Here is a 115343-nt window from a genome sequence, read left to right as displayed (position 1 = left end):
ATAGATACTGGTCTGCTTCCAATCCAGCGGAAGTAAAAATACACCATCACTCATACCTCCACGTTGTAAGCTAAACATAGATCTCACAATATTACCCTGTTGATCCGCAAGATTTAGATGGAGATTGATGGCAGAAGAATCAAGATAGCCATGCTGCACAACATAGCTTTTAAACCACACAGAATCGCCAGGGAAGTAAGCCTCCCGATCAGTATGAATGTATATTTTTCGTACTTCCTGTTGTCCATAAACCAGGCCCGAAAAGAAGCCTAAAATCAAAATTATTTTAATCCAGACAGCAACGGTTGAGAAAATACGGTCCAAAATCATTATGCATAAATTTCTAGTTGGTAAAAAAATAAAAAAAATCAGACACTCTAAATTAAGCCATGGCCATAATTTGCACTAGGACAGATAAGGATGTTGCCAGGGCATTCGATAAGGTCTTTTCAATAATTTGGTTGCTTCGGGATCATCGGTACATATTTTTTTCATTGGATCATATCTCAATGGTCTATTTAATTGCATAGAAATATTGGCAAGTATACAACAGGCTGTTGATATATAGCCCTCCTCGATGTCAGCCACAGGCAATCGATCCTGTTCTATTGCGGACAATAGATCCAATAGATGTTGCCGTGTGGCAGGAGCGGTGTGCAGTTCAATTCTAGGCTCCTCCAGATCAGCCGGAAATTTCTCCTTTTCATAAACCACGTCTTTTTTTATGGGAGTGCCTTTACCAACTGGGGTAAACTCATATTTCATCACACTTCCTTTTAGCGTTCCTTTATCCCCATAGATAATAAACGCCCAAGGATATTCGGGATCCACAGGATTGCCCCAGGTACGATGTTGCCATATACAATTAAGCTCATCATATTCAAAAACTGCCGTCTGTGTATCCGCAATGGTCGACTTTCCATCCTTTTGCACATAGATTCCCCCTGTTGCACTAATTTTCTTTGGCCATTTAAGCTCTAATAGCCAACGAACAGTATCAAACATATGCATACCCATATCACCTGTGATACCATTCCCATATTCCATAAAAGTTCGCCACCAACCGCCATGAGGTAAACCGTCGTAAGGACGTAAAGGAGCCGGTCCAGTCCATAGTTCATAATCAAGAAAGTCAGGAACAGGCTCCAGTGCCGGATTACCGTTCTTCCTCATATGATAGTAACAGCACATTTCCACATGCGATATCTTACCGAGTAAACCTTGGTCTATAATCTGCTTTTTTGCATCAATCAGATGTGCCGTACTCCGCCGTTGCGTTCCTACCTGTACTTTTTTATTATATTTTCGTGCATATCGAAGTATTGCTTCTCCCTCTAGCACATCAACACTTACGGGTTTTTGCAAATAGACATGCGCTCCCGAACGTATTGCATCTATGGCCTGCCGCGCATGCCAATGATCAGGTGTACCGATCAGAATGAGATCGAATTGATGATCGGCAAGCATTTTCCGGTAATCTTTGTAGAGCTTTGGAATCTTCCCCGAGCGTTGTCGTTCTCCGACCAATCGCCCCGCCTCCTGCAAATGACGGCTATCAACATCGCAAATCGCAACCACATTGACATCACAAACCTGCATCAGCCTAAATAGATCACTTTTTCCATACCAACCAGCCCCGATCAGTCCGACCTTGATATTTTTAGGAAATCTCTTAAAGGATAATCCTTTAGCTTCTAAAGCGGATAAAGTAACAAAAGCACTTGCACCCAAAAGGAAGTTTCTTCGGTTTAGCGTATAATCAACCATAATTTACTGGCTTATTGTTTAGTTTGTTATTAAATTAAACAATAAACTGAAGATAATGTTTATTGAGCCATCATTTTCAATTGTATCCGTTATCACCATGACACTTTATAAGCTATTCGTATTTCCATTTTTTTATTCTGTATGCAAAGCATTATGAAGAAAAACAGAACATCAATATACTTATTTCGTCTTCTCAGATAAAAATACAATGTGATCAACGACATGGATGACACCGTTATCCGGAACTAAATTAGATGTGCGGATTTGCCATTGGTTATTGGTCCCTTCATTGATCAGCCCCACATAGGTACTCGTATGGGACAAGTACATGATTTGACCTTTTTCAGTCGTATAGGCAATTGGCTTGTTACTCGGAGCCAAGGCAGGATCGCTAAAATTCACTACTGCCTTTACAATATGATAACGCAAAATATCCTTTAGTATTGGTACCGGAATAGCTGTAATATTGTCGTATTTATTTTCTTTTAGATATGCTGTAAAAGCTTGATTGGTGGGCAGAATAAAGGTCGCTTTTTCCTTACGTTCATACAATGCTTCATCCTTACATTGCAAAATGGTTTGTTTCAGTAAGGATAATGAATCCTTCCCCTGAATATATGTCCATGCCGACATATTCAGTTTACTGTTGTCTTCCGCGTAGTCATATTCAAAGCTTTCCTGTATTTCGCAACTAGAAAACAATGACAGCGTACCAAAACCACATAGAAAAAAAATAACGATATATTTTATCTTCTTCATAAGATTATCTATAAAATTCATTTTGTTGCAAATTTGGATTTTTAAGAAGTTCCCCTTCATGTATTGGCCACAGCAAATTTCGTTTATCGGAGAGACCATTGATCGGTTTCATTGTCGAAATAGCCGTTTCATTTCGCAGGAGATCAAACCATCGGTGTCCCTCAAAACAAAGTTCCACAGATCGTTCATGTAAAATACTGCCAACTAAGCTTCCGAATTCGCTTTGCGCCTTATCTTGATCCAAAACTGGCAGTCCCGCACGAATACGGATACGGTTCAGTAGGTCCAATGCTTCAACAGGCTGATTTAAATTGGCATGCGCTTCAGCCTTTAGTAGGAGGATATCGGCCAATCGCGTTAATACAATATTGCCTGCGGAAGGTTCTGGACTTTCGTCATTAAATCCTTGCCCAAAAAACTTCCATATTTTACGGGGCTGAACTTGGGACACATCGTAAATACGAGGTTTGCGAAGATCGTCAGGTTCGATTGATGCGATAAAACCCGCACTGGGCACATAATCACTATCCGATCCATTGGCATACCACACACGGAGGTTATTGGGTTGTACTTCACTATATCCGACTTCAAAAATACTTTCGGTACTGCTTCCTTTTACAAAAATGTTATTCCAATCCTCAATTGGTACCAAGGCATATTGCGGGTCCGCGATTACTTTTTCAGCCATTTCTATCGCCTGTTCATACTTTTTTTGCCACATATAGAGCTGCATCAGAAAAGCATAAGCCGCCCCTTTGGTAATCATCACACGGTTTCTGGCACCTGAATAATTTGAAGCGCAATTCTCTGTTGCTAAGATTAAATCTGCTTCCACCTTAGCCAATACCTCCGCCTCAGTGTTCTTCTTGACAAACAGATCCTGATCCAATCCCTCATAGGGTTCCGTAACCAAGGGCACCTGCCCCCATATCCGAACCAAGTAAAAATAAGCGAGTGCCCTTAAAGCATGGGCTTGCCCAAGTAACTGCCTTTTTAATTCACTATCTTCGGCTCCAAATGCCTGTGGAATATATTTGATCGAATAGTTCGCTCGGGATATAACCGTATAAAAATTATCCCAACGTGCCGAATTGATAACGGGAGTCAGCGTGTTCTGTTGTAGCGCAGCAGGATCACCGGCATGGCGGGTCACAATATTATCAGCCCGCCCCTCTCCCCAGTAAGCAAAATTCTGACGAAAAAGAGATTGCAAACCATTATAGATACCATTGACACCAGCTTGCGCATCACTGGGCTTTTTATAGTACCCCTCTCCGGAGACATTGCTAATAGGCTCCTTATCCAACAACGAATTCGAACAACTGCTAACGGATAAAAATAGAAGAGAACAACATGTATATTTTAACAATTTTCTCATCACGATTTATTAAAGACCAAGGATTAAACCAAACATAAATGTGCGGCTCTGTGGATAAGAGCCCTCATCCAATCCTACACGAAGACCAGAATAGGAATTAACATCGGGATCGAAACCTGTATACTTTGTCCAGGTAATCAGATTTGTAGCCGTAACAAAAGCATCGAGCTTACGCAAACCGATGCGTTTGCTCCAAGCGGAGTCAAAAGAATACCTCAAATTGACATTTTTTAATTTCAGATAAGAACCATCTTCGACCCACCTGCTTTGCACCCGACTATCAGACTGTTTTGGATCATCCCGAATCAATCGGGGAAAATCTGTTTGGTCTCCCTGTTCCCGCCACCGGTTAAGAGCGTCAGTAGATAGATTATTATAACGAACAATTGAATTGCGCTGATGATTCAACTCGCTATAAATCTGATTACCGACAGAATATTGGAAAAACACATTCAAATGGAAGTTCTTATAGCTAAAATCATTGGAAATCCCGCCAAAATACTTAGGTTCAGCAGAACCAATAATCTCGCGGTCATTTTGATCGATCATATTATCATTGTTCACATCCTTCCAAATGGGATCTCCACCTACAAATACAGCTCCGTTGGCACCATTTGTTAACCCGCTTGTATTGTCTTCATCTCGCGCATACACACCAAGAAAACGCCAACCATAAAATACACCGATAGGCAGGCCTTCCCGTAGAATATGGAAAGTACCGTTTTGAATATGACCGCCAGTCAGAAGATTCTTAGGTAACGACGTAACTTTATTTCTATTCAAACTGATGTTTATATTCGTATTCCAGCTAAAATCCCCTTCCAGATTACGTGTCTGTAGGCTAAATTCCAATCCTCGATTCTCAATTGACCCTATATTTTGTGTAATAAATTCAAATCCCGTGGTTCCGGGAATAGGCACGTTATAAAGAAGATCTTTCGTTTTCTTCAAGTAAGCATCCGTAGAAAACAGGATTCTGTTTTTTAAGAAGCCAAGCTCTAAACCAAGGTTATATTGACGCGTTGTTTCCCAAGTGAGGCTCGGGTTGGGCATCACTGTGGGCGCCGCTCCCGAAAAATCCAGATAATTCGTTCCCAAAGTAAACTCTCCTCTCGCTGCATAATCACCTATAGCCTCGTTTCCGGTACTTCCGAGGCTAAAACGAAGCTTACCATCGCTAAGCCAGCCCAAATTCTTGATTCCTTTTTCTTCGACAAAACGCCAGCCTGCTGATGCAGAGGGAAAGAATCCAAATCGTCGGTTACGACCAAAACGGGAAGAACCGTCCGTACGAAGATTGAATTCCAGCAAATATTTCCCGAGATAGTCATAGGTTACCCGACCGAAATAAGAAAGCATGGCATGTTCGGAAGCGATATTTACACCTTGGTTTGAAATGACTGATGCACCATTCAATGTACGGATATCATCACTTGGAAAATATTCTCCATCGAGACCTGTCCGGTCATAACGCCATTTCTGAAAACTTATTCCCAGTACCGCTCCAATATTATGTGCATTAGCTACACTTTTTGCATAGGTAAAATAACTTTCATTACCCCAGGTAAGATTTCCAGAAGATCGTACAGCACCATTATTATATCCCTCGCGGTAATCCAATATGGATGGCATAAATTCATCTTCTTTCATTGAAATATAATCCAGGTTTACATTGCTTCGGAATTTAAGATCTTTATAAAGATCAATTTCTAGGTATTGGCTTCCAACGATGCGATTACTCTTGTTCAGATTGGTTGCAAACAAAGCCATCCCAACGGGATTCCGCTGTCCGATCATATAACCATTCAATGTCCCATTAGGTAGATACATCGACATAATAGGTGGCCGTATCAATAAACTCCGGATGATACTCAGATTCCCTGAGCCCGCCGCATTTGTCCGATTGTTCACGGCATTTGTATAGGAAATACTCTGGCCTATCCTGATCCGGTCCGAAATCGTAAAGTCGACGTTCAAGCGTGAAGTAAATCGCTTGTAATTGGAATTTAATATCACACCATCCTGATCCAAATAAGATGAACTCCATGCATATTTTGTTCCTTGGTTCCCGCCTCGAACAGAGAGATCCAACTTATATTGCTTTGCTGAACGCATCAACTCATCCTGCCAGTCCACATCACCACTGTTCATGGGGTTCAGTGAATCTATAATTGTATAAAATGGTTCCTCGGGTTTGGCCATTCCCCTATAGGAATCCAAAACTGCTTCTCGATATTGTCTTGCGTTCAAAACACTTAGTTTGCGGGTCAGGGCGCTCACTCCCGCGGTTGTATTTAATATCACCTCGGGTCTACCTTCAGCACCTCGTTTCGTCGTTATCATTACGACTCCATTGGCGGCTCTAGAACCATAAATCGCGGTAGACGCAGCATCTTTCAGAATCTCAATCGAAGCGATATCGTTCGGATTGATATCCGTCATCGGATTCAGCCCAGAGTTTTCAGTACCATTTAGAGAAGAAATGGAATTGGATTCCAGTGGAATACCGTCTACAACAAAAAGGGGATTGTTACCTGAGTTCAATGAGGAGCTTCCCCGGACACGTATGCTCATCTCTCCCCCGGGCGCTCCAGAATTGGACGAAACCTGCACCCCGGCTGCCCGCCCCTGTAGAATGGAAATGGGATCCTGCAATGTTGTCTTGGCAATTTCTGAAGCACCTACGGAAACAATAGATCCTGTAAGGTTTCGTTTTTTCTGACGCCCATATCCTACCACAACAGTCTCTTCCATCAGATTGGAAACAGCAACGAGTGCGATCGTATAGCTTGCCCGCGAATCTATTTTTATCGTCTGACTCGAATAGCCCACAAATGAAAAAGTAATGGATTGTCCTATTGCTACATCGTCCAATACAAAGCCCCCCCTTTTATCTGTGCTCACTGTCACATCTTTTGTGTCGCTGAGCTTTACGGTGACTCCAAATAAAGGCGACTTTGTGGTTGCGTCAATCACGTTACCAGTGACCGTCTTCTGCTGAGCGACTACAATACCAGGAAAAATTAAAATGCTGCACAAAAAAAATAAGGATAAAACATAATACGGTCCGTTAAAGTTACACTGGTTAGCACTAAATTTCATATCAAGACTTTAAGTTTATATCACCTATAACTATCGACAACGATTAATAAATAATATTTTAATGAAAACATTTACATTAAAACGTCAAGCATTATCAAATAATTAACGTTTGAAAAAAAACAATAGTATACGTAGCACTAAATTTAGTAACATTTATGTGACAATATCACATCCAACAAACATGATATCGTCCTACTATCTATTTCATAAATACTGTTTTCTTTCCCAACCAAGTCAATAAAAATTCCAAATGGGATCTTCGGAAATTGGATGAAATCCAAGCCGCAGACTGCCGTGCTTGTGGAAATTTCATATCCCGAATAGATGACATAAAGCAGGTCATAAAAAAGCCCTAGAGCGGGGAACTCTAGGGTCTTAGCCATATATTAACCTATTTTATGAAAAGTATTTGCATTATTAACGCATTATTGTGGCAACTTATTTTGTGCTATATTGAAAAAAATTAATAATTATAAAAAAATCCCATTTATAGCGCTATAAATGGGATTTTTCATACGATCCAAAATAAGATTTTGTTATTTGATCGTTACTGCAAAAGCATATTCATCTGGAGGAAGACATTGTGATGCATCACATGCTTGCCATTCCACACTACCTTTCACAGTTGCTGTTCCTTTTTTCAAAGTCACCTTTTGTTGGAAGATCACCTCATTTGTAAAATATCCTACATCCATTTTAAAAACCTCCTCGTGTTTTACTTTCGGTTTTGGCTCAGCAGTTTTTCCTGCCAATACATAATCAGTCGCATTAGCAAATGTGAAAGAAGTCGGAATAGGTCCGCCATCTTTTACATTTTGCGAATAAATATGCCAGCCATTTTGAATGGTCGCTTTTACATAGACGACTGCCTCTTTGCTGTTCAGCTTTTTGCTAGCTACAGTCCATTTTACCGGTTTGTGAATCTGAGCAAAAGCGCCAGTTATCATAAAAATAACTGCAGTCACTAACAATACTAATTTTTTCATTTTTTTATATTTATTTTGGTTTATTACACGATGTCCATTCTCCTCTACCTTCATATCCATTTTCTTCTCTATGACAATATGATGAAATAGAAAGACAAAAACCGCTACAACAATATTCGCTATAAACAATATAAAACACAACAACGGGCCAATAAAACAATAAATTTTATCGAAAACAACATAAAAAACAGATTAATTCACATTTAAACAGCTCCTTTTCCATTATTCTCGTCTTATTTTTTTGTATCTGAAAAAATGAAAAGAAACCGCTATGTCACTAACAATGCCAGCCAAAGTCTACTATTATCCACTTAAAATCAGAGACAACAGATTTGTTACGTTGCAATACCTGTCAAAAATCATCTTTGGCACAGAAATCGCATATTATAAAATTCATAATTTAGGTTAATAATTGGTTAGGTTAGACCGCTTGAAGTTCCCCGCTTCAAGCGGTTTTTTTTATTATAAATCTTCATATTTAAATCCATACTGACACATAGCTGTCAATATCCAAACCTATCTTTGAACCTAGCAAAAAAAACAGAATGAACGATCCTTTGTTTAAAAGGATGGAAAAAAATAAGATGAATACATCAAAATATTAAACTAATATATTCCAAAACAAGATGAACACACTCCAACAACTAACATCTGAACTTGAAAATGAGTACCAGATCACCAAAAATTTTATTAAACTTTTTCCAGAAGGCAAAAATGACTATGCCCCACATGAAAAAAGCATGAAAATCATGCCCCTTGCGACCCATCTGGTGGAGGTATTTGAATGGCCAAGTACAATTTTGAAAACGTCCGAACTGGACTTTGCAGATGGGGGGTACACGCCTACTATTTTATCAACGCGTGAAGACTTACTCAAGAAACTAGACCAAGACTATGAAGCAGGCAAAAAAGCTTTAGAAAATGCAACTGAAGAGGATTTAATTCCGACTTGGACGATCAAGAATGCAGGGCATCAACTGGCGAGTTGGACAAAATATGAGGCAATTCGTCATTCTTTAAATCAGATTACACACCACAGGGCGCAATTGGGTGTTTACTATAGACTGAACAATATTCCCTTACCGTCGAGCTACGGTCCTTCTGCAGATTCACAGAACTTTTAGAATAAAGCAGTTCTTCTTTCTATCTACGGGCTCCGTCCCAGTCTGCTTCGTACCTCAGTCGGGACAGCGTAGGGATGAGTCCATGGTGTCTCCGTGGTGAGTCCGTGGTGAGTCCGTGTCACACTCGCTAAAACCACGTTCGCAAAATGGTCAGACCATGCTAAGATCTGCTCTCAGGTACGATTAACGCCCGAATTAGATACGAATAGTTACCGAAGATATCCCAAATACTCGGACTCGCTTACTGGAAACACGGTCTTTTGAAGTGACGGCGCTAATATTTTAAAAGAAACGTGAACTTAAAATCCATAAAAACTCCGGACTATTGTTGTCCGGAGTTTTTCACGGATTATTTATTAGCTATTAAATAGCTCTCAGTCTTTGAAAATATACTTTATGTTGGGACGAGTCCATATGCCGAATAGCATTCTTGTATTCATCAACCATAATGGCATAATTTTTGAAAAAATATTATCGACAAACCAATTAAATAGTACACAAAACGGGCGAAAAACCCATAAGCCAAAAATATAGAAACAGTATATCTAAACCTTGAATATGATTATTTTCGGAACAAGAACAAAACTACTACAAAACAGCTCCAATGCAACTGTGGGAACTTGCAATTATTGCAACTCAGTCGGATCCTTATATGCCTACAAACAGGTAAAATACTTTCATATCTTCTGGATCCCCATTTTTCCATACAGTACAGAAATTATTAGCGTATGTAATCATTGTAAAAAAGTAAATTACCAACGTGAGATTGATCCCCAAACCCTCGCAACAATCCGTTCAAGCGGTATGCCGAAGACACCCGTTGGATATTTTTCTGGATTAATACTCATCGGTCTTTTCTTCGGATCTGCGGCCGCAGCGGGAATATCCGGATCCATTAAAACAAAAAAATACCTGGAAAGTCCGGTTGCTGGTGATGTATATGAAATCAAACGGAAAGAAAATGGGAAGTCCATGTACACCTTATACCGTGTTGCCAATGTCACAACGGATTCCATTACTTTCGACGTCAACGACTACGAAGCAGAGGGAACGAAAGGTCTTCGGAAATTGAGGGAACAACGCAGCGATAATTACTCAGAAAAAGTCACTTTAGCCCGCGCAGAAGTTGTCAAAATGAAAGATGATAATCAGATATCGTCAATAGAAAGAAAATAGAACTGGAGCTTATGGACAAATCTGTTCTTAAATGAAACACATTATTCTAGCAAGCCTTATCTATTCTACTGAAATTTATCATCCAGTAGCAATTGATAAGTTCAATATATGACTTACATCAGGATAAGTTTCTATATTAATTCCATTACAAACTGCTATGCAAGAGAATATGGAGCTGTGATTTTCACTTTCATCAATGCAAAAATCAATATCAACCAACGAGTCAAAAACGAAGTCGAACAAGAACAACGACAACATAGGTTGCCCGTTAAATAATTACTTAATATAGCGAGATGAAAACAGTATTATGGCAGGGAATCGCTTTCCCCTCTCTAGAGTATTTCAGTTTACAGGAAAAGGAAGATTATTATATTGTGGCATCAAAAATAATAGGTTCCTATCAGCAAAAAATTTATTCGGCCTCCTATCGACTGATTATAAACAAACAATGGAAGATCGAAGAATTTCTTATTGATTCTGAAGTCAATATGACCAAAAACATCCTAACTGGGAAAAAAACGGGTATCAATTGGGAAATCAATCATTTCGACAATCCAAGCTTCAAGGGTTTTCATTATATAGATATCTCTTTAACTCCTTTTACAAACACGCTACCGATAAACAATCTACAGCTTAAAATTGGTGATTCAAAAGAAATAGATATCATCTATATCGACCTAATCAACAGCGACATTACTCCAGTTCGGCAACGTTATACAAGGACAGATTTACACGAATATCTGTACGAAAATATAGTCAGTGATTTCACCGCTTATATTCAGGTGGACGAGAACGGACTGATCCTAAACTATCCAGGTTTATTTGAAAAGATAGCCGGAAACTAGTTTCGGTTATCCCAAAATAAAATCAACGCAAAGCCATCCCTCAACCTTATCCTACCAATACCTGGTCAAAAAAAACAAATCGGCATCTATATAGGTGTAATAACTGTGCTACTAGATAACAGTGCTATTAGGATACGTTTTTATTACCTTCGTTTACATAAAATATTTCTATATTGGTTGCGAGTTTTTCATGCTAAACCGACAAATTCTATTTGGCAAGCTCTTAAACACATAATTATTAAAAAATCACAAAAAAACTTTATGCATAAAGCTATTTCACTGATCCTGCTATTGTTTGCTTTCTATTGTCCTCGTACAAGTTATGCGCAAGAAAAAAATCATATCCCCCAGCTGATACCTTTTCCCGAACAACTGGAATCATCTACGGGTTTCTTTCAACTAGCCAAGGGAGAACTCTCTTATACAATTGATTCCGACATCTCCTCAAACGCTCTAGACCAATGGGTACGTCAATCGTTATTCGGGGACATCACTAAAAAGAAGGTGACACATGCCAATGCAACACTACGATTGATAAAAAAAAGTAGTCTTTCCAAAGAAGGTTATGAATTAACGATTGATAAAAAAGGAATACAGGTTTCCGCTTCTTCGGATCAGGGGCTATTTTACGGACTACAGACAATACAACAACTGTATCTTCTTGCTAAACCTAATGGCGATATTCGTTTGCCTTATCTGTCGATTAAAGATCAACCGGCATTTCAGTGGCGCGGTGTAGAACTTGATGTAGCGCGACATTTTTTCTCAAAAGATTATTTATACAAGTTTATAGATCTCTTGTCTTCCTATAAATTCAATAAGCTTCACTTGCATCTCACAGATGATCAAGGTTGGCGTATCGAAATAAAAAAATACCCAAAACTTACTTCACAAGGTGCGTGGAGAACTTATAATAACCAAGATTCGGCCTGTCTTGCCAAAGCGAAAGAGAATCCGGATTTCAATTTACCCAGTGAACACAAACGTATCCATAACGGGCGAGAAGAGTATGGCGGATTTTACACCCAACAGGATATCAGGGATATCGTGGCCTATGCGTCGAGCAGGCATATGGAGATTATACCGGAGATAGATATGCCCGGGCACATGATGATCGCGACGAAAGCCTATCCCGAGCTACTCCTAGACAGTGCCACTGCAGGTTGGGGAAAACAGTTCTCGGTACCAATCAGTCCATGGAAAGAAAGTACTTATACATTCATAGAAAACGTACTTAGCGAGGTTATCGAGCTTTTCCCTTCCGCTTATATTCATATTGGTGCCGACGAAGTGGAAAAAGACTCCTGGTCAAATTCAGCCACAGCTAAAGCATTTATGAAAGAGAAAGGCATAGCAAATTTACATGACTTACAAAGCTATTTTGTAAAACGTGTAAATAACTTCATACGTTCGAAAAACAAACGCAGCATTGGCTGGGATGAAATCCTTGATGGCGATTCGGATACTTCGATGACAGTTATGTATTGGCGGGGATGGGTGAAAAACGCACCTCGGGAGGCGGTCAATCGTGGCCATCGTCTCATCATGACACCTACCAATCCGTTGTATTTTGACTACCTTCCTAATAGTAGTAGTCTGGATGCGGTGTATAACATGTCTGTCATACCATCCGATATTCCCAGTAACAGATCAAATTTAGTCCAGGGCGCGCAGGCAAACATCTGGACAGAAATGATTCCGTCGACAGCCCGATTAGAATTTATGATTCTGCCAAGGCTGAGCGCATTGGCAGAGCGGGTCTGGACCAACAAATCACTATATGAGAGCTATAGAAATAGATTAATCGCTCACTTTGGGCTTTGGAACAAGATGGGCCTACGTTACCGTATGCCAGATTTAAAAGGCTTTGCCGATACTCAGGTGATTGTTGACGGACAATCCATCTTGAAAATTGAAAATGAACTTCCGGAAAACGCTATCCATTATACGACTGATGGCAGTTTACCGACTCAGAAAAGCCCAGTACTAAGCGATTCGCTTATTGTCAAAAACGAAGGAGCCATACGTTTCGCAACGATATCTTCTTCAGGAGCAAAGAGCGAATTGTACCAGGTGAATTTCAAGAAAGACGGCTGGAAAAAAGGTGTTACCGAAAATGTAAAGAATATGCGTACGGGATTGACCGCAACGCTATTTAGTGGAACATTTGCAAACACAGCTGCAATAACAGGCAAGGCGGTACACCAAGAGATTATTAAGAATATCCATTTGAGTGATACCATCAAAATGCCTGCCTTTGGCGCAAAAATTAAGGGTTATCTATATGTGAAAGAAAAGGGGATCTATAATTTCTATTTCACTTGTGACGACGGTGGCGTCTTACGCATTCATAATCAGGTGGTGGTAGACAATGACGGGCAACATGCACCAATCATGAAGAGTGGACAGATGGCCCTCGAATCCGGATATCATCCGATAACCGTTGACTTTTTAGAAGCCGGCGGAGGTTTTACACTAAAACTTCAATATAGTGTTAACGGTTCTAAAGTCACTGACATACCCAATGATTGCTTCTTCCATAAAAACTAGATAAGGCCGCCCGCAATAGGAGAGCATTGGAAAATTATCCATTAATAAGGGCTTTTTCAGTGCCCTCCCGAAATAGGGCGTTTTTTTGTCACATCTTTTGAAACTATTTTTTCCTTGTCATCCAGCCCATATAAATAGCTGATTGAAAAAAACGCACCGGAGCCTCAAAGCCTGCTTCAACACATAAGGCCGCAAGCCGGTCCTCAGGTACATGAAAAAGTTCCTTCTCTATCCTATTCAGTCGATGATTGATCTGTTCTTCTGTAATATCATCAGGCAATAGGAGTCTTAGAATTTTCAGATTTTCCCTGATCATCCGTTCATCCCCGGTAATATCCAGCATCACAAACAATGCCCCTGAGACTAGCCTATCTCCGATTTGCTTCAGCAATTCTAATTTGCTCCCATTATCTTCAAGAAAATGAAGAACCAACAATAGGGTGGCCGCATCGTATTTTCTGTCAACCTCCAAATCACCGATTAACGCTTCAATAAGCCTAACGTTCGTATATCCCTCAAGTTTCTGTCTGGCTTGCTGAATCATTTCCGGCGAGGGGTCTATACCTGTTACATTCCATTTCTTTTGCTTAGCTACAAGTTTTTGGATCTCGTTACCGGTTCCACAGCCAACAACCAATATTTCGGTCCGGGCCGAATCCCAAAACAACTTAGGTAAAAAATCCAAAAAATACCGATAATTTGGTATCCAAGCTTCTACAAACTGATCGTAGCCACTTGCTCTTTCATTTTCAAATAATTCTACTTTGCTCACACTTCAAAATATTTAGCTTACCACAAACTAATTAAACACTAAATTTATTGCTAGACTATAAAGATAGCTGAATTGAACCAAAGTCTATTTCGATTAAAAAAAAGTATATTCAAAAGACAATTCGACCAATGTGCTCTGGCTGTATTCATCGGGAATAGATTGTCCGACAAGAATCATTATAATTGAAAAACACATCGCCTTTCATTGAGCACTGTATAGAATCAAAACTTTTACTATCTTTATTATACTTAGCCAGAGTTATGATAACGACAAATATAGAGCGACCTGTTTAATCGGATGCAATTCAGACAATTTTGTTAAAGTCATACTCGAATACATATTAACAATACCATATGAGCTTTTTAAATTTCTTGAAAGGACAGCGTAGATTAAGTCAGATTGACGTCAGTGAAGACCAAGATTTTGTTGATCTACAATTAACCATAACAAAGAGCTGGAATGATGAAAATTTAAATTACATTATTCAGGCAAAGGGTCTTTGGGAAAAAGAAACCGTTGGTATCGAAGTCTCATTTCGACGTGATATGAAACTAGGAATTGTAAATACAGAAGTTGACAAAAAAAGATTTTATCAAGAAGGAATTAGCTTTCATTCTATGGGGGAATTAAGTGATAATTTTACGAAGGCTTTAAGTGCATTGTTTAAAACTGAAGGCAGCTCTTTCAAGATGAATGAGACCGTTGGCTCTACGGCATTTGTACTCAGTGGCCAACCTGAATATTTTGACGAAGAGTATATAAAGACCAAAATTTTCTTCGTCGACACGAACAAAAAAGAGAATTATGCGGAATGGTATGTGAATATTGACCTAAAAAATAGAATTCTTGAATTAAGAGAAAAAAATCCGGAATACCGAAAAAATATCTTAAATATGCTGACTATTATTTAGTTTTTAACACCTGTACATCGTAAGACAACTAATTTTCATCGAATAAGCTCCGATATCGGTACCACGTCTTTGACTCCTTTTAATACACCAAATACTATTTATCCGTTAAAAAATGGTAAAACAGTAGTTTAAATACCCGAATAACATTCGATATACTATGTCGATTTAACCTTTTGAAATATTACCCATATTAACAAAAAGGGTATTTTTTACTCTAAAAAAAACAAGTATTTACCCTCTACCTTGCGTATTTGTTTTTATCTATTTTAGCCCTACCTTTTAAAAAGCTACCATATGTCCAATAAAACAATACTCATGCTCGACGATGACAAGCATGTTCTTGAAGTATGTACGATTATTCTCGAAACCATCGGTTATCGTATCGAAGTATCTGAGACTTCCCATGATATCATTGAAAAAGTTGAAGAAGTACAACCAGATTTAATTCTAATGGATAATTGGATTCCTAAAATTGGCGGTGTTGCAGCAACGCGTCTACTTAAATCTCACCCCTCCTTCCGGGATATTCCAGTAATATATCTCTCTGCAAATACTGATATACAACAGTTAGCCAAACAAGCAGGAGCAGACAGTTATTTAGCAAAGCCATTTGACCTTGAAGATTTAGAAAATATGGTGGCAGATTTATTATGTTGTTCTTAAGAATCAAGCAATTCATACTGCTCTTCTTTTAGTAGATTAGATCATAAATTCTTTAACAAACATACGATTAATATATTTCTCCAAAATATCAACAGTCAAAAATCAGATCAGACGTATCAGGTTCTTTTACAGACAAAAATTCCTACATCTATATTCCAAAACAAGACTTAGGAACCCAGAAACCAATTTTTCTTTGGTTCAAATGTACTTATCATCTAGCCAAATTACTGCGCTATAATAAACTACTGGAATCAACGGGCTACACAACCGATTCGCTGATCTCAGTTCTATGATAAAGTGTATTTCTATAGGTGATCCCCCATTTTGCGATTTCGTCGATAATAGGTCCAAGTGTTCGCCCACAATCAGTCAGTTCATATTCCACCGTCAGTGGCTTGGTATTCAATACGGTTCTTCTAATAAGTTGATTCATTTCCAAATCTTGTAGCTCTTTGGACAACATTTTTGCGCCAATGCCATCAACCTCGCGCAATAATTCCATAAAACGCAGCTTCTCAAATAACATTAACGAACCTATTATGTGAAATTTCCATTTACCAGTCAAAATCTCCATGGTATCCTTTATGGCTAGTATCCTTGTTTTGCAACCGCTGGACGAACTTGATAACGCTTCTTTTTTCATTGATCCGATCTCCTTATATAGTACAAAAATACGGAATTACGGGATGACAGCATACTATCTTTTTGGAAAGTAGTTTCTTTAAGGAAACTAATACCAAAAATAAACTATCTATGCTATACCTTTGTGTTGATAATTGAAATGGCATGGTTGATGCCGATAAGATATAATAGTGCAAACATCATATTAAAAAATAAAACGATTAAAACATGAAAAAACAACTAATCTCGGGTTTAGCCCTTATTTTATTATTCGCATCTTGTCAGAATACAGGTGGCGACAAAGCTAAGACAACATCAGCACAAGAAGTGACTGAGCAAAAAGGCCAGACTTATACTGTAGACGCAGACAAAAGCACATTAAAATGGACAGGTTACCACAAAGGTGGCTTGAATCCTAGATATGGTGTTTTAAAAAGCGAGGGTACTCTTTCCGCTGAAAACAATGCGATAACCGGTGGTACTTTTACGATTGACGTCAATTCCATTGTAACAGATAGCGCTTCGGTGGATCCAACAACTGCCGGTGGTAAAAAATCAACAGATTTAGATGCACACTTGAAAAGTGCTGACTTCTTTGATACAGCTAAATACCCAACAGCTAAATTTGAAATCACGAAAGTTGCCCCATTTGACGCTTCTCAAGGAAAAAGTGTCGTTGCTGATGCGACAAATACTGTCAGCGGTAACTTGACAATCAAAGACAAAACAGTAAACGTAACATTTCCTGCAAAAATCACGTTCAACGGAAATGAAGTTACTTTCTATTCTAAATTTACGATTCAAAGACAAGATTGGGGACTTTCCTATGGTACCGAAGGTAATCCACAAGATTGGATGATCGCACAAAATGTTGACATTGAACTTAATGTTTTAGCAAATAATACAAAATAGCAGGTTTCTAATAGCTACTACAGCTTCCTAAGATTCCAAATATAAACAAGCAAGCTTTTCTCTGAGCTTGCTTGTTTATGCTATAGTTATTTTTATCCCTTTTATTTATGGTAATCAGCGTGAAATAGTTCGGTCAACAGAGATTGCCCCTTGATCTTGCGCCTCCATTTTTTTCTTTAGACGTTGTTTGGCCTTTTTGATGGCTTCCGTTGAAACACAAAGGAGTTCACTCATGCTACTGTTGTTTAGATCTAATTTTTGAAGGGCAAGTATACGCAAATCATTATCTGTTATTTTTGTATAGTTTTTCTTCATTTGTGACAGGTACCCCGGATAGACCTTATCAAAAACATGTTTAAATTTAAGCCATCTTTCATCTGTCATAATATGTGTTTGCAACATGGCATTTAAGTTATCGGTGACCTGAGCCATATAGGCAGGGTTTTGCTCCGAAACTTTAACAATTTCTTGCCTTAGCTGTTGAATCGTTGTATCATTTTGCTTAATCGTATCGGTAAATTCGCTGAGAGAATCCTTTAAAATCACAAGTTCTTGATCAAGTAATTGCTTTTCATAAGCGAGAGTGAGCCGGTCCTTCTCCAGAAGGGCATTGCTCATTTTTATCTTTGTTTTTGATCTATTTATTAACAGCAATATGATTGTAAAGACCAGAATCAAGAAAATTCCAATAAATTGGTATATCCGCTTGCTGTGAAGTCTTTTTTCTTCCGTAGATTGAATAGTTCGATTATATCTTTCTGTCTCCCGCTGCCACATAATCTTTTGTATCTCCTTATCATTTATTCTTTTTTCCAATGAGTCTTTCAAAGCAAGATAGATATGCAATTGCTTAAGTTCATCTTCTTTTTGATTCAACCCATGGGCGATGTCGGATAGCAATTTTGATGCATCCATCTTGTATTTCAAAAAATAAGGCTTTTCTTCCATCAAATTGATGCCAGATACAACGTGTTGCTTGGCCAATTTCCATTCTTTAAGGGCAAGATACCAGCTTGCTAAATTCAGATTTGCCCGCATGGCATCCTTCCGCTCATCATATCGCATGGAAAGATCTATATTTTTCCGAATCAAAGCAATTGCTTTTTGCCTGTCTCCCGATTTCCATGCCTGATCAGCAAGATTCCCAGAAATAATACCGATCCAAACAGAATCTTTCGCCAGTTTTGCTTCTTCCATCGCACGATTTAGATAAATTAGCGCCTCACGATTGAGCGAATCCTTGGAGAGGTAAACGGCTATCGCATTAGTTAGGTCAACACGTTCCCTGGAAGCGCGTTTCGAAAAAGGCAATGCTTCCTGTAAGTAAGTAACCGCACTCGCCTGATCTCCAATGTAGCTATAAAAATTAGCGATGAACTGGTAGTGTTTAACGAGCAATGGAATTTTTCGGATATCAATTTTTGACTTTAAATCGTTTGCCCGCAAAAAGAATGGAAATGCGTCCTTTACTTTTCTATAAACATAGTTATAGTATCCCTGCCGTGCATAGCCTGTCATTTCCAGTTCAATATTATTATACTTTTGAAGCAATTGTTGCGCAAGGAGGTAATATTGATCGGAAATACCATTCGTTCGATCAAATGCAATGGAATACCCGTCGGCCATACGCATATAATATCCCCATTTCAATATAAAGTTATTTTTCTCATTGGCGATTTCTAATACAGGTTGTAGTGATTTTTTTAATGCCAAGGTATCCTTCCCAAAATTGACAGGAAGCTGCAAAACAGCTTCAAGCTGACGAAGGGGATCTTCCATAGGCAGTATTTTTTCTATAGATTGTCCGAAAGCTATATGCGTATTTGTAATTGTCAGGATAGTTAGAAAAAACAGTGAAAGCAAATAAATTTTCATTCTCAAAAGGTCAATTTTTTGTATAAATGGCTAACTGATAATGAGTCAACTCCCAATAGATCGCAATAACAAATACAGCACAATCAAAATTTGACAAGCTCATTTTACCGGTAGGATTCTCCAGCCGCTATCAGAATAACTTTTTAAATGATTTGGCAAAATGGCTAATATTGATTTACAAAACGAGGTTATTGTTTCTCGATCCATTGTTGTAAATATACAATTTATCTGTGGAAGAGATCGGTCTGTATATTAAAAAATTGTACGCGCTGACTATCTAAAAAATATAGATCTATTTACTTTTTATATCTTTATTTAAATGAGGATATGCTATAATTACAAGATGCAAAAGATCTTTCAAAATCATAAGGGTTTATATCAATAAAATCAGAACTTCTTACCATATTCAATGATTTTGGTTTCCATAAGTAAAAGCTGCTGGTCTCCATTTTTTAATTGTACGGTTCCCTTGCCATTTTGGGTATCTACGGTAATTTCCATTTCAGCCGCTATATTTTTAGCGCGATCAAAAAAAGCAATGAATTTTTTAAAAATATCCGCTTCATCAAATTCAAAATTTACAGCACAACGGTTTTGATTATGATCAGACCATGTGATATATATCTGTCGTGGAATTCCCCTTTTTTCAAAGGCTATATTTTGTGCTCTTTCATCAAAAGCAAAACGTTCAGCATTAAAATAAAGGAAACTAGCATCGAATTTTTTGATTTCTGGAGCGATCACAAACTTTGGACACCATGTATAAGCCGTCCCTATTTTGTCCCAGTAATCATCAGAAACAGGTTGGTCTTTTTTTGCTAGCTGTATAGCCAAAGGAACGATCATGGTATCTGTCAGTACCTTATTGCGCCACTCCTGATTGAATAAATCACCATGCACCATTTCCTTACTGTCAGAAACCTTCTGATCAATACTAATTTTTTTCGCCTGATACTGACCGATCCCGGTCTGACGATAACCAGTTCCAGCAGCCCATATCACCAACCTCCCCCCCGGAGCAAACCCAAAAATAATCTTATCATAATGTTCTTCAACGTCGCTAGTTGCTCTTCGCTCTACATAAGATTGTTTAAAAAGTGTGAGCAATTTATTGTAGTCTATTGTGTCCTGGAATTGGTAAAAAGCATTTTCCGAGAACGAGTACCAAGTAACGTCAATTGCTTTGGGCAATGACATCATCCTTTTATAGGTCTCGGCTCCTGCCTCGCCCCATTTCGCATGATAATTCACGGTATTTCCCTCACTAAACGTGAATTCATAATTTTTATCTTTTGGGAAGATGAACCTCCCCTTATAAAGTTGTACTGGATAGCCTGCAGGATTACTCATTGCTCCGGCCCATTCAAATCTTCCCTCTTTTAAATTATCTGCCTGATCTCTCCGCTCCTGTTCAGCTTCCTTAATCTCTCGACCAACAGTTGAAAAAATAGATACGATCACACTAAAAAAAATACAGGCCAAAAATGTTAGTGTCAAAGCTTTCCACGATCGCAAACCCCAAATGAATGTGACGCTACTGAATAAGCTCAAAAAAACACTCAGAATTAAAATCAAAGGGAACATTTCTGAAATTACCCCGCCTAGATCAGCGTATATCTCATGTTCATGTTTGTCGCCCAGCGTACCAAAAAATAGCAGTACAGGTAACAATGTGGAAAATATAAAGTAAAGCAAAAAACTGTAAATACCTTCAAAGACAATACTAGGCTTGTCAAATACATTGAATTTTTTCCGAAGCTTATTGAAAAGGAAATAAATAAGGGTAATTAAAAGAAAATAGGGTGAAATACAAAATGCTGCATAAACCAAATTCATATCGGCATCTTGTGTTAACAACATGGCCAATAATCCCAAAAGAGTAATCACAAAGGCTGAAATTATAGCTTTAAGAACCATATATGGATTTTATTATTTATAGAACAACTTTACCCAAAAGTAATAAGAAATGGAATTATATATACAAAACAATTCATATTCAAGGGAATTCAATGCATATTCGTTCTTTTTCCGCAAATCAGTTAAAAGACCGAGGATCACAACAGTATCCTCCTTATGTCAGATCGGAATGGATAAGTCATAAACCCGATGCAGTTTACCACAAACGGCGTGACATTACTGGTCGCACTTTTGTAGAACAGGACTTTGTTAAGAGGTCACGTTTACGCCGTTCACGACGACAACGTTTAAATTAACGATTTGAACGAGCTAAAGGGCTTCAGCCAAATTATTGTTGGATTTCCTAATTCTGAATGAAGACGCTACCGCTATATTCCTTGCGGCGGAGTCCTTTAAAATGGGGTGTTATGGTCAATACAACATTGGCCTTCTCATTCAAAAAAATCCTTTTAAGCAGAAAATTGAAAAGAGATTTAACAATTTCCATCGCCCACCAAACATTCAATGAGATCGAAAGTTATCAGGCAGGCGATGGTTACCTGAAAAAATTTACTGTCAGGATATGCGGTATTAAGCCCCCGGAAATTTACTCATATCCATATAAAATATCTCCCAAGTGTGGCCATCATAATCTTCCACCTTTCTTAATTGCATAAAACCATGATCCATCATTGGCATAGGCTCTGTTCCTCCTGCTGCTAGCCCTTTTTCAACAATTTCATTTACCCGCTCCACGCTTTCCACAGAGAGAGCAAATAGTCCGGCTATATGACTTTTTGTATCCGCTATCGGTTTATTCGTAAAGGATTTAAATTTATCATGGGTCATGATCATTACAAAAATGTGCTCACTCCATACCATACATTTAGAGTCATCATCGCAAAATTGTAGATTTACCTCAAAACCTAATTGAGTATAAAAAGTCATTGATTTGTTTACATCCGCCACAGCGAGATTAATAAATACCTGTTTCATTTTTTAAATTTTAATTGCTATTGATAACACAAAATTGCGCATTACGCTTTACAAAAATCTTGGCCTATGCCAAGATTTAAAAATGCTATGAACATGTTCCACATTAAAATCCTTGCTTTTGATACTTTTCTAATTTAAGTGCAATAAACTGTTTCCTATCACCATTTGTTGCTCGCATACACCAATTCCCAACAAGCATCGAGTATAAATTCCGGTGATCATCCCAATTGTTTCACTATGTTCGCCACCTATGTTGACATTCGCTTTATGTAAAATACAGTTGTTGTCGAGTATAAATTCATAAGACTCAACGCTGACTAAAGATAGTTTTTTGCACCAACCCGAACTTCTTCGGATGTTTTCCAGGTACCGATAAATTACAACAATCGCTATCTCCAATTTTGTTCATTGTCATAATTATTTGCCAAAGATACCTGTATCAACTTATTTGGAAAGCTCGGCAAGCTCTGTTTGAGAGAATATATGCTCCCCCTTGAGATAACTATTCGCATCCTTCAGGTAAATATAAATTATTTTTCTTGCTTCTGGATTAGGCAGCTTATATAGGTTATGTACCAAAAACTGCTTATCCCGCAACCGGTCCCTACTGTAGTTCAAAAAAGATGGCGCATGTGTCTGTACACTCCAACGAATAAAACGCAAATCAATATTATCAGGATATTTGATGATAACCGATTCCAATAATTTCTTACCTTTTTTAAACTGCCCCAATTTTGAAAAAGGATTTCCCATATGCTTTGCCCAAAGAATCTGATAAGCGGCAAGATACCCTTTTTCTGTTGCGGTATTTGCCGTAGCTTCCAATGTTTTCAAATTGGTCTCACAGAGTTTTTTATCTTTAACTGCTGCGGCATAATCAGCCCGCATTTTGTCTACATTTATCTGACCAAAACAATAGATTGTGCTTAAAATAAAAGAAAAACAAATAAAAAATCGTACTACCATTCCAAATTCAATTAAATAAAATCATACATTATTGATACTGAATTTAAACATAAAATGTATCTTCTTATCAGCCAAACAAATCGTTGTGTTAACTTCAAATTCATCCTCAGACTATACTCAGTCTTATTCTAGTTCATATAACAATGGATTAAGTGCAAGAGTTTTCTTATTTTTTTCCTTTCATCAGAAACCGCTTGCTCATTTACCTATCAAAGGCTCCACGACAACCGACTGCCCCCTTTAAGCTTCAACGTGCACCTATTCATCAAACATTCTCGCATCATAACTTTTGATCACAAAGCCACCATGCAAGTATCTCGCTTTTCTTGTTGTTTTCTTCCCATCTGATTGGCGATAAAAAGTATAAGAAATTACCTTATTTTTCACGTCAAATTTTATGGGTATTGGCGGATAAGACTTTAAATGATCCTTACTCGATTGATCACTTTCTGGAGAAGATCTGTTCTGCAACAGGCTTTCATCAACATTTGTCCAGCTACACACCGATAAAAAATGATTATTAGAATCAATCGAGCTCGAATTATCTTGATACAAGTAAGCCTTATAACAGGAAAAAGATAGCTCATCCATTCTTTTGATTAGTAAATACCTATGCTGATCAAGCGAATAGACCGCATGGAAGTAATCAAAGGTTCTTTCTTGCTTATGGATCACATATTTGTTTTTCAACACATAATTCCAATGTTCAAAATTATTTCTGAGGGTGAACAGCTCATACTCCCCAGATTTTTTGAAACTAAAAGCTGAATTTAAACTATCCAATACCTTATCAAAGGTTTTAAAACTTACTATATCCTCTTGCTCAAGTACTTGAATTAATCGTCCCTCAAATTCTTTGGAAAGTGTAGCTTTGGTGTCCGAGTCTTGATTGGCAATCGCTGTGTTGAGATCAAGCAATGCCTGTACAAGTTTTAACTCTTGGTCGTTTTGTCCATAGGACACATGTATAGCTTGAAGCAATAAAACCAACAGCGCTAATTTAAGCAGGCTCATCTGTCCGATTTTCTATCCCTTAAGATTAGAAAGACGCGAAAACTCATCAAAATCTGCGGTGATCGTGTCTCCTCTTTTTGTTGCTGTAAGCCGTGCTCCCTGTTCCGATATTTTATACCCTTTTTCCTCCAGATACCGCTGCAAAGCTATCCTATGATCCATTTCAAATTGGGAAATTAACTGCGGAAAGACAGAAAGTATTCGCAGATGATCATCTTGACGCTGACGGTCAATAAGATCGCTTTTGATTGTCACCAGCATTGCCCCCTGTCCATAATCAGCAATATAATAAGCACTTGCGTTAAACATTCCCGAAGCGATCAAACCAATGCGATGCAACTCGTCTTTGGAAAAATCAAAGCTACTACTACTGAGCAGATCAATCCCTTGATCTTCACCATATTTTTTCAGTTGAAGAGCCTGCTGCATAATATGTTCAGACAGACCAGATTTCTTATTTGCCCATGCCCAAAGCCAAGTTTCGGACGAATGTGAAAAAGTCCCTAAGACCTGAATCGGAAAATCAAGGTTTGGGCCAAAACTGATCTCCTCTTTGCTCATATCAATATTCCAATTATTATTACCGATGACCGTTGCAAAATCATATTGCTTATCAAAGGCAATTCCACCAAATCTTTCAATCAGTTCCTGTTCCGTGCGATAGATCAAGTTATCTTCCGGCTCCTTTATAGACGTGACCTGCCCCACTTTAGCTCCATGTTCCGCTCCTGTAATACCTTCCTCTACTTTAGAACCTTGCTCTACCTTAGCTTCTACTTCGGTACCCTGTCCTGTTTTGGTACCCTTTCCAAAAAGTTTGTTTAAAAATCCCATAATTGTTTCTCTATTTTTTCAATTCAGCCAGTAATTCAGTCCTTATATAGCTCTCCCCGTTAATTGTCAGTATGATTTCATCGATCTGTTTTAAATCAGCTATTATTTTAAGCAATTCATTTTTTCTATCTATTTTGATTTTCTTATTGATAAAAAATTCATGAATATAAAGCGTATTCAATTTCGGAATTGTCTTTAGCTCAGCCAGATCCTTCGCGCTATTGATCTCAATCGCTAATTCCATAGTACTTCATTTTTATGCTTAACTCAAATATACTGAATGCAATAACCAACCTATTTATTACATTTACAATCCGTCAACATCGTTTATGATTCGTGAAATTACTGAATATATCGACTGACGATCTCTATCATATATTGAAAAAAACAGCACGAATATTAAATGAATAAGTTTTTTTTACTCACAATTATTATTTTTACCGAACAGAAAAGTTTGAAAAATGATAACAGTAGCGATAATAGAAGATGAACCCGCTGTCCGTAAGGAAATCAGTTACCTTATACAAGAGGAAACCGACACAGAACTAATTGGTTGGAGCGATAGTGTCAGAACTGCTGTAAAACTAATTGAAGAAAAGAAACCGGATGTGATCCTAATGGATATTCAACTAAAGGATGGTACAGCTTTTGATCTTCTAAAAAAACTCCATGTTATCCCACAAAACGTCATATTCATCACCGCATATAATCATTTTGCCATCAAAGCAATCAAGTATGGTGCCCTAGACTACCTGTTAAAACCAGTTGACCAAACTGAATTAAGAGAAGCTTTAGAACGCTACCGTCGTCGCAGCGACAATAATCCGCAATGGATGCAACAACTAAATATGGCACAAAGTGCAATGCACCATGGCGATTTACCTGAAAGTATAGCTTTGACATCCATTCATAATGTGCGTATTGTTGCTGTTCATGACATCGTCTACTGTAAAGGTGATGGCCCATATACTTTTTTCTTTCTGAGTGACGGTTCCAAAGAACTTATATCCAAACCGCTGAAATATTATGAGGAATTGTTACCCGCCCCATATTTCCTACGTACCCATCAATCCTATCTGGTAAACCGCAAGTATATAACTGGCGTTAACCGCTCCGAGTATATCGTATTAAAAAACAAAGAAGAAATACCTATTTCATCACGACGGAGAAATATAATTTTAACCCAGCTTTTCCCAGACAAATGAAATATCTGCTACGAAGTATTTTCTTTTTGCTGCTTATTTTACATATTGTAGCTTGTGACAAAAGACCGCCTTTTTCTTCCCAAGATCATGATACTGTTTTAGCACAGATAAAGGAGCTCGAAGACATAAGGTTGACGCGTACAAACGGCGACTCGCTCAAGAAAGCTTGGCGGCAACTTAGCGAAAATCCTGATGTAAGAAAAGATACTGTATTCTTTGCAAAAGTTAAATACAATACCGCCCGCTTATATGCCATGCTTCAGCAGGATTCCGCTGGTTTTTTTGTAGAGCAGGCACTCGAATTGATCGAACCCACAAGTGGTAATCTAAAATACAAAGCACTTATCTACAATGGCATTGGCAATATCCGCAGTGCCGAAGCAAAAGAACGAGAAGCGGGCTATTACTACAACAAAGCAGCTGCAATCGTCCTCTCGGACAGCACCGCAGGACTTTCTGCCGAAGCGAAATCAGCCATATTGCTCTCTGCGGCACAAAATAATCTGAGTTCATTTCAGTACAATCTTGCTGAAAAAATGAATCGGGCAGCACTTCCGCTTTCAGATTCACTCCCAGAGGGACACATCAATCGCCAGCGGGTATTCGTACAGATGATTCAAGTATTAAATGCATTGCAGAAACCTGCAAAAGAAATTCTTCCCTATCTCCAGAAACTAGAAGATCTACACCGTACATTTCCAGATAAATATAATATCAGTTTTTTATACGATTCGAAAATACAGTACTTTGAAACAACAAAACAGCAAGATTCTTTATTACATTATCAGTTGCTTAAAATAGAAATTGATGAAAGCTCAGGCGATATAAAGGAGTCTACGGTATTAATGAATAACCTATTCGTAAACTACTGTAATGTCGCAGCAATTTATGTGCTATTCAAGAAGCCTGTGCAAGCAGCACAATATATAGTGAAGGCCAAACAGCTTAGAACACAGTTCCCTAAATTGATCTTTCCGCATAATGAAATACTCTTTCAAAAAAGCTTGGCCGCGCTTTACCGTTTACAGGGCAAAAAGGAAGAGGCAATAACCGTCTTAAATAATATTGTTCAATTACAGAAAAATGTCTATCATTCGGAAAACACGCAAGCTATTGCCGAAATGAATGCATTGTATCAACTACAGGCCAAAGATCAGTCCATTCGCACATTGAATGAAAGCATTAAGATCAATAAACTACAGTTGCAGCAAAACCGCCTATGGCTGGCCATATCCTCTTTGGGTCTTATCTTATTGATTATTATATTATTCTTTCTATACTATAGTTTCCGTCAAAGACGCCTAAGCCAGGAGAAAGAAAAAGTGCTGCTGCAACAGCAATTACTGCGCACACAGATGGAACCACATTTTATTTTCAACACCTTAGCAGCGGTACAGAGTTTTGTGCGATTAGATAAGAAAGAAAGTGCCATCAAGTATCTCAATCGTTTTAGTCGTTTGTTGCGGAGCAATCTGGAGTTAAGTCGAGAAAATCTGGTGCCTTTAAATGAGGAGATCGAAACACTGGAAAATTATCTGACCTTACAGCAAATGCGCTTTGAAGATGCTTTTACCTATCGTATTATACAGCCAGACGAACAAGATCTGAGTGCCATCATGTTACCGCCAATGTTGATACAGCCTTATGTCGAGAATGCCCTATTACATGGTATCGACCTCGAAACCTGTAAAGGCAATATCGACATTCATTTCCAATTGGATGGAGATATTTTATTGGTAGACATCCTTGATAGCGGGAAGTCTGAACCAAATATCCAAGAAACTCCACATCGCTCACTCTCTGGAACAATCAGTCACGAACGCATGCAGCTCCTGGGCAGGAAAGCAAGCATAAAAATCACGAAAAATCCTGAAGGTGGGACATTGGTCAAATTGCAGATACCTGTTACATCCTGAATTTTTTAAGACAATGATTTGGTTATTCTTTATATTTCAATTCGGACTTTATACTTGCCACAATTATTGCATTGGATTTGGCCCGCATTGCAATTTTCCTGTTTTACCAAAAAGATAAAACTCGCTTACTTAGGAATACCATCGTAAAGTCTCCTTTAGGAGGAGGTCTATTATCATTAAAAACGATTGCCTTTGCTTGTCTTATGATTCCAACGCTATGTCTTCTCTATTTTAGTTTATTAGGCAAGTTTGCCAATATTAACCTGAGTTTTATTCTAGCCTATTACAGCACAGCAATTATTAGTTTTCTACTGCTTATCCTTTCTTCCAAAATTCATCAAAAGCTACAAGTAAGCTATTCTTCTGTAGGTAAAATCAGGCTACTATTTGTTATTGAAATATGCCTGCTCATGGCCTTGCTCTTTTTTGCAACGAAAGTTGATACAATGAGTTTTATTTCGACAAACGAGCGTATAGACCACATATCAAATCCGTAAGATTGATATTTTGCGAATCGTAAAAACTATTTACGATTTGTAAATATCACTGCTGTGGCCAGCATTCCTTTCTTAGCTTTGATAAATCAGTAATGGTAGGTACATGAAAAATACGTTCTTTAATATCGCATGCATTAGACGAATCATAAGTTTCGCTATCCTTATTGTTATAACCAGAAATATTATGGCACAAGAAGTCAATCATTATATCGCGACCGGTAAAGACAGATCCAAAACGATCAGTGGACAGTACGGTGACCTCAGTGGCATCTGTCTCTTTGAAGACGGCAAATTCATGTTATATGGTTATGCTACCATGGTCTTTGGCTCTTATGTCTTTGAAAAAGATTATCTTCTTTTCTATCCAGACCAGTTACCGCAATTTCAGTTATATGCATGCCATAACCCCACTTTAGGAGATGACGTATCTGTCAATTTTAGAGGCTTCGAAGAGGGAAAGACTTCTGTACAGTTTGGAGACGACAGCATACAACCAGTTTTCAACGATGGGGCCAATTGTTTCGATTTCCCCTATATCTATGAGCAATCGCACCCGATGCCACAGTTGAAATTCACTGTACAATATGAAGGTTTTGATGCTGGCCCGGTATACCAAACATTCCACTATCAAAATGACCAACGCTTCAATGACTTCATCGCAATCTATAATAAACCACAGCGAGCACGGGCGAATTTCGGTGCCTACCTGTATTTAACTGAAGATAAAAAGCTCGCCATTAGTCTTTCTAATTATGGCGGCAGAAAGGGCTTTTTAAGAGAAAACCAAGCAGACCCTACTCAAAAGCGCTGGCTTGAAATACTAGCAATGAAAAATGAATATGATCGTGCTGGAAGCATTATGCCGACTGCAATATTTTCTAATGCGGCCTATAACATTTCTTATCCCGAGCTAGAAGAATATAATTTTGACAAAGCGACAAATCAATACATCAGCAAGTCCGCGGAGGATAATGACCAAGAGCGCGATCAGGGTGATCGCTATCTGCGTCAATATACCAAAGAGCCATTAGTACCCAAACAAGATAAGTTTGACACCAAAGCTACCGCTGCCGCAAGTCTATTTTTTGCCAGCTGTGACAAACCTGACGAATCGTACAATCACATTAAAAGAAGAAAAGAAAAAACTAAATGATCAAACAAAGTTTATACCTCATCCTATTGCTATTACTCGCTACAAGTAGTTATGCACAATTGAATTTGCGAAAAACGATTTTGCAAAGTGATTTGATTATTTCGATCAATAACCATCGTCAGGACACTATTTGGGACAATGACCATACTTTGCAGTCATACACGCAAATGGATAAAATAGATTCAGGCAATGCGTTTATCCTACGCAATAAACTCAAATCTACACCACAGACACTACGAATCAAGAATTATCTGGGGCAGGAAGGCTTCTTCTCCAATGATATTAATCAGCCTTTCTCTTGTCTCGTACCAATGGTTATCGATATAAGCAAACACTATCAAGATATATTTTTCATAAAAAAGGAAAAAGGGCAGTATAAACAAGTATTGACGTTATCAAATGTAGAGGATGCACTCTTTCAAGCTTATAAAAAGCAGATAACAAGTAGCAGCAATTTTGAAAACATCAAAAATGAAAACGAACGGTTTTCCAAAACCCTGGACTGGTTTATCGAGAATGGTCTACTACCCGATGGCGAATTTATAGCCTATTATAAACAAAAAGGTATCACCACAGATTCTATATTATACACCGAAAAACAATATCAGACGGCCCTACAACAATTTCAACTGGGGCATGAAGATCTGTTATCCCTAATCAAAAAGAAATACCCTGAAGAGGTAAAACAATATTACACTCAAAAAATGAAGGACATTCTACTTATCGAAGAACCTGATTATAATAATTATTATGAATTCGACAAAGCTATTTCTGCTCTTACCGATAGCTTTAACAGCGACACCAGTTCCGCGGATTATATCTTGTGCAATGCACTAACATCCGAAAAGTTTGAAAAATATGAAAAGAGAGATATTATGGTACATTTACTAAAAGTCGCAAGTGAGTGGAAATAAGTAATGGTATCAAGTTTGCTTAGCGTAACGAATAGAAAACAGTGATCGACCATGCGTACTATTATATTAGTTATATCATGTATCATCCATATCGTTGCCTATGGACAGCACCGTACGGTTCGCCAGATCGTAGATCACGTGATTCATTCCTATAACAATAAAGACAGCATCGCTTTTAATGCACTTCTTAACAAAGACGTTGGTCTCTATTTCATCACCACTTTGGGAGTCAATAATCGTTGGACATATAGTCCAAAAATCTCCTTTAATCACCATACAGATTGCTCGATCAACAACCCTTACCAAGATTTTCTGGCGCAGGATCAGATTTCAAACACAACCAAAAAAAATATAACCTATAGCAATCAACCTTTTTTCGAGTGTGAAACAATCTATAAAAAAGGGATATTTGTCGCCAATAAAGGTAAATACCACACCTTATCCGAATCTATTAATTTTTATAAAACACACTATTCAGACATTATCGGCGAAGAAATTACATCGAATAAAAGGCAGGAACTAGACTATCTCTATAGCAGGGTAAAGCGTATCGAAACCCGGAGTCGACGGATTATTGTCAACAGCGACACGGGTACTTTTATTTTTTATATCACCAAAATTGACGGACAATGGTGGTTAACGATTATAGATTTTGCCAGCGCTGACTGCAGCGTATAATTGTCCGCATCTGAACAAAAACATGTTCGAATATGAACAGTCTCCCTCTCTAACAACAAAACATAAACAACTAAAAACCAACACACTAAAACAATGGCAAATCAATTGCAATTCTATTTTCACATGAAATAGTCATCTATTTATAATTGATATCGCTATGTTAAAAAACTATATAAAAACTGCTTGGAGAAGCTTAAAAAATCAACGCTTCTTCTCATTAATAAAAATAGGCGGTTTTGCCTTTAGCATAGCGATCTGTATGCTCATTGTTTTGTATGTAAAGCATGAGCTGAGCTATGATAAATTCTACAAAGATGCTAACCTGCTTTTCAGGGTCGTAGGCGTGGTCAATAAAGACAATACTGTTCTAAAAGGGTTATCGCTGCCTGCCCCAGCGGGCACTACTTTAAAAGAAGAATTTCCGGAAATTATTGCCTCCGGAAGACTACTAACAAACCCGCTGTTTGGTGCTGGAACCAATCAAGTCGCCACAACGGGCAATACTGAACTATTTTCTGAAGAAGGCTTTTGTTTTGCGGATCAAGCGATCATGGATTTCTTCCCTACCAAGACAATCTTCGGTTCATTAAGCCATGCGCTTGACAATCCCAAGACCATTGTAATCACCAAGCGAAAAGCAGCAAAACTGTTTAACGGAAATCCGATCGGAAAACGCATCTATCTAAATAATGATAAATCAAACGAGTATTCCATTACGGCAGTCATCGATGATATTCCCACAAATTCCAATCTATATGGATATGATTTCTTTATGACTTTAAGTGGTCATGAACCTTATGAAGGTGAAAAATTAAATTGGCTGGCCTCCAACTATACAACCTATTTTAAAGTCCGAGAAGGGACCGATATTCAACAATTAGAAAAGAAAATCACAAAATCTTACATCCAGGATCATTATAAACCCGCTATAATTAAAGCAGGGATGACGGTCAATGAAGAGGTTTGGAATACTGCAAGAATGACTTTACAGCCCTTGGAAAAGATTCATCTATATTCCAATGACGTGCAAACGCATAAGATTGAAAGTCAAAATCGTGGAGATATTCGATTGGTCTATATTTTTAGTGGAATAGCAACATTCATATTGATTATCGCAATGATCAACTTTATCAATCTGTCTACTGCCAATGCTGTTACACGTGCAAAAGAAGTTGGTGTCCGGAAGACAATCGGCTCCGGTCGAAAAGCCCTCATTATACAGTTTATGACGGAGTCCTTTTTATACAGTGGAATTTCGATCGCATTTGCCTTATTTTTTGCTGTACTTCTACTTCCCTTTTTTAATCAGATTGCCGGCAAATCCTTGGTTTTTCCTTGGACAACCTGGTACTTTATCCCTACCCTTGTCATCTTTGGTTTATCGATAGCTATTGTATCTGGAATTTATCCCGCAATGTATCTTTCTAAATTCAAGCCAATTGCCGTGTTAAAAGGAAACGTAAACCTAAAATCTAACCGCAACTGGTTTCGAAATGGACTTGTTATCTTCCAGTTCGCAACATCTATCATCCTGATTATCGGCACCCTGGTCATCAACCAGCAAATCAACTATATTTTAGATAGAGACCTAGGTTTCAATAAAGAGCAGGTGCTCATATTAAGAGGAACAGGCACTCTGGATGGAAAGCAAAGATTATTAAAAAACGAATTAAAGGAATTGTCCAGTGTGACTTCTGTCTCTATAGGTGATTATCTACCTGTTACCATGGACGGCGTAAAACGTAACGGAAATTCATTTTGGAACGATGGTAGACAAAATCAAGACGTGGGTGTAGCCGGTCAGAACTGGATTGTTGATGATGATTATATCGCCACCTTCGGGATCAAAATTCTCGAAGGCCGTAATTTCAACATGAACATGCCAACAGATTCTGCGGCGATAATAGTCAATCAAAAGATGGTAAAAGAGTTGAACATCAAAAATCCGATCGGTGCAAAAATTCGAAATTATGCAACTTATACAATCATTGCCGTGGTCGAAGATTTTATCTTTGGGAACATGCGTAATGAGGATGTTAAACCGCTGGCACTGGTTATCGGCGGTAGCCCGAATATGATGTCCGTCAAACTTAAATCAGACAAGTTGGAACAAAGTATTCAGGAAATTACGAATGTTTGGAACAAATTCTCTCCAAATCAAAAAATCCAATACACCTTCTTGGATGAAGGATTCGCCATGTTATATGCAGATGTACAACGGACTCAGGTTATTGTCTCAACCTTTGCCGGTTTAGCGATATTTATTGCCTGTTTGGGCTTATTTGGACTTGCCGCATTTGTGACCCAGCAGCGGACAAAAGAGATCGGCATCCGGAAGGTTCTTGGAGCCAGTTTGCTCGGAATTATAAAATTGCTATCCACCGATTTTATAAAACTTATTTTCATAGCCATTCTAATCGCCTGTCCTCTTGGCTGGTGGGCCATGAACACCTGGTTACAGGACTTCAATTACAGAATCAGTATTCAGGCTTGGATATTTATACTTGCAGGAATCGCCAGCATGTTGATTGCATTTGGAACTATCTTCTACCATGCGCTAAAAGTAGGACGTATAAATCCGGTCAATAGTTTAAAAGATGAATAATTTCAATTTAATTACCTAACTTAGCATATAGACCAAACGATTACGTTTTGAACACAATTCTTAAATTTATAGTTGCTTAGTTAGCCTCACAAACCACAGGCTAATCATTCTTTTATTTGGATAATCCTATCCAAACAGGTTTTCATTTGATTTTATTATTCACCCTACTGCTATAGCAAATATTTCTTTTTGCTATGCAGGCCATCCATAACCTCGTGTTTCGATAGCAGAAAAATCGTGAATAATATCAAAAAAATTGACAAAGAATATTAAGCACGACTATAAATAATGCAAAAGAAATATATATGGGCTGTCAGTCCCAACAATACACCATTACTAAAGAAATCATGTAGCCACTGCGATAGCAAACAATTTTATTGCAGTGAAAAATTCAGAATAAATGCACAGAAAAAAAACGTTGACGTATGGTTGATTTATCGATGTGTAAAATGCGACAGCACATACAATCTGACCATATTTTCACGTACCCGACCGACTGCAATAGACAGTATATTGTTCAACAAATTTCAAAATAACGATACAGAACAGGCTTGGAAATATGCGTTTTCCGAAGAAATGAGAAAAAAGAATAAGGTGGAAGCCGATTTAACCACAGTAAGCTATACTTTACAATATGACCAGATTTCAAGCGATGAATTGCTGTCTTTGAATGAAAGGATCTTAACATTTGAGGTGGACTATCCCTTTGACTTTCAACTTAGGCTATCATCCCTCATTCGTACCTGTCTCAACCTTTCCTCAAGACAACTCGATCAACTCATCACGCAAGAAGCAATTACGGTAGCGGGGAAAAAACTACAGAAAAAACATAAGCTAAAAGACAAAGATCGCATTGAAATTGATTTTAAAAAACTTAAAAGTGTGCTGTGTAAAGAGTACCAAAGTCTACTAACGGGTTGATCTGATCCTCGATTATCTGAAAACAGATAGTCTCAATTTCTGGAACTGTTTTAATAAAATTTATAGCTTATCACAAAAAAGGGAACCGTTGGTTCCCTTAATTTTTTGTATCAAAATGTATTACTTTTTATTGTAAGATATACATCTCCCTATTTTTGCTGAAGTTTATCCGACAGCATCTTCATGTAAAAACCGCCTACAACACTACGCGCCTTAAAATTCTCACGTATCCCCGTATTCGCATCGTAAAAATCATTTAATGGAACACGTGATTCTGTTTGGATCGCATGGTTGAACACCGGATGCACCAAAGCTTCAAATTCTTCTCTTGTCGGTGCGAAAGTTGCTGTCCACAAAATCCAGTCGTTTTTGGTATATGCTTTTCGGCTATCCAATGGAATGCCGAATCTACTTTGCTTAGTAAGGTAATACTTAATCTCCGTGTTGTAGACTTTCTGTGGAAACAGATTCAATCCCAGCACCTTGTCCCAGATCAGGTTATATTTTTGGCTCCAGGTATTTTTATCGTCAAATGTCAGCGCGTAATGGTCTCCGGCATCTGCCATTTCCATCCATTTTGGCACCATCTCCTCTGCGATGGCACGATATTTCTTCGCCGTCTCAGTTTCACCGATCGCCTCAGCCATTTGCGCATAACAGGCAATCCCCACAATAGCCTTTACCGATAAGTTTACGTTACGGGCAAGATGGCCCGCAAAATCATCTGTACATAATTGTGTTTTCGGATCAAAACCATCCTTTACAAGGTAGTCTACCCAAGTGGTGAGCGTCTTCCAGTGCTTACGTGCATAGCTCACATCCCCCTGTACTTTTGAAATCGCGGCTGTCAAAATAATCATATTTCCGGACTCTTCGACAGGCATTGGCTCGCCATAAGTCTGTCCATTGGCCAATGGATATGTACCCAGATCATGTGCCGCCCAAGGGTGAGGATATTTGCCACTTTCACTAAAGTAAAAGATACCCGTCAACATGCCCTTCAACAATTCAGGATTATAAATCAGGTATAAAGGTGCAGAGGGGTAAGTGACATCGACCGTATTGATAAAACCACCACTGTTGTTCTCTTTGGACAACCAGAGCAATTCATCCTGTGGACTTTTCACCAAGGTGTGTGCAGCAATACTCTGACGATAGGCCAGTGTTGTTAAATGCGCATATTCCTTTCCCCCTGATTTCAAAGCATCAGCATAAACTTGTTTGTCGAAAGCAACACATCTGTTCATTACTGTGCGGTATTCATTGGCCGCTAATGTGAGTTGATTTTCGATGGTTTCCTTACCCGAATTATTCCACCAGGGCCGCAGATCTTTTTTGAAATATTGGATAGCATAAATTTCATCATAGCCAAGTTCAACAAAACGTTCGACTTCCGTGTTGCCCACCGTCCCAAAAGGAATAATTGTATTCAAGGATAATGCTGTTCCCTTTGTACTAGTTGATTTTGTATTCCCTTTTCTAAAATTATCCACAGCCGTTGCCATCGGACTTACAAACTGCCGTGCTTGATTCTCCTTTGGTGAGGCAACGTAGAAATAGCCCCAGTCGATACGCATATCATCAGCTCCTTTTTGTAAAATAGGTTGTTCGACTGTCCCTGTTTTCAAAATAGCTAATTTGTCAGTCTCATATTTTTCAGCAACGACCTCCTGTGATGGTTTATAAACCGCAATGTTGGATGCAGCACTTAAAAAGACTTTTACAGCATGTTGTTTTCCATCATTTGCTTTTACCTGATAGGTTATATAAGATACAGGCCTAGCCAATAGATTCAGATCATCCATCAACAGCGGCGACGTAAATGTAAGCTTCAGATCGACTTTACCTGCCTGGAAGTTATATACGGTACGTGTGGCTGTTATCTCCACATCTTTCTGTATGGCAGTTTGTATCTTTGCTCCCTCCTCTTTGAGCCTATCTACCAGGCCAAAGTCGAGAAAACGGCCTCCGGCAGTATTGCGAAGATGTATAGCAATCTGATTTTTGCCAGCCTTTAGGTCTGACTTATTTATCGGCAAGTACTGGAAGCTGTTTGTCCAACCCGCCTTTTCATAAACCTTTTTTCCATTTAAAAACACCATGACATTATCATCGTGGTTCAGTTTTAAGAAGAGTTCATTGATGCTTTTCGGGTCAGTCACATTAAAGGTACGACGTACCCAGATATCATCCGATTTCCACAAAGTCTTGACATGTCTTTGATCATCACCTATAGGGGCAGCACCTGATTTCCAGTCACTGGCCTGATAAGAAGAAGACTGCCAGTCCCCCGCAGGTTTGGACTCAGTATATTGTAGTGTAAAGGACTGATCCTCCGCCGTAGGAAGAATCGTTTTATAATTGGGTTCCTCTTTCCCAAGAAAACGATAAATATTGCCGTCGACATTGATCAGTCCCAAGAGCGAATGATCCGCTTCGGTCCAATGTTTGGTAGTCGATGCATTCAACTGATCCGTCATTGACCAGATACTAAAGTTTGGATTGTGGGTAATCAATGGGTAAGCTGGAGCTTTTCTTTGTTGCGCCTGTGCATCAAAAAAGCTCGATATACAAGCTAACAAGCAACAAATACTCACTTTTCCGAGTTTGTTCATTTTAAAAATAGGTTTTTTAAAGGGTTTAATCATATATTTTGATAAAATTAGCAGCCTAGCTGTTTTCAGGCATAAAAAAGAATCAATAAAAAATGCCTAAAGAAAAACATGAGCATCACAACAAATAACGTTGGAATAACTGACATTCAACAGCCTCTCCGTATCATTTTATATGCAATTTATATCATATTGCAGCAGGTCCCCAAATAGATTGGGCGATAAAAAATACAATCGGAAAAGATTAGAACATCCGATAACTGGGTGCAACAAAAAACATTATTATCTTTGGCTATCCGATCAGAACGAGTTTGGTCAGACTGATCGATTGGAATCAATTTTACCTTGGAGAATATGAGAAGATTTTACATTTTTTTCTTTACGATTATACTATGCTTTTGTTCAACAATCGTTGGGCTCTATGCACAGGAGAACGATTCAATCAATAAAAAAGAACTTGGTTTAAGTACCTTATTAAATGATATCCGACAGCAACAGATCAACGATTCACTCGAACGTCAGAAACTACAGCATGAAATCGCCAGTCTCAAGAGTCAGAATAGTGCCAAGAAAGAAAATCTAAAACAACAGCTCAACAACTTTGACGAAGAAAACAACCTGCGCAAGCAACAGTTAAAAATCAAAGTTGACTCGATCAAAAAAAACACCAAACGTTATGCCGTCGCACCATTTAATGACACCCTCTTTTATATCTATAACAAATTAGGGTCATCCCTGGCCAAGGATCGCGCTTACAATGTGGTCAACAGAATTGAGAATCTCTATGAAGATGATTTTGTAAAAGTAGATTCCTTTAAAATCGAAAACAACGAAATCAGCGCAGATATTGTTTACAAAGATCTGATCATTACTTCCATCACAGAACTTGACGCCCTATTGGAAGGGAAAAGCAAAGAAGAGATTGCCACACAATACCTCAAGCGTATCCAACAGGCCATCAGTCAGGAAAGAGCAGACAATAGCATTGCCAAAGTATTGATCCGTACAGGACTTGTCCTCCTTATCCTTGTGGTCTTTTCGATTTTGGTGTATTTTATCAATAGACTAAAAAGATATGGCACGAATCGCCTATTGAGCGAACGTACAGAGCGGATCAAGGATGTTAAGATCAAAAATTATGTATTTCTAACCTCGGTTCAGAAAACCCGCATTTTCATTAACATGATCAATATTGCGCGTTGGGGACTGATTGTGTTGATCGCTTTTATCATGCTTCCCATTGTTTTCAGTGTTTTTCCCTTTACGCAAAGCTGGGCATCCAATCTGATCGGACTTTTTACCAAACCCCTGAAGAAAGCGGTCTTCGCCATTTGGGATTATATTCCAAATCTGATCACCGTTTTTGTCATTCTCTTTGTCATGCGTTATGCTGTACGGTTTGTGAAATATATTTTCAACGAAATTGATAAAGGGAAATTGGAGATCAATGGCTTTCACCGGGAGTTTGCCATGCCTACCTTTACCATTGTCCGATTTCTGCTACAGGCCTTTACATTGGTACTTGTATTTCCCTATCTTCCGGGAGCAAACTCTGATATCTTCAAAGGAATCTCTGTTTTTATCGGAGTATTATTCTCTTTGGGATCATCCTCCGCTATTTCAAATATTATTGCAGGTCTCGTCATTACCTATATGCGCCCTTTCCGCATCGGTGACCGGATCACAATTGCGGATAAGACAGGTGTTGTCATCGAAAAATCGCCCTTGGTAACCCGGTTAAGGACAATTAAAAATGAAGAAATCACCATTCCAAATTCGTCCATCCTATCAGGCAATACGGTTAACTATTCGACCTTTTCAGAAGAAGGAATATGTTTTCAGGTTGAACTCACCGTCGGCTATGAAGAACCTTGGCAACGTATACACGAATTGCTCTTAAATATTCCCTCACGTATAGCACGTGTCAATCAACTTCCGGCACCATTTGTATTACAAAAAAAACTAGATGATTTTTATGTCCTCTACGAACTGAATGTCTATATTTCCAAATCTGCAGAAATTGAGTTGGCCAAATCCGAAATTTATCAACATATTCTAAATGACTTTCTGGCTGCAGGCATTGAAATGAATGGCCCGCACCTATTTGCAAAAGTGGATCATGTACCCCAATATCAACCTAAAAACACGGATAAATAGTATTAAAGTCTGAATTCTATTTTTGGATCAGTTTTATTGGCATGGAGCATCATTTTGGCTAGATTTCCCAACTGTGCCAACGCAAAACGGAGTTCATCCGTCCATGGTAGTCCCAGACAAAGGCGCATACAATTTTGAAATTGATTTTGCAGGGTGAACATTCTCCCCGGGGCAATACTTATTTTCTTTTTTAATGCGTAATTGTAAAGCTTTGTCGTATCTATACTTTTTGGCAGCTCGACCCAGAGTGCTAGCCCTCCTTGCGGTCTGCTGATCCGCGTTCCTTCCGGAAAAGATTCCGCGATCACATGGGCAAACCGTTGATAGTTTTCCAGCAATGTTTTCCGAAGTTGATAAAGATGATGATCATACCTCCCTGTTTTCAGAAAATTCCCTACCGCCTCGTGAATCAATGTTGTCGACGACAAGGCATGGATTAATTTCAGACGGAGAATCTGATCCTTGTATTTACCTGCTGCCACCCAGCCCACCCGGTAGCCAGGGGCCAATGTTTTTGAGACCGAGCCACACCATAACACGTTACCATCATCGTCAAATGTTTTGCAACATTTGGGTCGTTCGCGACCAAAATAGATATCGCCATAAGTATCATCTTCAATCAGCGGAATAGCATACTTAGCGAATAATCTGACCACTTCCTTTTTATTTTCATCAGGCATACAATAGCCCAATGGGGTATTGAAATTGGGCACCAGCAGACAAACATTGATTTCGGGCAATAGACGTTCAAGCGCATGGATATCAATTCCTGACATTGGATCGCAGGTCAATTCAATGACCTTCAAACCCAAACTCAGAACCAACTGCAAAATACCGGGATAACAGGGACTCTCCAGCGCAATCGTATCTCCAGGCTTGGTCAATGCCATCAAACAGAGCGATAAAGCATGCATACAACCATTCGTCGTAATGACATCATCCGCTGTCAATCGACCATCCCAGCTCAGGGAACGGGCCGCTACCATCCTCCGCAATTTTAAATTCCCCTGTAGAGGTTCATATTCAGCACCGCCCGCATCCAATTCCCGGGTTGCTAGTACGATTTCCTTTTTTAATTTAGCCAAAGGCAGTAAATCCCCTGAGGGAACACCGATGGAAAACAAGGTTAGGTCTTTACGGCCCATATTCGCGTAGACGCTACTGATCAGCTCATTGGGTTCAACACTATCCTCCACAAGGCGTATCTGGCCAGTTTCGGGCAGTTGTAATCTGAATTGGGGCAACGCGTTCACAAAATACCCTGACTGTGGTATCGCATAAATTAGTGATTGCGCCTCCAATGCCAGGAATACCCGCTTAGCTGTATTCATACTGATACCATGTTCTTTACTCAACACGCGCACCGATGGTAGCCGTTCATTGGGCCTGAGAACACCATTTTTTATTTTACTCGCTATATTTTGAGCCAAAACACTATATAGAAAGTCTTTTCCCATTTTGTAAATATAACTGTATCCATCAATTAAACAAAAACTGTAACTGTACTCAATATTAACTATTCGCGAGATTTGTATCAAAATGTAGATCATCTGACAATGAGCATCAATACAGAAGTAACGAAATCATCCAGCGGTTTGCTGAACGGTTTAATGGGTGTCATTATATTTAGTGGATCATTGCCCGCAACACGGATCGCAGTCTTAGATTTAGATCCATTCTTTGTGACCGTATCCCGTGCTACGATCGCAGGCATACTCGCCCTTATCGCATTATTGATCAACAAGGAAAAATTCCCTCAAAAAACACAGTTTTTATCCCTTGGTATTGTTGCGTTGGGCGTAGTCATTGGTTTTCCCTTATTGAGTGCCTTGGCTTTACGCTATGTAACCTCCGCGCATTCCATTGTCTTTGTAGGCATACTTCCCGTATCAACCGCAGTTTTTGGTATCATTCGTGGTGGCGAGCGCCCCCGTCCGGTATTCTGGATCTTTTCGATATTGGGCAGTCTTTTGGTTGTTGGATATGCCCTCAGGCAAGGTATATCTTCCTCTCCTGCTGGCGATATACTCATGCTATTGTCTGTTATTCTTTGTGGACTGGGTTATGCCGAAGGGGGCAAGCTTTCAAAGACATTGGGGGGCTGGCAGGTAATTTCCTGGGCATTGGTATTTTCATTACCAATAGCGCTGCCTTTGACTTATATTTTTGTTCCAACCACGGTAGCCCATGTAAGCATCGGAGCCTGGACAAGTCTTGCTTACGTTTCCCTCTTTAGCATGTTTATCGGTTTTATCTTTTGGTATAAAGGATTAGCTCAAGGCGGTATCGCCTCTATTGGACAGCTACAGCTCCTTCAACCCTTCTTTGGTCTAATCTTAGCCGCAAGCCTACTTCACGAAGAAGTGAATATCGGGATGTTATTCGTTACCATTGGTGTCATACTCTGCGTGGGTGGCGCTAAAAAATTTGCCAAATAACAAGACATGAAGCACAACAGGCCTTGTCCGCTAACAATTATAAAACCAACACATACATCAGTTCAGCTGCGACAGTGCCATCCGGCCATTCGACCTCACGGGAATGCGTATAGGTAAATTTAAAGGCTTGATTAGCTGCCTTCGACGATTCATTCCCCGCGCGATGCGATACGGTGATCTGAGCACATCCTTTTTCGCGGGCCCATGCAATACGTGCCTGATAAAATAATCTTGACAGCCCTTTTCCGCGATGGGGTTCACGAACAAAAGAAGCAATCAGAATAGCATTTGAGGCATCATCACGGTCCACCACCACACCTGTCAGTCCGACGATAGCCTCTTGATTGTATAGTCCAAACATCGCACAATTTTCATTCTCAAGTAATGCCACCCAATCCTGCTGGCTATAGGCCGCCTCCCGCTGATAATTACTACCAAATACCCCCGGATCGGTATGCAATGCTTCCAGCCTAATCTTCTTATAGTCTTCCCATTGTACTGGAGCTATGCGCCGCAACACGTAATTTTCTTTGCTTATTTCTTCTTTTATTATCATCAAAGTAAATATAACCAACAATCTCAATTATACCCGTTAAAATTTTCACTGGACTATCCACATTCTTGGATTTGGACCATTTACTCCGATCACTTTAGCCCTATTTTTGTTGTGATCACGAAAACACCCTTGTATGTACGTACCCAAACATTTTCAATTTGAAGACTATACGGAACAGGTCGAATTTATGAAAGAATATAGTTTTGCAACGATTGTATCCATTAAAAACAATATTCCGATAGCGACACAACTTCCTTTTCAGATCAACGAACATGCTGATAAGCTATTTTTAAGCTCACATTTTGCTGTTGCAAATGAGCAGGCCAGTGGTATCGCAGACAGCGCTTCCTTGGTTATTTTTTCGGAACCACATGCCTACATCTCCCCTATGCATTACGACAAGGAAGAAAGCGTACCAACATGGGACTATATCGCTGTACATGCCTACGGAACAGCACGGATTATAGACAATGAGGACGAAAAAAAAGTAATGCTTGAACAAATGATCAAGACCTACGACAGTGCTTATTTAAACCAATGGCAAGGACTGTCAGATCGTTTTAAAAAAGGCATGACGCGAGGTATTGTTGCCTTTGAGCTGGAGGTAACGGATCTACAGGGGCAAAAAAAGATTAGTCAGAACAAGGCGCCCGCTGAAAGGGAACGTATTGCTACACATTTAGAGAAAGGGGGCAATTCTGTCGAAAAAAGCATCGCTAAATCTATCAGAAACTTACAGTCTTAATTTATTATACACGGTCACATGGACAAAAATTCAACAAACATAAAAATCCTCAAAGTGAAAATGACTGATATTGATCTATTGCAAAGTATAAGTCAGCAGACCTTCATCGAGGCATTTTCCGAAGCCAATACAGCAGAAAATATGACGAAATACATGGCGGAAAAATTCTCGAATGAAACATTATTGGCTGAATTGAGCAATCGAGGGTCGGAGTTTTATTTTGCACAACTCGGTAATAGGATCATTGGCTACCTCAAAATAAACAGTGAACAGGCGCAAACAGAATTACAAGATGAGCATGCACTGGAAATAGAACGTATCTATATATTACAAGAATTTCATGGGAAAAAAGTCGGGCAGCTTCTTTATGAAAAAGCATTGGATATCGCTAGGTTAAAAAATGTTAGGTTTATCTGGCTGGGTGTATGGGAGGAAAATTATCGTGCAATCAGTTTTTATCAAAAAAATGGTTTTGTCGCCTTCGATAAACATATTTTCAGATTAGGTGATGATGAACAAACTGATATTTTGATGAAAAAAAGTGTCGTTAACAATTAATTTCAAACTATGAATGCGACTATCAGTGACAATATAAAAACGATACTCCAGCGTATCGAAAAGGCTTGCCAGAGTAGTGGTCGAGATCCAGAAGAAGTAAAATTATTGCTCGCAACAAAAACTGTAGCAGCAGAGCGCATAAAAATCGCTTTACAAACTGGACAGACCTTAATTGCCGAAAACAAGGTCCAGGAACTAAAGGAGAAATACGAAGATCTCAAAGAGATTCCACACATCAATCATTTTATTGGACATTTGCAGACCAATAAAATCAAAGAAATCCTTAAGTATAACGTTTCCTGCGTGCATTCTGTTGATCGCTTCGATTTAGCTCAAAAGCTCCATCAGCGGCTCACAGCCGAAAATAAAACAATAGATATACTCATTCAGGTAAACACATCTTACGAAGAGAGTAAATATGGTGCTGCTCCGGATCAGGTCATTGACCTTGTCAGACAGATTTCGGTTTTCAATACCTTACGTATAAAAGGCCTGATGACGATCGGTCTGCTGAGCGCCGAGGCTGAACGAGTGCGCAAGTGTTTCCAGTTGCTCAAACAGATTCAACAAGAAATTATCAGGCTCGACCTCCCCAACGTGACAATGCAAGAATTATCCATGGGAATGAGCGGGGATCTGGAAATAGCAATTGCCGAAGGCGCAACTATTGTTCGGGTGGGCACAGCAATATTCGGACAGCGAAATACACCCGATAATTACTATTGGAACGAGAATTTGATGTAATAGAAAATCTGATCTATAAATAGAGCTTATGCATGTGCATTTTATCCAGCATGAAAATTTTGAAACCCCGGGTGCGTATTTACAATGGGCGTTAACACGACACCATAAAACGAGTTTCTCTAGGGTATATCAAAATGAAACGCTACCGCAAGATAGCGTGATGATAGACCTATTGGTTATTATGGGTGGTCCCCAAAGTCCAGATTCGTCTCAACAAGAATATCCCTATTATGATGCTCCTGCTGAAATTGCATTGATTAAGAAATGTATCCATACCGGTAAAGCCGTCATTGGGGTTTGTCTGGGCGCACAATTGATCGGTGAGGCGCTAGGAGCAATATACGAACCGAGTCCGGAAAAAGAAATAGGCGTCTTTGCAATCCAACTTACTCAAGACGGTTTACAGGACGAGAAAATACAGCATTTTGGTAAATCCCTTCCTGTCGGTCATTGGCATAATGATATGCCGGGGCTCAGTCCGGACAGTCAGGTACTCGCGACCAGTGTTGGTTGTCCGCGACAGATTGTAAAATACAACGATTTGGTCTACGGTTTCCAATGCCATATGGAACTCAATTCAGAAGTTGTTGAACTGCTGATCAAAGCAGAAAAAGATCTTTTACACAAAAGCCAAGCGCACAGGTTTGTCCAGACCCCAGATCAAATCCGCGGTTACGACTTTACCGAAATGAACAATAAACTATTTCAATTTCTTGATCATCTGGAAGCTACCTATCGGTATAAGAAAAAATAGCTTTTAAAAGAGACCGTACTAGTAAGAAACTCAGACACACAATAGATCAACTGTTATCTGTATTAACCTCGTAGGACTTAATTGGCAAAAATAATGCATCAAACATCCGATTTATACTATATTTTAGCGCTGAGGTCAAGAAAAAAATGTAGATTTAGCTATCAAACAACATGCAGATGGATTTTAAACTTAGGTATCTTTTGAGCGGAAGCATCTTATTAATCGTAGGTCTTGTGCTATTTTCCTGTTCGGTTAAAAAGAATGACGAGAATTTGATTTGGTATGAAAATCAGGTTATTGAACAGGTCGTCCCTGATCAGGATTCAGTTTACAGGATACAGATCGGTATGATGGCAGCCTCTTTTTGGTTAGACACCAAAAATGGTGAACGAAAAGATGAGTTAAGCCTTTTACAAAAGAGTTTAAAGCAGCGGAATAAACTGACCATCGGCGTAGAACAGGGAACCAATAGAATCATTCGTGTTGATAAATAGCAGCCCATTTTTATCCCCCACCCAGTCTCCTGACTTTACCAAAATACTGTCAGGCTATCCTTTCCATGTGATAAATCTGCGGCGTCTCTTGCAACTTCTCCTCCGCCATTCGTGCGAAAGCCAGGATATAAGGCTGCTGATTATGGTTATCCAGTCCCGCACGGCTTTCCCAAATTTCATAAAAGATAAACTGATTCTCATCGTCTATCGTGTGATGTAGGTCATATTGAATACAAGCAGCTTCTTTGCGGCTTTCTTCGACCATATGTTGCAATGTAGCCAGGACTTCGTCTCGATACAACGCATTTGCTTTTAAAATAGCGGTTATATAAATCCTCATGATAATTGATTCTCAAAATAAAATACTTCTTCCAGATATTCTTTATACTCTTTTTCGTAATTGTCTACACGTTCCTGCGTTGCACCCTTCTCCATATCATGAAAATGGAAACTTCCGATACTTTCCAGTCCCGCAAATTGATTCATCTTATGGAAACCGAACAGAACGCCCTCGTCAACAGAATGTTGATCAAAAAATTCCCCCTCCATGGTGAATGCAGTATCTGGCGCATTCCAGCTTGTGGTCACAAAATACTTTTTCCCATGCATTAGACCACCGGTGCCATAATTGATTGCGGGATTCTTGCGTGAACGACCATCACTCCGATAGATTCCATTATTGTGCCCGGCTGTAAAAACTTCATCGATATAAAGCTTCAGACGATTGGGTACCTGAAACCACCATATAGGAAAATGATACACGATAATATCCGCCCATTTAAAATTTTCTGCTTCTACCATCGGATCAAATACATCGTTTACATTTGTCACACGCGTTTCAAATCCGTTTCTAACTAAAGTTTGTACCGTCCAATTCGTAATTGTAGTATTAAAAGAACCACCAGAGTGTGCGAATTCCTGCCCGCCATTGATAATAAATATATTCATCTCTATAATTTTTCTTATTGATAATACAAATTTCTATCATATTTTTAAATCACACAAATAATTTAAATTGTATATTTGTATCATTAAAATAATACATATGAAATGGAACTTAGAATGGCTTCGAACTTTTAAGGCGATTTATGAGACCGGCACACTGTCATCGGCTGCACAAGAATTATTTATTTCACAACCTGGTGTAAGTCTACATCTCAATTCTTTGGAGGCCTATACAGGGCACAAGCTTTTCGATCGGTCAGCACGCCGGATGGTGCCAACGGAGAAAGGAAAAATTTTATATAATTATATTGTTGATCCACTTAAAAAGCTGGAAACAGGCGAGCAACATTTTCACAAGCGAGCTTTGGATGAACGTATTACCATTAGTGTCGGTATGTGTTTTGAAACCTTTCAATATACCCTTGAGGAACATATTGCCCAACTTCCCTTTAACCTCATTATTAAATTCGGTGAATATCCACAGATGCAGCAGGATCTGGACAATGGATTACTCGACTTGATCATCACACCGCAAAAAGGCAATCAGCAGAATTTAGTCTATCAGCCCTTTTCAAAAGAGCGCATCGTGCTGATCGCAGGCTGCCAAACAGATACAGCAACGCTCGAAGCTTTATTGCACGACAATAAGATTAAGGAAGCTTCCGAGCTATTAAAAAAACAACTCTGGTACAGCACCGCAGCGGATATGGATCACCTCAGAAATTTCTGGTCAACACATTTTGGCGAACATCCGGATTTCAGTCCCAATTACATTGTGCCCAATATCAGTTCCATTATACGCTGTCTGAGCAATAACAAAGGCTTTTCTATTGTTCCTGACTTTTTATGTGCAGAAGCTATTGCCTCCGGCAAAATTAAGCTCGTTTGGGAAGGTCAATCTCCGGTTGAGAATACCCTTTATTTTGGCACACGCAAGAAAACAATGTATCAGGAGGAAATCAGTCAATTGGAGACATTATTACAGGAAAAGTGGTAGATACCTGAAATGTTCGCGCGGCCCCATCTTGTATAATGACCTTATTGTCTCGAATCAGCTCTTTATCATTGCTAAGATAGCAAAATTGGCTCGCACCAGCGCTGCTCGTTTGACAATGGTGTTTTAGTGCAAATTTCTTTTAGAAATTTTATAACTTCATTGCAAATTAGGCAATTTAGAATATTTCTCGATGAAAGAGCATCAATATAAAGCGACTGTCGAATGGACAGGCAATTTGGGCAGTGGTACAGATCATTACAACAGCTACGAAAGAAGCCACCTGATCAGTGTAAAAGATAAAGTTATTATCCAGGGGTCATCCGATCCGGCATTTCGCGGGAATCCCAGCAACCACAATCCCGAAGAACTGCTTCTAGCTTCATTATCCTCCTGTCACATGCTATGGTATCTCCATTTGTGTTCGGTCAATAATATTGTCGTTGAAGAGTATATCGACCATGCCACAGGAAAAATGATCGAGGAAGAGAGTGGCAAAGGCTTCTTTAAAGAGGTTACACTTAGCCCTGCTATTCGTGTTCAGCGACCGGAAATGATCGACAAGGCAATAGCGCTCCACAAAAAAGCCAATGAATATTGTTTTATTGCAAATTCAATGAATTTTCCGGTGCTCCATCAGCCCCATGTACGATCTGAAGTGTAATCTTATCTGTTGCTGAGACGTTCTTGTAATTCCCTTCTAAAAGTAATCCCAACGGGTAGGTTCATATCATTGATCTGCACCATACCGTGCTCGTACTTACTGACCTTATTGATAGAGGCGATATAGGATTTATGGATGCGGACAAATTTGGAAGCAGGTACCTGTTTTAAAATCTGCTGGGTAGTACTGGCCGTAAGATATGTCTGCGCGGGCGTCACGATTTTTACATAATTACCAAAACTTTGAATAAAATCGATCTGAGAAAGCTTCACCTCAATCAATCGTCCATCCATGCGGATACTTATTGTTTTTGGTTCCTCCTCTTGTTGGGTCAGGTTACTGGTGTAGGAAAGAAAACGTTGAACAGCTTTAAAAAAACGGGGAAAAGATATCGGCTTCAACAAATAATCAATAACGCCGTAGTCATAGCTTTCCAACGCATATTCCGAGTAAGCTGTTGTTAGTATCGTTTTAGGTGGATTGTCCAACATTTTCAAGAATTCCATTCCGGTAATTTCGGGCATGTCAATATCCAGAAAGATCAGATCAACCCGGTTATTGCGCAGATATTCCAGTGCTTCAAAAGCATTATAGCATTGAGCGACCAATTCCAGATCAGCGCTTCTTTCGATATAATTGACCAATACATAATGCGCAGCTGGTTCGTCGTCAACCACAATACAGCGATTTTTCTCCATAGCTAAAGATTTATGACTAAAGATACCTCAAACTCCTCTTTACTTGCGTTTGTGTTTAATTGATAGCGGTTGGGATATAACAATTTCAATCGTGCTACCGTATTTTCCAAACCTATTTTTGCCGAAAAGACATTCCGTTTTTTCACGGGAACTGAATTTCGTACATGCAAATATAAGTTCCCTTTTTCAATCCTGATCGAAATTGCTACGTAACAATCTTCTATACTACAGGTGCCATGCTTGAAAGCATTTTCAACAAATGTAATCAGTAGCATTGGCGCAATCTGGTAATTGACTCCCTCTTCCCGCTGATAATCAAAATCAATCTTGGTTCGATAACCGAGGCGTTCCCGTTCCAATTCAATATAGCTCGAAATAAAATCAATCTCATCATCCATAGACACAAATTCCTTATCACTACTTTCCATTTGATAACGCAGCAATTGCGATACCTTGATAATCAGTTCAGAAGTACGTTCCGGAAATTTGAGGCTGATACCATAGATGGTGTTTAATGTATTGAACAAAAAATGAGGGTTCAGCTGTTTTTTCAAATTAGATAATTGCGTTTGGTTAGAAAGCAGCTCCCGTCGTGTTTTCAATCGCTGAAAGCGATAAAACTCAATAAATTGAATACTGCCCAAAATACAGATTAACGAGCCCAATAATACGCCGACCTGATAATGGAATGTTTTCTGAGCAAGATTTTTGTATAGAAAACAATTTTTGTAGATTACATTTTCCGTTATTTCTTTTAGAATCAAGGCGAAAATCAGCAGTATCGCAATGGAGGACAGTGCATACAATATGGCTTTATTCTTTTTCAGCAGCAGCGGCAGCAGAAAAAAACGGTTCACCTGCGCATGAACATATAAGATCAGAAAATAGATCACCCCCATTAAAAAGCCTTTCCAGCTTAAAATCAGGATCCAGTCATTCAGCGTAAAGAGGATAAACGAAAAAACCAATAATGTGGTTTCCTGTATGATCTTATTTTCGAAAACCTTTCTCATACTCCCATGTTGTGTTAGAAATCTGTTACAAAGTAAAAGTATTAAGTTTATAACCACCGAAAAATAAATGACGAATTACATTGGTCACTTTTAAATGCCATAGATCATTTTAAACGGACTATACAACAACGTCCAGCCTTATCTTCGTTTCCATAAAATGATATATAACCTATGCTGAAATTGAATTTAGTGTTGTCATTGGCTGTATCACTTGCGACCTCAACCTCATTTGCACAAAAGCTTACCATCCGTGATGCCGTAGACCAAGGTCTTGCAAATTATGGAATTATTAAGGCAAAGGCATATTATGTCCAGTCAGCACTACAGACCAACGAACAGGTAAAACGCGACTTCTGGCCTAATTTGACCGTTGCAGCGCAACAAGATTATGGAACCATCAATGGACAGAATGGCCCATTATATGGATTTGGAGGGCTTGGTGTTGCTTCCTCGGGTGCGGCACTACCGGAGCAAAATTGGAATTCCGCTTTTGGAGCGCTTTATCTTGCCAACATCAATTGGGATATCTACACCTTTGGCCGCAGAAAAGAGCGCATCGAATTGAGTAAGGCGGACAGCAGACGCTTGGAAATTGATCTTCAACAAGAACAATTCCAGCATAAGATCAAAATTGCCGCAGCCTATCTAAATCTTCTGGCGAGCCAACGTCTTCAAAAAAATCAACAGAAAAACCTTGACCGCGCGCTCGTATTCTTTAACATCGCGGCTACCAAAGCCAAGAATGGGATTTTGCCCGGTGTCGATTCAACCTTGGCTTCGGCAGAAGTATCCCGCGCGAAGATCAGTTTGAATCAGGCCGGAGAGAATGTGAAGGAGCAAAACAACAAATTAACGGTACTGATGGGGATCAACGCAACAGATCTTCAGATTGACACTGCGCTGGTAACAAAAACACCTACCCAGCTACTGACCACCGACCCGACGTTGGTGGACAACAACCCCGTGCTTCAATATTACAAAAGCCGGATTGAAGTTGGCGAACAACAACTGCGACTGTCAAACAAGGAATACCTGCCCACCTTATCGGCCTTCGGTGTTTTCCAGGCAAGAGGTTCTGGCTTCAAAAGCGATTACACGACAGACCTCCATGCATTTACAAGAAACTACTGGGATGGTATCCGCCCCAACCGACAAAACTATCTTTTGGGCTTGGGAATCAATTGGAATTTAACCACGATCGCCCGAATCAACAAAAAAATCAGCGCACAACGGCATACCAACGATGCTTTACGGGAGGAATATCAAACCACCGCAGCACAATTTGTTGCACAGCTGGATGCCGCCGACGTTAAGATCAGATTAGCACAACAGAGCGATATCGAAGCCCCTCGACAAGTATCAGCGGCCCAACAGGCCTACAATCAAAAGATGGCTATGTACAAAAACGGTCTGGCGACACTTGTGGATGTCACCCAAACCCTATATACACTTAATCGAGCCGAAACAGATCGCGAAATCGTCCATATCAACCTGTGGCAATCACTTTTGCTGAAAGCAGCAGCAGCTGGAGATTTCGATATTTTCAACAAAGAACTATAAATAACACCGCATGAATTTAATACGTTTTGCCTTACGTAAGCCGATCTCCATCCTTGTGTTGGTCATGGGACTTATTGTATTCGGAATAGGCGCAGTACGCACGATCAAGGTAGACATTTTACCCAAAATGAACCTTCCTGTTATTTATATTGCGCACCCCTTTGGAGGTTATTCTCCAGATCAGATGGAGTCCTATTTTGCTAAAAACTACGTCAATATCCTGCTTTTTGCCAACGGAGTCAAATCCATTGAGACCAAAAATATCCAGGGGCTGACCTTAATGAAGATCTCCTACTACGAAGACACCAACATGGCTCAGGCTGCAGCCGAATTGAGTGCATTGGCCAACCGGATCCAGGCGTCCTTTCCCCCAGGATCACAACCACCCTTTATTATCCGGTTTGACGCATCTTCACTCCCTGTAGGGCAGCTGGTACTCAGCAGTGATAAACGTTCTAACAACGAACTACAGGATCTAGCTAATGTCTATGTACGGGCTTCTTTCACCTCCATACCGGGATTACTTTCCCCACCACCTTTTGGAGGTAGTCCACGTACAATCGAAGTCAATGTTGACCCCGATCTGATGCGCAGTCACAATATGACCCCTGATCAGGTCGTCGAAGCATTAAAACTCAACAACCAGACCGCACCTGCCGGAAATGTCCGTATAAAAGATAAAAACTACATTACACCCACCAATAACACCATTCGTGATGTGAAGGATTTTGAGAAAATCCCACTCTTTAAAGGTGGTGTACAAAATCTCTATCTAGGTGATATAGCTACTGTAAAGGATGGTGCCGATGTCACGGCAGGTTATGCACTCGTCAATGGCAAACGATCGGTCTACGTCAGCATTGCCAAAGCCGGGGATGCCTCCACTTGGGAGGTCGTACAAAATCTGAAGGCCGCACTTCCAAAAATACAGAATACCCTGCCCGAGGATGTCAAATTATCCTATGAGTTTGACCAATCCGTCTATGTCATCAACTCCGTCAAAAGTTTGATTACCGAAGGCGCTATCGGAGCAATACTCACCGGTCTGATGGTCTTATTATTTTTGGGCGACCGTAGAGCAGCTTTAATCGTTATCCTAACAATCCCAATTTCTGTTATTTCGGGCGTACTCTTCCTGAAACTATTTGGACAGACGATCAATCTAATGTCACTGAGTGGATTGGCACTGGCAATCGGCATCCTCGTTGACGAGAGTACGGTTACGATAGAGAATATACACCAGCATCTGGATATGGGCAAACCCAAAGCATTGGCAATCTGGGATGCCTGTAAGGAAATTGCCCTGCCAAAGCTGTTGATTTTATTGTGTATCCTTGCTGTATTTGCGCCTGCATTTACAATGACAGGTATTCCGGGATCCCTATTCTTACCCTTAGCCCTGTCCATTGGATTCTCCATGATCATCTCCTTCCTGCTGTCACAGACTTTTGTACCGGTCATGGCCAACTGGTTGATGAAAGATCATCACAAGACCGGTACACATAAAATAAATCCAAAAGGACTGAATGCAGATGAAGTAAAATTTGCCGAAACAGGTCTATCCATTGAATCCGAACAAGATACTCTGAATCAGAAGAAACTTCTTGTCGAACGGGAAGATTTTAACAACGATGGCAAGATCAGCCTGTTTGAACGCTTCAGAAATCGGTTTATGAAAATGATCGACAGACTGTTCAAACAGAAGAAAATTATCACCGTCGTCTACCTGGTTGGTGCCATAAGTCTGGTACTCGTTTTACTCAATACGATTGGACAGGACGTATTTCCAAAGGTCAATTCAAGTCAATTTCAGATGCGTCTGCGTGCGGTTGAAGGAACCCGTATTGAACGTACCGAGGAGAAAGCCAAACGCGCGTTGGCCGAACTTGAAAAACTTGTTGGAAAAGAACATATAGGGATCTCCTCTGTATACATTGGCCAGCACCCAGGGCAGTTCTCTGTATCGCCGATCTACCTATTTATGGCTGGGCCTCATGAGGCAGTTTTTCAAATCGCTCTTAAAGATTACGAGAACGATATGGACAGCTTCCGCGATGAATACAGAAAGCGACTCAAGGCCACTCTTCCAGATGTGCAAGTTTCCTTTGAACCTATCGAACTCACCGATAAAGTCCTGAGCCAAGGTTCACCAACACCGATCGAAGTGCGAATTGCCGGCAAGAACAAAAAGAACAATGAGAAATATGCAGGTAAATTAATCGAAGAACTGAAAGCTATTCCCTATTTCAGGGATGTACAGCTGGCACAATCCATCAAATACCCGTCCTATGACATCAATATTGACCGGGTGCGTGCCGCTCAGCTCGGTATTGACCTTGCAGAAGTGACCCGATCATTGATCGCAGCAACATCGTCCTCCCGTTATACAGAGAAAAATACCTGGATTGATGAAAAAGCGGGGCTATCCTACAATGTACAAGTACAGGTTCCGATTGATAAAATGAAAGACGAGAAAGAGATTGGAGAAATACCATTGTTAAAAAATTCGTCAAGACCAATACTGAGCGACATTGCAACCATTACGCCATCTTATACTTATGGCGAGAATGACAACTTAGGTGCTATGCCCTACATTTCCGTCACGGCCAATATCGACCATACGGATCTGAAAACAGCCTCCAATGATGTACAACATAGTATTAAAGCTTTGGGCGAACTTCCACGCGGTCTTTCGGTGGAACAAATCGGATTGGGAAAAGTATTAAATGAAACCATGGATAGCCTACAGGCAGGTTTGGCTGTAGCAATTATTGTGATATTTCTGATGCTTTCGGCCAACTTTCAGTCGTTCAAAGTATCCTTGGTTGTTCTCACCACCGTGCCAGCAGTTGTTCTTGGATCCTTACTGATGCTATTATTGACCGGTTCAACACTCAACATGCAATCCTATATGGGTATTATTATGTCTGTGGGTGTATCCATCGCCAATGCGGTGCTATTGATCACCAATGCGGAGCATATCCGCAAGCACAATCAAAATGCATTGGCAGCAGCACGCGAAGCAGCCTCACTGCGTCTACGTCCTATTATTATGACCAGTTTGGCCATGATTGTCGGGATGTTGCCAATGGCTATCGGTCATGGTGAAGGCGGTGAACAGGTATCCCCATTGGGACGTGCCGTTATCGGAGGCTTACTCTTCTCCACCTTTGCCGTACTGGTGATTTTACCTTTAATATTTGCTTGGGCACAAGAGAAAAGCAGCACCCAATCGATCTCCTTAGATCCCGAAGACGAAGAAAGTAAACATTATATCGCAGCATTAAAACCTTTATCATGAAACACAATCTCCTAAAAATATTATCCGCAGTTGGCCTGCTCGCCTACTTAACCGGATGTCAGTCCGCTGCCGAGGAAAACAGCAAAAAAGTAGCAGTTGTAACGGCAAGTCCAGCAATGGAAACATTTGCACCGTCCAAACAGAAACTAACAAACAAGATGCAGATTCCGGGCGAGATCAGTGGATTTCAGCAGGTAGAAATTTATGCCAAAGTGAGCAGCTATGTACGGGCATTAAAAGTTGATATTGGCAGTCGGGTTCAGGCCGGACAGCTGTTAGCTGTACTTGAGGCTCCAGAATTGAGTTCACAATTGTCAGCCGCAAAATCAAGGTTAAAGTCGCAGGAAGCGATCTACATGGCCACTAAAAGTACCTACGATAGACTGTTCGAAACCAGTAAAGTCGAAGGTACTGTAGCCCGACTGGATCTCGAGGTTGCCGAGGCGAAAAAGAATGCTGATTTTGCCCAATTTCAGGCGGCAAAATCAGCCTATGCGGAGATACAGAATCTATTGAACTACCTCGAAATACGTGCCCCATTTGACGGTGTTATCGCCACGCGGAATGTCAATCAGGGGGCTTATGTCGGACCGGCCGGAAGAGGATCGGAAATGCCGATCATGACCATCCAACAGCAGAGCAAACTCCGCCTGGCCGTTGCCGTACCCGAACAATATGCCGGCTTCCTGGCAGCAGATCAACCGCTGCAGTTTACCGTAAAGTCCTTGCCGGGCCAACAGTTTTCAGGCAAGATCGCACGCAAGTCAGGAGCGCTGGATAGCAGATTCAGATCTGAACGAGTTGAAATCGACATTACAAATACCAACAACAAACTCCTCCCGGGTATGGTTGCTGAGGTCGAGCTGCCCCTGACTTCTCAGGATAGCACCTTTGTTGTCCCCAAAACAGCAGTCTTTACCTCAGGTGAAGGAAGTTTTGTCATCGCCGTTGTAGACAACAAAACAAATCGTGTCCCGATACAAAAAGGACGTAGCATTGACGGGCAGGTAGAAATCTTTGGCAACCTTAATCCGGCCATGCGGCTCCTGAGTAAAGCCGATGAAGAAATTGCGGATGGCACCACTGTTAAATAAAAGCACGGAAGCCCTAAGAATAAAAGCGAAACCCATGCGCATTGATCGCTGAAAAGAGGCTCTAGGGAATACAAATGAATAAAAGCCAATAGGGTGTCCAAAAATATCGGACACCCTATTGGCTTTTATTATTTTTAAACGACTATATGCCCATAAATTTAAAGGCGTTGGCCGATTCCCTACTCCACTTTTTTATCATCGATGGCTATTGCTGCGGCCGTCAATGCAACAGCTCCTCCAACCAACAGCACATCTTGTCCTTTCTTCTCTTTATACGCCATCACATCCCCTCTTTTTGTATAAATCTCTACGATATTATTCAATGATACTGTTCCAGTCTGCCAGAGCTGTTCCACATAAAACTGCTGTTCTGTCGTTTTCGGCAACACCTGGCCGTCGACCAACACCGAATAACTCAAAAAACTACGCAGATTGTATGGTGATTCAACAGGCTCAAATTTGGCAAGCTGCACAGCATAACTTTCCCCATTCATATCATACATATATACCTTTTCCTTTTTTGATGATTTGGTAATTTCCTTCACATCGTTTCGAAGATCAAAATAGCTGCCATCTACATAAGCATGCGGAGGGATAAGCACCACATCCTTTGGCAAACCTATAGTGCCATTAAAATACCCACGTAACAAGTCTTCATTAAATATGCTTGTTTTCCTATTTCCAAAGCCCGAAACAGTTCCATCAATTTCTCCTTTGATTGCCACGCTTTCAGCAGCATAACTGAACGCTTTGCCATTGATGATCAGCGCCGAACTTTTCAGATCCCATAAGACAGGCTTATCCAATTTATTCGCTATCTTTAGATATACCTTACCCTCTTTACCAGCAAAAGAATAATCAATCTTAATCGTATCATTATCGAATGAAAAATGGCCATTCTCTTCATTCTTTTTTATATTGTCGCCATTGAAAGTCATTAAATAATTTGAAGTACAAGCAGAAAGTAAAAATGCGCAGCAAATTGGTGCAAGGATTTTGGCTATTTTTTTCATATTACAAGTTGTATTTGTATCGTTAAGTGCAATTACATGATGTTAGAATCATTATTTACTAATATAAAAAATATTTCCCAATAAATTCTTATCCAAAAGTTTTATCCGCTGTCACTTCACTTTAAGTTTTTAACCTTATTTTTCCCTATTTTCAACCTATGTATCGACGGTGAATCATTTTAAAAAAATTTAATCGACCCGAAGGTACCCTCTGGCGGTCCTCCGATCAAAAAAGAGGTTTGTTTTATCGTCAAAGCAAATTATATTTACGGCACACTAAACCAATCAAATGAAAGAGAAATTTATTGACAGAAAAGACCAACAGGCAAATAAAATATTTGAAAGACGAACATTGGCAAATGACTACCGGACCATTCTTCCCTTGTTAAAACCCGGTTTAGCGATCCTCGATGTAGGCTGTGGCACTGGAACACTGACAAATGAAGCCGCCTCACTTATTGCGGGCGGAACAGTGATCGGTTTAGACAACACCCAATCGTTTATTGATATAGGGAATCAGCACTACGGTGACACCGCCAATCTTAATCTTGTATGTGATAATATTTTCAGTTATGAGCCTCCACATCAGTTTGACCTGATTATGACTGCAAGAACAGTGCAATGGCTAAGTGATATTCCTAAGGCCTTAAAACTGTTCAAATCCTGGTTGAAACCCGGAGGACAGCTTTCGATCCTGGATTATAACCATACCGCAATTGAATGGAACCCTGCACCGCCAGCCAGTATGCAGGAGTTTTATCATACATTTCTGAAATGGCGTGCCGATGCAGGGATGAACAACCGTGTCGCAGATGAAATCGCCACTTTAATCCAACAACAGGGATTTGCAGCCATTGAGACGATCAACGCCGATCAGACCTATACCAAGGGCGACGATCATTTTCAGACCAATCTTGGCATCTGGATCAAAGTTGCCCAGTCGCAACAAATGGTCATAGAAGGGTATATTACTGATGAACTGCGTTTAAAAGCCATTGCAGATTACAGCAACTGGATCGAAACGGAGGCCCTATCAATGACCTTAAAAATGAATGACGTAAGAGGAAAAGCATAGATAACAATTTTATTTGTAGCTTAGTATCCATGTCCAATCAACACAATATTTTATGAACAATCAATATTTCAAACAAAAAATATGAAAATCGACATTTTTCAAGTAAACGATCAAAATATTGCTGAGGTAAAAGACTCAGGCATGCTCATCAACAATCTCGATGACGGTTTACAGATCATGGTAGACTGTGGCGCACAGGAAGCATATAAAGCAATCTTATACCAAGAAAATATTTCGCCTGATTTTTTTGAACTCAAAACGAAGTTGGCGGGGGATATTCTCCAAAAATATACGCAGTACGATTTTGACGTTGCTATTGTTGGAGACTTTTCCATTTATAACAGTAAAAGTTTGAATGATTTTATCTACGAAAGCAATAAAGGCCGTAAGATCAACTTTGTTGCTACGCGGGACGAAGCCATTACTAGACTATCAAATGGTTAATGGTGCAACCTGATCTATTCAAGATGGTCTTTAACTTGCTTAATAATACGCACTAAACGTAACTTAAATGCAAAATCGTATTTCTGCTTTCTAAGCAGAAAAATGCCCAAAAAAGTTAGACACCTTTTTGGGCATGTCTAAAATAGCCACTTATTTTTTATGAAAGCTGCAACCAATCCTCGTAGGACATCACACCCAATTCTGGCCTCCCCTCGCCTTCTAATAGGGCAATAAATTCCAATTGATTTCCATCTGGATCATTAAAATAAATTGCCAATGCCGGCATCCAGGCAAATACCATTGGTTTTTCTACACCATCTTTCAAAAAATTGTAAGGTTTTAAATCCCTTTCCCTGAGATAATCTACTGCGTAATTCAAGATATCTTCTCTACTTGCTCTAAAAGCAAAATGCCGCGGCTGAAAATTAGCTTCCTCCTGCCAGAGTCCCAACATAAATTCCTTACCTGTGCCTACCCACAAAAAAACGATAGGTCGACTGGGATCACGATATGCAATCCGCAGACCAAGCACCTTCGTATAAAAATTGACAGACTCCTCCAGATTACGTACCTGGATATGCGTTTCATATAATCCTGCTATCTTCATTGTATCAATAGTTAAATGTGATCTAGTTTCCATACATCATTCCAAACTTTTGTTGTCATGAGCCGATGTATTTATTCCTCCATGACAATTTAAGTTAAATTCCGATAGCTTAATCGGGGCAATCACAAATTAGACAGAAAAATGATGATTTGAGCCGAAACAGTTTGATTTAACAGAAAAACAACCTTATCTTGTGTAGAAGACACATAAGCCATGTACAACACACTAGAATTAAAAAAATATACAGCCGAAGATTTCCCCCTTTTTAGAGAACTTACCAAGGACGACGAAATCATGAAATATATTTCCGGCAAGGGTTTAACGGCCGAGCAGGCCGAGAAAAAATTTGCTTCTATTCTCGAAATCAATACAGATCCATCATTGGGTTATTTTAAGGTGATAGATTCCGAGAGTCAATTATTTTTGGGCGACTGCAAATTGGTCAACTATAAAAAAGATCCAACCGTATTTGAAATCGGTTATTTGCTAAAAAAGGAGTTTTGGCGTAGAGGTCTCGGCACCAAAATCTGTGAATCTCTGCTGTCCACGGCCAAAAGCATCGACGCCAATAAGGATGTGATCGGTATCATTGATCCCGATAATGCTGCCTCCAGACAACTATTGACAAAATTTGGGTTCCACAGCTACTTTGTTGGTACCGAAGATGAGATTGCTACAGAAAAGCTTATTTTAAAACGCACATAACCTATTTTATCCACCCGAAAGAATAAGGTCTATTGCACATGACAATCCCTATGAAGTTTAGCATCAAGATCAATCCAAATACACACGACAGTCTACAAGACACTTTATCTTTCTTTGGTGTAGATTGCAATCGCCCTTACTACATCTCATCGGGCAATCCGCTTTTTGAATACCCTAGAAATGCATTTCGTATCGATTTTTACGCCATTTGCATTTGCACAGCCGGAACGATTACGGTAGAAATTGATAATCAAGAATATACACTGTCACAGCATAGCTTACTTGTTTCAGCCCCTTCCACCATCATCAAATTTACAGCGGTCAGCAAGGATTTCAGAATGAAACTGCTTTTCTTTGACAAGTTGTTTCTACTTAAAAACATTGCCAACCCATTTTTTATCGAAAAACTGGGACTATTCAATAATGCGACATTCGCAATGATACCCGAGGCAGAAAAACTCGCCGGAAAATTATTAAAGCTCCTTGAATATTTAAGCGAGGTGACCCTCAGGGCGACACCTTTTACCCCCGACATTATCCGCACCATTATATTTAACCTGCTGCTGGAAATAGCCGATGTGCTCGCCATGGAGGACCAACATGCTGTTGAAACAATTCAGGAGGCCAATAGCCTCTACTTTAAGTTTACGGACCTGGTACAGCAACATTGCAACCAATCCAAAGATGTAAAATATTACGCCGATCGGTTATTTATTTCAAACAAATACCTGATTAGTATTGTTAAGAAAGCATCTGGGAAAACGCCCCATGAAATCATAGACGAAAATTTGCTCAAAGAAGCGTATGTCCTACTCGGAAATCCGGAGAAGACCATTTCCGACATCGCCTATGCGATAGGTTTCAATTCGATCTCTGCATTTGGCCGTTTTTTCAAAAAGTACGCCATGTTATCGCCTTCTGAATATCGAAAAAGACAAAATATGTAAAAAAAGGAAATTCGGTAGAACAATAGCGAATTTGAGGGCATAAATGATCTGAGGAGTATGGCTAACTTTACTCAAGAATTAAAAACAATAAGAATCATGAAAGAAATCACCTCAAAATTCGACAAAGTATTAAATGCATCTGCTGAATATGGAAATGTAAATCATGAACCGGATTCAAGCAGCGAACAACAACGTAACACGCCTAAAAAGGCCATGCCTTTTTCAGATCAAATAGGAAACTATCAACGTAACAAAGGAATCCCGACCAAATCCTATAAGGACAGTAAAATCTACATTGTCGGTAGCGGGATTGCCGGCATGTCAGCCGCATACTATTTCATCCGTGACGGACATGTCCCTGCAGAAAATATCACCTTCCTGGAGCAGTTACATATCGAAGGCGGATCCCTGGACGGTGCCGGTAATGCCAAAGATGGTTATGTCATCCGTGGTGGACGTGAAATGGACATGACTTACGAAAATTTATGGGATATGTTTCAGGATATTCCAGCCTTGGAAATGCCAGCTCCTTACAGTGTACTTGACGAATATAGATTGATCAACGACAACGATTCCAACTATTCTAAAGCACGGCTTATTCACAATCTTGGTGAAATCAAAGATTTTAGCAAATTTGGGTTGGCCAAAAAAGATCAACTTGCAATTATCAAACTCCTGTTGAAAAAGAAAGAGGAATTAGATGACCTGACAATTGAAGATTATTTCAGCGAATCTTTCCTGAGCAGTAATTTCTGGACCTTTTGGCGTACCATGTTTGCTTTTGAAAACTGGCATAGCTTATTGGAATTGAAACTGTACATGCATCGTTTCCTTCATGCAATTGATGGATTAAACGACCTTTCTTCCCTCGTATTCCCGAAATACAATCAATATGATACTTTTGTCACCCCATTACGCAAGGTGTTACAAGAGAAAGGTGTCAAGATCCAATTTAATGTCCTGGTCAAAGATCTTGACATACAAAGCAATACCGAAGGAAAAACCGTTGAAGGAATAATTACCGAACAAAGTGGTAAAGAAGTACATATCCCACTTGGTCCAAATGACTTTGTCATTGTCACCACCGGTTCAATGACTGAAGACACCTTCTATGGTGATAATACCAAAGCACCGATCATCGGCATCGACAATAGCACCAGTGGACAAAGTGCCGGCTGGAAACTCTGGAAAAATCTGGCAGCCAAATCAGCTATTTTCGGTAGACCCGAAAAATTCTGCAGCAATATTGAAAAGTCAGCATGGGAATCTGCTACGCTGACTTGTAAACCTTCGGCTTTAATCGAAAAATTAAAGAGCTATTCGGTCAATGACCCCTATTCAGGAAAAACAGTCACTGGCGGCATAATTACCATTACAGATTCCAACTGGTTGATGAGCTTCACCTGCAACAGACAACCGCACTTCCCAGGCCAACCCGACGATGTTCTTGTACTTTGGGTCTATGCGCTCTTTATGGACAAGAAAGGAAATTATGTTAAAAAGACCATGCCCGAATGTACCGGAAATGAAATCTTGGCTGAACTATGTCATCACCTCGGAATAATAGACCAATTGGATGATGTCATCAAAAATACCATTGTTCGTACCACATTTATGCCTTATATCACCTCCATGTTTATGCCCCGTGCTAAAGGTGATCGCCCAAGAGTAGTGCCCGAAGGCTGTAAAAATCTGGGCCTCGTTGGACAGTTCGTCGAAACCAATAATGATGTTGTATTTACCATGGAAAGCTCCGTCAGAACCGCGCGTATTGCCGTATACGAGCTCTTGAATCTCAACAAGCAAGTTCCTGATATCAATCCATTACAATACGATATACGTCATTTGCTAAAAGCAGCACGGACACTTAACGATGACAAACCCTTCCTAGGAGAAGGGTTATTGCGTAAAATCCTGAAAGGAACTTATTTTGAACATATTCTTCCCGGAGAGAACGAAGAAAATGAAGATCATGAATCCTTTATCGCTGAACAGGTTGGCAAATTTAAAGATTGGTTAAAGGGAATTAAGGGATAATTAATCTCCTGACTATTGAATAATGAGTTTATAAAATAAGAATAACATGAAATTTACAAATGTAACGATTGCGGGAAGCGGGGTTCTAGGTTATCAAATTGCTTTTCAGACCGCCTTCCATGGTTATCAGGTGACCGTTTACGATATCAATGAGGAAGTGCTCGAAAAAGCTAAATCCAAATTTGAAATCTTGGCTAAAGCTTTCCAAAAAGATCTCCATGCGACGGATGAACAGCTGGAAGCGACTTTCAAACGTTTACTGTATACATCGGATTTAGCACAGGCGGTACAAGACAGCGACTTATTGATTGAGGCTGTCCCCGAAAATCCGGCCATTAAAATTGCTTTCTACGAGGAGCTCGCGAAGGTCGCACCCGAAAAGACCATTTTTGCCACAAACTCTTCGACTTTGCTGCCCAGTCAGTTTGCGCAGGACACTGGCAGACCACAGAAATTTCTTGCCCTGCATTTTGCAAACGAAATCTGGAAACATAATACAGCAGAGATTATGGGACATCCCGGTACGGATCCTCAGGTATTCGGCGCTGTAGTTGAATTTGCCAAGTCGATCGGTATGGTCGCCCTTCCACTACATAAAGAACAAGCGGGTTATATCGTCAACTCCCTCTTGGTTCCTTTACTCTCGGCAGCAACAGACCTATTGGTCAATGAAGTTGCGGACGTGGAGACAATCGATAAAACTTGGATGGTGGCCACAGGAGCACCAACGGGACCATTTGGCATCTTGGATATCGTTGGCATCACCACTGCATATAACATCAACAAGATGTCCGCCGAGGCGACAGAAGACCCTATAAAAATAAAGACTGTAGCTTACCTCAAGGAACATTTTATTGATAAAAATAAATTGGGAGTTGCGACCGGAGAAGGCTTTTATACCTATCCTAATCCAGCTTATCAAGCTCCTGACTTTTTGAAATAACAGGCACTTTAACATCCTGATTAGCAAATCGCCTATACCTTTCAAAAAAGGATAGGCGATTTTATTTTTTCAGCAAGAAGGTAGGTTAATTCGCATATACCGCATTGAGCCAGCCAAAAACAGATTTGTTTTGGGCATTTGGATCCATGGGCTTAGGCAATTTAAGTACATCAAGCAGTGCATCAAATGCATCTGCGATCTGGAGATCATCACGATTGCTAAATAATGTGATAATAAGGTCTTTCTGCTGATCTAAATACACAATATTATGGAAACCAGTTGATTCTCCCGAATGGAAGAACAGCCTATTTCCCTCCAAAGGATAGATAAACCAGCCTAAATTGTAGAATACACCATCTTTTACCGGAAAGTTCTCCGCTCCCAGAAAATCCTGTATAAGAGCTTCGGAAAAACGCTTATGAAGCAAAAAATTAGCCCATTGATGGTACTCCAAAGCCGATAGATAAACTCCGCCATCGCCTTGAGTCGCACTGGTCACACTCTGATCAGCAAACACAAAGGTATCCCCCTTAGGATGATAACCGAAGGCCCGATTGGGAATAGCTGAATCCATTGTGTAGACAATTCCATTGCTGATACCATTCGGCAGAAACAAATGCTTTTTTACAAATGCCGCAAAAGATTCTTCGGTCACCTGTTCCACAATCAAAGCCAACAGGCAATAGCCCGTATTGCTGTATCTGAATCGGCTCCCTGCAGGAAAATAGAGCGTATCTGTCTGCCGGATATAATCCAGCACATCCCTATCCGAAACCTGCGCCGTTCGATCACTTGGTATCAATGCCTCATAATCCATGATGCCCGAACGGTGTTGAAGTAATTGAGCAACGGTAATACGCCGCAAGGCTAAGGGCAAATCGTCAAAGAAAAGCCCCAATTGATCTGTTGGTTTTAGCTTTCCCTGAGCAAATAAACTGCAAATAGCTTGCGCTGTCACCTGCTTACTGACGGAGGCCATCCGAAAATGGCTTTTTTCGGTGATCTTTTGTTTCGTTTTTAGATCCGCTATTCCAACGGCATATTGGTAACGGATCTTTCCATGCTGACTAATCGCAACTGCTATCCCAGGCTCATTTCCATTCGGGTAATAGCTGGAAAGCGTTTTATCCAATAAAGATTTCTCCATATTTTGTCCCATCGCATAGCTAGTTACACACATAAAAAGTAAAACGAGTTTTAGGTACATGATGCTATAGTGCTGCATTGCTTTTATTTTTGTGTATTAATACAATTTAAGATCTGTATAGGTGGTACCAATAGGTATTATTCTGTCAGCTATCCAGATCTGGGCCCGGTCAAACTTTGTCATCTTTCCTTTTGCAACAATAAACGCTCTATGGCAACGCACAAAATCAGACTTTGGCAGCAATTCGCTGAGCTCACTGATGGTGATCCTTGAGCTAATCAGTTTATTCGATAGGTGTATCTGTGTATAGTTGCCAGAAGCTTCGATATAGTGTATATCTTCAAATTCGACCTTTACATGTTCATAGCCATCTTTTACAAAAAAATAGCCATTGTTCATCGCAGCCTTTGTAGATCTCAGATGGTACAGTTCATGTGCTTTGTTGCAAGCCTTTAAAAATCGAGCCATAGAAAAAGGCTTTAAGAGATAATCAATTGCATCAAGTTCAAAGCTCTGCAAAGCATGTTCGGAATAAGCGGTTGTAAAAATAATCATGGGAACCGTATTCAGGCTTTTCAGAAATTCGATACCTGAAATATCAGGCATCTTAATGTCCAGGAAAATTAGATCAACAGGCTGCCGCTGTAAATAACTGATCGCCATAAAAGCATCTGTGAATGTTTCTCTCAATTCAATAAAGGGAACTTTTGACGTGTGATGGCTAATGACCTCCAATGCCAGTGGCTCATCATCTATCGCTATGGCTATCATACAAATTATTGGTTTAAAATCTTGTCAAGCTGCTCGCAAAGCTGCTGTCCATGGCTTGGTCGAAGCGCTTTTTCAACGACCAATTTTCTGTTTTATCAAATATAAAATATTGTGGGTAATATTCCGCTTTATCCTTGGCATTTCGTAACAGCTCCTTCCAAAAAGGGGCCATCTGTTCACTCCTTTTACCTAGTCAATATGTAAGGTCAAGTGGACAAAAAATTCCTGTACATTTTCACGAATGATCAGCTCATGTCTGTCCCTATACAACAACAATAGGCGTTTCCGTACATTGTCAAGCCCCACACCGCTTTTTAACTTTTCAGGGTCATTGTCATTTTTGAGATTGATGCTGTTACTGACATCAAAGAATAGCACATTTCCCCTGACCTGTAAGGAAATTTTGATATATGAGGGCTTCTGTAAACTAATACCATGTTTGAACGCATTCTCAACAAAAGGAATAAGCAACATCGGGGAAATTTGGTAATTTTCAAACTGCTCTTCAATCAACGTTTCGATCTTGATATCGGCAGACTGTGAGGTCCGAAGAGTTTGCAATGCGATATAATTATTCAGGTATTCGACCTCTCGGATCAGCGAAATCTTATCCTGTGTGTTCTCATGAAGCATAAACCGCATCATGTCCCCCAGCCGCTGGATCCCCTCACCGGTTCTTTCGGCTTTTTCCTGCAAAGCGGTACCATACAATGTATTTAATGCATTAAACAGAAAATGTGGATTGATCTGTGACTTTAAGAAGTTGAGATTAGCATCTGATTTACCCAGTTCGGTTCGTAGTGAGGTCAACTCATAATTTTGTAAAACACGTTTTCTATACAAAAACCATGAAAGCGGAATACTGACCAATAACTGTGTAGGTAGATGAAACAACGCAACAATAAAAATTACTTCGGAAGTCCGATTGAAGAAGAACAGCGCCAAAATACATAAGGGTAACATGAGGACCAAACTAATGACAAAGATGTTCCAAAAATAGCGGCCAAATTTCATTTTTTGCCTGTACAGTTCAGGCAATAGGTAATAAAGCGAATAAATCACAATACCGACCGCAGAAAGCACCACCATGGTCCAGAGGATCGCAAACTGAAAATTTGATCTGGATGTAATCCATAAAAATAATCCCACAAACCAAAATCCTATCCCGAAAGCCAGATCCATCTTCATCTGTCTTTGCACAGCGGTATTTCCGTCCATATTTTTGAGCAGATAGGCCATAAAATACTTGCCACAGGTATAAACCGAAATAAGGATGACCATTAATGCCGTCTTATTAAATGCATCAAAAAATAGACGATTATATCCCTGTTGAATTGTCTTATAAGCCAACAACTCATAGGTATGACTGTACGTCTTAGCAATACCCAGTACAAGGCTAACGACAGCTATCAGCAGAACGATCAGGGCGTATTTTAATGCTTCGCTTTTCTTCTCAATAATTGCCGGGATCAGTATAAAATTTAGCGCCAAAAAACTTAGATAGACCGCTAAAATATAAAGGAACTTAGGCACAAGAAAGTTAAAGAAATAGGAATAACTTATGCCTACGGCAATGAATTGTTCATGGATACCACCATCATTCCTTTGATTGGTGTCTGATACAAGGTTATAGCTGAATAGTATAAAAAGCAGCGTTGCTAACCAGAATTCTACTTTTCGAAATTTTCTTAGTCTCATCATGTAGTCAATTATTCATTTGTGTTTGCATTCAATGGTATTCTTGAATGCTTCGCATTTTGTTGTTAAATGGTCAAATGGAATATCCAGTTTTCCTTCACATTGTTTGTGCTTCTCCAACAGGAATATTTCATCTACGATTGGTTTTGATGATACAATGCTAATAGAAATGAAAAGATAAATAGAAAAAATGTGACGAATGCCCTAAAAAATGGGATGGGTAATTATTTCAGGAATTTCTTAAGCTCCCGATTGAGGCTTCGGACCGAAATACCGAGATAAGCAGCCATATCCTCCTTCTTGATTGCCATATCCTGTTGGGATTGGATTTCCAATAAACGATGTAAACTATGTTCCAGACTGTATAACTGCTGGTAAGATGCCCGGCTCGAGGTATGCACAATACGTTGTGCCATCACATCCAGCAACATATTGCTCCATGTGATATCTCTTTCCAATAACTCCCTAAAATACGTTTTGGAAAATGCATAGACCGTCACATCGGTCATGGCCTGTATACTACACAGACTGGGAATATGACGAATGCTTTCGATCTCCCCAACGATTTCCCCGACCGAAAGGAATTCAACGATATACTCCTTGTCATTGGCCTCGGTAAAATAACACTTGACTATCCCTTCACTGATAACCATAACCTTGGTGGATGCTGTTCCCTGATCATATAAGTTTTGCCCCTTGGTATACTTTCTGACCACGATATCCTCCTGACGCTGCTGCTGAGCGTAAAGTGTTATCGTACGATCCAAAAATGATTGATTTGTTCTTAACATAACGATCCGGGACAAATGTCCTTTTAATAATGATTTCCTTTTGAGAAATTAGCTTCATAAAATTACAAAAGTAGATTTAAAAACAGCATGATTTATTCAAGACGACTCTTCGATGTGAGTGGGTTAGATGAACTCTTGAATACTGTGCCGCCGAAGGCAGCGTGAACCGAGCGCAGCGAGCTCACGAATACCTTAAAATACCAACTTAATGAGTAAACGAGCTTATGAAGACCATTGAGAATAATTCATAAACAACGAATGATACAAATGAAAAATAAGATAACAACCATCGCTTTTGATGCCGACGATACCCTCTGGGCCAATGAATCCTATTTTCAGGAAGCAGAAAAACAATTTTGCCTGCTTTTAGAAAACTACCTTCCACAACATACCGTCTCGCAGGAGCTCTTCGCTACCGAGATGAAGAATCTGCACCTATATGGTTATGGGATCAAAGGCTTTATGTTGTGTATGATCGAAACCGCCAATCGCATCTCGGAAAACACGGTCCCCATTGAGATCATTAATCAAATTATAGCGATCGGACACGAGCTCTTGCAGAAGCCCGTTGAATTGCTTCCCGGTGTGACCGAAACGCTGACCCAGCTAAAGGGCAATTACAGACTGGTCGTTGCAACCAAGGGTGATCTCTTGGATCAGGAACGGAAATTAAAAAATTCGGGACTGGAAGACTATTTTCACCATATCGAAATCATGAGCGACAAAAAAGAAAAAGACTATCGTAAGTTACTCAAGCATCTGGATTGCACACCTGATCACTTTATGATGCTGGGCAATTCCCTCAAATCCGATATCCTTCCGGTGCTCGAGCTCGGTGGGTTTGGTGTTCACATTCCCTATCATGTGACCTGGACGCATGAACAGCATGAGGTTAATTTAGAACACGAACGCTTTATTGCCCTCCAAAAAGTCGATGAGATCCTGGGCCATTTGGGTTAAGGACATTTGAACAGCATAAGCCAGTACATTGCCTATAGGGCGCGAGCTTATGCTGTTTGACCATTAATAGGTCATCTGCTCGTCCATTTCATATTTCATACTCGGATAATTGAGTATACGCCGCATCAATGCCATCTGACCGCAGAGATAATCCTGCCTTCCGATGCACATCCCCACAAAGTTGAGTTTGTTCTCTTCGACAAAAGGAATATTCATATCGATTTTGAAAATCTCCGCCAGTTCTGCATCGTCTACTTCCAGCAGCCGCTGATAAACTTTTGGGGAAATGGCATAAAAACTATCTTTCAACTCTTTTAAGGTCGGATATTTAAACTGTTCATCCAAGGTTTTACCCATAAAAAATAAGTCGTGATAGGGATCTTCTTCCTGAAGCCCCAAGACGTATGCAATTCCATAACGTACATTAACAAAATTACCTGCCATCCAAACAATATGATTGCTCTGCCCATTGATGCGCTGACGTGCATGTTCCTCTGAAATCCCATCCAACACATTGATAAAACTCTGACTGTGCATCCGGTACGCAGGAATAACGATTTCTAGTTTTGCTGATTTTGGTTTATCCATTGTTCATTGATCTATAGGTGCCGGGCACCTGGTTACACATCAAAGCTAACTGATTTAGAGCACGATACTCTTGTCGTATGGCAAGAATATGAACTTATTGAAAAGAGCTGCCGTTAAATAGCGAAACCAAGGTAAATTTGATAACTTTGTCCTGCACCGTCCATACGCTTTGGTCGAAGTCAATATTGAGGATGAAGTATTAACGAATAATCTTTCACTGTTGTATGAAGATTCTTTTAGTCGAAGATGATGTCCGTGTCGCGGGACTAATAAAACGCGGACTGGATGAAAACGAATTTCAGACCGACATTGCCTATGATGGTATTTCAGGAAAGAAAATGGCCCTGCAACACGATTTCGACCTGATCATTACCGATATTGTATTACCCAAGATGGACGGGCTTGATCTCTGTAAGGAAATCCGCCATATCAAACCCGACCTGCCCATCATCATGCTTACCGCACTCGGTACCACAGATGACAAAATCGAAGGTTTTGATGCTGGGGCGGACGATTATCTGGTCAAACCTTTCGAAATGCGGGAGCTATTGGCACGGATACGGGTGCTGCTCAAACGCTATCAGAAACAGGACAGCACTACAGGAACCATCCTGCGCTATGCAGATCTGGAAATGAATCTGCATACCAAAAATGTCAGACGCAACAATATTGATATCAGTCTGACACCCAAAGAATTCAAACTGCTCCACTATCTGCTGCTGCACCCCGAACGTGTATTGTCTAGAATGGAGATTGCCGAAAAAGTCTGGGAAACCCATTTCGATACCGGTACTAATTTTATTGATGTCTATATCAATTACCTCCGAAAAAAAGTAGACAAGGATTTTGATAAAAAATATATCCATACCAAATCTGGGATGGGCTTTATTTTAAAACAGGACTAATGCAGATCAGAACGCGAATAACCATACTGTTTACAGTCGTCACAGCGACCATCCTGATGATATTTGCCTGCACGGTTTATTATTCGGCCGTAGAGAACCGGGAGAATGAATTTTATGCCCTCCTCAAAAAAGAAGCCTACACCAAAGCAAATCTATTTTTAAATGCACAGGTAGACAAAAAAACACTGGAAGATATCTACCACAACAACCGAAAAATTCTCAACGAGGTTGAAGTAGCCATCTATGACACCCGTTTTAAGCTATTATACCATGATGCCGTAGACATTGATTTTGTCAAGGAGACGCCGGCTATGTTGCGGGATATTGTCAAAAAAAAGGAAATTGGCTTTTATCAGGACAAATGGCAGGTGATCGGCATTACCTATGCATACAACAACGCGAATTTCATCATCACCGCCGCCGCTTATGATCAGTATGGTTACAATAAACTTCAAAATCTGTTATCGACCATCATTATTGTTTTTATTTTTGCGGTCTTTTTAAGCTATGCCGCCGGAATATTTTTCTCAAAAAAAGTATTCCGTCCGATTCAGGTCATGACACAAAAAGTCAAAAACATATCGGCCAATAGCCTGGATGCAAGACTTCAGAGCACGGGCAATAAAGATGAGCTATCCGAACTGGCAAACACCTTTAACGATATGCTGAACCGTCTTGAGAGCTCCTTTGACGGCCAAAAGCACTTTGTCTCCAATATTTCCCACGAACTGCGCACGCCTTTGGCAGCGATGATTACCGAACTCGAAATTTCCGCGAATAAAGACCGAAGCACCGCTGAATATAAGGATATCATTGACAACACACTAAACGACGCCCAGAAACTTAAAAAACTGTTTAATAGTCTACTGGATTTTGCCAAGGCGAGTTACGATAGTTCGGAGATTTCCTTCAAAGCACTACGTATCGATGAACTCCTGCTTGACGCCTGCCAGCAGGTCTTGCAGGCCAATCCTGATTATAAACTCGACATTTTCATTGATCCCGCTCTGGAAGACGAGCAGATGATTTCGATTGTCGGCAATGAATACCTGCTCCAGGTCGCTTTTGTGAATTTAATCGAAAACGCATGTAAGTTTTCCGATAACCAAAAATGTTCCATAACGATTAAATCCAGTGGAACGTCCATACAACTGGAATTTAAAGATGACGGCATAGGCATCGAGCCTCAGGATCTTGAACGCATATTCACCCCTTTCTATCGCGGCAACAACAAAGCCTACAGTGAAGGGAATGGCATCGGTCTCTCACTGTCCAAAAAGATTATTCTACTGCATCAAGGCGAAATTCTTGTCCGCTCAACGAAAGGCATCGGTAGTGTATTCCAGATCAATCTACCCCATCCATCAGCACTCTAATAAAATTCTAATATTTTTCTAAAGCCTCTCTAACTGCCTTCCAGCAGAGGCATGGATAGCTTTGCACCATAATTTTTTTGAAACAGAAACGCCGGTCATCAACCGCCCATTCGCTGAACAGTTCTTGAATGGGTAGAAGATGGCCTTTAGAAAAAAACAATGGTTAACCGCGCTATCAAAATTCCTATCCATCCCTTTAGATTCATGGGCTGGATCGCTGTCCTCACGATCATGCAAGCATGCACTCAACGTTCCGCTGTACCTTCGGACGAATCCTCGGCCCTGCATTTCGCAGGTGACACCCTGACGATCAACGCACATGCGCCACTGCTGTCCAAGATCAAGTGTACCGCCGTCGTTCAGCAACCGCATCAGTTGACATTCAGCACCGCCGCGATGGTCAAAATCATCCCCAATAGTTATGTTGAAATCCCCATGCCCTTTGCGGGGCGGGTTGTCAGATCCTATGTGAGGCTTGGGCAGAAAGTAACGGTCAATACAGCCTTATTTTCAATCAGTTCTTCGGATTATTTCGAAGCACAACGAACATACTTTGAGTCCAAACAAACCTATGCCCTCGCAGCAAATATTTTAAAACGTCAAAAGGATCTGCTCAGTCACGGTGTCGGTACACAGAAAGAACTTGAAGAAGCGGAGACCAATTTTGCCATTAGCAACGCGACGCTCAATAATGCGGCGGCGGCTTTAAGAATATATGACAACAACCCGGCGCAGGTCGTACTTGGTCAGCCCATGCTCGTCCGTTCACCCATCCATGGTGAAATCCTCAGCAATAGCATTGTCCTCGGCCAATACAATAAAGAAGACGCTCCAGCTTTACTTCGGATTGCCGAACTGTCGAAAGTATGGGTTTCGGCCTATATCAAGGAAAAAGACCTCGCTGCCATAGATCAGATCCGCAGTGTCGAAGTGCGCATTGACAGCCAGCCGTCAAAAAGACTGCAAGGAAAGATTGTCCATATCAGTCAGTTTGTCGACGAAGCAAATCGCAATATCGAAGTGCTGGTTGAATGCGACAATAAAGATCGACTGCTCAAACCCGGTATGTATGTCAATACGCGATTTGAACAGCTAGCTGCTGCCAGTATATTTATTCCCGCGAAAGCTGTACTCCAATTTAATGATAAAAGCTTTGTCTGGGTACAGCTAGCTCCCCACACATTTATCAGACGATATGTACAGACCGGTGTCACCGAAAATGAGCAGATTCAGATTATACAGGGTCTGTCCAATGGTGAACAGATCATCGGTGAGGGCGCATTTTATCTACTAGCAAGCAACTAAATCTTTATCCAAAATCGTATTACAATGAAACAACTTGTTAGCCAGATCATCGCCAAGAGATGGGTTATTGCAGCTGCTTTTCTCCTTATTGCATTTTTCGGGTATTACGCTTGGAAACAGCTTTCAGTTGAGGCCTATCCCGATATTGCAGACGTGTCCTCACAAATCGTCACTCAGGTGCCGGGCCTGGCTGCCGAGGAAATGGAGCAACAGATAACAATTCCCATTGAACAGACCATCAACGGATTACCCGGAATGGAAGTCATGCGTAGCAAAACCACCTTTGGACTATCCATGGTCACCATCGTGTTTAAAGACGGTGTTGACGACTACTGGGCCAGGGCCCGCATACAGGAACGCCTGGCAGATCTCAGTCTCCCTTACAGGGCAGTACCCGGATTAGATCCACTTACCTCGCCAACAGGGGAGATCTTTCGTTATATTCTCGAAAGCAATACCCAGGATCTACGGAAATTGACCGAACTCCAAAACTTTGTCATTATCCCTAAGATCAAACAGGTGGCGGGAGTAGCCGATGTAACCAATTTTGGGGGCATCACGACACAGTTTCAGGTCGAGCTGGATCCTAAAAAACTCGATCAATATGAAGTTTCTCTAGGCGAAGTAACCGCAAAGATCGAAGCCAACAATGCCAATGCCGGTGGAAGCATGATGAACCGTGGCGACCAATCCTATGTGATCCGAGGCATCGGCCTTGTCAAATCGCTGGACGACCTCGGCAATATTGTTGTCAAATCGGTCAATGGAAACCGTATCTACATGCGGGATCTTGGACAGGTAAAGCTTGGCAACCTCGCCCGTAAAGGCGCCTTGGGCTACAGCGACAAACGTGGAGTAGACTATTCAGATAATATTGAAGGCATCGTATTGCTATTAAAGCATGAGAATCCCTCCAAGGTATTGGCCGGTGTAAATGCGGCGGTCGAGGAACTTAACAGTAAAATCCTTCCGAAAGATGTCAAAATACACGTGGTCCTCGATCGCACGAGCCTGGTCGACAACACCCTACATACTGTATCCAAAACACTCCTCGAAGGTATGGCGCTCGTCATTCTTGTACTGATCCTTTTCCTGGGGAGTTGGCGTGGTGCGCTATTGGTTGCCATCACCATTCCACTCTCGTTGTTGATCGCCTTTATATTGATGCATTTTACAGATATACCTGCCAATTTATTATCCCTGGGGGCGATAGATTTCGGAATTATCGTGGATGGTGCCATTGTTATGCTCGAAACCATTCTGAAAAAAAGGGAAGAAAAACCCGACGCTCCATTGGTCGAGCGGACCTTAACAACTAAAATTGCTGAAGTGGCCAAACCAATTTTCTTTACCACCATCATTATTATCACAGCCTATCTTCCTCTTTTCGCTTTCGAACGGGTAGAAAAGAAATTATTTACACCGATGGCCTATACCATAGGGTATGCGCTATTGGGGGCTCTAGCAGTATCCTTGCTACTGATTCCCGGACTGGCATACCTCATCTACCGCAAGCCACAAAAAGTTTATCACAATCGATGGCTGGGAAAATTAACGGCACTTTACCATCAGCGGATCAAAAAAATAATGCTGCGTCCAAGACGAGTGTTTGTTTCCCTCGGCCTTGTTCTTTTAGCGACAGGACTGCTGACAGCATCCGTGGGTAAAGATTTTTTGCCTACACTTGACGAAGGTTCGATCTGGTTACAGGTCTCCCTCCCTCCAGGCATCACGGTAGAGAAATCCAAAGAAATGAGCGACAGCCTGCGTGCGCGTACCCTGAAATACGAGGAGATCTCCTATGTCATGGTACAAGCTGGACGCAATGATGATGGTACCGATGCCTGGACCCCTTCACACTTCGAAGTCAGTGTGGGTTTGAAGCCATACAAAACATGGAAATGGGGAAAAGCCAAAGCAGATCTTATCAATGAGCTAGCTGCAGAATATGCCCAAATGCCCGGCTATAATGTAGCTTTCTCACAACCGATGATCGATGGTGTCATGGACAAAATCGCGGGAGCACATAGCGAACTCGTGGTCAAACTTTTTGGGGATGATCTGAAAGAAACCCGGCGTGTTGCCGAAGACCTCATGACCACACTTAAAGGAGTGGAAGGCGCTGTTGACCTGGCCATTGACCAAGAACCGCCTCTCCCACAGTTGCAGATCATCGTGGACCGCGACAAAATTACACAATATGGATTGAATATTTCGGATGTCACCGACCTGATTCAAATTGCAGTTGGTGGCAAAGCTGTATCTCAGGTCTATCAGGGGATTAAAGTATATGATATCACCTGTCAGTATGCTGAGAACGAGCGAAATTCGCCGGAAAAGATCGGCAATCTGATGTTGTATCCCGATAATGGCACACGCATCCCCTTGTCGCAAGTCGCCACGGTCAAACTCAATACCGGAGAAAGTACCATTTCACGCGAACGCAATAACCGCCAGCTGACCGTCAGATTGAATGTACGGGGGCAAGATTTAGGTACTTTCCTGACCAAAGCCCAGCAGGCAATCGACCAGAAGCTGAAATACGATCCACAGAAAATCAGACTGCAATGGGGTGGTCAATTTGAAAATCAGCATCGCGCCTACAGCCGACTAGCGGTCATCGTCCCCCTGACACTGGCGATCATATTTATCCTGCTGTATAGCACCTTCGGTTCTTTTGGACAGGCCGGATTACTTATCGGTATTGTACCGCTGGCGCTCTTTGGTGGAATGCTTGCGCTCAATATACGGGGTATGACCCTAAATGTATCTTCGGCAGTGGGTTTTATCGCTCTTTTTGGTGTTGCCATACAAAATGGTGTATTGATGCTTTCCCAGTTCAATGTGCTACGAAAAAATGGAATGGTCTTAGAAAAAGCTGTCATTGAAGGCGCTTTCAGTCGATTCCGCCCTGTACTGATGACCGCGACGGTGGCTATACTTGGTCTGCTTCCAGCGTCATTGGCGACAGGTATCGGATCAGATGTTCAACGGCCTCTGGCCACCGTGATCGTCTATGGTTTACTCTTTTCTACCCTGCTGACACTGTTTATGCTTCCACCCTTGTATTATCTGATGGCGCGGAGACAGCAAGACAATAGCAAACCACTTTCGACGAACGATCAGAAATAATAAGAGAAACTTTATTAATAAGATACTATTTGATGGAGCGAGGACGTCAATACAGCTTGGGCCAAAACTATCAACCGATCACATACAAGCGGAGACAAATTCCCAAAATCAAAACCACACTCTGATTAAAGTAGTACAGCTGCTTTAATCAGAAGGACTAAAATAAAATTCCGATGAAAACACAGATCAAACTTCTTCTTTTCCTTTTACTTCCACTTGGAAATGTGGCGGCACAAACGATAGATTCGACTTTTGCACAAAAAAAACTGGATTACAGCAACTTTATCGCCCAGGTTGGAAAGAACAACCTCGGTTACGCAGCTGAAAAGTTCAACCTTTCAATCGCCGAGGCTAATATCATCAGTGCCGGTATCTTCCCCGATCCCGAATTCACCGTAGGGCTCTTTGACAATAGCGAAAGAAGCAAACAACTCGGGCGGGGTTATACCGCCGGATTGAGCTGGACGGTAGAATTGGGGGCAAAACGGCAGACACGTCGCCAGGTTGCAAAGGATGAGGCCGAAACCACCCGTCTCCTATTCGGAGACTATTTCCGAAATCTACGTGCCGATGCCACCCTTGCTTTTTTATCAGCAAGGTACAACCAGCAATTGGCAGCAACCTATCGCAGTTCCTATCAACAACTCGCTCAGCTCGCCAGCTCAGACAGTATACGTTATCAACTAGGCGCTATTCCACAAATTGACTACCGCCAGTCAAAATTGGAAGCCGCCCATATGCGCAATACGCTTTCGGCAGCCGAAGCGACAGCCAATTCCTCCCTAGCGGGGTTATCACTACTTATGGGGGATAAGAGCCCCATTCTTTGGCTACCACAAGGATCTGATGCTTCTTTTAATCGCAACTTTTCATTAAGTACATTGCTATCAACCGCAGTACGAGAGCGTGCTGACCTTAAGGCTGCGCTACAAAACAAACAGCTCTCCCATAGTCTGCTCCAGCTGGCAAAGGCAAACCGTGTGTTAGATCTCGGTATTTCCATCGGCTTTACCTACAATGGTGAGGCCAGAAATGAAACCGCACCGACACCACAGTTTAATGCCATCAATGCCGGCCTAGCCATACCACTAAAATTTTCCAATTTTAATAAAGGCGAGCTGAGATCTGCTCAGTTCAAAATTGAGCAAGACGAATTGATCTATCAAGATGCAGTATTACGCATCCAGACTGAGGTGAATCAAGCTTATATGCAATATAAAGCCACTCAAAAACAGGTACAGCAATTTAATAATACGATGCTGCTCGAAGCAAAAGCAATCCTGGAAGGAAAGATCTACAGTTACAATCGCGGCGAAACCGCCCTGCTGGAAGTAATCAACGCACAACGCTCCTACAATGAAACCCAACTTGCTTACCATGAAGCACGCTACAATTGTGCGGTCGCATTGGTGGAATTACAACGTGCTGCAGCCATTTGGGATATTGATCAATTGTGACACCGTTATACTGGTGAAATCTGATTCTTTTTAAGCTTCTTGTACATGCTTTTCAAGGAAGGGGAAATCAGTATCAGCAGCAAGATGCTGATACTGATCATCGACATCAATTCATAGTAGTCCATGCCATATCGGACGAAAGACTGTATATTAACCCGTTCGCTGATGAGCTTCAATCCCGCGGCATATTCCTTGTACTGCAATCCATGCTGCAGTACCCGGTGAGATTCCCGCTGAATATAGTCTTCAAATATCAGATTGCCTGATTGCAGCTGATCCCGAAAAACCTCCCGGTGCTGGGCATGTTCAAATAACTTAAAGAAATTCTGCAGGCCAATACTACTGGTATAACCCAGGTAACGAACGGCCAAACAAGCTGCAGCCGCTGAAGCGCCCAAATGAGGGCGTACACTGGCAATCACAAATAAGATTGTCGGCACCATAATCAGGCCAACCCCCAGCCCATGCAATACCAACGGTAACCAGAAGTGATCTTCATTGCCCTCACTTTCAAATGAAAAAAACATGTATTGATGAAAGGCCAACAGGCAACAGTAGCCAACAATCCAGATCCATTTCACTGTGCGCCGTTTTAATAACCAGTAGAAGGATAGCATAACACCACATACAATCCCGAGGATATTAAACCATTGGATATAGGACAGGTGAATAGGATCCAGGCGGATGACCTGTAGAAAATACTGATTGGAGATCGTCAGCGAAAACCGTTCGATATACATCATATACAAGACCAAGATTCCGAACAGGAAGTTCCGGTTTCCAAAGATGGACAGCTCGATATAAACACGTTTTATTGCTTTCTGCCGCAGAATAAACAGGCCCAGGCATAAAATCCCACCGATCAGTACGGTCAGCATGGAGGTATCCGAAAACCAATAAAGTTCCTGTCCATAGACCATCAGGTAACCGAAACTTATAACAATAAAACTGTAGAGGATAAAGCTGGCCCAGTCCAGGGAAAACAAAGGGTACGGACGATTATGCCGGATGGGTTTCATTGTGACGATAATCAATAATAGCCCAGGTACAAAAGATAAGGCAGCATACAGGTAAAGTTCATCAAAGTTGAATGAGTCAATAAATTCCGCTGTAACAAAGGTATTGAAAGGCGAGCTACAGAGCAGCATACCAAAAAATATGGCATAACTTCCCTCCTTCGCACGTTCCGTTTTCAGTCTGGAAAATATCATGGATATGGAGAGGTTGACAGCCGATGCGAACAGCATACCCTGAAAAAAGCGTAAGCCATATATCCAACTGATCTCGTTGATACGATACATCAGGTAACAATTGAGCAACTGTAAGAGATTGAAAATGATGTAGTACTGTTTGACAGGGAAATACTGAAAAAAGCGACGTTCCAGGACGTAGAATCCGACAAATCCCGCGTAGAAAAGAATAATAAGAAACTGTACATCACTCGGCTGTGCACCGTAGAACCCTGCAGTGACATTGACATTGGCACCGGGCAGAAAAAACAAGACCATGCTTGGCATCAATCCGCTGAATAAAATCAGCTTAATCAACCATTCGGGTACCCAGTCTTTGAAGATCCCTTTCACTGTTATTGATTTTTTGAGACCGAAACATTGACATTCATTCCTGAGAGTAATTTTTTGGCTCCCTTGCCCCTATCCAGTTCAATACGAACGGGAACGCGCTGTACGATTTTCACAAAATTGCCCGTTGCATTGTCCGGCGGGAGTAGCGAAAAAGAGGAACCTGTTGCAGGGGAAATAGAAATTATCTTTCCATAGAATGTTTCATCCGGGTAGGCATCCGCAACAACCTCTACACGCCCGCCAAGGTTGAGATAACGCAATTGCGTTTCTTTAAAGTTGGCTGTCACCCAAGTTGGTGTCTCTGCATTGACAATAAATCCCAGCACTTCGCCCGGATTTACCATCTGTCCTTTTTCAATGCTACGTTTCCCTACCCGACCATCATAGGGAGCCCGGATTACGGTATATCCCACATCAAGATGCTTTCGGTTTGCAGCAGCTGACAAGCGTGCTTTCTCCGCATTGATTACCCCTTTTTTCACATCAACATCATTCACCCGATCTTTTGAGGCTTCCAGCTTATGCTGTAATGCGGCGAATTCACTTTTGTACACCTCCAGTGTGGCTTTTATATCCTCTAATTGCTGTGCCGTAGCAGATTTTTCATCAAACAGAAACTTGTAGCGGTCGTATTCAAGTTGCTGTTTCGTCACCCGCGCTTCAGCCGCTGCAATGGATTGTTCCAATGATTCATGTTCGGCCTGCAATATTTCTTTTTGACTGCCCAGCACACTGATTTCCGCATTTTCTTTGTTTATCGAAGCTGAAGCCTGATCAGCTTCATATTTATATTCCCGATTGTCAATCAGCAGCAAGGTATCACCACGCCTGACCGATTGATGGTCTTTATAATGAACCGAAATAATGTAACCTCCCACTCGGGAGATGATGGGATTAATATACTGGGTCACTTGTGCATCATTGGTATAAGTATACCGGATACGCAGCCAGAGTATCCTTCCGCCCCATAGTAAAAGTGCCAACAAAGCAATCCCGGCAAACCCATTGGTGATGCGGGTCAATTGTACATCGGTCATTGACCGGCCTGATTTAGGTTTCATTAGATCGTACCCTTCAAAAATTCAATAAAATAATAGTGTTTCTGTATCGCAATCCGGGCGGATTCCAGCTCAAAGTTTGTCTTGAGGCATTGCATATCTGCATCCAACAGATCGGTGATCAATGCCGAAGACTTGAAATACCTATTTTTTATAATACGGGCATTTTCCTTGGCCAGGGCCAGATTTTTTTGGCAGACCTCCCGTTGTTCCAGTGCGAGGTTATAATCCAAGTAGGCCTGTAACAGTTCATTTTCCACAGCTTCCTCTTCATGGTGGTGTTTGACCTCTTCCCGCTTCAAAGCAACCTGAGCTCCCCGAACAATATTTTTATTGAGGTACAGGGCGGATATCGGGATATTCAATTTAAGCCCCACTATATTTAAGTTATACCAGCTCGCATTATACGGATATAAAAATACCTGCGGATTGGCAAAAGTAAATGTATTGGTCAGCCCCATTTCAGGCAGATAATTTGATTTGGCCTGTTTGACGCTCAGTTTTTTTAACGCAACTTCCTGTTCGGATTTTAACAGTACAAAAGCTTCCTGTCTCGCAATGGCCACAAGTTCCGGATAGTTCAGCGGATGGCTTTCCATCGTGCCACACATCGGAACAATTTCCTGGTGTATATCGGCGATCAGCTGTAATTTTTGGTTAATTGCCCTGATATCATTTGTGATCTGTACCAAGAGCAATTCGCGCTTGGACAATTCAAGAGAAATCCGTAACACGTCACTATGTAATACAACCCCTGCGGTGTAACGAGTTTCGATCTCTTTCAATTGTGTACGCTGATCTTTGATATCCTGCTCAATGAGAAATTTGTTGCGATAGGCTAAATCCAGATCCAGAAACAAGTTACATATCTCCAGCTTAATCTGCGCCGTAGCGCTTTTCCAATCAATATTGGCCAGTTCCATTTCGAGCTTTTTTGATTCGATTTTCATCAGATCCCGATGGCCGTTGTAGAGGTTCAGGTAGAAATCGAGTCCGGTATCATACAGGTAATGGATCACATCGTGTTGGGATGGTTTGGCAAATATCCCCCGATCGTAGACAGGCATGTTGCTCGCATAACTCGCAGAGGCCCTGACACTGATTTTCGGCAGTAATTCCATCCGTTGCTGCCGTAAGGCTATCCCCTTTTCCTCCAACTGCAGATGTGACTGTTCAATATACTTACTGTTTTGCAGCGATTTACTGATCAGATCAGCAAGCGAGATACGTAGCGAGTCCTGGGCCCGCGTTCCTAAAACCAAGCATAGGAGCACTGCGATAGTGCATATTGCTTTGGTCCAATGCGACGAAAAAAAGTTCAATGTCTTTCTGTTATTTTTTGCGTTGCAAACTTAGATACTAATTGGAAAATGCATTTCTTCACAAATGCCAATATGTTACGAAAAAAAGACATTTTTCAATCAATTATCAATAAAAGAGCAAAATCTGCCAAAAATCCTCTCATCCCCTGGCATCCAATTCAGCCAACGATGCGTATTCCCTGCCTGCTTATCAGGCGATGGCCGACTATTTATTGAAAAAATGAAATTAAGATTTCCAAAAATGTTTCCGTAACCGCACTGACGGTACTAAAACCTATTAAAGACAAAATAAAATCATTGAAAATCAATTTATTACAGTTTATCAACTTATTTTTCAGTTTTAAAACTGAAAAATAAGTTGATAAACTGAAAAATAAGTTATAGCTTTAAACTATGGAAGAATTAACAAAAAAAGAAGAAGAGGTTATGCATGCTATATGGAAATTAAAGCAGGCCTTTGTCAAAGATATTATTGAATATATCGATCCAACACAAACGACGCCCTATAATACCATATCATCCATTGTACGGATTTTAGAGAAAAAAGGATATGTAGGATTCAATGCCTATGGGAAGACCTATCAATATTATCCACTGATCTCCAAGATGCAGTACCGAAAGTTTTTCTTTTCGCGTGTGATGAACAAATATTTTGATGATTCTGTCGAAAACTTGGTTTCGTTCATTGTCAAGGAACAACAGATCAGCGAAACTGACATCGAGAAAATCAAGGAAATTATCAATAAAAATAAAAAAGATGAATAACCTGTTTTCCTATGGTATAGAGGCCAATGTCAGTTTGCTTATTTTAGTCTTGCTCTTTATCTTGGCTTTTCGGCAGCTTTCATTTTTCCGTTGGAACAGATTTTTGCTTATTGCACTGGTTAGCTTTTGTACCCTGGTTCCCTGTCTTAAATTTAAGACCGATTATGTCGATTTAAACGATCCCAAAACAAAGTTAAATCAGGAGATAGCGTTTCAAGAGCAGTTACACAATTCCAACGCCCCCTTGTCGATCGAACCCGAAGAACAGCTCAACCTATGGGACCGGATGGAGTTAAAAAAAATACTCACTTATGCTTACCTACTAATCGCAATCTTCTTTCTGATACGATTAGTTTATCGCAGCTTAACCCTCGCATACTTTTTAAAGAAGATGGATTTTCAGGAGCATCAGGGAATTAAAGTGATCCCGCCGTTTAATCGCTTCAATAATTGTTCGATCTTTCATTACATCGTTATGGATAAAAACGCACTTAAAAGTTATGAAGGCCAGCTCATCTTTGCCCACGAGGCTCAGCATATTCGAAAAGGACATGCCTGGGACAAATTCTACATCGAACTAATGTGCTGCTTCTTCTGGATAAACCCGGCCATTTATTGGGTCCGGAAAGAACTGCATCGTCTACATGAATTTCAGGTCGACCGTGCAGTGGGAGAATGCTATGGAAAGACCGATTATGCGAGCTTCTTGCTGAATCTGACACAACAACATCAACAAATAGATTATATGCAAAGTAGAATTTTAAAAAACCAAAATGAATTGGTAGAACGCATCGACAGGTTGATGCGAAATCTATCGCCGCGCACGAAAGGTTATCAGTATCTGCTGCTTGTTCCCTGTATATTCGTGTTAATTGTCTCTTTCTCTTTTATTAATCCCACGAAAGAAAAAATCACTGCTCTCAATGCTGTTAAAAACAGCGTAAAGACTATTGTTCTCGATCCGGGACATGGCGGCAAAGATAATGGTGCCACCAACAGCAAAGGCCTCAAAGAGAAAGATCTCACTTTACAGGCTTGTAAAATGATTCAAAATGAACTTGAAAAAGAAGGTTTTCAGGTTGTATTGACCCATTCGAAAGACGAATTTATGATGCTCAAAGACCGTGCAGCATTTACCGGCGATGCCTTGGTTTCCATTCATTTCGATGTTGATCCTTCAAACACAAAGCTGCCAATCGGCTTATTTTATCCAAAAGCCGTTGAACTTCCGAAGATACAGGATCAAAGTCGGGAGTTCGCATTCCGTCTCACACAAAATTTAAAAAATCAAGGATTGAGCACGCAGAAACCCGTTGAAAGCCACAGTCATGCGATTTTACGGGGAGCAAAAATACCGGCACTCATTGTCAGCTTAGGGAATATGAATACCTTTTCCAACACCTTGGACCCACAATTTATAAGCGCTTTTACCCGTGCCTTAAAAACTTCGCTGTCGGAATAGTTTTCTGTAAAATTATCCGTTAAGTTCTTTTTACAAAGATTCCAAACAATAGAAGATTCCCTATAGGGAATCTTCTATTGCATTCCAGAGTTCAATGCGCTTTTGAAGCGCCTCTTTACTCACTATTTTCATTTCTTCCCACTTCTCGTCATCCTCTTTGGCCAGATCGGAGATCATCTGCATGGCCAAAGGGCCATGCTCATCACCGTCCAGATCAATATGACGTTGGAAATAATAGATAAAATTATCCAAGCTAGATTCAGGGAAGTTAGTTTTCAGCTCCTGCAAAATAGAAGTAAACATACCCGGAATAAGGTCCTCACGGCCAAATGTAAAAGCAGCCGCAATTTTATGTACCTCCCCTTCTTCAATCAATTCAAAAGTAAAATTCAGAAAATCTTTGATCCTTTTGTCCAGTGTTGTCAATGCAATGGCATCAAAAATACTTTTGGATTTCTTGGCGTGCACGATAAACTTATTGATCAGATGCAGATCTGCTCCCATTTCACTCATTGCGTCCAGATACATTTCAAAATGGCTCAAACGGCGACCATCAATATATTCGTCAGATTCTTCCGCTAATACAATTTCGTTGATCAGATAGCGTGTCGATGGATGCTCGCTCGCAAACCAAGGTAAAGTCGTACAGGTCAATTTAATCTGTAAAGCTTTTAGTAAAGACATAAAATCCCATACGGCATACACATGCCCTTCTGTAAACGAACGTAGATTCTTGATCGTTTTGATCTTACGATACAGGGGGTGTTGCAATAATACCTCGCGTTCGGCAGCAATGTATTCGTTAATTTCCGCAATTCTATTCATGGCGCAAAAGTATTGTCTTATCTCTGTTTTTTAAAGTATTTTCAATGAGATTACAGTAACATGATAAATTTCTCGTCCAGTTATCCACTTCATAACCAAATCACAGCCAACAGCCCGCCCCTGCTTTTTGATCTCCTCATAGCTGTTGCTATCCCTAATTTGCAGTTAGAAAGAAAAATATTTTTTATTATAAAAATAATCTACTATATTTGTAGAGTATTCAGAATTGCATGATGCAATACCAACCGAGTGTAGGCACCGCGGTGGTAAATTAATACGGGTTTCGACCAAAATAAACGTCGCAGAACGATTATTTTCCCAACAAGATCTGGATACAGTTTATGGTTTAATCCTTTAAATTTTTAAATTGTATGGCTACTACAACAAATCTTTACCAACACTTACTGGAAAAATTCAGCTACTATTCTACGGACGAACTGATACAGCTCAACAATGACACCATTTTGGGTCAAGGCTGGGGATCATCGAAAGCTACCTTTAGAACAGCTTTGATCAGTACGTTCTCCAAAAGAGGACTGGATCTTTCCAACATCATTTCCAAGGAAGACGGTTTTACCTCGGTAAAGCAGGTGCCAGTACGTTTGGAACAGAACGTCTTGATTCCTTTACAGTAAGCGTTATAGCACAAAAAATAGCGCGCATCGAATGGACTTCGTGCGCGCTGCTGTGATTGGTTTAGGAAATTGCCGATCTAAAGAAGGCTATAATCTTATTACTTATAGTTTGGATTCTGAATTAACACACCTGCGCTTTTCTCAATTTCTGTTTGTGGCAGCGGCCAGCGGTAAAATTTGTCTTCAAAATGATAGGGCACTTTACTGTCTTTGACCGCATTGAGTACTTCACCCGCGATATGCCAACGAATCAGATCGTAATGCCGCAGCCCTTCGAAAGCAAGTTCTACCCTTCTTTCGTGGCGGATACGTTCGCGCATTTTTTCCTTGGTATAACCGGCAGGAAACCCGGGCATCTGAACGCGGCTCCTCAGGGTATTCATGGCATCGTACACCGATGGATCTGGCCCGGCGATTTCATTTTGTGCTTCGGCATACATCAATAGCACCTCCGCAAAACGCAGTACAACCGCATCCTGTTGACTCAATGTTGAAAAGCCAAAAGGTAAGTTGGCCGGATCCAGGAATTTCAGCACCCCATAACCCGTAGGCCGCGGATTGGACGGTGTATGGATCTTACCGCCGCCAAAGTCGGGATGGTCCACAAAAATTGTTTTGCTCAACCGCGGATCCCGATCTTTAAACGGATTGGCCCGGTCCGTCAGCGGAGATTCACCATAAGGCAGGCCATCTTTGCATTCATAGGTATCCACGAGGTTTTGCAACGGCGAAGCTGCTATCCAATCGCCTAGGTACATGTCCCAGGGGGCTGTATTATTCGGTGCCAGAAAATTGACCGAAAAGATAATCTCGGGATTGTTCTTCTGTGTTGCGTCGCGAAAGACATTTTCAAAAGCTGTACTCAAGGTATACTCTTTCATGACATCGGTGCATAAGTCTTTTACCTCTTTCAAAATTGCTAAATCGGGTACCCCTTTGTCGCCATAAGCCGCAAATAATAAAACCCGTGCTTTCAAGGCTTTTGCTGAACTTGAAGTCGCATGTCCCCCATTGTTGAAATAAGGTTTAGCCGCTAAGTTGGCGATCCCGAAATCCAGATCGGCCCGAATCTGTTTTAGAATATTCTCCGCACTTTCCTTTGGCTGACGTTGATTCTCCAAACTGAGGGGAGTCAGCACAAGTGGCACTTCACCATAGATACTGTACAATTGGAAATACACAAAAGCACGGATAAAGCGGGCTTCGGCTTCCATATTTTTCTTCTCTGCATCGTTCATATCCGAGCCGTTATAGCCCTGAAGCTTTTCGATCAGGCGATTGGCACGTCCTATACCTACATAAGCATCGTTATAAATACCGGTTTCGTAGCCCCCTGTGGTCGGATTTAAGTTCCCACCGACGATTTCATTAACGCTACCTGAATTGAACTGATTGTAACCATTGTCGGTCAGACAATCCCGAAAAGGCATCCCATAAGAGAAAGCTTCACTCTGCAACGAGGCATATACACCGGCCAAGGCATTATCAAAATCCGTTTTCTTGCCAAAATAGTTGTCCGAAGCGATCTGATCCAAAGGGTTGAGGTCCAAGGCACTGTTACATGAACCCAAAAATAGGCCGGATAGCATCAACGCTGTTATAAATTTCTTTTTCATAGCACTTAAAAGTTAACTTGTACACCAAATGAATAAATCTTGTTTTGTGGATACTGTACCAGATCACCATTTCCATAGCGTTCAGGGTCCAAGCCCTTAAATTTGGTCGCAGTAAGGAGGTTATCACCCGAAAAATAAACCCGCAAGCGATCAATTTTATATTTTTTTAATAACCCATCAGGTAAAGTATATCCTAACACGAGATTTTTCAACCTGAAATACGAAGCATCCTGTATAAAATAGCTGGAAGCCCGGCTGAATTTCTCCGGAGCACTCCAACCCCAATAAATACGGGGCATCGTTGTCGAAGGATTTTCAGGAGTCCAACGGTCTAACCAGTCTTTTGTCGGCGGGCTACCTTGTACAAATGGGGTTACGCCCCAGCCCGAAACATAGGATTTGACGCCATATACGCCTTGTAATAGGGCCGAAAAGTCAAAGCCCTTAAAACTAGCACTTAGATTAAAACTATAGTTCAGCTTTGGATCCACACCGGCTATCATTGTTCTGTCGTTGGCATCTATTTTTCCGTCACCATTGACATCCCGATACTTCAGATCGCCTGGCAGAGTATTGTCGTTAAACTGTTTTGGTGAGCTGCTCACTTCAGCCTCCGATTGAAAGATACCGACCACCTCGTAGGTATAGAAGCTATCCATGGCGTAGCCATTTTTTTTGATTGTATAGCCCCCAATTTCCGGTTCGCCAAATTTCACTAGCTTGTTTTTGAAACGGTCGAGATTTGCACCCAGTTGATAGCGCAAACCTTCCAATGCTCCAGTAGTAATCTGATTACGATAAGTAATTCCCAATTCAACACCTTTATTTTCAACGATACCGTCATTGATATTTGGGGCGCCCAATCCGACGATTGCCGTGATCTGCGACGGGCGTAGGATATCGGTTGTCCGTTTCTTATACCAGTCGAAAGTAATATCCAAATTTTTGAACAGGCTTAAATCTACCCCGACATCTGTCATGGTCGTTGTTTCCCATTTGATCAGTGGGTTGGTCAGTCTTTGCTGTGCCACCCCCGATTGCAGGCTATTGTTATCAAATGAATAATTACCGGTAAGTCCCAATACAGGCTGGTATGGATAATTTAAGGAATAGCCATTCACATCCACTACATTCTGATTTCCAAGTTGGCCCCAAGATCCACGGATCTTCAAATTATCCAACCAACCGGAAGCGAATTCCTTGACAAACGATTCTTCCGATACGCGCCAGCCTGCAGAGAAAGAAGGAAAGGCTGCCCAACGGTTTTTACCGTAAAACTTGGAACTACCATCGTAACGCATATTGGCTTCCAAGAGGTATTTCCCTTGATAATCATAGTTCAACCGGCCGAAATACGAGATTAGCGCCCATTGGTTGGCTGTCCCGTTTGCCCGTTGAATATCCGATCCCCCGGCATTTAATTCTGTTAGCGTATCGTCGACAAAATTCTGTCTGAAGCCCTGGAGGTAAGTATACTTACTTTTTTCAATACTATATCCAGCCTGCGCTTTGAGGTGGTGTGCGCCAAACGCGCGATCATAGTTCAGGTAAGTAAATAAATTGGTGTATATCGTTTGCTGATCCTGATCCGTAAGCCCCTTTCCAAGATCCAATGTTGTTCCGAGCGTGCCCGTATGGTAATAATATTCATCCAACGTTGATTTATAATCCTTGTACTTGTCCATATTGAAATTATAGGCACCTTTGGTATACCAGGAAAGCCCCTTAAACAGCTGTACCTCCATCCAAGCCTGCAAATTGGCCGCATAGTCATCGGTATTGTAGGTGAATTTCCGGTCCAATACCGCCATAGGGTTTTTATTGTTGTACTCCCAGTCGTAAGCTTTGTAAGTATACCGTCCGCTACCATCCGGCAAAAATGGGCCATAAGTTGGTGCCTGCGACATGGCCGACAGGAAGAGGTCTTTGGATCCCCCCGGAATAGATTCGGTATGTCCTGTCTTGAGCAAAATATTTGTCCCGAATTTTATACCTTCCGAGATTTTGGTCGTCAGATTGAGGCGGGCGGAATAACGGTCGTAGTTGAAACCTTTGATCATTCCATCCTGATTGACGTAGCCCAAGCCAACATTAAAAGTTGTCTTTTCGTTTCCGCCCTGGATGCCGAGGTTATGGGTATACGTCGGTTTCGTTTGGAAAATAAGTCCCAGCCAGTCCGTATTTGGATATTTTATAGGATCGTTGCTGTTGCGATAGGCGGCGATCACGTCAGCGGGGTATAGGCCATCGTTGAGGTTGGAATTCTTACGCGCTTCGTTGTACAGTTCCATGTACTGTGCCGAATTGGTGATCAGATCAAACATTTTCGTGGGCTTATAGATACCCACATTTCCGTCATACTGAACGGTTGTTTTTCCCGATTTCCCTTGTTTTGTCGTGATCAGAATAACGCCATTGGCTGCACGCGAGCCGTAGATTGCTGCGGAGGCTGCATCTTTCAGCACGCTTACATTTTCGATATCATTGGGATTGACGTCGGAGAATTTTCCCTGTACACCATCGATGAGCACCAGGGGATCCGATCCGGCACCGCTAAAGGTGCCTTTACCCCGAATGCGGATGGATACGCCTTCATTGCCCGGTTCTCCCGAGCCTTGATTGATCTGAACACCTGGCACTGCCCCCTGCAGCATGGAAGCTGTATTGACAACGGGCCGTTTGATCATATCTTTGCCACTCATTGTAGCCACGGCACCGGTTAGGTTTACTTTCTTTTGTGTACCGTAACCGACGACAACGACCTCTTCCAAACTCGACGAAGCGTCGTTCAGCTGCACATTCACATTTCCCTCATTGGCAGCAACAGCCATTTCCCGGCTTTCAAATCCCAGCGAAGAGAACGTCAGTACGACAGTTCCATCTATCAGCCTGAGCTCGAATTGACCCTCCTGATCCGTTTGTGTTTCCAGCGTTGTATTTTTGACCCGTACTGTCACACCAGGTAGCGGGCGCCCTGTATTATCCAGCACTTTTCCTTTTATTGTACGCTGTTGACGTATTACATCCGCGACTGTGGAAGGAACTTTTTCTGTTGGGGCCAAACGACGGTCTGTTTTCCTTATTGATGCAGCGGAGCCCGTGTAGGGTACAGCTATCGAAAGACAGAGTGCCATAATACTGGCCTCAGGACCGAAGGACAGGCCCTTGATCAAAGGCCATTGTCTTGTCTTTTCTGTTTTCATATTTACTTTTTTTGTTTATAAGGTGCTTTTATCTTGAAATTTTTGGCACAAAGTATCCCCTATCATGCAAAAAATTGCATGATCCAATTCGGTTGAGGACGCTATGTTTTGTTATTTTTCTTTTGTACGATAGGCGATCCAGTTATGATCTATACATACGTTAAGTTGTTGTGATTTGGCTGAATAAATCTGATAGTTCAGTATCTTACCATCTTTCCATTCCATATCTAATGTGTGATTTCCCTTGATGCGCATGCCCCTCACCCGGCCTTCTTTTTTCCAGGCCTGAGGCACCGCCGGTAGAAGATACACCGTATCCTGATGGGACTGCACCAGCATCTCGGCAATACCAGCTGCTCCACCAAAATTACCATCGATCTGAAATGGGGGGCCTGCTGTTAACAAATTGGCGTAAACACCACCACCGGCGCCATAATTGATATGTGTATCGACACGTGGGGTCATGAGTTGCCGAAATAATTTATAAGCCCGCTCGCCTTCATGTAATCTGGTCCAAAAGAGTAGTTTATGGGCAATGGCCCAGCTCGGTCCATCATCCCCCCGTACATCTAGGCTTTTTTTAGCGGCAAGCTGCCAGTCCGGATGTTCATCATAACGGATCAGATAGCCTGGATACAAACCGTACAGATGCGAGATATGCCGATGCTGCGGATCCGCCTCTTCATAATCTTCGATCCATTCCATGATGCGGCCATCTTTGGCGATCTGTACCGCCGGAGCTAAGCGTTTAAGCTGCGCCGCAACCTTCGTTAAAAAAGGGTCCGATTGTTTGCCCAATAATCCCGCCGCATGAATGATATTTCCAAACAATTCACGTACGATCTGATTATCTATCGTTGGTCCCATGGTAACATTTGCCTGCTGCCCATTGGGGAGCTTGAAGGAATTTTCGGGAGATACAGAGGGCGAAGTCAACAACCAGCCCTTCGTTGGGTGTTCGGTCAGGGCACTGGAGTAAAACTGTGCTGCTCCGTAGAGAATCGGGTATATCCGCCGTAGATAGTCTATATCTTCGGTATAGAGGTAATGTTCCCAAAGGTTATTGCAGAGCCAGCCCGAGCCCGCATTGGCAATTCCCCAGGAAGCAGATTCTCCAGGTTCGGTATAGCCCCATACATTGGTGATCACATGGGCTACCCAGCCCGGTGCATTATAATACGCTTTCGCGGTTTTTGCCCCCGGGGCCATAAGGCCTTCCACAAGCCCCACCAAGGGTTCATTGAGCTCGCCCAGATTGGCCGCCCCGAGGTGCCAATGGTTCATCTGCACATTGATATCCAGGTGGTAGTCCCCATTCCAGGGTGTCTGAATCTGATTTGCCCATAAGCCCTGTAAGTTTGGTGGTAGCAAGCCTAAGCGCGTACTGCTGATACTCAGGTAACGACCATACTGATAGAATAGCGCTGCCAGCCCTGGATCCTGATCCGGTTCTTTACCAAAGGCCACCAAACGCTCATCGGTCGGTAAGTCATCTTTCGACTGCCCCAATCGGAGCGACAAACGGTTGAACTTTGCCAAATAGTTTCGTAGATGTTCGGCATACTGCCGGCTATAGGATTTTTTCAACGCCTTTGTTAGCGTTTCAGCTGTCGTACGCTCAAAATCCTTACCTTTAAAATCAGTATCTGTTGCCACGTAAATCAGCACTTCGTCAGCCTGTTGAATAACAATAGATTGTCCTTTTACCAGCTGTTTCCCGCCTTTTATCTGCGCGCGGACACGTGTTTTAAACTGCATTCCTTTACCGTCCACGCCATTGTCCAATTGTCCGACTAAAACAAGCTCGCCATCCTCGGTCCTGGCAGTTGCCCTTTCGGGACGGTCAATCTTGATTTCCAGGCTTAGCTGGCCTTTTTTGCTGCTCTGTAAATGAATAACGCCCAGGTCATCAGCAAAGCTAGTCCAATATTCGCGGCTATACCTGACGCCTTTGAGCTCATAGCTTGTTTTCGCTATCGCCTTATCGAGGTCCAGTTCCCGGCGATAGTTCTGCACTGCGGAGAGATCCGTTTGTCCGTCAAAGGCAAGCATCAGATTGCCGAGCACTTGATAACAGCCCCATTGCTTGCCGCCCGATCCCGGGCCTTTGCAGATAAAATGCTGGTCTATCAGCCGCTGGGCAAGGTCGTTTTTCCCGCTTTTTATCAGATTTCGAATACTATCCAAATACCTGCTGGCCTCATAATTATTGGCATCCTGAGGGCTTCCCGACCATAGGGTGATATCATTGAGCACAATATGGTCATTCTTCAATCCACCATCGGGCATCATGCCAATTTTTCCATTGCCCAGGGGTAAGGTCTCCTCCCATTGTTTTGCCGGCTGCCGATACCAAAGTTTGCCCCCCAGCACTTGCCCAAATAAGTTTCCCGAAAAAAAGAAAACCACAAGCGTACAGAGTAACTTACCTTTCCGAAGATTTATTTTTGATGATCTATTCATGTGGTTTTAATTTTTTGTCCAGTCATCGGTTCGGAAGGGAGATCCGGGTATCCCGGCTTCGTTGTATAAAGTCAGATCCGGGTTATCGGCCCAGCCGTAGCGCACTGCAACGGGTGACGGTACTTCTTTGGCGGATACGATCAGCTTATTTCCGACCTGTTTGACTTCTGCGGGATAAAAGACCTGATCGGCTCCAGCAATTGTGAAACTACCGTTGCGGTTATCCGCTCCTTTCAGCACAAGCTTTTTGCCCATGGGGTTAAAGCTAAGTTCCATTTCCGCAGCTTTTGTCGTCCAATGCTCAAGAACAGGTCCCGAATAAGGGATCTTTTTCCCATAAAGCTGCGCTGTTGCAATCCAGCCAAGCCTTCTACCGACATCCTGTTTGTTTTTCGGATGGATATCCAGTGCATCGCCGATATCAGCAATGACTGCCATACCTGTATAAGGCAATTTGAGTGTTTGGCGCTGTGCTTCCCGTAATCTCGCCCAGGAAGAAGGCTGCGGTGTTACACTTTTCGCCTTAAAGTTGGCCAGCTGAACAAAATAAAAAGGCATCTTTTCATTGTTCCACTGCTGGCGCCAGTCCTGAATCAGTGCGGGCAGCAGTTGCTCATAGGGAGCGTCTTTTGAATCCGCGTTACTTTCACCCTGGTACCAAATGGCGCCTTTTATTTTAAAATCCACAAAAGGTTTGACCATGGCATTGTAGAGCACAGTAGGTCTGTTGGGCCCCTCCATCGCATTCGGTTTTGCGGGCAGCTTCGCCAGATCATAACCTACTTTGCATTTCCAGTCTCCAACCAGAGATAGCTGTTCGCCATTTGGCCCTTCCAGTCGCGGTTGTTCTGTACCACCATATATTCCGCCATCGCCGGCTCCATCAAATACGCGAACGGCGATATGCAATCGGCTGCCGTTGTTGGCCGTTGCAGGAACAGTATACTTCCGAATCTGGTCGTAACCGACAGTTTCACCCACTTTTGTACCATTGACATAAGTGATGTCGTTGTCATCAATCGCTCCCAAAACCAACTTGATCGGTTTACCCTGCCAATGTGCCGGTAGTTCAACGTCTTTGCCAAAATAAACGACACCATCCATTCCCGGAAACAGGTTCTTGTCAAAAAAGCTCGGAATTGTAATCGTAGACCAGCTGCTTTTATCCAATTGTGGGGCAAACCACTCGCCCTGCGTTGCTGTCTTCACCTGATCCTGCTGTTCGGCGACGCGATTCCATTCGGCCAGGTCTTTCGCATAGATTTCCTGCGCATCCGGGCGCTGGATTTTATCAATGGCCGCCGTATAGGTTGAAAAAGGTGTAAGTGCCTCCCGGCTCATCCAGGCTTCAATGATTGTTCCTCCCCAGGAGGAATGGATCAGGCCAATGGGAATGCCTGTTTTCTCGTAGATCTCACGTGCAAAAAAATAGGCCGTCGCCGAAAACTCCGGAATACTTTGTGGCGTCACCGGATTCCATCCACCAGACTCCACCTTCACTGCTGTGGTAGGTTGATTGGCCGTTGCTTTTGGTATCTGCAAAATACGAATATTGGGAAAGTTGGCTGCTTTGATTTCCTGCTCAAAGTTATTGATCTTACCCCAGCCCGCCAGGGGCATTTCCATATTTGACTGTCCTGAACAAAACCAGACTTCGCCGATCAGGATATTTTTGAGGATCAATTGATCACCATCGTTGATGGTAATCTGGTAGGGTCCACCGTATTTCGGGGTCTCCAGATAGACTTGCCAGCCTCCCTGCTGATCGACCTCAACTTGGTAGTTCTTGTTGTTCCAGCTGGTGTTTACGCTAAGTTCCTTGCCGACTGCGGTACTGGATCCCCAGATCTTGACCTTTTCTTTTTGCTGCAGCACCATATTGTCGCCAATAAAAGCCGGCAGCTGTACTTTGGCCTGTAGGGCAGAAAATCCACTTGCAACGCTGAGTAGCAGCGCCAACAAAGTCCGTTTATACTGTTTAGGTTTTATCATGATTTTTGAGTTTGTTGCTCAATTGAGTTTATACATTTGGCGCATCCGAAGTCCGGGCTGTTAGCGTCGGAGCTTCGGATGTGCCACCGATATTTTTTAGCGTGCCGATATTTTTAATAAAACACTGGGACGGTTGCTATTCAAGTCTGGATTTACGCCAACTTTCATCAGGTAGTCGCCCGAATAGGTTTGTCCCTGGCCTAAGCTCGACTTGGTTCCCGGATACAGGTTGATCTCCTCCACCCGGTATTGCTTTTGGGCATCCAGTCCTTTTAAACGAATAGGATCGGTTGTTCCGATACCATAGCGGTTATTGACCAGGTAGTTGAAGATGACAGCCTCGGTTTTTTGGCTATTCACGTAGCTGAGGGCGGCAAAGTCACCTTCACGTGGATCGGCCAGACGATACTGCTCCCCGTGCCATATTGTTCCTTTAAGCGCGTCGTAATCCTTTACCGCCTGCTGGCAGAATAAGAGATCCTGTTCTTTCAGGTGGCTCACCACGATATCAAAACCCAGTTTACCCATCATCGCTACATCCGTACGGAATTTGAGGGACTGTTTTCCCCAGTCTGTCACATGGTTGGAGGTGCTGATTGCCGGGAAAAAGTACGAATACTCGTACTGCATAAAAATACGTTCCAGAGGGTCTGTATTGTCCGAAGGCCAAAATTCGGTAAAGTACCGAAGTGCCGCATAGTCCACGCGACCACCACCGCCCGAACATAACATCATCGGCACTTTCGGATACTTCGAACGAATGCGCTCCAGGACTTTATAAAGACCTTCCACATACGAAACATAGAAAGCGCCCTGGTCTTTTAGAAATGCCGAATGCGCATTGTAAATGACCGCATTACAGTCCCACTTGATATAGGCTAATGCCGGATTTTTGGTAAACAGGTCGTCGAGGATCTGGAATACAAAATCCTGCACCTTGGGATTTGTCAGATCCAGGACCAACTGATTGCGGAAGTAATGTTCTTCCCGCTGTGGCTGTTTGACGACCCAATCCGGATGTTGTTCGTAGAGTTCGGATTTGGGGCTAACCATTTCGGGTTCTACCCAGATACCGAATTTAACGCCCTGTTTGGTCGCTTCTTCCACGAGTGTAGCGATACCATTGGGCAATTTTGTCCGGTTCGGTTGCCAATCTCCCAGACTGGAGTGATCGCTGTTACGCGGATATTTATTTCCAAACCAGCCATCATCCAATAAAAACAGATCTACCCCTAGTTTTTTGGTATCCTGGAGCAAACCTTTTAATTTTTGTTCATTAAAATCAAAGTAGGTCGCCTCCCAATTGTTGAGTAAAGTCAGGCGTTCGCCATTTCCATCCAGCAGCTGATATTTACGGGCCCAATTGTGCAGATTTCGGGAGGCGGTGCCTTTTCCTTTCGTCGATAAAGTATAGATCAATTTGGGTGTTGTAAAGTCCTGGTTGCTGGCTAATTTTACATTGGAAGCATAGTTATTTATTCCGGCAATGATACGCAGGTTATTGAGGTAGTCCACTTCAAAATCCACCTTAAAATTTCCACTATACCCAAGGCTTGCCATCAGTACTGTTCCTTCATCTTCGGATGCCGCCTTGCCCAGAGACACCATAAAGGAAGGTGGCTGGAATAAATTCGCGCGTGTTCCGAGTTTACTGTCCAGCACTTTAATGCCATGAGTCAAGGGCGCCTCCTCTACTTGCATTTCTTTTGCCCAGTCGCCATGGTACTGCCGTAGCCAATACGCATTGGAGCGCAGGGTCAGATTGGCCGAAGCAAATTTTTCCAGCGTGACGACTTTCTTTTCCTTATTTTGGATGGTTGCCCACTGCTCAATGACGTCCTCATTCAAAAACGATTTATAGTGTAAAACGACATAAATATCGTATACCGGGTCTTTTAAGGTGATATCAAGCTGTTTGACATTAGCATCCAGGTTTTTCACCTCATGTTTTTCATAGCGCAGGTCCAGGGAGCGGTTGCCATCGGAATGAACAACACTGATGGCCGGTTCCAATAGGTTTTTTGAACCTGAGGGAGTATACGCCGCGTCGGAGAGGCCACTATAATCTGTCAATTGTCTATAACCGCTTGCAATGGTCGAGTACTCTTTAGCATCATTCAATTTTTCACCGTAATAGCGCATTTTCAGTGTTTTCGTGGAATCGTACTCCAACACCAGGGCATTCGATCTGGTTTCAATAGGAATCTGTTTGGACTGCGCCTGGATCTCCAGATGGACAAGCCCCTGGGTCATCAAAAGCCCGAGTACAACATGTTTAAAGTGATGGGTTGGCATATATAAATAGATTTAGGATTTGTTAACGAACTTGACTATTTTGTTTGCTTTCAATTGAATCTTATAAAGGTATTTACCATTGATTTCCTGCTCTGGGCTTAGACCTGCCAATTGGGAAGGGCTTAATACCTGAATCGTTTGATCCTGCGGCGATGAAAGAATAAGCTGTCTAATGCTGCTGTTGCTCCATTCCATCTTGTCGATGTGTACATTGCCCCGGGCTTTGAGTCCTTTCACTGTTCCGGCCGACCAGCGATCAGGCAGTGCAGGAAGTAATTCCAGCACATCCGTTTGCGACTGCAGCAACATTTCACTCACCGCAGCCACATAACCCAGGTTGCCATCTATCTGAAAAGGTGGATGCGCACAGAGCAAGTTGGCGTAAACGCCACCACCATTGTTGTAATCAATACCATCGCCGCCAACGAGGTTAATGAAATTAGTCAAGATTTTATAGGCGTGATTCCCATCCTGCAAGCGGGCCCAAAAAGCCACCTTCCAGGCCATGGACCAACCGGTGGATTCGTCGCCACGCGCGGTGAGGGTAACTCGTGCAGCTTTGGCCAGTTCCGGTGTTTTTAAAACAGAGAATTGGTTACCTGGATACAGACCAAACAGATGCGAGACATGGCGGTGCTTGTCCTGCGGATCATCACGATCCGTTTCCCACTCCTGCAACTGTCCCCATTTACCGATTTTGGGTTTGAGCAGCGCAGCGCGAAGTGCCGTGATACGATTATGGTAATCGGCGTCTATATTTAAAATTGCACTCGCCTGGATGTAGTTGCTAAAGAGATCGTAAATAATCTGGTGGTCGTAGCTCACGGCATCCTCTGTGGGGCCATGTTCCGGCGACCAGCCCTTTGGCGCCACCACAGTTCCGTCTGCTCTTCGAACCAGACGATCATCCCAAAACTCGCTTATTTCTTTTAAAATCGGGTATGCAAATTCGCGTAGGTATTTCTTGTCCCTGTTAAAGGCATAATGCTCCCACAGCGCCTGAGCATACCAGGCACTTCCGGGGGTGTTCCAGAGAAAGCTCTCGCCACCGAAGATATTATTTTCGGTCTTTACGGTCCAGCCCCTTACTCCCGGAAATTCCTTCTGTGTATTTATTTTTTTCACCTCACGCATGCTATTGATATAATCGAGGTAAGGCCAGGCCGATTCAGGTAGATTAGCGACTTCTGCAGGCCAATAGTTCATCTGTACATTGATATTGGAATGGTAATCTGAGCGCCATGGTGGATTGTTACTGTTGTTCCAGAGTCCCTGCAGGTTTGCAGGCAAACCGCCCTTCCGCGAGGAACTGATCAGCAGATAACGTCCATATTGGTATACCAATGCTTCCAGAGCCGGGATCGGCTGTTTTTTATACGCCTCCAACAGCGCTTTTGTTGTTTGCTTGGCGTCCAGCTGGCTATGGTCGAGATCAAGCGCCACGCGGTTAAACAGCGCTGTATAATCTGCAACGTGCCGTTCCAGCAGCTTATTTACACCATATTTTTCCGCTTGCTGCAGATAACGTTCATTGACCTTCATCGGTTCTTCGGCCGACTTCCAGTTGGTCGCCCGTGTATTGGCATAATCTGTTGCGGCACTCAGCAGCAGAACAAGGCGATCGGCAGATTTTACGGTAAGGACAGCCTGTCCTTTTTCATCTGTCGTTTTGGAAAGAGACCCGCCGACGACCTGCACGCGTACCTGTGCGGCATACCGCATGCCATTGTCGAGCGTTCCCTGAAACCATAGACGACCATCTTCTACCTGCACCGCCTGCCCATGTGCATCCCGAAGTGCGATCTGGGCATTGAATTTCCCTTTTTTACTGTTTGCATAGTCAAATACCATGACCTGATCGGGCTGACTCGCAAAATATCGACGGTTGATTTGCTGTCCATCCTGCTGATAGGCTATTTCATGCAGGCCCTTATCCAAATTTAATTTCCGGCTATAGGCGGTAAAGGATTTATTAACGTCGGAGTCAAAGCGAACAAAAAGATCACCAAAAGCCTGATAGGCACCTGTTTCCTGTTCATCACCTGTCCATAGGCTATTTTCATTAAATTGAATATGTTCATGATTTACGCCCGCGAAGATCATCGCGCCAATTCGTCCATTTCCGATAGGGTACGCTTCGGTCATCCAATCCGTTGCGGGCTTATTATCCCAGAGGTAATAGCGTTGTGCATACGATGTGGCCGAACATAGGGTCAAGCATATAAAGATGAGGCATTTAATTTTTCTGTGTATTAACATAGCGACTTATACAATTTATTGAGCGATGCCCAATGGTGAAAAAACAAAATAGATGACAATCATCAATAGGATGAGAAAGGTGCCAATCCGATACCTTCCTTTCCAATAGGTGCCCTTGTCCTGGCCCGAAAACTCAAACTGATACTCCGAGAGATAGTTTGGCTGGCTCAGTTTACTTCCCCCCCAGATGACCAGTGCTACAGCGATAAACAATAGCGCGAACAAGTGCAGATAGTGTAGCTCTGTCTTCCAGACAAACACCAGAACGAAGTAGCTGACCATGTACATGAACAGGCCGATTTGTGCCATCCTTGGCGTCACACGGCGCGATAGAATCCCCAAGATCATAATGGTGAAAATGGGCATATTGAACAGCCCCGATACGGTTTGGAGGTACGTATAAAATCCGTCATGGGCAAAGAGGATAAAAGGTGCAATAAACATGGCCGAGATAGAGATGATCAATTCGAACAGTTTTCCTTTTTTGACCAGCTCCCTTTCACTGAGCGTTCTGTTTCTACGTTCCAGGTAAGGTTTATAAATATTAAAAACAAATAAGCTGCCACAGCTCTGAAGGCCAGCAGTATAGGTAGTCATTGCCGCACCAAAGACCAGTGCCAAGGAAAATCCAATCAATACATCCGGAAAGATCAGGACAATGAGTTTCGGAAAAACAGAAGCTGTAGGCTGCACATGCGGCAATAAGTGTACGGCCAGAAGACCAGGCAAATTGATTAATAGCGGCATCAGGAGTTTGCCCCCCGCAGCCAAAGTCATTCCTTTCTGTGCTTCCTTTAGATTTTTGGCGCTTAATGCCTGTTGTGCAATATAGGGTTCCATCCCCCAGTAATAGAAATTGATCAGCAGCATGCCGGTAAATAAGGTCGAAAATGGAACCGCATCATGCTTTCCACCGACGGCATTGAGATGTTCTTTCTTGTCGTGAAATAACTGGATTACCCCCGTCCAGATGTCGCCATTCCCCAAATACCAAAAGGCAAAAACCGGAATCAGCAGGGCGAGCAGAAACAGACAGAACCCCAAGCCCAGGTCAGACAGGGAAATCAGCTTCAATCCACCCAATATGCTGTATAAGCTCCCGATGATCCCGAGGGCCCAGACCAACATCCAGATACTCTGCCAATAACTGATGTGCAGCAGCCCGGGCACATCAAACATTGTGGCCAGGCTTAGCGCACCACCGTACAATACCGGTGGCAATAAGTTAACGATGTATCCGATCAGAATCAGGATAGATACCAACATCTTTGTTTTGGTGTCAAATCGTAGTGCCAAGAAATCCGGAACCGTCCGAAAACCATGCTTAAAATAAATAGGCAGTAGAAATTCCGAAACCAGGAGCATCGCGACTACCGAACTCACCCCCCAGCCGATGACCGACAGGTTGTTGATATAGACCGATTCATTTTCACCAATAAACTGGTTGGCGCTCAGGTTGGTCAATAGCAAAGCCGAGCCTACCATCCAAAAACTATTGCTCTTTCCGGCAAGGAAAAAGCCATTTAAGGTATTGGAATAGTTGGTTTTAAACTTCCATAAGGATCCCAAAGCGACCAAACCGGTAAAAAGACAAAAACTAAAAACTATCATCTTATAAACTTCCCTATTTTAGACAGAGCCACGATCTGCCAATGTTGTCGGCACCACTTCCTTAATCAACGTTCTTTCGAGCACAAACTTGGCTGCTTCCGATCCGATCCGTGCAAAACTTGTCGAAAAGGTGGTAATACCGCCGCTGATAATCTCTTTGATGACATCATCGTTGTGCGAGAGAATTCCCAGATCCTGCCCGAGGGTCCAGCCTTTTTGTAGCACCTCTTTCAGCATCTGATAGAGCTCCGGATTATGAATGGTAAAATACAGTTTTCCCTTTTTTAGATCCCCCACATGGTATTGCTTTTCGATACGTCCTTTTACTTTATAGTCTTTCAGAAAGCGTAAGAAAGCATTTTTGATTTCATTGGGTTCGGCTGTATTTTCCCTAAAATAGAAGATCACTTCTTTATACTTTTTGATCTTTGGATAAAGTTCCTGAAAAACGGCATAAGTGGCTGCCTCAAATTCCTGGGACACATAGGAATAATCATCGCCAAGATCCATCAAACGGTCAATAATCAATAATTTGGATGCCGGAATGGAACGCAGCAGCATTTCGGAATCTTTATTTTCAATCGGAGCAACAATATATACCGTATATCGTCCCTGGATACGATTAAAAATATCTTCAAAAGTTTCCATATTGTTGTGATGGAAAAAGAGATCCACCGTTACTTCCTCCGGCAGGTTGGTCCGTAGTTCATTCACCAAGGTGTCCTGAAAGGTATCGTATGCATACAGCAGGACCGCAACTTTTTGTTTCATCTGCGTATTGTTGCTCACCACAAAATATCCCTTTCTGTTTTTCGATTCCACGACTCCGTGGGCAATCAGATCACGGTACGCCTTAGCGAAGGTTTCGCGTGCATAGCCCAGGTATTGGATCAAGTTATTGACAGAAGGTAAACTCGCGTGCACCTCCAGTTCATTCGCATCAATGGCATCCAACACGCCCTGCACAATACATTCATGTTTCGAAAGCCCATTTAAAGCTTCCAATCTTTTGATCCGATCGATCAACGCCTTAAACTGTTCTTCTTTGCTTATCTTCATATAATATTATTAACTAAAGAGCAATCTTAAACAATTTTGCTCCTGCTTGCTCAAAGGCAATGGGATTTTCAGCAGTAAAATCCTGCGCTGTTTTTTCAAACAGTTCCACCGCCTTATAGGTTGTATTTGGCACTAGGCCAATCTGTTTAAAATCAATATTTATTGCTGCCGGGGCTGTATTGTAATTAAATACGGCCACATACAGCGTTGTTCCAATTTTTTTGTAATAATACGTATTTGCGGCTTTTCCTTCTACAAATCCTGCCGGGCGGAAGCTTTTACCGTCGGCTATGATCTTTAAAATTTCGGGATCCTGCAGATATTGATTCATCTTAGGCTGCCAGTTTTCTTTTTTAGACAGGTCATCGCCGAGGATAATGGTCCCCGTTACAACACCGGAAAGCAATCTTGCCTTATTGACCTCAGGGCTTTCATCGTGAAAGACCAGGTGGTCGGCATCGATAAAATCATAAAGATAAGTTTGCCACCAGCCGTAACTAACACTGTTTAGCGTATATTGAGTTTGGTCGATGGTTTTCCAGGCGTCGCAGGCTATTCTGCGCATGTGTGCAAATTGGGCAGTTGCCAGGGACGGCGAAATTGCCGCGTAGATCAACATTTTATCTTGGAGTACGTCAACGAGATGTTTCATACCCACAGCATAAGCTTGCATACCGGTCTGAATTTTCTTGTCGTAAAAACCTGTGGATTCGATTGCTGCGTGAGAAAGGAAATCGACCTTGATCATCCGGAAGCCACAGTCGACCAATTTCCCCAGGATCACATCCATACGGGCCAAAGTACCGGGATGCGTCGGATCAAGAGCCCGACCACCATCTAAATTGTGGTAGCCTTTTTGGGTTTTGGTCCAAAGCTGGCCAAAGGTAAACTGGCTTCCCTCCGCCTTGCGGTCGGGCCCACTTCCATGCCCCCAGTCTGTAAAAGGAGCCCAATAGACGCCGGGCTTGAGGCCCAAAGAATCACAATAGCGAACAAATTGCTTCAGCTGCGTGTAGTCGCCTGACATACCTCCGGGCGTCATATTATCCCAAAAAGAGTCAAGATCTATAAAAGCCTCGCCATCTGCGTTCCGGAAATAAGGAATATCTTTTGCGAAATAGTCTGCCGTGCCCGTGGCATTCTGAAAATTAAGTTTTTCCTGTATCACTCCCCAGCTGTTCCAGCCGACAGGTGTGGCACCTTGCCAAGATTTCACATAAGCCGGTGATAGCTTCCGGTGGGTTTTAGCATAGTTTTCGAGCCCAATGCGCCAATCCTTGTCGTAAGACACGAGGTATTTTGGGGAGCGAATGACATCACCCTTCACCGTCCCGTGCGCCATGGAATCCCGTGTGATATTTACATCTGTAAATCCGGCTTGTGCTGCCAGGTGGGTATATTGCCCCTGATCTCCTTCGATCGCGATACCCGATTTCCAGACGGATTGATCCAATGAACCAATCAAGAGACCTTTTCCGCTATCCTTATCGTATACAACACCGACTTCGGCACTGCGCTTACTATTCCTTGCAAGGGCATTGTTTTCATACGAAATAAACGTATCGTTATCAAAAGGAACAGCCAGCTGGTACAAGGATTTTCCCAGGCCGGCAACCGACGCATTTGACCAGATCGGCACAAGTTCATTACTGGCTATATTTTTACCCCTAACTTCCAGTTCAAGGATGACACCATCTATAGTGTCGTAGAAATAAAAATGCTGCAGCAATGTAATGCCCTGTTGAGTTTTAACCGAAATGGTATACTGTATGCCTTTGCCCAAATTGTCCTGAATAGGCTTTTCTGTGACGCTGCGGGTTCCTTTCAGTTTATCAGTACTAATTTTTTGTCCATTAGCAAGTCGCACGTAGGACACCGCCTGATTAATAAAAAGCTGCCTTTCCGATCCAATACTATAGGTACCTTTCGCTTTATTATAATTAAATGTAACTCTATTCTTCTTTATTTGAAGCGTCTGTCCTGACAAAGTCATCGAAGCCGCCAATAAGAGTAATATTCCAAAAAAATATTTCATCGGTTTAATTTGATTGATTCGTTTTGATATCGTTTTTACATATGGAAATACCTAGCATAGCACCACTTTTTTATACTATTACTGTCCATTCCAAAAACTGAGTTCACTCATATTACTCTGATTTGTATCACCGTTCGCATTATGTTTGACCCGAATTCTAATATACCTAACTGGTGGCGGATTTTTGATCAGTTCAAACTTTTTGGCAGCGCTTCCATCATCGGTTCTGACGGCATCCAATAACAGCGTCCATCCTTTCCGTATCGCTTCATCCTTCCAACCTGCATCGTTGGCGGGCAAAGTAGTTGCTGCGTTACTAATATCTGCTATTCCCCAGACCTCAAATTGATCCGGATTATGGCAGCAATTTCGCCCTGTCTCCTCTAAAATACTGAGATTATTGTATATCTTACCCATATCGAAACTAATGGTATGTGGTAAAGGGACATTGCCTTGACTATGATATATATTCGGATATCCTTGCGGACCTACGCTACCGTCCCACAGATTACGAAGGGGACTTTCCGCCAATGTGCCGACATCATTGGGTAGCGAAAGCTCTCTGAACAATGATTTATCACATAAAATATTAAAATAAACCTGGGGAAAAACGGCATCGGCTGTGGCGCTAAAAATATCTATTGCATTCCTTGTAGGTTTATAAAATGATCTATACGTAATCTCCGTTCCTGGTTTATAATCATTTAAATTCAAAATACTATCTGTTGGGGCAAGATCTACCTCTTTGATTGTATTCGCAGTAGTAGTATATTTCACTTTTGTCGTCACATTTACTGTATCCGGCTTATTAAAATTAAGTTCCACCTTTCCATTATCAAAAGCCACATAAGGAACATCACCATTATAAGGTCGATTCAACAGGCTCGCCTGATAAATGGGACCATATACTTTGGCATTTAACAATTTCGGAACCGATTTATTTCCTTTCGCATCATAAGAATAGATTGTAAATGTATATACCGCTTCTTCCAAATTTGTAATTGTCGCCGAGACACTGTCTTTTTTATCGGTTACGTCAACAACTACGGAATCTTTTTGATTATAAAAAATCACATATTTGACAATGCTTGGATCAGAACTTTTTTTCCAGGTCAATATTGTCCGCAGATTTCCTGGCTTCTCGATCACCTGACCAACTAGACCGGTATACACAATTTCATGACCACCCAATAAGTCCCTGAAATCTGTCTGTTGTTTGCTACAACTTGCGAGCAATGCAAGTAAGCAACAGATTAAAGTAGTTATATTATTTTTCATTGTTTGTCTCCTTTATAAATCTCATTATTCAGGTGTCCCATAAGGTGTTACTTCCATCAAATGCGCACCGGCTTCCCTTCCCCAGACGGTTGACACGGCTATTCGTAAATACTTCACTGGAGGAGCGCCAAATGGCACTCTAAAACTTACCCCTTGCTTGACAAAATCTTCATCTGCCGCGGTAGAATTGGCCGGCGCATTTCCGGATGGTGGATCAGGAAAAACAAAATTGCCCAAATTTACCCAATTGCCAATGACCGTACCTTCATCTGCCCTTACGGGTAACTTCACATTATCCGGTATGGCTGCATTGGTCCCCCATAACGAAAACTCTCTAGGATTGGCATACTTATACGTATACTGCGATCCTGTTCTTTCAAACACCACAAAGCGACTCAGTTTGTATGTTTTTCCTATGTCAAAACTGCAGGAATAAGGAAGAGGCTCACCGAACTTTGTGTGCCACCCGCTACCATCTGCCCGACCATCCCACAGATTCTGCACCTGCCAATTAAAATCTATTGGCGTATCTGTGCTCAAATTCAATGTGCTAAATTTATTCTTATCCACTGCCTCTTCAAACAATGGGGTCAGGGAAGTCTGTAATGTATCTGAAAGGTTTCCCCAACGGTCAGCAACATACACCGCAAATCTGCGTTCAACGGCATTAAATCCAAATACCGAATGATCTATTTTAGTGTTTTTAGTAACAAACTGGTCTTCGATTTCCATTAGACCAGTATTCTTATTGAAACTTAACAAAACGATACTGATCTGCTTGCCCGACGGATTATTGCCTGTAATATTAACTCCGGAAAAATCTGGTGACAACAAAAGTGATGGACGAGTTTCGAGATAAGCGGGTATCTTCGGATTTACGGTAACAGTAACAGGATCTGACATCACATTAGCTCTAGTTACGGTGTATAACGTAACCTCATAAGGTTTTTCTTTTGCAAACCCTTCCACAACCACTGTATCTTTATAATAAGAAGACTTAGTTTCCCTAACGAGATTGTCGTTCACCCTATATTTAGCTAACACATATAATATGTTTGGCGAATTGGGTAGATTATAGGTAATATTGGCTCCGCCTGTAAAGTTATCAACCTTAACATTACTAACAGGCAAAGGCTTGCTCGTATCCTCCGAAATAACAACGTTAAAGCCGTTGTTTTTCTTACAGCCGCTTATAATAGATACCATTATAAGGAGAAATAAAGGGAGAGTATATTTTTTTATATTTATCATAACTAAGTTTACTATTACCACAAAGGATTCTGAACCAGATTATTATTTACAGGAAAATTATCCGAATTAATTGGCCACAAATAGTTCTTCGTACTAAATACCGGAACGAATAAGGTCAATGGTCGGTAATAATTGACGGATTGCTCATTATATATATTCCAGCCTTGTATAGGCTTACTCATAACGCCCTGCAATTCCTTCCAGCGACGCAAATCCCATCCTGGCACACATTCAAAGGCAAGTTCGATTCTTCGTTCCTGATGAATGATCTGACGTAGGCCAGATTGTGTTGTATATTTTGATGGGTTAGTAGACAAGGCGGGCGTATACGCGTCCTCGATAGCAGGTATATTGGCTCTGGCCCTGACAATATCAATGTAAGGCAATACTTCACTATAGTTTTTACCCTGTTCATTTAGCGCCTCTGCATACATCAAATAGAGATCGGAAAGCCGCATCAACGGAAAATGAAAATTTTCATAAGTCATCTGGGTACCATACACCGTCAGATAATTCACCAACTTTTTGACCCAATACCCAGTGATATTGGTATGTGATTGATCTTTAGGTCCGGCATAACTTGTCGTTCCTTTCGCCTGCACATAAAATGCATTTGTAGGATTATTTAATTCACCATTTCCATACCATACACCGCCATCAAAAGCTATCGCAGCATAGAACCGAGGCTCACGCTTGAAATGGGCTGCGACAGTTTCATAACCATTGTGTACATGATATTGATCGGTAGCTGTTGCTGTTTTCAGGGCATACCTATTCCTATAATCCCAAGTTTTGTCTTCCTCAATTGGGAGTCCATTCGCTGTATAAAATAGCTCCTGCTGAGCAATCGGAACAGAAAGCGTGCCTTGAGCACTACTTAAATTGGTCGCTGAAGCAGCAGATAGACGTGGCATAAAACGTTCTTGTAGGCCAAACCCAAAGACAGGATTCAAGCCCCATATTAATTCAGTGTTCAATTCCCATTTTTCAGTAATGGCAGTTTGCATGGTCAAAACATCCTTTAATTCTTTTGGAAGATTTGCGGGCATCGCTGCTGTTGGTGTGAACGTGTGCAAACGCAGACCATTGGCAAGGCAAGCATTGAGCGCTTCGGAACAAGCTTGGGCCGCACGGTCCCATTTGGTGTTATCTTTTGCCTGATTAAACAGAGGTTGTCCGTCTTTATTGCTAAAGCCAATGTAATCAGGATTTCCATTAAATAATGGACTAGCAGCAGTTGTTAAAATCTGTGCTTTGACGGAAAGTGCTATAAGTCCTGTGATCCGCCCCAATTCCAGTTGTGGATTCTGGATCTGAATAGGCAGGTTTGGAATAGCTTCATCAATTAAACGCACCATGTAGTTCACGACCGAATCTACTGGTGCCCGTTTCACTTTAACGTCTTCGATCGAACTATTTATTGGAAGGTTGACATCAATAATAGGAATAGGCCCATACATTCTAAACAGGTAGAAATGATAATAAGCTTTCAGAAACTTCGTTTCCGCAATCCATCTTTTCTTTTCCGATTCACCGAGGTCTATGGGCTTATCAATGTTCTCAAGCATCGTGTTGCAACGTCTTATTGCTTTAAAAATAGCTTGTCCTCCCTCGGTGCCATCCCAATAATTCAGTCCTGGTTTTCCCGCATTCTGCGTACCTCTCATGATATTAAACCCTACGGGATTAAGTCCTTGATTGTCATTTATTTCATTGGGCGCAGGATAGATTATCTCCCCGGAAGTAGAAAAACCAGCGTCTAGCCAAGGCGTATTCATCTGTTGTAGCGTTGAGTAGCAGGTGAATAGATAATTTTCAGCCTCGTTACGATTTCTAAAAGCGTAATCTATTGTACCGACATTGTCCGGTGTAACATTCAGGTACTTCTTACATGACACAGTCGAGATAATCAGGACAGCCATGTATAAAAATTTTGAATATGATGTCTTCATGTGTTGATTCATTATAATAAAAGATTTATATACCCAGGTTAATACCGAGGTTATACACTTTCTGTAGCGGATAGGCAAATCCATTTCCTCCCAGCTCGGGATCCCACATTTTGAAGGGGCTCCAGGTCAATAGATTCAGTCCACTAAAATAGATACGCAAATTCCTGACTTTAATCCTGTTAAGTAATTTTATTGGGAATCTATAGCCAAACTCTAAGGATTTCATACGGATAAAACTACCGTCACGCAGCCACCATGTGCTATTTTGGCGGTTATTTTCTATCTCCGCACCATTTGTACCCAATCTTGGGTATAAGGCATATAGATTTTGGTTATCTTCAGACCAATGGTCATCTGCATACTGTTGGATCACCTGCGTATTTCCCGGTAACCAGGAGTCAGGACTTTTGATAAATGGACTTGTCCGTGCTGGATCGATAACGAAAGACACCCGTGCCTGTCCCTGAAAAAATACGCTAAGATCAAAATTCTTATATCCTGAGGATAAACCGAAACCATACACGATCTCCGGTACTGTAGGGTTACCGAACCAAGTTTGATCCTTACCATCAACAACGCCATCCCCATTTAAGTCGCGATATTTAATATCACCACCTCTCGGTGCGATTCCATTGCTACTGAAAATTTGAGTCGGTGAATTCTGTGCTTCTGTATCATCGACAAATAAGCGCTCGGCGATATAACCATAATTTCTATTTATCGCCACACCGGTATGCAGTCTATATTTTTCATTGTAATCAGGTTCTTCATACTGGGTATATTTGTTTTTGGCGAAAGTAAAATTTGCAATGGAGGAGATCCAAAGGTCATTGCTAAAGTTGTGTTTTCCGTCCAAGGAGAATTCAATTCCCTGAGACTCCACCTTTCCAATATTTGCGTTTATACCTGCCTCTAAACCCATTGTTGTCGGAATGTTAGCACGATCTTGGAGAATATCAGATTTATAGTTTTTATAGACCTCGGTAATCAGCTTAATATTTTTCAGGAAGGTGAGCTCCAATCCCAAATTGATCTGTCTCGAAATTTCCCATGTTACATCTCTATTTTCATAGTTATTGATTGTTACACCATTATGCGAGTAGCCATTATTTATTCCAAAGTATGCAGGATTGCCACCGTTTAAGTTTACATCAGATAGATAGAAAAATCTTCGGTCACTAATTGCATCATTTCCTACCAAACCGTAGCTACCTCTTAGTTTCATTCGGTTGATCACATTGGAAAAATGGCCATAGAACTTTTCATCAGATATAATCCATGATGCCCCCATTGTCGGAAAAAACCCATATCTATGATTTTCCGAGAAGCGTTCAGAACCGTTATAACCGAAGTTGAACTCCAGGAAATACCTACTTTTGTAGGCATAGGTCGCACGTCCGGATAAGCCTAAATTTCGATACGGCAGAGAGGTGAACAAAGTCTTCGCATTCGCATTTAACTGCTGCTGTTGTGTTCCTATCAGCGCTGCACTAATGTTGTGATTTTCATTCAAGTCAGCTGCATAATCCAATACACCCTGTAAATATAAAAATGTATTGAGTGTGCTCTCTCCGGCATAATAATTCAAATACTCCCGCGCCTGGTCCGGTTTATTATTTATCCAGTTCAAAGTATATTGGTTACTGGCTTTATCGTAGGATTTTACATTGTAAAAATAAGGTGCATAAGCCAGTTGGGACTCAAATCGCGCATATCTATTCGTGCTAAATATACTTCTGAAATTCAGACCTTTTGTAATAAAATCCAATTTTTGATTCAGCTCCAATTGGGCCAGCATTCTGGATTCCGAAAATCTTCTGTTACCCCGGAGTAAAGCAGCATAAGGGTTTATGTTCTTTACATCAGTCGATGATGAAGGTAATGTACTCCCATCAGGCAAAACAGTTGCGTCGGTATTATTTCCAAAAAGGATATGCTGTACGCCGGCATTAGCAGCATCGGGTTCATAAAAGGCCGGAAAATCCACTGGGCTAGTATGCATCGCAATATTATAGAGATCGGTAGCAAAAGAGGGATCATTGGTCATCGGTCCTCTATACTCATTAAAATTTCCAGAAAGACGAACAACGAGTTCTGTGCTTTTGGTCAGATCAATATTGACATTGGAACGGAGCTGATAGTTTTTAAAGCTCACGTTGTTATTATTGTTATTTCTGATATCCGTCCTCAAAATTCCGGCATCGTTCGAATATGAACCAGCGATATAATATCGGGCGACGCCGCCTCCGCCAGAAACATTCAGATTAGCCCGCTCGGTACTTGTACGTTTTTTAAACAGCATATCCATCCAGTTTACGGCAGGATAGACGAATGGATTACTCCCTGCCGCTCCCTCCATGGAGGCCTGTGTGTTCATAATTTTGTTGGGCGTATAAAGTGGTACCGCTGACGGGTTTCGCGTCAAGGTCGCTTCATTGTACAACTTCATATAGGTAATCGGATCCGCAAGCTGCAAATTCTTAACAGATTCCGATGCGGAACGTTCTAATCTGACATCTATTTTAGCTCTCCCGCTCTTACCCTCTTTTGTCTTTACAAGAATAACACCATTACCTCCCCGAGCCCCATATAAAGCCGTAGAACTTGCATCTTTCAAAATCGAAAAACTTTCGATATCATCAACCTGTAACCGGGCCAGATCTGAACTCGTCATCTCGACGTTATCAATCAAAATCAAAGGATCTCTTTTATAGCCAAAGGTTGTAACACCGCGGATAAAGAAATTTGAATTATCCTGTCCCGGTTGGCCACTCGGCTGAAATGCAATTACACCAGCTACTTTTCCCGCCAACGCATTGGTCAGATTACTCGCCGGCACCTTTAGATCACTCGGCCTAACGGAAGTCACAGCACCAACAATTGCTTCCCGTCGCTGCTTTTGGCCCATTGCTGTGACAACAACTTCGCCAATTTCGTTACTTGTCGACTTCATCTGTATTGTTACAGTAAGCTGATTGGGACGCACTGTCAAGAGTTGCTGCTGATAACCCACAATAGAAAATTTGAGTACATTTCCATCGGCAACATCCAGTTGAAACCTTCCCTGCGTATCGGTTTTTGTCGCCCCGGTCTTCCCCTCCGTGGCTACAATGCTCACACCGGCAATTCCCGCTCCCAAAGTATCAACAACAGTTCCTGTAAGCTTCCGAAGCTGTGCCTGAGCATATCCTTTATTCATTGCCAAAGCAATGAAAAGTAGGAATAGCCCTGCTTTTTTAATAAAGTTAATAGAATTCACAAACATAGATTAGATGGTTATTATTGGTTATTATATCAGATTTAAAATAGAATAGTGGTTCCCTTAAAACAACTATACTATACTACTCTATACTAGTTATTGATCAAATGTATAAAATGTATTTATTCCGTCCAAATAATTTTTGAAATAAATTGAATAACATAGTGTAATAACTCACTGTATTATAGCTACATTAAAATATATTAAAAAACCAAGAAGCCATTCAACTGCAAATAAGTTAGGCGAAGGAGGGTCGGCGGATCAAAAAAAAGGTAGGCCTAGCCTACCCTTTTGTCAATGAGTGGTGATATTTTAAAGTATGATTGAGCGAATGTGCAGTCTGCCGGGCATCGTCCTGATAGGACGACAGATCCTCACAATTTCGAATGTCTGCCACATCCACTTTCTTTCTTACTTTGCTGATGACCTGATTTAGCTCTGATTTCCAGTTACCCGGATCGCCAAAATCGTCCATCCAATTTTTATTGATAAACTTTTTGTAGTTCAAAAGCAAAATATACAATTCCTCACCACTACCGGCGCGATTGATTGACGTGCGCCAGTTCTCTAATTTTTCTTTAAAACTCATAACCAGCAATATACGAAAAAATATGGACATTCCAAAATCACTTCTTTGAAATGGATGAATATTATTAAAAATTAAGTGACAGAATGATTAAACCTTCGGTGAATTATCTTGGTCATAAAGTAAAGACTCAATATAAATATTATATTATAAAACAGATTAAATTATGGCCTTTATCCACTTAAAAAATATGTTTGTTATTTCCTTTGCATTGCTATGTATAATGGAGAAAAGTATTGCTCAACACATTGGGGACAATAAAAGATCCACGTCTCAGACGACCTTTCGGCACGACAGAGAAAACGATTATGTCAACATAGGCAACCGGATTTTCTACAGGGATAGGATGGTCGAAGATGTTGATGCACGATCTTTCAAAGACCTTGGTAATGCTTATGCAAGAGACAACTGGAATGCCTATTATCGTGGTATCAAGATCAAAGATGTATCGCCACATTCTTTCCAGTCACTTGGTTGGGGGTATGCGAAAGATAGCTGGAATGCCTATTATCGTGGCATTAAGATTAAAGATGTCTCTGCACCCAGCTTTAAAATACTGGATGAAGGATATGCCAAAGACAGTTGGAACGTCTATTATAGAGGCAATCAAATAAAAGATGTATCCGCTCCAAGTTTTGTTCTTCTTGGCGACGGATACAGCAAGGACAGTTGGAAAGTCTATTATTATGGCCAGGAGATAAAAGATGCGACTGCCTTCACATTTAAATATCTGGGTAAAGGGTATGCGAAGGATAGCTGGAATGAATATTATAGAGGAAAAAAATTAGATTGATTTATTCGATAATCATGTTGATGCCTACCATTTTAGCCTTGTATTTAATCTTTTCGATCAGGCCATAGTAGCTCCAGTTTCGCAACAAGAATTCATCACCTTTGGCAATTTCTTCCTTGTTGGATTGGTTGACCAGTAAGAGCGTACCCGCTTGTGCTTTGACGCATAGCTCAATTAACCTGCGGCTATACAGGTGCAGTTTTGTGTCTACATAATTTTTTTCCTTTTCATTGTAATGTTCCAAGCTTTTCATTTTTCGCTTACGTCCACGTCCACCTTTATCAAATGCGGCAGCCTTCTGCAAACGATGCCGTGCTGCTTGAATGGCCATACGGCGGTAAGTAAACTCTTCCTTGTTACCGATCTGAAAGGACTCCTTACCGATGGTCACTGCTATCGGGTGTTCAATAGAAAGCGACGCTTCGGCAATAATGTTATCTTTCAATTCTTGGATCTTTTTGGGAAGTTCCAGGGCCAGCAGTAGAAAGATCTTACCTTTAACAATTTTGATTGCGCTGCTGCAGACTTTAATTTGTCCGACCAATGCACGTTGGAGCAATACCCTTTTATCCGATCGGTCTTTACCGAGGTAGGTCCGAAAAGGTATTTTGAATAGTGTGAATTTAAAATCTCTATTATTCTCATCTTTACTCAAGTTAATTTGTCGACCGGAAAAAGGAATAGGCATGTCTTTTTTATAATTGCGGAGTGATTTTTCACCTTTCCAGTACGAGAGACGATCCGCCTGAAAATATTTGATTAACGCCGTGTTTATCTGTGATAGAATGTCCGTAGGAATTCGTCCCTTAAAATAACTGGACAACAGGCGATACGTTGTATTCATCCGTGAAGTATTCAAGACACCTTCAGGATCTTTTGCCTGATCGGCCAGTTTAATTTTCACATCTTCTTGTAGGTAAATCAGATCTTTGAGATTCTCTTGTACATATTGGTGGGTGATGACCATATTGGCACCACGGAAAACAAGATCCTGCCATTCGAAGAGTTGTTTAAAATACTCTGATCGTTTTTCTTTATCGTCACAATCCACAAAAACCTGTATTTTGCGGGTCAATACCATTGTATCAGCTGCCATATCTTTTTATATTTTTTATGCCGTTTTCTTAGCAGATTTAATTTTTGCATGTGCATTAACAAATAATGTCCGCACCTGTCCCCCATCCAATTGTAAAGCTTCTGAAATCTTGTCAAAGGAATACTGCAATTCATAGCGCATGCGGAAGACCTCCGCCTCCTCTTCGGTCATTTCATCATTTAATTTAAATTCAACAGGTTTAGCCATCAGCTGCATTTTCTCTTCACTATGAATGATGGAACGCAGGTATTCGATTGTTTTCTCTATTTGTAGGCTAACTTCATAATCAGAGATATTCCCCATATAGTAAGCGATACGTTCATAGTTAAAACTATATTTGAGGCAAAGGCGGATAAAGAGCTGTTGATCGCTGTTGAGGTTTGGTAGGATGGCATTGATCTGATCCATTTTCTTTTTCTTTTCCAGTTCCAGCTGTTCGATATAGAGCAGATCGTCTTCGCTTTCCTCTTCCAGTTCATAACCCAGCATAAATTCCTGATAGTCTTCGATGCTGTCGAGGCGGAGTAAGCTTCGGTGAAACCTATTGCGCGATTTCTGATAAAAAGCCTGAATGGCAGACTTCACCTGGGCTTTCAAAAAGTCGAAGATCTCCGTTTCGGAGTGCACATTTTCACGGAACAGCCAAAGCCTTAGAAATGCTTCCTGCGCAATACTTTCGCC

General features: G+C 41.4%; 91 protein-coding genes and 1 riboswitch (2 of these 92 running past the window's edge). Of the genes, 42 read left to right on the top strand and 49 right to left on the bottom strand.

Annotation, left to right across the window (positions count from 1 at the left end; genetic code table 11):
• The 6 genes from D7322_RS14940 to D7322_RS14915 all read right to left on the bottom strand — a co-directional run.
• A protein-coding gene (locus tag D7322_RS14940; protein ID WP_121125086.1) for a hypothetical protein crosses the window boundary here: on the bottom strand, positions 1 to 330 show its 5' portion. It extends 2046 nt beyond the left edge of the window; 330 of the gene's 2376 nt are visible here — the first part of the coding sequence; the start codon lies at positions 328 to 330; its stop codon lies beyond the left edge, outside the window.
• A gap of 75 nt (positions 331 to 405) precedes the next feature.
• On the bottom strand, positions 406 to 1767 hold the full coding sequence (locus tag D7322_RS14935; RefSeq protein ID WP_121125085.1) for a Gfo/Idh/MocA family protein: 1362 nt from the start codon (positions 1765 to 1767) through the stop codon (positions 406 to 408).
• A gap of 180 nt (positions 1768 to 1947) precedes the next feature.
• The gene (locus D7322_RS14930) at positions 1948 to 2526 is read right to left on the bottom strand and encodes a fasciclin domain-containing protein (protein ID WP_245971349.1); all 579 of its coding nucleotides are present in this window, start codon (positions 2524 to 2526) and stop codon (positions 1948 to 1950) included.
• Between the two features lie 4 nt (positions 2527 to 2530).
• On the bottom strand, positions 2531 to 3904 hold the full coding sequence (locus D7322_RS14925; protein ID WP_121125083.1) for a RagB/SusD family nutrient uptake outer membrane protein: 1374 nt from the start codon (positions 3902 to 3904) through the stop codon (positions 2531 to 2533).
• A gap of 9 nt (positions 3905 to 3913) precedes the next feature.
• The gene (locus tag D7322_RS14920) at positions 3914 to 7006 is read right to left on the bottom strand and encodes a SusC/RagA family TonB-linked outer membrane protein (protein WP_121125082.1); all 3093 of its coding nucleotides are present in this window, start codon (positions 7004 to 7006) and stop codon (positions 3914 to 3916) included.
• Between the two features lie 536 nt (positions 7007 to 7542).
• Positions 7543 to 7992 carry a protein-disulfide reductase DsbD N-terminal domain-containing protein gene (locus D7322_RS14915; RefSeq protein ID WP_121125111.1) on the bottom strand — a complete coding sequence of 150 codons (450 nt, stop codon included), beginning with the start codon at positions 7990 to 7992 and terminating at the stop codon, positions 7543 to 7545.
• A 626-nt stretch (positions 7993 to 8618) separates the two neighbouring features.
• On the opposite strand from D7322_RS14915, the gene D7322_RS14910 reads away from it, so the two are divergent.
• The 4 genes from D7322_RS14910 (at position 8619) to D7322_RS14895 (ending at position 13687) form a co-directional block, all read left to right on the top strand.
• Complete coding sequence (locus D7322_RS14910) at positions 8619 to 9116, top strand: DinB family protein (RefSeq protein WP_121125081.1); 498 nt, start codon at positions 8619 to 8621, stop codon at positions 9114 to 9116.
• 558 nt (positions 9117 to 9674) lie between these two features.
• The gene (locus D7322_RS14905; RefSeq protein WP_121125080.1) at positions 9675 to 10292 is read left to right on the top strand and encodes a zinc-ribbon domain-containing protein; all 618 of its coding nucleotides are present in this window, start codon (positions 9675 to 9677) and stop codon (positions 10290 to 10292) included.
• Between the two features lie 293 nt (positions 10293 to 10585).
• The gene (locus tag D7322_RS14900) at positions 10586 to 11137 is read left to right on the top strand and encodes a putative glycolipid-binding domain-containing protein (protein WP_121125079.1); all 552 of its coding nucleotides are present in this window, start codon (positions 10586 to 10588) and stop codon (positions 11135 to 11137) included.
• Between the two features lie 261 nt (positions 11138 to 11398).
• Complete coding sequence (locus tag D7322_RS14895; protein ID WP_121125078.1) at positions 11399 to 13687, top strand: family 20 glycosylhydrolase; 2289 nt, start codon at positions 11399 to 11401, stop codon at positions 13685 to 13687.
• A gap of 103 nt (positions 13688 to 13790) precedes the next feature.
• Here the strand turns inward: D7322_RS14895 and D7322_RS14890 are convergent, their stop codons facing one another.
• Complete coding sequence (locus D7322_RS14890; RefSeq protein WP_121125077.1) at positions 13791 to 14459, bottom strand: class I SAM-dependent methyltransferase; 669 nt, start codon at positions 14457 to 14459, stop codon at positions 13791 to 13793.
• Between the two features lie 353 nt (positions 14460 to 14812).
• On the opposite strand from D7322_RS14890, the gene D7322_RS14885 reads away from it, so the two are divergent.
• Together D7322_RS14885 and D7322_RS14880 are read left to right on the top strand one after the other, a co-directional pair.
• Positions 14813 to 15370, top strand: a complete 558-nt coding sequence (locus D7322_RS14885) for a hypothetical protein (protein WP_121125076.1) — start codon at positions 14813 to 14815, stop codon at positions 15368 to 15370.
• A 294-nt stretch (positions 15371 to 15664) separates the two neighbouring features.
• Positions 15665 to 16033: a response regulator gene (locus D7322_RS14880; RefSeq protein ID WP_121125075.1), complete on the top strand. Its 369-nt coding sequence runs from the start codon at positions 15665 to 15667 to the stop codon at positions 16031 to 16033.
• Positions 16034 to 16292: 259 nt separating this feature from the next.
• Here the strand turns inward: D7322_RS14880 and D7322_RS14875 are convergent, their stop codons facing one another.
• On the bottom strand, positions 16293 to 16607 hold the full coding sequence (locus D7322_RS14875; RefSeq protein ID WP_317125731.1) for a winged helix-turn-helix transcriptional regulator: 315 nt from the start codon (positions 16605 to 16607) through the stop codon (positions 16293 to 16295).
• A 275-nt stretch (positions 16608 to 16882) separates the two neighbouring features.
• Between D7322_RS14875 and D7322_RS14870 the strand changes: the two genes are divergently transcribed.
• Positions 16883 to 17566, top strand: a complete 684-nt coding sequence (locus tag D7322_RS14870; protein WP_121125073.1) for a YceI family protein — start codon at positions 16883 to 16885, stop codon at positions 17564 to 17566.
• Positions 17567 to 17680: 114 nt separating this feature from the next.
• Here D7322_RS14870 and D7322_RS14865 read toward each other — a convergent pair whose 3' ends face one another.
• From D7322_RS14865 to D7322_RS14830, 7 genes are all read right to left on the bottom strand, one after another.
• The gene (locus tag D7322_RS14865; RefSeq protein WP_147430429.1) at positions 17681 to 19345 is read right to left on the bottom strand and encodes a tetratricopeptide repeat protein; all 1665 of its coding nucleotides are present in this window, start codon (positions 19343 to 19345) and stop codon (positions 17681 to 17683) included.
• 483 nt (positions 19346 to 19828) lie between these two features.
• The gene (locus D7322_RS14860; protein WP_121125071.1) at positions 19829 to 21358 is read right to left on the bottom strand and encodes a DUF2931 family protein; all 1530 of its coding nucleotides are present in this window, start codon (positions 21356 to 21358) and stop codon (positions 19829 to 19831) included.
• A 570-nt stretch (positions 21359 to 21928) separates the two neighbouring features.
• A complete protein-coding gene (locus D7322_RS14850) occupies positions 21929 to 22333 on the bottom strand; it encodes a VOC family protein (protein WP_121125069.1) in 405 nt (134 codons plus the stop codon).
• 444 nt (positions 22334 to 22777) lie between these two features.
• Positions 22778 to 23221, bottom strand: coding sequence for a hypothetical protein (locus D7322_RS14845; RefSeq protein ID WP_147430428.1), 444 nt, complete (start codon positions 23219 to 23221; stop codon positions 22778 to 22780).
• Positions 23222 to 23557: 336 nt separating this feature from the next.
• Positions 23558 to 24313 carry a hypothetical protein gene (locus tag D7322_RS14840; protein ID WP_121125067.1) on the bottom strand — a complete coding sequence of 252 codons (756 nt, stop codon included), beginning with the start codon at positions 24311 to 24313 and terminating at the stop codon, positions 23558 to 23560.
• A 12-nt stretch (positions 24314 to 24325) separates the two neighbouring features.
• The gene (locus D7322_RS14835; protein WP_121125066.1) at positions 24326 to 25147 is read right to left on the bottom strand and encodes a DUF6882 domain-containing protein; all 822 of its coding nucleotides are present in this window, start codon (positions 25145 to 25147) and stop codon (positions 24326 to 24328) included.
• 10 nt (positions 25148 to 25157) lie between these two features.
• Positions 25158 to 25391 (bottom strand): hypothetical protein, encoded by a 234-nt coding sequence (locus tag D7322_RS14830; RefSeq protein WP_121125065.1) that lies wholly within the window; start codon positions 25389 to 25391, stop codon positions 25158 to 25160.
• A 217-nt stretch (positions 25392 to 25608) separates the two neighbouring features.
• On the opposite strand from D7322_RS14830, the gene D7322_RS14825 reads away from it, so the two are divergent.
• The 7 genes from D7322_RS14825 to D7322_RS14790 all read left to right on the top strand — a co-directional run bounded on the left by D7322_RS14825 (position 25609) and on the right by D7322_RS14790 (position 35036).
• Positions 25609 to 26352: a LytR/AlgR family response regulator transcription factor gene (locus tag D7322_RS14825; RefSeq protein WP_121125064.1), complete on the top strand. Its 744-nt coding sequence runs from the start codon at positions 25609 to 25611 to the stop codon at positions 26350 to 26352.
• Positions 26349 to 28268 (top strand): sensor histidine kinase, encoded by a 1920-nt coding sequence (locus D7322_RS14820; protein WP_121125063.1) that lies wholly within the window; start codon positions 26349 to 26351, stop codon positions 28266 to 28268. Before D7322_RS14825 ends, D7322_RS14820 begins: the two co-directional genes overlap by 4 nt.
• A 681-nt stretch (positions 28269 to 28949) precedes the next feature.
• The gene (locus D7322_RS14810; protein WP_121125061.1) at positions 28950 to 29918 is read left to right on the top strand and encodes a preprotein translocase subunit SecD; all 969 of its coding nucleotides are present in this window, start codon (positions 28950 to 28952) and stop codon (positions 29916 to 29918) included.
• On the top strand, positions 29915 to 30832 hold the full coding sequence (locus D7322_RS14805; RefSeq protein WP_121125060.1) for a hypothetical protein: 918 nt from the start codon (positions 29915 to 29917) through the stop codon (positions 30830 to 30832). Before D7322_RS14810 ends, D7322_RS14805 begins: the two co-directional genes overlap by 4 nt.
• A 51-nt stretch (positions 30833 to 30883) precedes the next feature.
• Positions 30884 to 31510 carry a hypothetical protein gene (locus tag D7322_RS14800; protein ID WP_121125059.1) on the top strand — a complete coding sequence of 209 codons (627 nt, stop codon included), beginning with the start codon at positions 30884 to 30886 and terminating at the stop codon, positions 31508 to 31510.
• A gap of 157 nt (positions 31511 to 31667) precedes the next feature.
• Positions 31668 to 34115, top strand: a complete 2448-nt coding sequence (locus tag D7322_RS14795; RefSeq protein ID WP_121125058.1) for an ABC transporter permease — start codon at positions 31668 to 31670, stop codon at positions 34113 to 34115.
• Positions 34116 to 34403: 288 nt separating this feature from the next.
• Complete coding sequence (locus D7322_RS14790; RefSeq protein WP_121125057.1) at positions 34404 to 35036, top strand: DUF1062 domain-containing protein; 633 nt, start codon at positions 34404 to 34406, stop codon at positions 35034 to 35036.
• 149 nt (positions 35037 to 35185) lie between these two features.
• Here the strand turns inward: D7322_RS14790 and D7322_RS14785 are convergent, their stop codons facing one another.
• Positions 35186 to 37651, bottom strand: a complete 2466-nt coding sequence (locus D7322_RS14785) for a glutaminase family protein (RefSeq protein WP_121125110.1) — start codon at positions 37649 to 37651, stop codon at positions 35186 to 35188.
• Positions 37652 to 38002: 351 nt separating this feature from the next.
• Between D7322_RS14785 and D7322_RS14780 the strand changes: the two genes are divergently transcribed.
• Entirely contained in the window at positions 38003 to 39805 is a 1803-nt protein-coding gene (locus D7322_RS14780; RefSeq protein ID WP_121125056.1) for a mechanosensitive ion channel family protein, read from the top strand.
• 2 nt (positions 39806 to 39807) lie between these two features.
• Here D7322_RS14780 and D7322_RS14775 read toward each other — a convergent pair whose 3' ends face one another.
• Complete coding sequence (locus tag D7322_RS14775; protein ID WP_121125055.1) at positions 39808 to 41262, bottom strand: aminotransferase-like domain-containing protein; 1455 nt, start codon at positions 41260 to 41262, stop codon at positions 39808 to 39810.
• A gap of 99 nt (positions 41263 to 41361) precedes the next feature.
• On the opposite strand from D7322_RS14775, the gene D7322_RS14770 reads away from it, so the two are divergent.
• On the top strand, positions 41362 to 42243 hold the full coding sequence (locus tag D7322_RS14770) for a DMT family transporter (protein WP_121125054.1): 882 nt from the start codon (positions 41362 to 41364) through the stop codon (positions 42241 to 42243).
• Positions 42244 to 42280: 37 nt separating this feature from the next.
• Here D7322_RS14770 and D7322_RS14765 read toward each other — a convergent pair whose 3' ends face one another.
• A complete protein-coding gene (locus tag D7322_RS14765; RefSeq protein WP_121125053.1) occupies positions 42281 to 42799 on the bottom strand; it encodes a GNAT family N-acetyltransferase in 519 nt (172 codons plus the stop codon).
• A gap of 133 nt (positions 42800 to 42932) precedes the next feature.
• Between D7322_RS14765 and D7322_RS14760 the strand changes: the two genes are divergently transcribed.
• From D7322_RS14760 to D7322_RS14740, 5 genes are all read left to right on the top strand, one after another.
• Positions 42933 to 43544 (top strand): FMN-binding negative transcriptional regulator, encoded by a 612-nt coding sequence (locus D7322_RS14760; RefSeq protein WP_121125052.1) that lies wholly within the window; start codon positions 42933 to 42935, stop codon positions 43542 to 43544.
• Between the two features lie 18 nt (positions 43545 to 43562).
• A complete protein-coding gene (locus D7322_RS14755) occupies positions 43563 to 44102 on the top strand; it encodes a GNAT family N-acetyltransferase (RefSeq protein ID WP_121125051.1) in 540 nt (179 codons plus the stop codon).
• A gap of 9 nt (positions 44103 to 44111) precedes the next feature.
• Positions 44112 to 44846: a YggS family pyridoxal phosphate-dependent enzyme gene (locus tag D7322_RS14750; RefSeq protein WP_121125050.1), complete on the top strand. Its 735-nt coding sequence runs from the start codon at positions 44112 to 44114 to the stop codon at positions 44844 to 44846.
• Positions 44847 to 44874: 28 nt separating this feature from the next.
• Complete coding sequence (locus D7322_RS14745; protein WP_121125049.1) at positions 44875 to 45600, top strand: glutamine amidotransferase-related protein; 726 nt, start codon at positions 44875 to 44877, stop codon at positions 45598 to 45600.
• Between the two features lie 176 nt (positions 45601 to 45776).
• A complete protein-coding gene (locus D7322_RS14740) occupies positions 45777 to 46094 on the top strand; it encodes a hypothetical protein (protein WP_146190990.1) in 318 nt (105 codons plus the stop codon).
• Positions 46095 to 46143: 49 nt separating this feature from the next.
• Here D7322_RS14740 and D7322_RS14735 read toward each other — a convergent pair whose 3' ends face one another.
• The gene (locus D7322_RS14735; protein ID WP_121125048.1) at positions 46144 to 46434 is read right to left on the bottom strand and encodes a putative quinol monooxygenase; all 291 of its coding nucleotides are present in this window, start codon (positions 46432 to 46434) and stop codon (positions 46144 to 46146) included.
• Complete coding sequence (locus D7322_RS14730) at positions 46431 to 47042, bottom strand: NAD(P)H-dependent oxidoreductase (protein ID WP_121125047.1); 612 nt, start codon at positions 47040 to 47042, stop codon at positions 46431 to 46433. Before D7322_RS14730 ends, D7322_RS14735 begins: the two co-directional genes overlap by 4 nt.
• Before the next feature lie 97 nt (positions 47043 to 47139).
• Here D7322_RS14730 and D7322_RS14725 point away from each other — a divergent pair, with 97 nt between their 5' ends.
• Both D7322_RS14725 and D7322_RS14720 read left to right on the top strand, forming a co-directional pair.
• Entirely contained in the window at positions 47140 to 48036 is an 897-nt protein-coding gene (locus D7322_RS14725; RefSeq protein ID WP_121125046.1) for a LysR family transcriptional regulator, read from the top strand.
• Positions 48037 to 48226: 190 nt separating this feature from the next.
• Positions 48227 to 48697 carry an OsmC family protein gene (locus D7322_RS14720; protein WP_121125045.1) on the top strand — a complete coding sequence of 157 codons (471 nt, stop codon included), beginning with the start codon at positions 48227 to 48229 and terminating at the stop codon, positions 48695 to 48697.
• A 2-nt stretch (positions 48698 to 48699) separates the two neighbouring features.
• Here the strand turns inward: D7322_RS14720 and D7322_RS14715 are convergent, their stop codons facing one another.
• Both D7322_RS14715 and D7322_RS14710 read right to left on the bottom strand, forming a co-directional pair.
• On the bottom strand, positions 48700 to 49395 hold the full coding sequence (locus D7322_RS14715; RefSeq protein WP_121125044.1) for a LytR/AlgR family response regulator transcription factor: 696 nt from the start codon (positions 49393 to 49395) through the stop codon (positions 48700 to 48702).
• A gap of 2 nt (positions 49396 to 49397) precedes the next feature.
• On the bottom strand, positions 49398 to 50408 hold the full coding sequence (locus D7322_RS14710; RefSeq protein ID WP_121125043.1) for a sensor histidine kinase: 1011 nt from the start codon (positions 50406 to 50408) through the stop codon (positions 49398 to 49400).
• Positions 50409 to 50579: 171 nt separating this feature from the next.
• On the opposite strand from D7322_RS14710, the gene D7322_RS14705 reads away from it, so the two are divergent.
• The 3 genes from D7322_RS14705 to D7322_RS14695 are packed head-to-tail and all read left to right on the top strand — an operon-like array spanning position 50580 to position 56363.
• Positions 50580 to 51968, top strand: coding sequence for a TolC family protein (locus D7322_RS14705; RefSeq protein ID WP_121125042.1), 1389 nt, complete (start codon positions 50580 to 50582; stop codon positions 51966 to 51968).
• A 10-nt stretch (positions 51969 to 51978) separates the two neighbouring features.
• Complete coding sequence (locus D7322_RS14700) at positions 51979 to 55269, top strand: efflux RND transporter permease subunit (RefSeq protein WP_121125041.1); 3291 nt, start codon at positions 51979 to 51981, stop codon at positions 55267 to 55269.
• The gene (locus tag D7322_RS14695) at positions 55266 to 56363 is read left to right on the top strand and encodes an efflux RND transporter periplasmic adaptor subunit (RefSeq protein WP_121125040.1); all 1098 of its coding nucleotides are present in this window, start codon (positions 55266 to 55268) and stop codon (positions 56361 to 56363) included. Before D7322_RS14700 ends, D7322_RS14695 begins: the two co-directional genes overlap by 4 nt.
• Before the next feature lie 179 nt (positions 56364 to 56542).
• On the opposite strand, the gene D7322_RS14690 is transcribed toward D7322_RS14695, so the two are convergent.
• A complete protein-coding gene (locus tag D7322_RS14690) occupies positions 56543 to 57376 on the bottom strand; it encodes a hypothetical protein (protein ID WP_147430427.1) in 834 nt (277 codons plus the stop codon).
• A 289-nt stretch (positions 57377 to 57665) separates the two neighbouring features.
• On the opposite strand from D7322_RS14690, the gene D7322_RS14685 reads away from it, so the two are divergent.
• Together D7322_RS14685 and D7322_RS14680 are read left to right on the top strand one after the other, a co-directional pair.
• The gene (locus tag D7322_RS14685) at positions 57666 to 58451 is read left to right on the top strand and encodes a class I SAM-dependent methyltransferase (RefSeq protein ID WP_121125038.1); all 786 of its coding nucleotides are present in this window, start codon (positions 57666 to 57668) and stop codon (positions 58449 to 58451) included.
• An 81-nt stretch (positions 58452 to 58532) separates the two neighbouring features.
• Positions 58533 to 58895 (top strand): DUF4180 domain-containing protein, encoded by a 363-nt coding sequence (locus tag D7322_RS14680; RefSeq protein WP_121125037.1) that lies wholly within the window; start codon positions 58533 to 58535, stop codon positions 58893 to 58895.
• A 157-nt stretch (positions 58896 to 59052) separates the two neighbouring features.
• On the opposite strand, the gene D7322_RS14675 is transcribed toward D7322_RS14680, so the two are convergent.
• A complete protein-coding gene (locus tag D7322_RS14675) occupies positions 59053 to 59535 on the bottom strand; it encodes a VOC family protein (RefSeq protein ID WP_245971348.1) in 483 nt (160 codons plus the stop codon).
• A 180-nt stretch (positions 59536 to 59715) separates the two neighbouring features.
• On the opposite strand from D7322_RS14675, the gene D7322_RS14670 reads away from it, so the two are divergent.
• The 4 genes from D7322_RS14670 to D7322_RS14655 all read left to right on the top strand — a co-directional run bounded on the left by D7322_RS14670 (position 59716) and on the right by D7322_RS14655 (position 64134).
• Positions 59716 to 60207 carry a GNAT family N-acetyltransferase gene (locus D7322_RS14670; RefSeq protein WP_121125035.1) on the top strand — a complete coding sequence of 164 codons (492 nt, stop codon included), beginning with the start codon at positions 59716 to 59718 and terminating at the stop codon, positions 60205 to 60207.
• A gap of 50 nt (positions 60208 to 60257) precedes the next feature.
• Positions 60258 to 61154, top strand: a complete 897-nt coding sequence (locus tag D7322_RS14665) for a helix-turn-helix domain-containing protein (protein ID WP_121125109.1) — start codon at positions 60258 to 60260, stop codon at positions 61152 to 61154.
• A 96-nt stretch (positions 61155 to 61250) separates the two neighbouring features.
• The gene (locus tag D7322_RS14660) at positions 61251 to 63191 is read left to right on the top strand and encodes an oleate hydratase (protein WP_121125034.1); all 1941 of its coding nucleotides are present in this window, start codon (positions 61251 to 61253) and stop codon (positions 63189 to 63191) included.
• Positions 63192 to 63237: 46 nt separating this feature from the next.
• Complete coding sequence (locus tag D7322_RS14655; RefSeq protein WP_121125033.1) at positions 63238 to 64134, top strand: 3-hydroxyacyl-CoA dehydrogenase; 897 nt, start codon at positions 63238 to 63240, stop codon at positions 64132 to 64134.
• 85 nt (positions 64135 to 64219) lie between these two features.
• Here D7322_RS14655 and D7322_RS14650 read toward each other — a convergent pair whose 3' ends face one another.
• The 4 genes from D7322_RS14650 to D7322_RS14635 form a co-directional block, all read right to left on the bottom strand.
• Entirely contained in the window at positions 64220 to 65359 is a 1140-nt protein-coding gene (locus D7322_RS14650) for a serine hydrolase domain-containing protein (protein ID WP_121125032.1), read from the bottom strand.
• 18 nt (positions 65360 to 65377) lie between these two features.
• On the bottom strand, positions 65378 to 66052 hold the full coding sequence (locus D7322_RS14645; protein WP_121125031.1) for a LytR/AlgR family response regulator transcription factor: 675 nt from the start codon (positions 66050 to 66052) through the stop codon (positions 65378 to 65380).
• A gap of 189 nt (positions 66053 to 66241) precedes the next feature.
• Positions 66242 to 67753 carry a sensor histidine kinase gene (locus D7322_RS14640; RefSeq protein WP_121125030.1) on the bottom strand — a complete coding sequence of 504 codons (1512 nt, stop codon included), beginning with the start codon at positions 67751 to 67753 and terminating at the stop codon, positions 66242 to 66244.
• Positions 67754 to 67974: 221 nt separating this feature from the next.
• The gene (locus tag D7322_RS14635; protein WP_121125029.1) at positions 67975 to 68541 is read right to left on the bottom strand and encodes a Crp/Fnr family transcriptional regulator; all 567 of its coding nucleotides are present in this window, start codon (positions 68539 to 68541) and stop codon (positions 67975 to 67977) included.
• Positions 68542 to 68808: 267 nt separating this feature from the next.
• Between D7322_RS14635 and D7322_RS14630 the strand changes: the two genes are divergently transcribed.
• The gene (locus D7322_RS14630) at positions 68809 to 69501 is read left to right on the top strand and encodes an HAD family hydrolase (protein ID WP_121125028.1); all 693 of its coding nucleotides are present in this window, start codon (positions 68809 to 68811) and stop codon (positions 69499 to 69501) included.
• Between the two features lie 63 nt (positions 69502 to 69564).
• On the opposite strand, the gene D7322_RS14625 is transcribed toward D7322_RS14630, so the two are convergent.
• Complete coding sequence (locus tag D7322_RS14625) at positions 69565 to 70089, bottom strand: DinB family protein (protein WP_121125027.1); 525 nt, start codon at positions 70087 to 70089, stop codon at positions 69565 to 69567.
• Positions 70090 to 70313: 224 nt separating this feature from the next.
• Between D7322_RS14625 and D7322_RS14620 the strand changes: the two genes are divergently transcribed.
• The 5 genes from D7322_RS14620 to D7322_RS14600 all read left to right on the top strand — a co-directional run bounded on the left by D7322_RS14620 (position 70314) and on the right by D7322_RS14600 (position 78264).
• On the top strand, positions 70314 to 70994 hold the full coding sequence (locus tag D7322_RS14620) for a response regulator transcription factor (protein ID WP_121125026.1): 681 nt from the start codon (positions 70314 to 70316) through the stop codon (positions 70992 to 70994).
• A complete protein-coding gene (locus D7322_RS14615) occupies positions 70994 to 72370 on the top strand; it encodes a HAMP domain-containing sensor histidine kinase (RefSeq protein WP_121125025.1) in 1377 nt (458 codons plus the stop codon). Before D7322_RS14620 ends, D7322_RS14615 begins: the two co-directional genes overlap by 1 nt.
• 159 nt (positions 72371 to 72529) lie before the next feature.
• On the top strand, positions 72530 to 73675 hold the full coding sequence (locus tag D7322_RS14610) for an efflux RND transporter periplasmic adaptor subunit (RefSeq protein ID WP_121125024.1): 1146 nt from the start codon (positions 72530 to 72532) through the stop codon (positions 73673 to 73675).
• A 24-nt stretch (positions 73676 to 73699) separates the two neighbouring features.
• A complete protein-coding gene (locus D7322_RS14605) occupies positions 73700 to 76807 on the top strand; it encodes an efflux RND transporter permease subunit (RefSeq protein ID WP_121125023.1) in 3108 nt (1035 codons plus the stop codon).
• 173 nt (positions 76808 to 76980) lie between these two features.
• On the top strand, positions 76981 to 78264 hold the full coding sequence (locus D7322_RS14600) for a TolC family protein (protein WP_121125022.1): 1284 nt from the start codon (positions 76981 to 76983) through the stop codon (positions 78262 to 78264).
• A gap of 5 nt (positions 78265 to 78269) precedes the next feature.
• On the opposite strand, the gene D7322_RS14595 is transcribed toward D7322_RS14600, so the two are convergent.
• From D7322_RS14595 to D7322_RS14585, 3 genes are read right to left on the bottom strand one after another with little or no spacing between them, the layout of a single operon-like run.
• Positions 78270 to 79847, bottom strand: coding sequence for an MFS transporter (locus D7322_RS14595; protein ID WP_121125021.1), 1578 nt, complete (start codon positions 79845 to 79847; stop codon positions 78270 to 78272).
• 2 nt (positions 79848 to 79849) lie between these two features.
• The gene (locus tag D7322_RS14590) at positions 79850 to 80908 is read right to left on the bottom strand and encodes an HlyD family secretion protein (protein WP_121125020.1); all 1059 of its coding nucleotides are present in this window, start codon (positions 80906 to 80908) and stop codon (positions 79850 to 79852) included.
• Positions 80908 to 82227 carry a TolC family protein gene (locus tag D7322_RS14585; RefSeq protein ID WP_121125019.1) on the bottom strand — a complete coding sequence of 440 codons (1320 nt, stop codon included), beginning with the start codon at positions 82225 to 82227 and terminating at the stop codon, positions 80908 to 80910. The genes D7322_RS14590 and D7322_RS14585 overlap by 1 nt, the downstream gene beginning before the upstream one ends.
• Before the next feature lie 393 nt (positions 82228 to 82620).
• Here D7322_RS14585 and D7322_RS14575 point away from each other — a divergent pair, with 393 nt between their 5' ends.
• Entirely contained in the window at positions 82621 to 82992 is a 372-nt protein-coding gene (locus D7322_RS14575) for a BlaI/MecI/CopY family transcriptional regulator (RefSeq protein ID WP_121125017.1), read from the top strand.
• Positions 82985 to 84454, top strand: coding sequence for an N-acetylmuramoyl-L-alanine amidase (locus D7322_RS14570; protein ID WP_183078710.1), 1470 nt, complete (start codon positions 82985 to 82987; stop codon positions 84452 to 84454). Before D7322_RS14575 ends, D7322_RS14570 begins: the two co-directional genes overlap by 8 nt.
• A gap of 60 nt (positions 84455 to 84514) precedes the next feature.
• Here the strand turns inward: D7322_RS14570 and D7322_RS14565 are convergent, their stop codons facing one another.
• A complete protein-coding gene (locus D7322_RS14565; RefSeq protein WP_121125015.1) occupies positions 84515 to 85279 on the bottom strand; it encodes a DUF3050 domain-containing protein in 765 nt (254 codons plus the stop codon).
• Positions 85280 to 85490: 211 nt separating this feature from the next.
• A riboswitch (SAM-I-IV-variant riboswitch) is annotated at positions 85491 to 85584 on the top strand.
• A 66-nt stretch (positions 85585 to 85650) separates the two neighbouring features.
• On the opposite strand from D7322_RS14565, the gene D7322_RS14560 reads away from it, so the two are divergent.
• On the top strand, positions 85651 to 85914 hold the full coding sequence (locus tag D7322_RS14560; protein ID WP_121125014.1) for a 5-oxoprolinase: 264 nt from the start codon (positions 85651 to 85653) through the stop codon (positions 85912 to 85914).
• Positions 85915 to 86012: 98 nt separating this feature from the next.
• Here the strand turns inward: D7322_RS14560 and D7322_RS14555 are convergent, their stop codons facing one another.
• From D7322_RS14555 to D7322_RS14490, 14 genes are all read right to left on the bottom strand, one after another.
• A complete protein-coding gene (locus D7322_RS14555; RefSeq protein WP_121125013.1) occupies positions 86013 to 87530 on the bottom strand; it encodes a RagB/SusD family nutrient uptake outer membrane protein in 1518 nt (505 codons plus the stop codon).
• A 5-nt stretch (positions 87531 to 87535) separates the two neighbouring features.
• Positions 87536 to 90733, bottom strand: coding sequence for a SusC/RagA family TonB-linked outer membrane protein (locus D7322_RS14550; protein WP_220700080.1), 3198 nt, complete (start codon positions 90731 to 90733; stop codon positions 87536 to 87538).
• Between the two features lie 111 nt (positions 90734 to 90844).
• A complete protein-coding gene (locus D7322_RS14545) occupies positions 90845 to 93196 on the bottom strand; it encodes a glycoside hydrolase family 95 protein (RefSeq protein ID WP_121125012.1) in 2352 nt (783 codons plus the stop codon).
• Positions 93197 to 93202: 6 nt separating this feature from the next.
• Positions 93203 to 95188, bottom strand: coding sequence for a sialate O-acetylesterase (locus D7322_RS14540; RefSeq protein ID WP_121125011.1), 1986 nt, complete (start codon positions 95186 to 95188; stop codon positions 93203 to 93205).
• Between the two features lie 96 nt (positions 95189 to 95284).
• Complete coding sequence (locus tag D7322_RS14535) at positions 95285 to 97483, bottom strand: alpha-galactosidase (RefSeq protein WP_121125010.1); 2199 nt, start codon at positions 97481 to 97483, stop codon at positions 95285 to 95287.
• A 12-nt stretch (positions 97484 to 97495) separates the two neighbouring features.
• Positions 97496 to 99742 (bottom strand): glycoside hydrolase family 95 protein, encoded by a 2247-nt coding sequence (locus tag D7322_RS14530; protein WP_121125009.1) that lies wholly within the window; start codon positions 99740 to 99742, stop codon positions 97496 to 97498.
• A 15-nt stretch (positions 99743 to 99757) separates the two neighbouring features.
• A complete protein-coding gene (locus tag D7322_RS14525; protein ID WP_121125008.1) occupies positions 99758 to 101353 on the bottom strand; it encodes a solute:sodium symporter family transporter in 1596 nt (531 codons plus the stop codon).
• An 18-nt stretch (positions 101354 to 101371) separates the two neighbouring features.
• On the bottom strand, positions 101372 to 102412 hold the full coding sequence (locus tag D7322_RS14520) for a GntR family transcriptional regulator (protein WP_121125007.1): 1041 nt from the start codon (positions 102410 to 102412) through the stop codon (positions 101372 to 101374).
• Positions 102413 to 102425: 13 nt separating this feature from the next.
• Positions 102426 to 104447 carry an alpha-amylase family protein gene (locus D7322_RS14515; protein WP_121125006.1) on the bottom strand — a complete coding sequence of 674 codons (2022 nt, stop codon included), beginning with the start codon at positions 104445 to 104447 and terminating at the stop codon, positions 102426 to 102428.
• Between the two features lie 78 nt (positions 104448 to 104525).
• Entirely contained in the window at positions 104526 to 105725 is a 1200-nt protein-coding gene (locus D7322_RS14510; protein WP_121125005.1) for a DUF4998 domain-containing protein, read from the bottom strand.
• Between the two features lie 24 nt (positions 105726 to 105749).
• Positions 105750 to 106931, bottom strand: coding sequence for a DUF4959 domain-containing protein (locus D7322_RS14505; RefSeq protein ID WP_245971347.1), 1182 nt, complete (start codon positions 106929 to 106931; stop codon positions 105750 to 105752).
• Between the two features lie 59 nt (positions 106932 to 106990).
• Complete coding sequence (locus tag D7322_RS14500; protein ID WP_121125003.1) at positions 106991 to 108928, bottom strand: RagB/SusD family nutrient uptake outer membrane protein; 1938 nt, start codon at positions 108926 to 108928, stop codon at positions 106991 to 106993.
• Between the two features lie 25 nt (positions 108929 to 108953).
• A complete protein-coding gene (locus tag D7322_RS14495; protein ID WP_394342595.1) occupies positions 108954 to 112187 on the bottom strand; it encodes a SusC/RagA family TonB-linked outer membrane protein in 3234 nt (1077 codons plus the stop codon).
• A 283-nt stretch (positions 112188 to 112470) separates the two neighbouring features.
• On the bottom strand, positions 112471 to 112776 hold the full coding sequence (locus D7322_RS14490; RefSeq protein WP_147430426.1) for a hypothetical protein: 306 nt from the start codon (positions 112774 to 112776) through the stop codon (positions 112471 to 112473).
• Positions 112777 to 112939: 163 nt separating this feature from the next.
• On the opposite strand from D7322_RS14490, the gene D7322_RS14485 reads away from it, so the two are divergent.
• Entirely contained in the window at positions 112940 to 113566 is a 627-nt protein-coding gene (locus tag D7322_RS14485) for a DKNYY domain-containing protein (protein WP_121125000.1), read from the top strand.
• Between the two features lies 1 nt (position 113567).
• Here the strand turns inward: D7322_RS14485 and D7322_RS14480 are convergent, their stop codons facing one another.
• Both D7322_RS14480 and D7322_RS14475 read right to left on the bottom strand, forming a co-directional pair.
• Positions 113568 to 114662: a hypothetical protein gene (locus D7322_RS14480; protein WP_121124999.1), complete on the bottom strand. Its 1095-nt coding sequence runs from the start codon at positions 114660 to 114662 to the stop codon at positions 113568 to 113570.
• 15 nt (positions 114663 to 114677) lie between these two features.
• Positions 114678 to 115343, bottom strand: the 3' portion of a protein-coding gene (locus D7322_RS14475) for an RNA polymerase sigma factor sigma-70 region 4 domain-containing protein (protein ID WP_121124998.1). The gene runs 147 nt beyond the window's last position; the window shows 666 of its 813 coding nt (coding positions 148–813); its start codon lies off the right edge, out of view; its stop codon occupies positions 114678 to 114680.

Source organism: Sphingobacterium puteale (assembly GCF_003627955.1).
GTDB lineage: Bacteria > Bacteroidota > Bacteroidia > Sphingobacteriales > Sphingobacteriaceae > Sphingobacterium > Sphingobacterium puteale.
Note: the sequence above shows the minus strand (reverse complement) of the source record. Positions and strands in the feature narration are given on the sequence as shown.

Coding starts and splice junctions, on each gene's coding strand:
- D7322_RS14935 (WP_121125085.1), bottom strand. CDS start 1,767: ATGGTTGATTATACGCTAAACCGAAGAAACTTCCTTTTGGGTGCAAGT.
- D7322_RS14930 (WP_245971349.1), bottom strand. CDS start 2,526: ATGAAGAAGATAAAATATATCGTTATTTTTTTTCTATGTGGTTTTGGT.
- D7322_RS14925 (WP_121125083.1), bottom strand. CDS start 3,904: ATGAGAAAATTGTTAAAATATACATGTTGTTCTCTTCTATTTTTATCC.
- D7322_RS14920 (WP_121125082.1), bottom strand. CDS start 7,006: ATGAAATTTAGTGCTAACCAGTGTAACTTTAACGGACCGTATTATGTT.
- D7322_RS14915 (WP_121125111.1), bottom strand. CDS start 7,992: ATGAAAAAATTAGTATTGTTAGTGACTGCAGTTATTTTTATGATAACT.
- D7322_RS14910 (WP_121125081.1), top strand. CDS start 8,619: ATGAACACACTCCAACAACTAACATCTGAACTTGAAAATGAGTACCAG.
- D7322_RS14905 (WP_121125080.1), top strand. CDS start 9,675: ATGATTATTTTCGGAACAAGAACAAAACTACTACAAAACAGCTCCAAT.
- D7322_RS14900 (WP_121125079.1), top strand. CDS start 10,586: ATGAAAACAGTATTATGGCAGGGAATCGCTTTCCCCTCTCTAGAGTAT.
- D7322_RS14895 (WP_121125078.1), top strand. CDS start 11,399: ATGCATAAAGCTATTTCACTGATCCTGCTATTGTTTGCTTTCTATTGT.
- D7322_RS14885 (WP_121125076.1), top strand. CDS start 14,813: ATGAGCTTTTTAAATTTCTTGAAAGGACAGCGTAGATTAAGTCAGATT.
- D7322_RS14880 (WP_121125075.1), top strand. CDS start 15,665: ATGTCCAATAAAACAATACTCATGCTCGACGATGACAAGCATGTTCTT.
- D7322_RS14875 (WP_317125731.1), bottom strand. CDS start 16,607: ATGGAGATTTTGACTGGTAAATGGAAATTTCACATAATAGGTTCGTTA.
- D7322_RS14870 (WP_121125073.1), top strand. CDS start 16,883: ATGAAAAAACAACTAATCTCGGGTTTAGCCCTTATTTTATTATTCGCA.
- D7322_RS14865 (WP_147430429.1), bottom strand. CDS start 19,345: ATGGAAGATCCCCTTCGTCAGCTTGAAGCTGTTTTGCAGCTTCCTGTC.
- D7322_RS14860 (WP_121125071.1), bottom strand. CDS start 21,358: ATGGTTCTTAAAGCTATAATTTCAGCCTTTGTGATTACTCTTTTGGGA.
- D7322_RS14850 (WP_121125069.1), bottom strand. CDS start 22,333: ATGAAACAGGTATTTATTAATCTCGCTGTGGCGGATGTAAACAAATCA.
- D7322_RS14845 (WP_147430428.1), bottom strand. CDS start 23,221: ATGCGGGCTGATTATGCCGCAGCAGTTAAAGATAAAAAACTCTGTGAG.
- D7322_RS14840 (WP_121125067.1), bottom strand. CDS start 24,313: ATGAGCCTGCTTAAATTAGCGCTGTTGGTTTTATTGCTTCAAGCTATA.
- D7322_RS14835 (WP_121125066.1), bottom strand. CDS start 25,147: ATGGGATTTTTAAACAAACTTTTTGGAAAGGGTACCAAAACAGGACAG.
- D7322_RS14830 (WP_121125065.1), bottom strand. CDS start 25,391: ATGGAATTAGCGATTGAGATCAATAGCGCGAAGGATCTGGCTGAGCTA.
- D7322_RS14825 (WP_121125064.1), top strand. CDS start 25,609: ATGATAACAGTAGCGATAATAGAAGATGAACCCGCTGTCCGTAAGGAA.
- D7322_RS14820 (WP_121125063.1), top strand. CDS start 26,349: ATGAAATATCTGCTACGAAGTATTTTCTTTTTGCTGCTTATTTTACAT.
- D7322_RS14810 (WP_121125061.1), top strand. CDS start 28,950: ATGGCACAAGAAGTCAATCATTATATCGCGACCGGTAAAGACAGATCC.
- D7322_RS14805 (WP_121125060.1), top strand. CDS start 29,915: ATGATCAAACAAAGTTTATACCTCATCCTATTGCTATTACTCGCTACA.
- D7322_RS14800 (WP_121125059.1), top strand. CDS start 30,884: ATGCGTACTATTATATTAGTTATATCATGTATCATCCATATCGTTGCC.
- D7322_RS14795 (WP_121125058.1), top strand. CDS start 31,668: ATGTTAAAAAACTATATAAAAACTGCTTGGAGAAGCTTAAAAAATCAA.
- D7322_RS14790 (WP_121125057.1), top strand. CDS start 34,404: ATGCAAAAGAAATATATATGGGCTGTCAGTCCCAACAATACACCATTA.
- D7322_RS14785 (WP_121125110.1), bottom strand. CDS start 37,651: ATGAACAAACTCGGAAAAGTGAGTATTTGTTGCTTGTTAGCTTGTATA.
- D7322_RS14780 (WP_121125056.1), top strand. CDS start 38,003: ATGAGAAGATTTTACATTTTTTTCTTTACGATTATACTATGCTTTTGT.
- D7322_RS14775 (WP_121125055.1), bottom strand. CDS start 41,262: ATGGGAAAAGACTTTCTATATAGTGTTTTGGCTCAAAATATAGCGAGT.
- D7322_RS14770 (WP_121125054.1), top strand. CDS start 41,362: ATGAGCATCAATACAGAAGTAACGAAATCATCCAGCGGTTTGCTGAAC.
- D7322_RS14765 (WP_121125053.1), bottom strand. CDS start 42,799: ATGATAATAAAAGAAGAAATAAGCAAAGAAAATTACGTGTTGCGGCGC.
- D7322_RS14760 (WP_121125052.1), top strand. CDS start 42,933: ATGTACGTACCCAAACATTTTCAATTTGAAGACTATACGGAACAGGTC.
- D7322_RS14755 (WP_121125051.1), top strand. CDS start 43,563: ATGGACAAAAATTCAACAAACATAAAAATCCTCAAAGTGAAAATGACT.
- D7322_RS14750 (WP_121125050.1), top strand. CDS start 44,112: ATGAATGCGACTATCAGTGACAATATAAAAACGATACTCCAGCGTATC.
- D7322_RS14745 (WP_121125049.1), top strand. CDS start 44,875: ATGCATGTGCATTTTATCCAGCATGAAAATTTTGAAACCCCGGGTGCG.
- D7322_RS14740 (WP_146190990.1), top strand. CDS start 45,777: ATGGATTTTAAACTTAGGTATCTTTTGAGCGGAAGCATCTTATTAATC.
- D7322_RS14735 (WP_121125048.1), bottom strand. CDS start 46,434: ATGAGGATTTATATAACCGCTATTTTAAAAGCAAATGCGTTGTATCGA.
- D7322_RS14730 (WP_121125047.1), bottom strand. CDS start 47,042: ATGAATATATTTATTATCAATGGCGGGCAGGAATTCGCACACTCTGGT.
- D7322_RS14725 (WP_121125046.1), top strand. CDS start 47,140: ATGAAATGGAACTTAGAATGGCTTCGAACTTTTAAGGCGATTTATGAG.
- D7322_RS14720 (WP_121125045.1), top strand. CDS start 48,227: ATGAAAGAGCATCAATATAAAGCGACTGTCGAATGGACAGGCAATTTG.
- D7322_RS14715 (WP_121125044.1), bottom strand. CDS start 49,395: ATGGAGAAAAATCGCTGTATTGTGGTTGACGACGAACCAGCTGCGCAT.
- D7322_RS14710 (WP_121125043.1), bottom strand. CDS start 50,408: ATGAGAAAGGTTTTCGAAAATAAGATCATACAGGAAACCACATTATTG.
- D7322_RS14705 (WP_121125042.1), top strand. CDS start 50,580: ATGCTGAAATTGAATTTAGTGTTGTCATTGGCTGTATCACTTGCGACC.
- D7322_RS14700 (WP_121125041.1), top strand. CDS start 51,979: ATGAATTTAATACGTTTTGCCTTACGTAAGCCGATCTCCATCCTTGTG.
- D7322_RS14695 (WP_121125040.1), top strand. CDS start 55,266: ATGAAACACAATCTCCTAAAAATATTATCCGCAGTTGGCCTGCTCGCC.
- D7322_RS14690 (WP_147430427.1), bottom strand. CDS start 57,376: ATGAAAAAAATAGCCAAAATCCTTGCACCAATTTGCTGCGCATTTTTA.
- D7322_RS14685 (WP_121125038.1), top strand. CDS start 57,666: ATGAAAGAGAAATTTATTGACAGAAAAGACCAACAGGCAAATAAAATA.
- D7322_RS14680 (WP_121125037.1), top strand. CDS start 58,533: ATGAAAATCGACATTTTTCAAGTAAACGATCAAAATATTGCTGAGGTA.
- D7322_RS14675 (WP_245971348.1), bottom strand. CDS start 59,535: ATGGAAACTAGATCACATTTAACTATTGATACAATGAAGATAGCAGGA.
- D7322_RS14670 (WP_121125035.1), top strand. CDS start 59,716: ATGTACAACACACTAGAATTAAAAAAATATACAGCCGAAGATTTCCCC.
- D7322_RS14665 (WP_121125109.1), top strand. CDS start 60,258: ATGAAGTTTAGCATCAAGATCAATCCAAATACACACGACAGTCTACAA.
- D7322_RS14660 (WP_121125034.1), top strand. CDS start 61,251: ATGAAAGAAATCACCTCAAAATTCGACAAAGTATTAAATGCATCTGCT.
- D7322_RS14655 (WP_121125033.1), top strand. CDS start 63,238: ATGAAATTTACAAATGTAACGATTGCGGGAAGCGGGGTTCTAGGTTAT.
- D7322_RS14650 (WP_121125032.1), bottom strand. CDS start 65,359: ATGCAGCACTATAGCATCATGTACCTAAAACTCGTTTTACTTTTTATG.
- D7322_RS14645 (WP_121125031.1), bottom strand. CDS start 66,052: ATGATAGCCATAGCGATAGATGATGAGCCACTGGCATTGGAGGTCATT.
- D7322_RS14640 (WP_121125030.1), bottom strand. CDS start 67,753: ATGATGAGACTAAGAAAATTTCGAAAAGTAGAATTCTGGTTAGCAACG.
- D7322_RS14635 (WP_121125029.1), bottom strand. CDS start 68,541: ATGTTAAGAACAAATCAATCATTTTTGGATCGTACGATAACACTTTAC.
- D7322_RS14630 (WP_121125028.1), top strand. CDS start 68,809: ATGAAAAATAAGATAACAACCATCGCTTTTGATGCCGACGATACCCTC.
- D7322_RS14625 (WP_121125027.1), bottom strand. CDS start 70,089: ATGGATAAACCAAAATCAGCAAAACTAGAAATCGTTATTCCTGCGTAC.
- D7322_RS14620 (WP_121125026.1), top strand. CDS start 70,314: ATGAAGATTCTTTTAGTCGAAGATGATGTCCGTGTCGCGGGACTAATA.
- D7322_RS14615 (WP_121125025.1), top strand. CDS start 70,994: ATGCAGATCAGAACGCGAATAACCATACTGTTTACAGTCGTCACAGCG.
- D7322_RS14610 (WP_121125024.1), top strand. CDS start 72,530: ATGGTTAACCGCGCTATCAAAATTCCTATCCATCCCTTTAGATTCATG.
- D7322_RS14605 (WP_121125023.1), top strand. CDS start 73,700: ATGAAACAACTTGTTAGCCAGATCATCGCCAAGAGATGGGTTATTGCA.
- D7322_RS14600 (WP_121125022.1), top strand. CDS start 76,981: ATGAAAACACAGATCAAACTTCTTCTTTTCCTTTTACTTCCACTTGGA.
- D7322_RS14590 (WP_121125020.1), bottom strand. CDS start 80,908: ATGAAACCTAAATCAGGCCGGTCAATGACCGATGTACAATTGACCCGC.
- D7322_RS14575 (WP_121125017.1), top strand. CDS start 82,621: ATGGAAGAATTAACAAAAAAAGAAGAAGAGGTTATGCATGCTATATGG.
- D7322_RS14570 (WP_183078710.1), top strand. CDS start 82,985: ATGAATAACCTGTTTTCCTATGGTATAGAGGCCAATGTCAGTTTGCTT.
- D7322_RS14565 (WP_121125015.1), bottom strand. CDS start 85,279: ATGAATAGAATTGCGGAAATTAACGAATACATTGCTGCCGAACGCGAG.
- D7322_RS14560 (WP_121125014.1), top strand. CDS start 85,651: ATGGCTACTACAACAAATCTTTACCAACACTTACTGGAAAAATTCAGC.
- D7322_RS14555 (WP_121125013.1), bottom strand. CDS start 87,530: ATGAAAAAGAAATTTATAACAGCGTTGATGCTATCCGGCCTATTTTTG.
- D7322_RS14550 (WP_220700080.1), bottom strand. CDS start 90,733: ATGAAAACAGAAAAGACAAGACAATGGCCTTTGATCAAGGGCCTGTCC.
- D7322_RS14545 (WP_121125012.1), bottom strand. CDS start 93,196: ATGAATAGATCATCAAAAATAAATCTTCGGAAAGGTAAGTTACTCTGT.
- D7322_RS14540 (WP_121125011.1), bottom strand. CDS start 95,188: ATGATAAAACCTAAACAGTATAAACGGACTTTGTTGGCGCTGCTACTC.
- D7322_RS14535 (WP_121125010.1), bottom strand. CDS start 97,483: ATGCCAACCCATCACTTTAAACATGTTGTACTCGGGCTTTTGATGACC.
- D7322_RS14530 (WP_121125009.1), bottom strand. CDS start 99,742: ATGTTAATACACAGAAAAATTAAATGCCTCATCTTTATATGCTTGACC.
- D7322_RS14525 (WP_121125008.1), bottom strand. CDS start 101,353: ATGATAGTTTTTAGTTTTTGTCTTTTTACCGGTTTGGTCGCTTTGGGA.
- D7322_RS14520 (WP_121125007.1), bottom strand. CDS start 102,412: ATGAAGATAAGCAAAGAAGAACAGTTTAAGGCGTTGATCGATCGGATC.
- D7322_RS14515 (WP_121125006.1), bottom strand. CDS start 104,447: ATGAAATATTTTTTTGGAATATTACTCTTATTGGCGGCTTCGATGACT.
- D7322_RS14510 (WP_121125005.1), bottom strand. CDS start 105,725: ATGAAAAATAATATAACTACTTTAATCTGTTGCTTACTTGCATTGCTC.
- D7322_RS14505 (WP_245971347.1), bottom strand. CDS start 106,931: ATGGTATCTATTATAAGCGGCTGTAAGAAAAACAACGGCTTTAACGTT.
- D7322_RS14500 (WP_121125003.1), bottom strand. CDS start 108,928: ATGAAGACATCATATTCAAAATTTTTATACATGGCTGTCCTGATTATC.
- D7322_RS14490 (WP_147430426.1), bottom strand. CDS start 112,776: ATGAGTTTTAAAGAAAAATTAGAGAACTGGCGCACGTCAATCAATCGC.
- D7322_RS14485 (WP_121125000.1), top strand. CDS start 112,940: ATGGCCTTTATCCACTTAAAAAATATGTTTGTTATTTCCTTTGCATTG.
- D7322_RS14480 (WP_121124999.1), bottom strand. CDS start 114,662: ATGGCAGCTGATACAATGGTATTGACCCGCAAAATACAGGTTTTTGTG.